The sequence below is a fragment of the Glutamicibacter sp. NPDC088483 genome (genome assembly GCF_044753145.1).
In the GTDB taxonomy this organism is placed as follows: Bacteria; Actinomycetota; Actinomycetes; order Actinomycetales; family Micrococcaceae; genus Glutamicibacter.
This window is the reverse complement of sequence record NZ_JBIVMP010000001.1, coordinates 688,913-801,289: the sequence shown is the minus strand read 5'-3', so window position 1 is coordinate 801,289 and position 112,377 is coordinate 688,913. Positions and strand designations below refer to the sequence as shown.

Below are 112,377 nucleotides of genomic sequence, written 5' to 3'. Positions count from 1 at the left end.
CATTGCGGGTTGTTCCACGCGGTGAAGATCCCTGGATGCCGGCCGATGGCCCTGCTGTCCAAGGAACTCGACCCGCAGCAGAAACTCCGGGTGAACACCTACTGGATGACCCCGCAGGAAGCCCTGGCGGCCGATGCCCTCGCCGAGCGCATGACCGCGAAGTGGCGTGCCGGGGAACTGGACATCGAGATCGTGGAGCCCTAGGCATCCTCCGGGTAGGGCCACCGCACGTCTTTGCGAACTCCATCGGACCACTGGGCGATCCACTCTCCGGTGCCTTCGGAGACATCGCGGACCCCTGCCTCCAGCCACTGGAACTTCCCGTCCAGCAGGTCCGCGGCGATCCGTCCATCGGTACGGGTGGTGTTTTTCCAGAGCCTGCCGAAATGCTCCTCGCAGCGTTGCGCGGCCTGTTCGCAGAAGGCCAGGGCAAGATCCTGCGCCGAGTTGCGCTGGCCAGCCGGGGACTGCGGCAGCGCAGTGGTCTTGGCGATCACGGCGGACATGGCGAACAGCTCCGCGCCGATATCCACGATATGGCCCAGGAAGACCTGCTGCTTTTCCAGGCCGGCCTGCCAGCGCGCCATCCCGGCGAACGTCTGGCGTGCCAGCCGCCGCGAGGTCCGCTCCACATAGCGCAGGTGCTTGGCCAATGGGCCGTGCTCGGCATAGGAGTTCGGAAGCGAGCCTGCGCCCATCGCAAGCTTGGGCAGCCACCGGGCATAGAACCCCGAGGCATCCACCGCCGCTCGGGCCTTGTCCTGGATGCTCGACCCGGCACGCGCCAGGTCCCCGGCCGCCTGCAGGTGCGCATCCACGGCCTCGCGGGCAATCAGCAGGTGCATGATTTCGGTGGAGCCTTCGAAGATGCGGTTGATCCGCAGGTCGCGCAGCATCTGTTCGACCGGCACCGCCCGCTCGCCGCGCGCTGCCTGCGACTGCGCGGTCTCGAATCCGCGCCCGCCGCGGATCTGCAGCAGCTCATCGGCGATCGTGCAGGCAGCCTCCGAAGCCCAGAGCTTGGCCAGGGCCGCCTCGATGCGAATATCCTTCATGCCGGCATCGGCCAGCCGGGCGGACACCTCGAACACCGCTTCCAGCGCATAGCTGCTGGCCGCGATGCAGGCGAGCTTGCCGGCGACGGCTTGGTGCTTGCCGACCGGGTGGCCCCACTGCACGCGGGCCGCGGACCATTCACGGGCGATCTTCGTGGACCATTTGCCGGCCCCGGCGCACATGGCCGGGATGGACAAGCGCCCGGTGTTCAGGGTGCTCAGCGCGATCTTCAGCCCCGAGCCTTCCTTGCCCAGGCGGTTGGCCGCCGGCACGCGCACCGAGCGGAACCGGGTCACCCCGTTCTCGATTCCGCGCAGGCCCATGAACTGGTTGCGGTTCTCGACGGTGATGCCCGCGGTATCGGCCTCGACGATGAAGGCGGTGATTCCGCCGCGACCTGCAGGCTCTTGGCCGAGGGCCTCATGCGGCTGCACCGCGGCCATCACCACGAGCAGCTCGGCGACCACCCCGTTGGTGGTCCACAGCTTCGCGCCATCCAGGATGTAGTGGCTGCCGTCGTGACTGATCCGGGCTTCGGTGCCCAACCGTGCAGGGTCGGAACCGACATCGTTCTCGGTGAGCAGGAAGGCGCTGATGGCTCCTGCCGCGCAGCGCGGCAGGTACTCGCGTTTTTGCTCCTCGGTGCCGAAGGCCTTCACCGGTTCGGGGACGCCGATGGACTGGTGGGCCGAGAGCAGCGCGCCGATGGCCGGGGAAACCACGCCGACGCGCATCAGCGCCCGGCCGTAGTCCAGCAGGCTCAGCCCCAGTCCGCCGTATTCGACCGGGATCTTCATGCCGAAGGCACCGATGCGGCGAAGCTGGGCAATATATTCGCCGGGGATGCGCGCCTGGGCTTCGATGCGCTCCGGATCGATGCCATCGAGGACCGCTTCGAGCTGCGGCAGGAATTCCTGTCCGCGTTCTGGATGCAGGGCGCTGGGCAATGGTTCGATCAGGGAGAAGTCCACGGCCCCCATGTACAGGCCCTTGGCGAAGCTGGGCCGGTCGAACTGCTCGCGGGACTCCTCGGCGACTTGCCGGGATTTGTCGGCGTTGATTTGCATGGCGATCCCCTTTGGCTCGGCGATCGGCCGCGGCGCCATCGCCTGGTGGCACCAGCGTAGCTGCCAAACCCCGGGGTTGCTAGAGCGCGTGCAGGTGGCCGCGGGTCGCCTGGCCGGCGTCGTGCAGGTTCTCTCCTTCGAGCAGCACGAACGCCTGCCCGAAGGTCAGCTCATGGATCTGCGATGCGGTTTGCCCTAATTCGCGGGCGATCCGTGCGGTGCTGGCCCGATGGTCGCGCTGCAGGGAGGGGAAGACCAGGGAGAAGACCCGGGAGACCAGCTGCTGGTGCTCCTGGGCCGGTTCCAGCGCCAGCTCCTGGGACAACCACTGGTAGGCGCCTTCGCCCAGCAAGCCGCGGGCACGCGAATGCGCGAGGATCACCTGGGCCGGTGCACCGAACTGCTCTTCGAGTGCCAGCAGCTGCGGGATCTGCAGGGAATCGGAGACCCGAACCGGCAGGGACAGGGAGGGCAGGAGCAAGCGTGCCGCGAATTCGTCGGCTTCGCGTTCCGCGGCGGCCACCTGCTCGCGGTTCTCGCCCAGCGACGAGTGCATCAGCAGATGCCCCAGCTCGTGGGCCATCGCCAGGCGCTGTGCATTGCGGCTGCCGGCGGCCAGGAAGATGAAGGCCTGCCCGTCTTCCCAGAAGCTGAAGGTCTTGACCGCTTCGAGCGAGGCCGGCAGGCTCAGCACCCGCACCCCGCGGGCTTCGAGCAGATGCAGCAGATCGGGCAACGCGCCGCATCCCAGATCCCATTCGGTGCGCAGATGCGCGGCGGCATCTTCCGGGGTGAAGCCGCACAGCTCGGGGATCCCGGTGTGCGGGAGCCGGAAGTTCCGCGTGATCAGGTTGTAGAGTTCCACGCCGTTGCGGCCCAGCGCGGCCGCGGCGACTTTCTGCGCGGTGCTGGTGCGGCGCGGGGAGCGGAAGAAGATCCGCTCGGTGTCGATGCCCTGGGCCGCGGGAAGCCGGAAGAACTGCGGCGCGCAGCCCAGCGCATCGGCCAGCGCAAGGGAAAGATCCTCGGGAGCATGGGCGAGTTCGCGCTCGCAAATACCCAGCGAGGCGGCCAAGGCGGACCGGCTCAGCGCTGCACGTTCGCGTGCCAACCTGATTCTGGTCGGTTCCAAAGTCATGAGGTTCCTGCAATCTTCCAAAAGGCGATCTTGATCGTCTAATGACCTCAGACTAGTGGCCTATGCCACAAAGCACCAATTGCGTGCAGCTTCGTGAAGTAACACGCTCTGACTTGCGAAAAGGCTCGCAGGCGATGCCTGCGAGCCTTCGTGGCGCTAGATCTTGCTGGCCGCTTCCTTCAGCACGGTGCGCAGGATGGATTCGATCTGGTCGAACTCCGGCTGCCCGATCGTGATGGGCGGAGCCAACTGGATGACCGGGTCGCCGCGATCGTCGGCGCGGCAATACAGTCCCGCCTCCCACAGGGCCGGGGAGAGGTACCCGCGCAGCAGGCGTTCGGACTCCGCGTCGCTGAAGGTCTCCTTGGTCGCCTTGTCCTTGACCAGCTCGATCCCGTAGAAGTAGCCGGCGCCGCGCACATCGCCAACGATGTCCAGATCGGTGAGCTTCGACAGCGTGGATTTGAACGCGTCGGCATTGTTCTTGACGTTCTCGTTCAATCCTTCCCGCTCGAAGATGTCCAGGTTCGCCATCGCCACCGCGGCTGCCACCGGATGCCCGCCAAAGGTGTAGCCGTGGTAGAAGGTGGTATCGCCCTTGGTGAAAGGCTCGAACAGCTTGTCGGAAACGACCATCACGCCCAGCGGGACATAGCCACTGGTCAGCGCCTTTGCCGAGGTGATGATGTCCGGGACGTAGCCGAAGTCGTTGCAGGCGAACATCGAGCCGATGCGGCCGAACGCGCAGATGGTTTCGTCGGAAACCAGCAGCACGTCGTATTCGTCGCAGATCTCGCGGACCCGGTCGAAGTACCCCGGTGGTGGCGGGAAGCAGCCGCCGGAGTTCTGCACCGGTTCCAGGAAGACCGCCGCCACGGTGTCGGCGCCTTCGAATTCGATGGCTTCGCGGATGCGCTCCGCGGCCCACAGCCCGAAGTCCTTCTCGTTGTCCGCGAACATCTGCGGTGCGCGGTAGAAGTTGGTGTTCGGCACGCGGAAGGTGCCGGGGACCAAGGGCTCGAACGGGGTCTTCATATCCGGCAGCGAGGTGATGGCCAAGGCTCCCTGAGGGGTGCCGTGGTAGGCCAGGGCGCGCGAAATGACCTTGGTTTTGCCCGGCTTGCCCTTCATCTTGAAATGCTGCTTGGCCAGCTTGAAGGCGGATTCGACCGCCTCGCCGCCGCCGGTGGTGAAGAAGACGCGGTTCAAGTCGCCCGGTGCATAGCTGGCCAGGCGCTCAGCCAGGTCGATCGCCGGTTCGTGGGCGTAGGACCACAGCGGCATGAAGGCCAGCTTCTCGGCCTGCTTGGCCATGGCTTCGGCCAATTCGGCGCGCCCGTGCCCCGCGTTGACCACGAACAGCCCGGCCAAGCCGTCGATGTATTCGCGCCCGGCATCGTCGTAGATCTTGTGCCCCTCGCCGCGCGAGATGATCGGAACGTGCGCGCCGTTGGAAATTCCGGAGTGCCGGGCCATGTGCATCCAAAGGTGATCGCGAGCGGCTTGCTGGCGATCGGTACCACGTGGTGTGTTCATCGTGTTCCCCAGTTGTATTCCTGTTTTTTGAGTGAAAGGTAGGTGTACGTATTGGTGCTGACCACGCCTTCGAGCCCGCGGATCGTTCCGATCACGCGCAGCAGGTCCTCATCGTTCGAGCAGATGACCTCCGCGAGTATGTCCGAGCTGCCGGCAGTGACCACGCAGTAGTCGACTTCCGGAAGTTCGGCGATCCGGTCGGCGGTGCCGCTGATGTCGCTGGCGGCGACGACGCCGATCATGGCCTGGCGGGTGAAGCCCAACTCCAGCGGGTTGGTGACTGCGACGATTTGCACGACGCGGCTCTCGACCAGCTTCTGCACGCGCTGGCGCACAGCCGCTTCGCTCAGGCCCACTGCCTTGCCGATGGCGGCATAGGAGCGCCGGCCATCTTCCTGCAGCTGCTCGATGATCTCCTTGGAAATTTCATCAATGGCCTGTGCCGTATGCGAGGGCAGCGTCATATCGACCTCCTAGGTCTAAGGGACTTTCCACAGACCCTACCGTCACTGATTCAGTTGCGAAAGGGGTATTTTTGAAAGTTTTCAGTTTTCGTAACGTAATTTTTACAAGGAAACTTGCGTTCGGGTCTTGTTGGACCTGTGCATTGCTGGCAGGATGAACGACAACACTTTCATGTGTGGCCGATCACATTCGTCGTTAGGATTCCAGCCATGTCGCACTCGCAACGCCGACTTCCGCAAGACCCCCAAGTCCGCGCACTGGTCCAGGCCATGAGCCAGCGCAGCTACTCCCGCCGCAGCGTGCTTTCCGCGGCCGGCGCATTGGGCCTGACCGGGCTGCTCGCAGCCTGCGGCACCGGAGGAAGCAGCACCAAAGCCGCACCGTCGATCGAGGACATTTCCGCAAATGACCCCACCGTGAACTGGGCCAACTGGACCCTGTACCTGGATTACGACGACGAGAAGAAGACCTACCCGACACTGGATGCGTTCACCAAGCAGACCGGCATCAAGGTGAACTACCGCGAGGATATCGACGGCAACGACACCTACTACGGCAAGGTGCAGGGCCAGCTCAAGGCAGGCCAGGACATCGGCCAGGACATCATCACGATGACCGACTGGATGGCCGGCCGCATGATCCGCCAGGGCTACGCCCAGGAGCTGGACCTGGCGAACATCCCCAACTCGGCCAACCTGCTGCCCAACCTGAAGGACGTGGACTTCGACCCGGGACGCAAGCACTCGCTGACCTGGCAGTCCGGCTACGCCGGCATCGCCTGGAATAAGAAGGCATTCCCCAAGGGCCTGAAATCCGTCGAGGACCTCTGGGATCCAAAGCTCAAGGGCCGTATCACCGTGCTCGATGAAATGCGCGACACCATCGGCCTGCTGATGCTGCACAACGGCGTGGACATCGCCGGCCAATGGGGCGAAAGCGAATTCGGCGCCGCTGCCGACGTGCTGCGCGAGAACATCGGCAATGGCCAGATCCGCCAGGTCAAGGGCAACTCCTACAAGGAGGACTTCGTCTCGGGCGATGCGATCGCCGGCATCGTCTGGTCCGGCGATATCGTGCAGATGAACTTCGAGAACGATGACCAGTGGGAGTTCGTGATCCCCGAGGCCGGCGGCACCCTGTGGAGCGACAACCTGATGGTCCCGGTGGCCTCGCCACGCAAGGCCAACTCCGAGAAGCTCATGGACTTCTACTACGACCCGGCCGTGGCCGCGCAGGTCGCAGCCTACGTGAACTTCATCTGCCCGGTGGTTGGCGCCCAGGAAGAAATGGAAAAGATCGACCCGGACCTGGTCGGCAACCCGCTGATCTTCCCGACCGATGAGGATCTGGCCAAGGCGCATGTCTTCCGCTCGCTGGAAGCGGATGAAGAGACCGCATTGAACTCTGAATTCCAGAGTGCAATCGGCGCCTAGAAAGCGGGGAACACCATGACTCGCCAACGAGCCATCAACTGCCAGCGCCTGCCCAAAGGCCGCGGTCCGGGCCCGGCCAGCGCCAGGGACGTCGTCAACCGGGCAACCTCCGCACGTGCTGTACCGGCAGCAGAAACCGATTTCCACAACCAGTTCCAGGAAGTGATAGGGGCATGACAACCTTGGCAACGCGTACCGAAACCACTGCCACCGGCGCGGATCTGCACCTCTCGGGCATCACCAAGCGCTTTTCCAGCTTCGTGGCGGTCAAGGACCTGGATTTGGTGGTCCCTTCGGGCACCTTCTTCGCCCTGCTCGGACCCTCCGGTTGCGGCAAGTCGACCACCCTGCGCATGATCGCGGGCCTTGAGGCCCCCAGCGAGGGCAGCATCTCGATCGGCGGCCAGGACGTCACCGCGCTGGCCAGCCACCAGCGTCCGGTGAACACCGTGTTCCAGTCCTATGCGCTGTTCCCGCACATGAGCGTGCTGGAAAACGTGGCCTTCGGGCTCAAGCGCAAGAAGGACAAGCAGGCGATGGAGAAAGCCAGGGCCGGGCTGGACCTGGTGGAGCTCGGGCACCTTGCCAATCGCAAGCCGATCCAGCTCTCCGGCGGGCAGCAGCAGCGCGTGGCCCTGGCCCGGGCTCTGGTCAACCGCCCGCAGGTGCTGCTGCTCGATGAGCCCCTCGGGGCACTGGACATGAAGCTGCGCCGCCAAATGCAGCTGGAGCTGAAGAACATCCAGACCGAAGTCGGCCTGACCTTCATCCACGTCACCCACGACCAGGAGGAAGCCATGACCATGGCCGACGTGGTCGCGGTGATGAACGGCGGACGGATCGAGCAGATGGGCCCGCCGCGCGAACTCTACGAACTGCCCAAGACCGCGTTCGTCGCGAACTTCCTGGGCAAGTCGAACCTGATGCGCGGCACGGTCAGCGGCAATGACGCCGGCATGCTCAGCGTCATGGTCAACGGCCAAACCATCTTGCTGCCGGCCGACCGCGCCGTGCAGGCCTCAGGGGAGGTGGTCGTCGGGGTGCGCCCGGAGAAGATCACGATCTCGCGCGAGGGCTATGCGGGGGAGAACCGCTTGTCCGGCACCGTGGTCGACGTGTCCTTCACGGGCACCACCACCGAGTACCTGGTCGAGGTGGACGGTATCGGCACGCTCGGGACCTTCACGCAGAATCGCGGCCAGCAGCCGGCTGCCGAAGGCGACACCGTGTACCTGTCCTGGGAAGCGCAGCATTCCTTCGGCCTGGCCGGTGCCGAGCACGAGGATGCCGGAGTTGACCAGCCATGACGGTCATGACCAAGAAGGGCATCGTCGACCTGCGCAGCCCCGAGGAGATCCGGGCGGAGCGGCGCAAGGGCCGCACCGGCGTCTACCTGATCGCCCCGGGCATGCTGGTGCTCGCCCTGTTCTTCGCGCTTCCGGTGGTTGTCCTGCTGGCAATGAGCCTGTACGTGAAGCCCGAGGGCGGGGAAATCGGCGAATTCGTGCCGGGTTTCGAAATCGGCAACTACGCCACGGTGCTCGCCGCCTACTGGCCCGAGCTGCTGCGCTCCTTCGGGTTCGCGCTGATCGCCACCGTCCTGGCCTTGCTCATCGGCTTCCCGATGGCCTACCTGGTCGCAGTCCGCTTGCGCGAGAAGACGCTGCTGCAGGGCATCTTGCTGGTGCTGCTGATCGCCCCGTTCTTCTCCAGCTTCATTCTGCGCACCCAGGCCTGGAAGCAGATACTGGCCGATGAGGGGTTCATCGCCCAAACGCTGAAATTCCTGGCGATCCTGCCAGCCGACGGGCACCTGACCGCCACGCCGTTCGCGGTCGTCGCGGGCCTGACCTATAACTTCCTGCCGTTCATGGTGCTGCCGATCTACGCTAACCTGGGCCGGCTGGACACACGCCTGCTCGAGGCCTCGGGGGATCTCTATGCCAGCCCGATGACCTCCTTCTTCAAGGTGACGCTGCCGATGAGCGCCCCAGGCGTCTTCGCCGGCACCCTGCTGACGTTCATCCCGGCCGCCGGCGACTACGTGAACGCGGCCCTGCTGGGCAATAACCGCAATACGACGATGATCGGCCAGATCATCGATTCCAGATTCTTCAAGGTCATCGATTACCCGGGCGCCTCGGCGTTGAGCTTCGTGCTGATGGTCTCGATCCTGGTCCTGGTCACGATCTATATCCGCCGCTTCGGGACCAAGGAGCTGATGTAGCATGAAGCAGAAAATCGGACGCTGGTTCATCCCTGCTGTCGGCGGGCTGGCTTTCATCTACCTCCTGGTCCCGATCGCGTACATCTTCGTGTTCTCCTTCAACGATGCCGGCCGCACCAACCTGGACTGGCGCGGCTTCACCCTGGAGAACTGGCAGAACCCCTGCGGCGCTCCGGCGGTCTGCGAATCGCTGGTGCACTCGCTGCAGGTCGGCACGGTGGCCACGATTGCCGCTACCGCCTTGGGCACGCTGATCGCCATCGGCCTGGTCCGCTACAAGTTCCGGTTCCGCAAGCTCACCGATGTGCTGATCATTTTGCCGTTGGCTACGCCGGAGGTCGTGCTCGGTGCTTCGCTGCTGGCACAGTTCCTGAACCTCGGTTGGGAACTGGGCTACGCCACCATCGTGATCGCCCACATCGTGTTCTGCATGTCCTTCGTGATCGTCACCGTCAGGGCTCGTGTCTCCTCGCTGGATCCGCGATTGGAAGAAGCGGCCGCCGATCTCTACGCCTCGCCGCGTGCAGCCTTCTGGAAGGTGACGTTCCCGCTGCTGCTGCCAGGCATTGTGGCCGCCGCGCTGTTGTCCTTCGCGATGAGTTTCGATGATTTCATCATCACGAATTTCAACTCCGGCACCTTCCAGACCTTCCCGAAGTTCATCTATGTGGCAGCTACCCGCGGCATCCCGGCCCAGGCGAATGTCATTGGTTCGGCTATGTTCATCCTTGCCCTGCTCGTGGTGGTCATCGGACAGGTGATCAGCTACCGGAAGAAGAAACAGCTGGAGAATTCCTAGGTTCCAAAGGCCCGCGCTCTTCAGCGCGGGCCTTTGGCTTGCCAGCTGGTCAAAAAGCAGGGATCGTCACTAGCATGAGCGTTACCCAGCTCGCTCCTTGCGCCCTCTGGAACCTGCACGTTTTTGGACTGGCGCTAGGCCTCCGGCCGCTTGCTGCTCTTGCGGTGATTTGCAGGACCATTGCCTGCAGGATGCAGCCGGGCCCAAAGGCCATTAGGGTGGCTGGCGGAACGAAATATTGGCAGAGAGCCGAAATGCGGGCATCTGACATATAGTAAATACTTAGCTTTACAATATATGGTCTACAGGTTGATACCTTGCTGGCCTGTAGGTGCAGGTCTATGAACGATTGGAAACTTCATGAGCGATAAGCCAGTTTGGCTCTCCGGGCCTGAACGCGACGCCTGGCTTGGACTGCATGCTGTCATGACTTTGCTTCCGGCGGCCTTGGATTCCGATCTGCAGGGCCTGGAAGGCATCACGCTTTTCGACTACCACATGCTCGCCATGCTCTCCGAGGCCAAGGACCATCAGCTGACCATGACGACGCTGGCTTCGCACACCAGTGCTTCGCTTTCACGACTGTCGCATGTGGTCAAGAAGCTGGAGAAGCGCGGCTGGGTTACCCGCGAGCAGTCCGCAGAGGATGCCCGTGTGAAAATCGCCTCATTAACGCAGGCCGGATGGGAAGCCGTGCAGCAGATGGCGCCTCACCACGTTGCCTCGGTGCGCGGACTTCTCTTCGATACCCTTGATGACAAGGACGTTAACGATCTCACGCGGATCGCACGCAAAATTACAACTTCGCTTGATGCGGATCATTGGATCCTGAATTCGGAAAACCTCGATTTGGAACACTGAGGAATTCTCGATAAGCTAATCAGGCGTTAATCGCGTGTGTTGTTATGCCGTCTAACAGCAGAACAACTGCGCGTTGCCCGTAATACCGAATATCGTGGCCGACTGAGTACGGGGAAATTGCTCGACCGGTTGCGAAGTTCACCGACTTACATACTTTAAGGCTCTTCGGTTGGTTCTCACCCAGCCTGGTTACCTTCCTAGTGTGCAGTATTAACGGTGTTTCACTGGTTGGCGGGACTCATAACGCAGAAGCGGTGTCGATATTTTGGTATGGGCACTGTGCGCGAGTACCGCCGAATTTTACTACTAACTAACTGAGGAGTGATCATGGCAGCTGTTTGCCAGGTAACCGGTACTACTCCGGCCTTCGGACATAGCATCTCCCACTCGCACCGTCGCAACAAGCGTCGTTTCGATCCGAACATCCAGAAGAAGACCTACTACGTGCCTTCCCTGCGCCGTAAGGTGACCCTGACCCTGTCGGTCAAGGGCATCAAGGTCATCGATGCTCGCGGTATCGACGCTGTAATTGCTGACCTGATTGCGAAGGGTGTGAAGCTCTAAAAATGGCAAAGAAGGATAAGGACGTACGTCCGATCATCAAGCTGAAGTCCACCGCTGGAACCGGTTTCACTTACGTAACCCGTAAGAACCGTCGTAACAACCCTGACCGCATGGTCATGAAGAAGTACGACCCAGTCGTCCGTAAGCACGTTGAATTCCGAGAGGAGCGCTAAGACATGGCCAAGAAGTCCAAGATCGCAAAGAACGAACAGCGCAAGGTCATTGTCGAGCGTTACGCTGCAAAGCGTCTCGAATTGAAGAAGACCCTGGTTGATCCAAACGCAACCGACGAAGCTCGCGAAGCTGCACGCGTAGGCCTGCAGAAGCTTCCACGCGATGCTTCCCCGATTCGCGTTCGCAACCGCGACGCAATCGACGGTCGCCCACGCGGCACCTTCCAGAAGTTCGGTATCTCCCGTGTTCGCTTCCGCGACATGGCGCACCGTGGTGAGCTTCCGGGCATCACCAAGTCTTCCTGGTAAGACCTGCAAGTCTTTTGACTTAGCAAGCCGCCTTCCCTTTCGGGAAGGCGGCTTCGCCTTTTAACGTCGCCACCACCGGCGTTTCACCGGTGCCTTCTCTGCCACCGGTGCAGGTTCTGCCGCCCGGCGTTCCTGCCAACCAAGCACCTCTGCGGTGGAATCGCGCAAAGCGGTGATCACCGGCGGGCCGCCAAGCAGCTGCCGCCGCGCCTCGATAATGCGGGCATTGAAATCCTCGATATGCTCACGCACGGCCCGCTCGGAGGGCAAGCGGTCCAAGGTCTGCTCCATCTGCTCATCTTCCACGCGCAAAGTCAGCGCTGGTGGGCCCAGCCCGGTAAGCTGCTCTCGGCGCATCCTGGACTTCAGCCACCAGTCGGGATCGTCATTGCTGGTGATATGGTCGATCTTCTGGCCCGAGAGGGCAAGATTGTCGAAGTCCCCGCGGGCGAAAGCCTCATCGAGCACGGAGTTGGCCACTTCCCATGCCTCGTCCTCGGCATGCAGCTGCAGCGGCGTCTTCTGCTTCTCGACGGGTGCCATCCCGGTGGCCTGCGCATACTCGTCCACCGGCAACGGCTCGCTGTCTTGCTTCATCTTGTACCGGGCCGCATTCAGTGCGGCATCCTCGCTGTGCTCCATCTTCCAATGATCCCACCGTGTGCCTGAGCCCGGCAACGGCACTGGGACTTTCCTAAGCAATTGATGGGGGAGGTGGGAAGATAAAATCATTCCCTTCGGGTTCGGGCGCTTCGCCAAGGATCCAGTGCCCAGCAAGCGGCTGCGAGGTGGCTGGAGATCGCTATAAGCGGCCATGTCCCACCCGCAATCGAGCATTATCCCTGTAGTAGCGTGTATTCCATGAAGCCAGCGACGCGCTATCCGAGACCCGCAACTGACATCTACGCGAACCGGCAGCGGTGGGCGCCGCTGGGCCAAGGCAAGACCGTTGTGGTGACCGGCGCGAATAGCGGCCTTGGCTTCTTCGCGAGCCTCGGCTTGGCGCGAGCCGGTGCGCAAGTCATCCTGGCCTGCCGCAACCAGAGCCGTGCGGAGCATGCCATGGAGCAGATCCGGCTGCGCGTACCGGCGGCTAGCGTGGAATTCATGCAGTTCGACTCCTCGCGCATGGAATCCGCAATGGGACTGGCAGCTGAACTGCGCAATCGGCCATTGGATGCGCTGATCGCCAATGCCGGGGTCATCCGGGCGCCGCAGAGCCGCGTCGAGGGCCTGCTGGGCCATGAGCTGACCATGAGCACGAATTTCATCGGGCATGCGCGGCTAGTCGGCGAGCTGGCCGAACGCTTCGCCCAGCCGCTGCGGTTCATCGGGCTGGGATCGATGTCCACCCGGATGCTAGCTACCGATCCGCAAAACCTGGCCTTGACCCGCGACTACCATCCATACCGTGCCTATGCGCAGTCCAAGGCGGCAGTGCAAGCCTTCACCTTGGCCCTGGACCACCGGCTGCGCCAGCTGGACCTGCCTGCTCGCGCGCTGGCCATCCACCCGGGGTATTCGCTTTCCGGGCTGACCCCGCAGGTGCCCAACATCAACGAACCGGACTTTGCCAAGCGGCTGATTGGCCAATTGCAGTCCAGTTTCGCGCAGGGCAAACATGAAGGTGCGGTGGGATTGGTCGAAGCGGCATTGGCGCCGGAACTCGAAGACGCGCCCCGAGGCAGCTACTTGGGGCCGAAATACCTCACGAAGGGTCCAACGGCACTGGCCAGCCCGGCGAAAGCGACCCGCGGCAAGGAGCTGCAAAGCAAAGCCTGGGAACTTTTCGTGGAGGCAAACGAAGGCCTCGATCCGTTCGCGCTGTAGGTCCCGGGTGAACTTTCACACCCTTGATTTGGCGAAAATTCAGCAGAATCCGCAAGATGATGCACTTTTTGTCGCTTTCAGCTGGTAAGTTCAACTCTTGATAAGTCCGTGCGACCGTGCGGCGTTCGGGGCCCGGAAGAGGGCTTTGGATCACTAGTCCAGGAGGACCATACATTGGCTATGAACCGTAGCGAACTTGTTGCTGCTGTTGCAGCGAAGACCGAAAACTCCCAGGTTGCCGTTAATGGTGTTCTGGATGCAGTCTTCGAGGTTTTCGTCGACCAGATTTCCAAGGGTGAGAAGGTGTCGATCCCAGGTTGGTTGGCTGTAGAGCGCACCGATCGTGCAGCTCGCACCGGCCGCAACCCACAGACCGGTGAAGCAATCCAGATTCCTGCTGGCCACTCGGTCAAGCTGACCGCTGGGTCGAAGCTGAAGGCTGCTGTAGCCAAGAAGTAAGCTTCCGCTAGAGCTTTGCGCAAGGCCCGCTATCCGTTCCCGGATTGGCGGGCCTTGCGGCGTTAAGGAACGTTGCAAAAGCCTTCATTGAACCCAAAAATGCTGCCGTTGAGCCAAGAAATCTGCAATTAGTTGAAAAAATCCCGGTTTTCCGCCTGTTTTCCGCAGTTCTGGGGCAAAACGTTTGATATGTTCTCACTGGTAAGACCGTGCGACCGTGCGGCGTTCGGGGCCCGGAAGAGGGCTTTGGATCACTAGTCCAGGAGGACCATACATTGGCTATGAACCGTAGCGAACTTGTTGCTGCTGTTGCAGCGAAGACCGAAAACTCCCAGGTTGCCGTTAATGGTGTTCTGGATGCAGTCTTCGAGGTTTTCGTCGACCAGATTTCCAAGGGTGAGAAGGTGTCGATCCCAGGTTGGTTGGCTGTAGAGCGCACCGATCGTGCAGCTCGCACCGGCCGCAACCCACAGACCGGTGAAGCAATCCAGATTCCTGCTGGCCACTCGGTCAAGCTGACCGCTGGGTCGAAGCTGAAGGCTGCTGTAGCCAAGAAGTAAGCTTCCGCTAGAGCTTTGCGCAAGGCCCGACCCGCTCCGGAGAAATCCAGGAGGCAGGGTCGGGCCTTCTGCTTTATCGGAACACCGTTTGAGGCGCTCTTCTACTTCGCGTAGAATCAGCTTCGATCGTAGAACTCCGCGAAGAATGGCTGCCCATCGTGTCACAGAAACCCGCAACCCGCGTTATCCGCGGCTGGTTGGCGGCAAGCGTGTGCACCTGGACAGCCTTTGCCGCGCACGCCCACAGTGCGCCTACAGCGCTATCGGTGGTGGCCATGGTGCTCATTACCTGCGTCTCTGCGGCAATCGGCGTCGTGCTGGTGGGCCGGAAGTTCTCCTTGTGGGCGACCAGCCTGGTCGTGCTGCTCAGCCAGGGGCTCTACCACCTGAGCTTGTCGGTGATGAGCCACCAGGGCGGCGATCTTTCCGGACTGGAACACGCGCACCATGCGGGGCGCAATCCAGCGCTGGCGCAGGACATCACCGCACAGTACGCCAACGTGCATACCGAATCGATGCTCTACGCCCACGTGCTGGCCGCGATCGCCAGCGTTCTGGTGCTCTACGGCGGTGAACGCCTGCTCAAGGCCTTGGCCGGCTGGCTCACCCTTTCAACGGCCCGGCGGATCCTCTCGCGCATTCGCGTGCAGGTACCTGCTGCCCGGCCGCTTCGTGCCTACTTCCCCTTGCGTTTCCAACTCAAGCTGGCGCAATTGGGAAGACTGCCGGAGCGCCGCGGTCCGCCCTGCTTCATTCTTGCTGCCTGAGTAAAGAATCGAAGCGCCCCGCAAGGGGCTTGGAAGGAACATCATGAGCGTAGTAACCAAGAACATCACCCGGCTGGTCGCAGTACTGGCATTCTCCTTGCTGGCTTTCGCCGGCTCGATCGGTGCCGCCAACGCGCACGACCAGTTGATCGGCTCCACCCCGGAGGCCGGGGCCACCATCCAGGAAGTGCCCGAGGACATCACCCTCGAATTCTCCGGCGTGCTCCAGAGCCTATCCGGCGTGGACTCCACGGTGGTCTCGCTGACCCTCGATGGGGAAAAGATCGACAGCGAGGCCAAGACCAAGGGCACCAAGGTCACCGTCACCCCGGCCATGGAGCTGGGCAACGGCGAGTACCAGCTGGCCTACCGCGTGGTCTCGTCTGACGGCCACCCGATCGAGAACAAGATCGGCTTCAGCGTCGACGCGCCACAGGCCGCCCCCACCCTGGTCAGCTCGAGCGCGCCAGCGGCGCCTAGCGACTCCGCAGGGTCCGCCGACCTTGATCCAGGCGCTAACCCGGTCCAGGACCTGGGCAGCTCGATGAGCCCGGTGGTCTGGGTCATCATCGGCGTGGTCATCCTTGGCGGCGCGCTGGGCGTGCTGGCCAAGTTCATGCGCCAGTCCAAGTAGCCCCCACCCTTCCGGTGCGCCCGAGGCCACCGCTGCCTTTGGCGCGCCTGCACACCGAACCCGAAAGCTTGAGAACATGAATTTCCGCAAAACCACTGCACTGGCCCTGGGCCTTGGACTGCTGCTCACCGGCTGCGCGCAGAGCGCCGACGGGCAGCAGCCCGCACCGGCCGCCGAACAGGAAACCGCCGGGCAAGCCGAAGCGCTGGCCACCAGCGAAACCTGGGCCAAAGCCGCCGAGTCGGGCATGAGCGCGGCCTTCGGCATCCTGCACAATCATTCTGGCACCCCGATTGCGCTGCGCAAGATCAGCAATGCCCAGGGCGATCAGATCCAGATCCACGAAATGCGCGGCACCGGCGACGGGATGACGATGGCGCAGCTCGAAGGGGATCTGGTGATCGAACCCGGCAAGGACGCGGTGCTGGCACCGGGCGGCCACCACCTGATGTTCATGGACCTGCAGGAACCCCTGGTGGCGGCCCAGACGGCGAGGCTGAAGCTGGAATTCGCCGACGGGTCGAGCACCGAGGTGGACTTCCCGATCCGCAACTTCGACGGGGCCAACGAAAGCTACGACGAGCATGCCGGGGATGCGCATGCCGGGCACTAGCGTCGACCGCCGGCTGCTGCTGGGCACCACCGCGGCCGCCGCGCTGGGCGGAATGCTCACCGGGTTCGGCACCGGAAAGCTGAGCGCTCCAGCCCCAGCGGCCACCGCCAACCCGCAGGGGTACCGCCCGTTCTACGGGAAGTACCAGTCGGGGATCCTCGACGGCCAGCAGGCCCACGCGGTCTTCGCCGGGTGGGATCTGCACTGGCGCGAGGGCTCCAAGAAGGAGCAGCTGCGCGCGGTGCTGCAGATGATCACCGATGATGCGGCCCGGCTGGCCAGCGGCCGCGGAGTGCTGGCCGACACCGAACCGGAAATGGCGCAGCCCGGAGGCGAGCTGACGCTGACCGTGGGGCTGGGCCAGAGCTTGTTGGATGTGGCCGGGCGCGGGCAGATCGGCACGCTGCCGCGCTTCGCCGGGGACCAGCTCGATGAGCAGTACGGGCAGTGCGATCTGCTGATCCAGTTCTGCGCGCAGGAGCAGACCGTGCTGCACCATGCGGTGCGGGCGGTGTCCAAGAACCTGCGCGGGCTGGGCGCCAGGCGCTTCGCCCAGACCGGGTTCATCAACCCCGGCGGGCGCGGGTTCCGCAACCTGTTCGGCCAGCTCGACGGGATCAACAACCCCGGCGGAGAACTGCGCGAGAGCGCGGTGTTCGGCCAGCCGGGCTGGATCGAGAACGGGACCACCCTGGCGCTGCGCAGGTTCGAGATGGACCTGGACGGCTGGGACGAGGTGGACGGCGCCGGACGGGACCATGCCCTGGGCCGCCGGCAGTCCGACGGCGCGCCGCTGTCGGGCGCCAGCGTGGATGATCCGGTGGACCTGGCCGCGGCCAATGAGCTGGGGCTGCCGGCGATCGCGGCCAACGCCCACGTGGCGTTGGCCAAGCCGGCCAGCGCGGACGAGACCATGCACCGGCGGGGCTACAACTTCGACGGGGCGGCTTCCGGGTTGCTGTTCGCCAGCTACCAGCGCGACCCGGCCACCAGCTTCATCCCGGTGCAGCACCGGCTGGCGGCCGCAGATGCGCTGAACACCTGGCTGAAGCCGGTGGGATCGGGCTTGTACGCGATCCTTCCCGGGGTGCGCGAAGGCGGCTACCTGGGGGAGGCGTTGCTGGGCCAGGTGTGAGATGCGCCCAAAGCGGGCTGCCGCGCGGTGACCGGCCGGGCGAAAAATGAGATGATGAGAAGGTTATGGATACAGCACAGCGCACGGTTTCAGTCACCCGCTTCATCCTGCCCGGAATCCTCGCTGCGGCGGTGGCCTTCATGGCGGCGGTGTTGTTCACCGGGATCGCCCGGCCGGCGGATTTGGCCGATCCCGGGGCTTTCGTGCGCTGGTCGCTGCCCATCTCCCGGGCCATCCACCATGCCTCGATGTCGCTGAGCATCGCCGCACTGGTTTTCGGTGCGGCGATCATCCCGCGGTCCGCCAAGGTGACCGGCGATGCCGAAGGCCAGGCCCATCCGGCGTTCGCCCGCACGATGAATATCGCCGCCGGGGCCGCGGTGGTGTGGACCCTGTCCGCGGCCACCGTCATGCTGCTGACCTTCTGGGATTTGGCCGGCATCCCGATGAGCCTGGATCCGCAGTATTCGGCCGCGATCCTGGACTACATCCTGTCGATCACCAGCGGGCGGGCCTGGGCCTGGATGGTGGTGATCGCCGCGATCACCAGTTCGCTGGCCCTGGCCGCGCGCTCCAGGACCACGGTGGGGCTCAGCGCATTCTTCTCGCTGTTCGGCATCCTGCCGCTGGCCTTCATCGGCCACGCGGCCGGGGGAGACGACCACTTCGCCGCGGTGAACTCCATCGGCCTGCACCTGCTGGCCGTGGTGCTCTGGTTTGGCGGCATCATGGTGCTGGCCCTGCTCGCTCCGACGCTGGGCGGCGAAGCGCCGGGACGCAAACGCGGGCAGGTGCTGGCCGGGGTGGTGCTCAAGCGCTATTCCGCGCTGGCCACCTTCGCGGTGTTCCTGATGATCGGCTCGGGCCTGGCTTCGGCGGTGATCCGCATTACCGGCTGGGACCAGTGGCTGACCCCGTACGGCATCCTGGTGATCGTGAAGATCCTGATCACCCTGGGGCTGGGCGCACTGGGCCTGTGGCACCGGCGCATGGTGATCCCGCGGCTGCTGGAGGGCAAGTTCACGGCGCTGCGCGCGGCCTGGCAGGTCGTGGCCGGCGAGGTCATCCTGATGGCTGCGGTGATGTCGGTGGCCACCGTGCTGGCGCGCACCGCTCCGCCGACTTCCGATGAGCCTCCGGTGCAAGCGACCCCGGCCCGCCTGCTCACCGGCTACGACCTGCCGCCGGCCCCGGATACCGCCGCGTGGTTCACCACCTGGCGCATGGACTGGATCTGGGTGGCCGTGTGCCTCTTCGGCCTGGCCGTGTACCTGTGGGCCTTCATCAAGCTGGCCCGCCGCGGCGACAAGCCTAGCGTGCTGCGCCTGGCCAGCTGGATCGTGGGCCTTTTCGCGCTGTTCTACGTGACCAGCGGCGCGGTGGCCGTGTACGGCAAGATCCAGTTCTCCACCCACATGGTCGACCACATGTCGCTGACCATGATCGTGCCGATCTTCCTGGTCCTGGGCACCCCGGTCACGCTGCTGCTCAAGGTGCTGGGATCGCGCGTCGACGGCACCCGCGGCCCGCGCGAATGGATCCTCTACCTGGTGCACTCGCGCTACTCGAAGGTCATCACCCACCCGATTTTCGCCGCGGTGAACTTCGCCGGCTCGATCGTCGTCTTCTACTTCACTCCGTTGCTGGAACCGGCCATGCGCTACCACGCGGGCCACGAGCTGATGAACCTGCACTTCCTGCTCACCGGATACCTGTTCGCGCTGTCGCTGGTGGACGCCGACCCGGTCCCCAAGCGCTACCCGTACCCGATGCGCCTGGTGGTGCTGCTGGCCACCGTCGCCTTCCACGCCTTCTTCGGGGTGGCGCTGATGAGCACCGAAACCCTGCTGGCCCCGGATTACTTCGGGAACATGGGCCGCACCTGGGGCGGCACCGCACTGGAGGACCAGGTGGTGGGTGCCGGGGCGATGTGGGCGATCGGCGAAGTGCCGACCCTGGTCCTGGCCATTTTCGTGGTCATCTCGTGGCTGCGCCAGGACAAGAAGGACACCAAGCGCTACGACCGCCAGGCCGAGCGCGACAACGACGCCGAGCTGGCTGCCTACAACGAAATGTTCGCCCGCTTCAAGCAAGCCGACCGAAGGGACCCACGTGCCTAGCACCAAGAAAATCCTCGCCGCCTCCCTGGCGGTGTGCGCGCTGCTGGCCGCAAGCGCCTGCTCCGCGCAATCCGAAATGCCGCAGGACGAAACGCACAAGATCGCCGTGCAGGGCACCGCGACGCCCAGCGCATCGCAAGAGCCGCAAGAGCCTGCCCAGCCGGAAGAAATGACCACCGCGCAGGTGGCCACCACGGCCGGCGCAGTGATGGCCGCCGAGCTCGGCTTCCCCTCCAGCGCCAAGATCCAGGGCGAGGACCTCGAATCCCTGGCCACGCCGCCCACCGATACGCTCAAGGACCTGGTGGTCCTGCCGTCCCAATGCTCGGCTCCGATCGAGGACTTGAACTGGTCGCCGGTGCAGCTGGGCACCGAGGCGGCGCGCACCGACTTCACCAACGAGAACCAGTCGATCACCGGGTCGGTGGAGGTGGCCAAGCTCGGCGACGGGGCGGCGAAGGTGGCGGCGCACAATGCGAACGTGGCCACCATCCTGGAGGAATGCAAGAGCGTGAAGCTCAACGGGCTGGACTACCGCGAGACCCTGGCGTTCTCCGATCCGGGCGTGCAGGATGCGGATTCGGCCCTGTACTACAGCCGTGATGGGCAGTATGCGCAGGATTCGCTGGTGCTGATCAAGAGCACCGGGGAGTATGCGGTGATGGTCTCCTTCCTCTCGGCGACCTCGCTGCAGGATGCCGCCTTCAACCAGGTGGCCACCGGCATCATGGACACCGTGCTCGCGCAGCTGCCCTAGCTCGCCGCCCCGGCAGGGAATAGAAGGCGTGGGCCTGCGGTTACACCAGCAGACCGTGAGCGAGTTTCACACTTTTCTCAATGTTGCTTAACACCGTTAGCCCCAGCGGGCCGCGGTGGCAGATAATTGAGGTTCGAATTGCCGCAGCCGCGGCGACAGCGAAAGGATCACCATGAGCACTTCCGAATCCGTCCGCGCCAATTACAAGGTGCGCGCCAGCGAACTGCTGGGCCGCAACTGGCTGAATACCGGCGGCAAGCAACTGGATCTGGACGCATTGCGCGGCAAGATCGTGCTCCTGGACTTCTGGACCTTCTGCTGCATCAACTGCCTGCACGTGCTCGACGAGCTGCGCCCGCTGGAGGAGCAGTACAAGGACGTGCTGGTCACCGTCGGCGTGCACTCCCCGAAGTTCGAGCACGAAGCGGATCCGGATGCGCTGGCCGCCGCCGTGGAGCGCTATGAAATCCACCACCCGGTGCTCGACGACCCGGAATTGGTCACCTGGCAGGCCTACGGCGCCCGCGCCTGGCCTACCCTGGTGGTATTGGATCCCGAAGGCTACATCGTCGCGCATCTGTCCGGCGAGGGCCACGCCCAGGGCCTGGGCTCGCTGGTCGAGGAACTGGTAGCCGAGCACGAAGCCAAGGGAACGCTGCACCGCGGCAACGGGCCGTACGTGGCACCGGCAGCCCGCGAAGGCGACCTGCGCTTCCCGGGCAAGGCCATCGCCCTGGCCAACGGCAATTTCCTGGTGGGCGATTCGGGCCACCACCGCCTGGTCGAACTGGCCGGCGACCTGTCCACCGTGGTGCGCACCATCGGCGCCGGGGTCAAGGGCTATGCCGACGGGGACGCTGCCACCGCGCAGTTCAACGAACTGCAGGGGCTGGCCGCCTTGCCGGCGGAACTGGCCGCCGAAGTCGGCTACGACGTGATCGTCGCCGACACCGTCAACCACCGCCTGCGCTCGGTGAACCTGGCCACCGGCGCCGTGGGCACCCTGGCCGGCAACGGCGTGCAGCGCCTGCTGGATTCGGAGAACGCCCGCCAAGAAGTCCAGCCCACCGAGCTGGGCACCGATGCGCTGAATATTTCGCTCTCGTCCCCATGGGATGTGCTCTACCACCCATCGGGGCAGGTCATCGTCGCGATGGCCGGGACCCACCAGATCTTCGCCTTCGATCCGCGCACCGGCGCCGTGTCGGTCTTCGCCGGCACCGGGCTGGAAGGCCTAACCGATGGCGCGCCGGATGAGGCCTGGTTCGCCCAGTCCTCGGGCCTGGCGCTGGATGGCGAGAACGTGTGGATCGCCGACTCGGAAACCAGCGCCCTGCGCTGGATCGAGGTCGAGGACGGCAAGGCGAGCTCCGTGCATACCGCGGTGGGCACCGGCCTGTTCGACTTCGGCTTCCGCGACGGCCAGGCGCAGCAGGCGCGCCTGCAGCACCCGCTGGGCGTGGCCGTGCTGCCGGACCACTCGATTGCGATTGCCGACTCCTACAACGGCGCGGTGCGCCGCTTCGATCCGGCCACCAAGACCGTGTCCACCCTGGCCAAGGGCCTGAAGGAACCGGCCGACGTGCTGGTGGACACCACCGTGGACGGCGATCCGGTGCTGCTGGTCGTGGAGACCAACTCCCACCAGCTGGTGCGCATCCCGATCCCTGCCGAAGCACTGGTGGTCGACCAGGGCGCCAGCCAGACCCAGCGCCCCAAGACCCGGGTGCAGGCCGGCAAGCACGGGATCCTGGTCCGCTTCGCGGCACCCAAGGGGCAGAAGCTCGATGACCGCTGGGGCGATCCGACCCAGCTGAAGATCTCGGCCAGCCCGGAGGAACTGATCCTCGACGGCGCCGGCACCTCGGTGGGCCTGTCCCGCACCCTGGAACTGAACCCGGAGGTGGCCGAGGGCGTGCTGCACATTACCGCCCGCGCGGCGGCCTGCGATGGCGAACCGGGCGGCGAGATTCCCGATCACGCGGCCTGCCACCTGTACCAGCAGGACTGGGGCATCCCGGTGGTGCTGGACGCAGAGGGCGAGGACGAACTGCTCCTTGACCTGCGTGGCGTGAATTAGCCCCGGCCCGAAGCATGCATCAGGCGCACCAGCGATGGTGCGCCTTTTGCGTGCCCGGCGGCGAACGCCCGGGCAGCGCCACAGCAAGAATCTGAGGAAACCTCAGCATTTTCCTGCCCGGGTGGCTAGACTGGAGGGCGGGAGGAGCCGGAGGGATCTGGCGGTAGCTATGGCGTCGAAAATGTTCCGTGCACTGGAAGTACCAAATTACCGGTTGTGGGTGATCGGTGCGCTGGTCTCCAATATCGGAACCTGGATGCAGCGCGTGGCCCAGGACTGGCTGGTGCTCACCGAGCTCACCGACCACGATGCAGTGGCCACCGGCATCACCACCGGCCTGCAGTTCCTGCCCGTGCTGCTGCTGGGCCCCTATGCCGGACTGATCGCCGACCGCTTCGACAAGCGCCGGTTGCTGATCCTCACGCAGAGCTTCATGGGAGTCTGCGCCCTGGTCCTGGGCCTGCTGGTGGTTACCGGCACGGCGCAGCTGTGGCATGTCTACGTGCTGGCCACGATGCTGGGCATCGGCGCCTCCTTCGACGCCCCGGCACGCCAAGCGTTCGTCTCCGAGGTGGTTCCCGGCACCCACCTGGCCAACGCGGTGGCGTTGAACAGCGCCAACTTCAACTTGGCCCGGCTGGCCGGACCCGGCGTGGCCGGTGCGGTCATCGCCCTGGTGGGCACCGGACCGGCGTTCCTGCTCAACGGCACCTCATTCCTCGCGGTGATTTTCTCGCTGGTGTTCATGCGCAAGGACGCACTGAACCCTTCCAAGCCGGTCGCGCGCGCCAAGGGGCAGGTGCGGGAGGGCTTGGCCTACGTGAAGAACCGCAAGGACCTGGTGCTGATCTTCTTCCTGGCCGGCGTGATCGGCACCTTCGGGCTGAACTTCCAGATGACCAACGCGCTGATGGCCACCGAGGTCTACGGGGTAGGAGCAGGGGAGTACGGCATCCTGGGCTCGATCATGGCCGTGGGCACCTTTGGCGGGGCGCTGTTCGCTGCCCGGCGTTCGGCTCCGCGCTGGCGCTTCCTGATCGGCGGCGGCGTGTTCTTCGGCATCGCCGGGATTGCCAGTGCGTGGATGCCCAACTACATCGCGTTCGCGCTGGTGCTGATCCCGGTGGGACTGGGGTCGCTGACCTTCTTGAACAGCTGCAACACCATGGTGCAGACCTCGGTGCCCCCGGAGTACCGGGCGCGCGTGCTGGCGCTGTACCTGATGGTGGTGATGGGCGGTACGCCCATCGGCTCGCCGCTGATCGGCTGGTTCGCTGAACTGTTCGGGATCCAGATCGCCGTGACCATTGGCGCCGGGTTGTCGCTGGCCGCCAGCTTGGCAGCGCTGGTGGTCTGGCAGAAGTTCAAGACCAACGCGGTGCCGCTGCGCAGCCAGTTCCGCGAACTGCTCGGACGCTAGCCGGCCACCTGTTCGCCGCCGGCCACCGGAACCACGGAAACTTCGGTGGTGCTGGTGGTCAGCTGCGCGGTGAAGGAGTAGTCATCCTTGACGGTCTTCTTGGCCTTGGCGCCGGTGCGCAGATCCTGCTCGGTCAGGGTCAAGGTGGCGGTGGCCTTCAGCGGGGACAGCACCCAGGCACCGTTGTAGTAGTTCACTTCAATGGTGGGGTACTTCGCGATGGACCAGTCGATGGTTGCCGGGTCCACGCGCGCCGAGGTGCTGTAGGCGAACGGGCATCCGGCAGGCATCAGCACCTGCTCGCTGGCGCACTCGTTGAGGTAGTTCTTCACCTTGGCATTGATGGCAGCGATGAATTCCTTGGTCGGCTCGGTCTTCAGCGCGATCTCCACCGGCTCCTTGGCAGGCTTGGTGACCACCATCCCGCGGGTGTCGGCCGCAAAGTTCTTGGTGCTGAAGCTCGCGTCGAGGATCGAGGGGTAGAACACCGGAAGGGTGCTCACGCCAGCCGATAACGGGATCTTCTGCTCGTTGACCGTGACCTCGTTGACGGTGTTGGCCTTGATCTTCACGCTGGGCAGCGTGCTTGGCTCGAAGGCCCACTTGTCGAACAGCAGCCAGGATTTGCCGGCATGGCGCAGCGTGTAGGTCGATTCCTTGTCCACGCCGTGGGCCTTGTAATGCGCGGTGACGGTGCGCAATTGCTCATCGCCCTCTACCGCCTGGGCCTTGTCGGTGGTGAAATCCGTAATTCCGGCCTGGGTGCGCTTGAGCACGTCCCCGTCCAGGGCAACAGCATCGCCCTGCGGGACCTGGGCCTGCATCAGGCCCAGGGCTTCGGCGCCTTCGCCCCTGGCCAGATGCTGCTGCAGTGCCTGCACCTGGTGCTGGGGGGAGAAGAGCGTACGGTTGGCGGCGATCGTTCCGGCAATGACCAGAACGACGACAGCCGCTGCAGCCAATGCCCAGCGAAGAGCCAGGCGGGCAGCGGAGATCGGCGTGGAATTACGAGTGTTCATCAGTAGCTAGGCTATCTGGTTTCCGGGCCCAGACCGAAAACGGCGTGCTGGAAGAGCCAGGTATTACTAACGGCGGCGCTTGCGGTTGCCGAAGAAGCCGCGGATCAGCTCGCGGCCAAGCACCTTGGCGGCCCCCATGGCCATGTCCATCATCGGGTTCCCTTCTTGGCGCGGTTGGCTCTGGCGTGGGGCGCTTTCCCGTCGTGGCTCCTTCGCCGGCTCGGGAGCAGTCGCTGGCGCCGGCGCCGCGGCTTGGGTTTTGGCCTCGAGCATTTCGCGGGCAGAATCACGATCCACTGCGGCGCTGTACTGCGCAGCCAGCGTCGAAGTGCCACGGACCTGGGTCATCACCTCAGGTGAGGCCGGGCCGATGTTGGACCCCGGCGAGGACATCTTGGTCCACGCTACCGGGGTCGGTGCACCTTGCTCGCCCAGCACGGTGACCACAGCCTCGCCGACACCGGCCTGGGTCAGCGCCTCCTGCAGGTCCAGCTCTCCGGTTGGGAAGGTCTTGATGATCTGCTTGAGCGCGCTCTGGTCCTTGGCGGTGAACACGCGCACCGCATGCTGGATGCGGTTACCCAGCTGGCCGAGCACCTCATCGGGCAGGTCGGTCGGGGACTGGGTGATGAAGAACAGGCCCACGCCCTTGGAGCGGATCAGGCGCACGGTGTTGATGATCGCATCGGTGAAGGCCTTGGTCGCATCCTTGAAGAGCAGGTGGGCCTCGTCGAGGAAGAACACCAGCTTGGGCTTCTCCAGGTCCCCGGCTTCTGGCAGGTCCTCGAACATGTCGGCCAGGAGCCACATGAGGAACGTGGAGAAAAGCATTGGCTGGGAGCTGACCGAGGGCAGTTCCAGGATGTTGATGACGCCGGCGCCGTCGCGCACCTGCAAGAAGTCCGCGGTATCGAACTCCGGCTGCCCGAAGAACTGGTCCAGTCCCTGGGTCTGCATGATCGTGATGCCGCGCAGGATCACCGATGCGGTGGATGAGGAGACGCCGCCCAGGGCGGCTAGCGCCGGGGCGCCGTCGTCGCTGAGCAGGAAGCTGATGACAGCTTTCAGGTCGCTGAGGTCATCCAGCGGCAGCTTATTGGAGTCGGCGTAATGGAAGATCAGCTGCAGGCATTCTTCCTGGGTTTCGTTCAGTTCCAGGACACGGGCCAGCAAAATCGGGCCGAAGGCGTCCACGCTGGCGCGTACCGGGACGCCCTGCCCATTGCCACCCAGGCTGAGGAACTCGACCGGGTTGGTGCGCGCAACGAATTCGTGGCCGAGCTCGGCCAGTCGGGCACTGAGCTTCTCCGACGGTTCGGCAGGCTGCGCCAGGCCGCTCAGATCGCCTTTGACATCGGCGAGGAAAACCGGAACCCCGGCCACGGAGAGCTGTTCTGCCATGGTCTGCAAGGTGACGGTCTTGCCGGTGCCGGTGGCACCAGCGATCAGGCCGTGGCGGTTGAGCATTTTCAACGGAAGGCGGACCTGCGCGGTTGGCTCGGCTTTGCCGCCGATCAGTGCAGCCCCGAGCTCCAAGCAATCGGATTCGAAGTCGTAGCCCTCAACGAGGCTGGTCAGCAAAGTATTCGTTTCCTGGGTCATGGCTTCACTCTATTGCTTTTAGAACGGGTGCAACAGACGCTGGACGAAAGTTTGGGTGCGGGGGTTGGCAGGCGTGCCGAGCACCTGGGCCGCCGGACCGGACTCCACGACCACCCCGCCATCCATGAACACCACGGTGTCGGCCACATCCCGGGCGAAAGCCAGCTCGTGGGTCACCAGCACCATGGACCAGCCCTCTTGGGCCAATTCCTTGATGACCGTGAGCACCTCGCCGACCAGCTCCGGATCCAGTGCGCTGGTGGGTTCGTCGAAGAGCAGCAGATCCGGCTGCTGCATCAGCGCGCGGACAATGCCCACGCGCTGCTGCTGGCCGCCGGACAGGGAGTTCGGGTAGGCGTCGGCCTTGGCTTCAAGGCCCACGCGGGCCAGCAGCTTCTTCGCCTGCGCCAGGACCTGGTCCTTGGGACGCTTTTGCACCTCGATCGGCCCGATGCTCACGTTCTGCAGCACCGTCAGATGGGGGAACAGGTGATGTCCCTGGAACACCATCGCCGAACGCTTGCGCAGGATCTGTGCGGCCTTGGGTTTCATCCCGGCGCTGAAGGAAACTTCCGGCCCGCCGGCGAATCCGACGGTGCCGGCATCGGCGATTTCCAGGCCGTTCAGGCAACGCAGGGCGGTGGTCTTGCCAGAGCCCGACGGGCCAATCAGTGCCAGCACTTCACCGGAATGCACGGTGAAGTCGATGCCTTCGAGCACCTGGTTCTCGCCGAAGGCCTTATGCAGGGCGGTGACGGAGAGCAGGGCGGAATTACTTGGCGACATACTTTTCAAGCCTTCCTTCAACAGAGTTTTGCAGGGCCGAAAGTACCAGGCAGATGACCCAGTAGATGGCTGCGGCCTCGCAATAGAGCAGCAGGAACTCGTAGGTGGAGGCCGTGATTTCCTGGGCCTTGCGGAACATTTCGGTGACCAGGATGGTGGAGGCCAGCGAGGTGTCCTTGACCAGGGAAATGAAGGAGTTCGACAGCGGCGGCACAGCCACCCGGGTGGCCTGCGGCAAGATCAGCCGGTACAGGGTGCGCGTGCGCGACATGCCCAGGGTGTAGCCGGCTTCCCATTGGCCCTGGGGGACCGAGAGGATCGCGGCACGAATGATTTCAGCGGCGTAACCGCCGATGTTCAGGCTGAAGGCGATGATGGCACTAGGCCACGGGTCGATGGTCAGGCCCACCGAAGGCATGCCGTAGAAGATGACGAACAGCTGCACCAGCAGCGGCGTGCCGCGAATGATGGAGATGTAGATCCGGGCAATCGAGGAGATGACCCGGTTCTTGCTGATCCGCATCAGCGCCATCAGCAAGGCGATGACCAGGCCCAAGGCCATGCTGATCAGGGCCAGCGGAATGGTTGCCGTGATCGCCCCGAGGGCTAACGGCCCGAGCGAGTCGAGGAATAACTGCCATTTCGAATCCATGGGCTACCTTTTGCGCAAATGAGACTGGCTCCACGCGTTCTTACGTGTGGAGCCAGTCTACTTATAGTGTTTGCTACTTGCTGACGTCTTCGCCGAAGTACTTCTCGGAGATCTTTGCCAGTTCCCCCTCGGCGCGCAGCTCCTCGAGCGCGGTGTCAATGGCCTGGGCCAGTTCAGTGGAATCCTTGCGCAGGGCTACAGCGGATTCGCTCTTCTCCTCGGATTCGGCAGCGATCTTGATGCTGTCATCCGGGTTGGTCTTCTGCGCATCCAGGAACGTCAGCTTGTCGTTCACGGTGGCATCGACACGGCCCTGCTTGAGCAGGGTGATCGACTGGGCCCAGCCTTCCACCGGCTCGACGTTCGCGCCGGCGGCCTTGGCGGTCTCGTAGAAGTTGCTGGTCAGCGACTGCGCGGTGGTCTTGCCCTCCAACGTCTCGAAGGAGGTGATCTCGCTGTTATCGCTCTTGGTCACCACCACGCCGGTGGAGACGGTGTAAGGCTCGGTGAACAGGTACTTCTCTTCGCGTTCCGGGTTGATCGAGACCTGGTTGGCGACGGCATCAAAACGCCCGGCATCCAGTCCGGCGAAGATCGCGTCCCACTGGGTTTCCTGGAACTTGACCTCGACGCCCATCTTCTCGCCGACGGCTTCGATGACCTCGACGTCGTAGCCGGTCAGCTCGTTGCCCTCGTGGTAGGAGAACGGGCGGTAGGTGCCTTCGGTGCCCACGGTCAGCACGCCCGAATCCTGGACCTTCTTCAAGGTGGCTCCGGTGTCCGCCGAGGACTTGGCGCCACCGGATTCGCTTGCGGAGGTCGATGGGCCTGCCGAGCCGCAGGCGCTCAGTGACAGGGCGATAATTGCGGCAGTAGCCAGCAGTGGTGCAGTGCGCTTCATGGTGACCTCGCTAGGGGAGTGGATAAAAGCTGTTGTCCTACTGAACACTCTAGTGATGATCGCTTATTCCTGCAGGTGGAAGTTACGCTAAATTCCGAGGACGATCGCCAGCAGCATCATCAGCGGGATCGCGCAGATGGTGGTGACCAGGACCGTGTCCTTCGCGATTACCACCCCGTGGTCATAGCGCATGGCCGTCACGAAAATGTTCTGCGCAGTTGGCAGGCCGGCCATGATGACCGACGCCACCAGCAGCTCGCCACGCAGATTGAATACCCAGTAGGCCAGTGCCCAGGCCAGGAACGGGTGGAGCAGCAGCTTGGCTCCGGCGGCGATCAGCACATCGGCGCGGCGGCCCGACTTCTTTTCCAGCGGCTTGGAACCCACCAAGGAGATGCCGAAAGCCATAAGCATGGCGGGAATCGAGGCGCCGGCAATCAGGTCGATCGGTTCGAGCACGATGGAGGGCAATTCGATGCCGGTCAGCGCGACGGCCAAGCCGAGCAGCGACCCGATGATCATCGGGTTCTTCGCGGTGGCCAGCAGCAAAGCGATCGGGGTGGTGCGGTGCCGCGAGGTGGTGGCATCCAGCATCGCCAGATTGATCGGCTGGTAGAGGGCCAGCTGGAAGAGGATGATCGGGGCCGCGTAGGACATGTCGCCGAGCACGTACAACGCGATGGGCAGGCCCAAGTTGGCGGAGTTCACCGTGGAGGCGGACATTGCCGCGATGATGTTTTCCGAGGCCGGGCGCTTGAGCATCCGGGCCGTTGCCAGGTAGTAGAGCACCGCGGTCAGCGCCGCGGACAGGGAGGCAACCCAGAGCAGCGGCCCGAGCACGGAAACCGGATCGGACTCGGCCAGGGTGGTGAACAGCAGGGCGGGGCTGGCCACGAAGAAGGTGACCCGGCTGAGCACATGGCGGCCTTGCTCGCCCAGCACCCCGGTGCGGCCCACCAAGTAGCCGACGAGAATGACAACCCAAATGATGGAGAAGCCTTCGAGGACTCCGGTCATCGTGCTCCTTCGCTGGCTATCAGCAGACCAACAACGCCGGAGCACCATTGGTGCCCCGGCGTTCGCTTGAGCGGGCGACGGGAATCGAACCCGCGTATCGAGCTTGGGAAGCTAGCGCTCTACCATTGAGCTACGCCCGCAGTGCACCGAGCGGCCTATTGACGGCCCGGGCATCAAAAGCATATCCCACGAATCCCGCGCACCGGAAAACGGCACGGAAAATCGTGGCCAAAGTTACGCAATGCCTATTCGGAGGGCTTCTCGTTGAGCAACTGCTCGCGCAGGATCGCCACCCCATCGGCCGGGACCTCGAAGCTGAGCTCGTCGCCGGGGTTCACCACGAAGCCGGTATTGTCCAATGCGCGCACCACGGTGGCGCCCTGGACCTTCACGCCGTAGGGCGCCATGTCGATGTACGAGGAGGGGATGCGCTCCAAGGTGGTGAAGACCGCAACCACGGCCTCGCCGGAAGGGTTGGTCAGCATCATCGGCTGGGCATTCTTGTTCTCGCCGGTGACCTCGTCACGGGAGAGGAAATACACCTCGGCGCTCATGAAAGCGCCGATGACCGAGCCGGACAGCTCAGGTTTATTGAGCCCGGCCTGCAGCATCATTTCGAAATGCGTCTTGGGCTGTGCCCGCTGCTTGTCCATTGGCGTTTCGATGATCGCATCCGGGACCTGGTCTGGTTCTTGGCCTTCAGCGGCGGCGGAGGTGTTCTCGTTGCTCATGTACTACAGCATGTCGCGATAAACCCCCAGGTGCAAACGCCGAATGCGGTTAATTCGGGGTAAAGGCCTAAAATGGCAGATGAGCACACACGATTGAATCAAGGACTGAGCATGCCTGAATTCCGTTACGAGGATCTTCTGCCAATTGGCGAAGATACCACCCCGTACCGCAAGATTTCCTCCGAAGGTGTCGAAGTTGTCGCCGGCCCGGATGGAAAGAACTTCCTGAAGGTCGCGCCGCAGGCACTGGAGCAGCTGGCCGAGACCGCGCTGCACGACATCTCGCACTACCTTCGCCCGGCCCACCTGCAGCAGCTGCGCAATATCCTCGACGACGAGGATGCCAGCCCGAACGACAAGTTCGTCGCCCTGGACCTGCTGAAGAACGCCAACATCGCCGCCGGCGGCATCCTGCCGATGTGCCAGGACACCGGTACCGCGATCGTCATGGGCAAGCGCGGCCAGCGCGTGCTGACCGAAGAGCAGGACGAGATCTCGCTCTCGCGCGGCATCTACAACGCCTACACCCGCCTGAACCTGCGCTACTCGCAGCTGGCTCCGATCACCACCTGGGAAGAGAAGGCCACCGGCAACAACCTCCCGGCGCAGATCGACCTCTACGCGAACACCAAGGACGGCGCTGACACCAGCTACAAGTTCCTGTTCATGGCCAAGGGCGGCGGATCGGCCAACAAGTCCTTCCTGTACCAGGAGACCAAGGCGATCCTCAACGAGAACTCGATGCTGAAGTTCCTCGATGAGAAGCTGCGCTCGCTGGGCACCGCCGCGTGCCCTCCGTACCACCTGTCCATCGTCATCGGCGGCACCTCGGCCGAGATGGCGTTGAAGACCGCGAAGTACGGTTCGGCCAAGTACCTGGATTCGCTGCCGACCGAAGGCGCGATGACCGGCCGCGGCTTCCGCGACACCGAGCTGGAAGACAAGGTCCTTGAGCTGACCCGCCACTTCGGCATTGGCGCGCAGTTCGGCGGCAAGTACTTCTGCCACGATGTGCGCGTGGTGCGCCTGCCTCGCCACGGCGCCTCGCTGCCGGTGGCCATCGCAGTATCCTGCTCGGCTGACCGCCAGATGCTGGCCAAGGTCACCGAAGAGGGACTGTTCGTCGAGCAGCTGGAAACCGATCCAGCCCGCTTCATGCCGGCGGAGGACCACCCGGCCCTGGCCGCGCACGACGACGAGACCGATGGCGTCACCGGCACCGGTGGCTCTTCGGTGGTCAAGATCGACCTGAACAAGCCGATGAGCGAAATCCTGGCCGAACTGACCAAGTTCCCGGTCAAGACCCGCTTGTCGCTGTCCGGTCCATTGGTTGTGGCCCGCGATATCGCACACGCCAAGGTCAAGGAACGCTTGGACGCTGGCGAGGAAATGCCGCAGTACCTCAAGGACCACCCGGTCTACTACGCAGGTCCTGCCAAGACCCCTGAAGGCATGCCTTCGGGTTCCTTCGGCCCGACCACCGCAGGCCGCATGGACTCCTACGTGGACCAGTTCCAGGCTGCCGGCGGCTCGATGGTCATGCTGGCCAAGGGCAACCGCTCCAAGCAGGTCACCGACGCATGCAACACCCACGGCGGCTTCTACCTTGGTTCCATCGGCGGCCCGGCGGCACGCCTGGCCCAGGATTGCATCAAGAAGGTCGAGGTGCTCGAATACGAGGAACTGGGCATGGAAGCGATCTGGAAGATCGAGGTCGAGGACTTCCCGGCCTTCATCGTTGTCGATGACAAGGGCGAGGACTTCTTCGCCGAGACCTTGAAGCCGACCTTCACCGGCATTCCGGTGCGCGCGAAGTAATTCTCCAGCGCTCTGGGCAGGAACCACCTGCCATGAACTGCTCCCCAAAATTTGGACTGTAGAAGCCAGCAACTTTTGGGGAGCATTTTCATGCCACCTGGCGCCACGCAACCTGGAAAACCGTTCCCGGGATTGCTCGCGGTGCGGAGGGCAGATTCCAGGATGCTCCCGCAAAAGGGAAGCCCCTTGCGCGAAGCTCAGAGGGGCAGGGTGCTGACGAGGCTACTTCGTGTGAACTTGCTGCTTCGCGTCCCGGGCACTAGTTAATATTGGACGCTAGTACTGGATGCCCCGCTGCACCCTGATTCGGGCACCGCCCAACGCCCAGCGGATTCGGGCAGAGCCGCGAAATGGCGACTCGCAGCAACAATGTTCGTGGTTCCGGCGGTTCTAGTGGAGCTGGCAGCGGCCTGTTCCAGACCGGACTACTGCGTGAAGCCGAAGCCCCAGTCGCGGTACGGCGGAAGGAAACGCAGGACCATCAAGTCCTCGTCCACGACCACATCTTCGCCCGCCTTCTTGGATTTTTCCTGCGGCTCTTCGTCTTTGGCTTTCGCGGGTTCTTTCTCGATAGCTGCCTTTGCTTCGCTTTGCTCGGCCTCCGCTATCGAGGCAGCCAGCATCTGGTGGTACTCTTCGAAAGTTTCCGCTCCGGAAGCAAGCATCGCTTCGGCATGCTCGACGCCGACATAGCGCACATGCCACGGCTCGTACTTGTAGCCGGTGATCTCTTCCTTGCCCTGGGGGTAGCGGATGATCAGGCCGTATTCCGCCGCGTGCTCGGCAATCCACAGGCCAGCCGGGGTCTGGCCGAATTCGGCTTTCAATTCGGCGCGGCTATCGGTGTAGCCCAGGTCTGCCGCCAAACCAAGCTGGTGCTCGCTGGTTCCGGGGCGCGCAGAAATCCGTTCGGCATAAGCGGTGCCGTACTTGGCTTGGTACTGGTTGAACAAGACCGCCTGGCGCTGGTACGAACGGTATGCGCTCAGCAGCTTGATCGAATGGCCGGCAGCGCGCGCATCAGCAATGAACGCTTCAACGGCCTCTGCCGCCTCAGGACGCAGGGTCATCGAGCTGCCGGCAACACCAACGAGCTTGCCGGGAACGTAGTCCTCCGGCGAAAGCTTCGTGGTGGGGTTGATCAAGGCCAAGGGGCTCGATGCCTTCGACAGCTGCGAGCTCTGGACAGCAGGCAGATCCTCGGCCGGCGCAGCGAGTGCGGCGGTGCCGGAGAGCAGCAATGCCGATGCGAGTACGGTGCCAGTCAGCGCGGAGGCTAGGCGCATGTTGAATAAACCCTTGAGTTGCGGAGCGATGATGGGAAATCCCACCTTAACGATAGCTGGAAACGCTGGGTAATTGGTGGGAAATCTGCGACCAGCTGGTGAACAGGATGCGGCCAGTGATCTCGACTCACTGTACATAATTGGCCTAATAGTTCGGCTGCCGGGGAAAGTCAGGATAAATTTATACGCGTGTTGTATTCAGATGGTGACATTCGTCGAGAAATAGCGTCCGGTGAGATTGGGCTAGAGCCCTTTGACCCGCAGATGGTCCAGCCCGCATCCGTGGATGTTCGACTTGACCGGTTCTTCCGGCTTTTCGATAACCACAAGTATGCGCACATCGATCCTTCGGTGGAGCAAGATGAACTGACGCGCCTGGTCGAGGTCGACCCCGATGAGCCATTCATCCTGCACCCGGGCGAATTCGTGCTCGGCTCGACCTACGAAGTGGTGACCTTGGGCCACGGCGTGGCCGCGCGGCTGGAAGGCAAGAGCTCCTTGGGCCGCCTTGGCCTGCTGACCCACTCCACCGCAGGGTTCATCGATCCAGGGTTCTCCGGCCACGTGACCTTGGAACTGTCCAACATGGCTACTTTGCCCATTAAGCTGTGGCCGGGATCGAAGATCGGCCAGCTGTGCTTCTTCAAGCTGACGTCGGACACCGAGCATCCATACGGTTCGGGACCCTACGGCAACCGCTACCAGGGCCAGCGTGGCCCCACGGCTTCGCGCAGCCACCTGAACTTCCACCGGACCATCATCGAGAACTAAGCGGCAGTACCGCTCAGGATCCCGCAAACGGAGCTGGCCCCCAACACTTGTTGGGGGCCAGCGCCGTTTGCGGCTGGAAGCTACGCGGTGACCTTCTTGGGCGACCGGATTGGCAGGAGCAGGAGCAGGCCGAGCGCCAAGACCACCAGGATGCCCAGGATGCCGTAACGCTGGGCTTGGCCGGATGCCACCAGCGGGGTAGCGATGGCGATGGCCCCGGCAAACAGCGCCGGTGCCAGGAAGGACACGGCGCGACCGGTGGTCGCGTACAACCCGAAGAGCTCTCCTTCGCGTCCTTCGGGAATCAAGCGCGAGAGGTAGGAACGGGAAGCTGCCTGTGCCGGTCCGACGAACAAGCACAGCAGCAGGCCGAAGATCCAGAAGCCCGCGGCTTCGGGGGAGAAGAAGACTCCGGCGCCGGCAACCAGCAGGCCGACTAGCGAACCGACAATGACCGCCTTCGGGCCCGCCACGTCATCGATGCGGCCGCCAAGCACCGCGCCCAGGGCCGCAACGACGTTGCCGACGATCGCGAAGATGATCACTTCGGTCAGTTCGAAACCGAAGGTGCCCGCGGCAATGACGCCGCCGAAGGTGAAGATGGCGGCCAGCCCGTCGCGGAAGACGGCTGAGGAGCAGAGGAAGAAGAGCAGGTTGCGGTCGCTGCACCACAGTTCCCTGATGTTGTTGAACAGCACCTTGTAGGTAAGCATCAGCGGGATTTTCTTCGAGGTGCTCGGTGGCGCTTCGGGGATCACGAAGAACAGCGGCAGCGCGAAGAGCAAGCACCAAGCGGCAGAGAACACTGCCACCCAGCGCAAGTTCAACGATTCTTCGGTGCTGGCACCTGGCCAGTCCATGATTGGCTGCACGAACAGGAAGAGCACCAGGGCGAGGGCGAGGATTCCGCCGACGTAGCCCATGCCCCAGCCGAAACCGGAGACCTTGCCGACCGTTGCCTTGGTGGAAATCTGGTTCAGCACCGCGTTGTAGTTCACGCCGGCGAATTCGCCGAAGACCGACATGGCCGCGACCAGGATCGCGCCGAACCAGAGGTAGGAAGGGTCGGGGTAGACGAAGAAGCAGGCCGCGCAGATGGCGACGAGAACCAGCGTGTTGACCACGATCCACAGCTTGCGCCGCCCGGCAACATCGGCGCGAAGCCCGGTGACGGGCACCAGCAGGGCGATGGCCAGGCCGCCGATGGCCAATGCCTGCGAGAGGACCAGCGACGCATGGTCGGTGTCGCCGAATAGCTCGCTGGTCAGATACACGGTGAACACGAAAGTGATCATGACAGCGTTGATCGCGGCTTGTCCCCAATCCCAGCTGGCCCACGCCCAGGTGTACTTATTAAGCCACTTTTCACGAATCGCCGACGGTTCGACCTGATTGATTCCCATGCTGGCATCGTACCTGCAACAGGTAATCAGGCGATGAATAGGAACGACCTTTTGGAGAATAGCGGCTAGCTTGGAAAATCAGCTGGTCGCGGAAAACGCAGGGAATATTCCTTAAAGGGCACATTCGTGCGATTGCAGGCAGGTCACGGCTGATAAAATTACAGATGCAGGCGCTTTTCGAAGTGCTCTGGATACTCTGCCCACCACCAGCCGACAGAGGAAAAGCGTGCTAATAATTCTCACTGCGCTGTTTGCCACCGCTGTTTTATGCCCATTAATATTCCGGGCCTTGAAACGAAACGGTTTTTACGTTGTGGCGGCCGTGCCCGCAGTGGGATTCATCTGGTTGCTGACCCGCATGCCGGCGGTGCTTTCTGCCGATAATTCCCTGGCCAATGGTGCGCCAAATGCGCCGCCATCGGTTCAAATGGAATGGATTCCCGGGCTGAATATCGCCCTGAATTTCCGCATGGATTCTTTGGCCGCGACAATCTTGCTGCTGATCCTCGGCGTGGGCGCGCTGGTGCTGTTCTATTGCGCCCGCTATTTCAAGAATGATGATCCGCAGATCGGCAGCTTCGCGGCGAAGATGGTCGCTTTCGCCGGAGCCATGACCGGCTTGGTCACGGCCGATGACATCATCATCATGTTCATCTTCTGGGAAATCACCAGCGTGCTTTCCTACCTGCTCATCGGTTTCAGCCAGGCCCTGATCACCGCGCGCCGTTCAGCCATGAACGCCCTGATCATCACGACCCTTGGCGGACTCGTGATGCTCGCCGGCATCTTGATGCTCGGCGCGGCGGCCGGCAGCTACCAGCTCTCGGAGATCATGGCATCGGCCGATGAACTGGTGGCCTTGGGGGCCTTCACCGATGTTGCGGTGGCGCTGATTATTGTCGGGGCGATCTCCAAATCGGCCCTGGTGCCTTTCCACTTCTGGCTGCCCGGCGCGATGGCCGCTCCGACTCCGGTGTCCGCGTACCTGCACGCGGCAGCCATGGTCAAGGCCGGCGTCTACCTGATCGCCCGCCTGGCCCCGGGCTTCGCCGAGACCACCCTGTGGGTCCCCATGACCGTAGGCATAGGTATTCTCACCATGCTCATCGGCGGTTACCGGGCGCTCAAGCAATACGACCTGAAGCTGATCCTGGCCTTCGGCACGGTCTCCCAGCTGGGCTTCATCATCGCGGTCTTCGGCTTCGGCACCCCCGAAGCGGCTTTTGCCGCACTGGCCATGACGCTGGCCCACGGCCTGTTCAAGGCGACGCTGTTCCTGAGCGTGGGCATCATCGACCACAACACCGGTACCCGCGATATCCGCAAGCTCAGCGGCTTGCGCCGTGCCATGCCGATCCTGGCCACGACCACCGGCATCGCCGCGGCGTCCATGGCCGGCGTGCCGCTGCTGTTCGGCTTCGTTGCCAAGGAAGCGGTCTACGAATCGGCCCTGCACCTGGAAACCGGCTGGGGGATGGCCGCGCTCGTCGGCATCCTGATGGGTGCGGCGCTGACCATGGCCTACTCGCTGCGCTTCTTCTTCGGGGCTTTCGGCGTGAAGAAAAAGAAGTTGCCTGCATTGCAGTGCAAGGCCCCGACACTGATCTTCCTGGCGCCCTTGCTGGTTCTTTCGGCAGCGACGCTGTTCCTGGGCCTGTACCCGCAGCTGGTGGAGCCGCTGGCCATCCACTGGTCGGCCGCGCAGGGCGGACCGGGCAAAATGCACCTGCTGCCATTTGCCGGCTTCAACGCGGCACTGGGACTGAGCGCCATTTCGGTGGGCTTGGGCCTGTGCTTCTTCTGGCTGCGTCACCGCACCGACACCGGCGCACCGCTGCGCCGCATGGTCACCTCGGCCGAGGAAATCTACCGCATGTCGGTGAACGTGCTGGACAAGGTGGCCATCTGGATCACCGGTCGCACCCAGCGTGGTTCGCTCTCCTTCTACCTGGGCGTCATCCTGGTCGTGGTGCTGGTGATCCCGCTGGCCATCGCGCTGACCGTCTACACCCCGTGGCCAACGAACTGGATCATCGCCGACCACCCGGCCCAGCTGCTGATCGGTGCGGTGATCATCGCCGGTGCGGTGGTCTCCATTACCGCGCCGAAGCGTTTCATGGCGGTGCTGATGGTTTCGGTGACCGGCTACGGCATGGTCGCGATCTTCGCCCTGCAAGGCGCCCCGGACCTGGCGCTGACCCAGCTGCTGGTGGAAACCATCGTGCTGGTTTCCTTCGTGCTCGCCTTGCGCGCCCTGCCCAAGCGACTGTGGGTGGGCCTGACCCGGATCAAGTGGGGCCGGGCCATCCTGTCGATCGCCTTGGCCGTGATGGTCGTCTACATTGCCATCGCGATGATGGCCGCCCGCAACGAGGCCCGCATTTCCCTGGCTTGGCCGGATCTGGCCTACTACGAGGGCTACGGCAAGAACATCGTCAACGTGGCCCTGGTGGACCTGCGCGTGTGGGATACCTTCGGGGAGATCACCGTGCTGGCCGCCGCGGCCACCGGTGTGGCATCGCTGATCTTCGCCGGACGCAGCTTCGGCAGCCGGGTCCGCGCCCATGAAGTCGCCCCGGGCACCATCGATTCGGGTTCCGAAGCGATCGGCACCAAGGAATCGAAGGAAACCGAGCTGCGCATTGCACGTCGCTTTGCCAGCAGCTCCAACCAGGACTGGCTGATGGCCGGCAGCACCCTGGTCGCTGAACGCCGCTCGATCATTTTCGAAGTCGTCACCCGATTGATCTTCCACACCGTGCTGATCATGTCCGTCTATGCGCTGCTCACCGGGCACAACACCCCCGGTGGCGGATTCGCCGGAGGGTTGATCGCGGGTCTGGCACTGACCATCCGCTATCTGGCCGGCGGCCGCGTGGAGTTGTCCGAATCGATGCGCATCGCACCGGGCATGCTGATCGGCGGGGGCATCGCCCTGGCTGGACTGGCCGGGGTCGTGCCGCTGCTGCTGGGCGACGAGATCTTCACAACGTACGCGGTGGAATTCTGGTTCTTCGGAGACCACAAGTTCGTCACCTCGACCATTTTCGACATTGGAGTGTACCTGGTGGTTCTGGGCCTCGTGCAGGATGTACTGCGCTCGCTGGGCAGTGAAATTGATTCGCTGTCCGAAGGCCGCAGCCCAGTGGATCGCCATGATGCGATCCAGGCCTCGCGGACGGGAGTTGGACGATGAGCGTGAACATCACCTTCCTGGTAGTCACCGGCGTGCTGCTGGCGGCCGGCTTCTACCTGGTGCTCGAACGCACCCTGACCCGGGTGCTGCTGGGCATCATGCTGCTGGGCAACGGCATCAACCTGCTGATCCTCACCAGCGGCGGGCGCAAGGGCGCGGCGCCGTTGTTCAAGCCGGATGCGGCGGCCGACTCGTACTCGGACCCGCTGCCGCAGGCCCTGATCCTCACCGCCATTGTGATCACCTTCGCGGTGACCGCCTTCCTGCTGGCGATGATCTACCGGTCCTGGACCCTGACCAGCGCTGATGAGCTCACCGATGACACCGAAGATATCAAGGTGTCCCAGAAGACCGCCTACGACGAGGAAGAAGACTCGCCAGTGGCCGAGGATACGACCGAATTCGTCGATGAAGAAGGACGCCCAGTGCGCGAGGGGGAAGAGTGAATTTCCTGGATCTAGCCCCTTTGGCCGTGGTGCTGCCGATCTTCGGCGCCGGGGCAGCCTTCCTGGCCCGCCGCCAGGTCCGCCTGCAGCGCCTGATCACCATCGGCATCCTGTGCCTGACCCTGGTGCTCGAAGCGGGAATGCTCGCCGCCGTATGGGGCGGGGAAAGCTATGCCATCCATATTGGCGGCTGGGAGTCGCCCTTCGGCATCGCCCTGATGGTCGACGGGTTCAGCGCCTTCATGCTGCTGGTCTCCACCGTCGTCTCGCTGGCTGTGCTGCTCTTCGCCACCAGCCAGGGCCTGGCCGACGGGGACGAGCCCGGACCGGTGTCGATATTCCACCCGGCGTACCTGATCCTGCTGGCCGGAGTGTCCAACGCCTTCCTGGCCGCTGACCTTTTCAACCTGTACGTCGGATTCGAAATCCTGCTCACCGCCAGCTACGTGCTGCTGACCTTGGGCGGTACCGCCGAGCGCATCCGCGCCGGTACCACCTATGTGGTGGTTTCCGTGGTTTCCTCGGTGATCTTCCTGATGGCCATCGCGATGACCTATGCGGCCACGGGCACGGTGAACATGGCTGACCTGGCGGTGAAGCTGCCCGAACTGGGCCAGGGCCCGCAGCTGATCTTGCATGTGCTGCTGCTGATCGCTTTCGGCATCAAGGCCGCGGTCTTCCCGCTGTCCCTGTGGCTGCCGGACTCCTACCCGACCGCACCGGCCCCGGTGACCGCGGTGTTCGCCGGGTTGCTGACCAAGGTGGGCGTCTACGCGATCGTCCGCACCGAAACCCTGCTCTTCCCGGGCGGCTCGGTCAATGCCGGACTGCTGGTGGTGGCCGCGCTGACCATGGTCATCGGTATCCTCGGTGCACTGGCGCAGACGGACTTCAAGCGCATGCTTTCCTTCACGCTCACCAGCCACATCGGCTACCTGATCTTCGGCGTGGCCGTGGGCGGGCCGCTGGCCATCGCCGCGACCATCTACTACGTGGGCCACCACATCATCGTGCAGACTTCGCTGTTCATGGTGGCGGGACTGATCGAACGCCGTGCCGGCAGCTCGAATGTCACCCGGCTCGGCTCGCTGGCCAAGCTTTCCCCGGCATTGGCCCTGCTCTTCTTCATCCCGGCCATCAATCTGGGCGGCATCCCGCCGTTCTCCGGATTCCTGGGCAAATTCGGGCTATTGCATGCGGCCGCGCAGGATGCCGATCCGCTGACCTGGGTCGTGATCGGCGCCGGATTGCTGACCAGCCTGCTGACCTTGATGGCGATCATCCGCGTGTGGGCCCGTGTGTTCTGGCGCCGTGCCGCTGATGCCGAGGTGCCCAACCAGGACCTGGTGGCCGAAGCGACGCAGGTCGCCGACGAGACGTTGGCCGGCGGCGCGCAGAACCCCCGCTTGGGGTTGAAACTGGCCAAGCAGCTGGAAGCCGACTCCTTGCCGTGGGGCATGCGCTACGCCACCGGTTCGCTGGTGCTTGCGGGCATCGCCCTGACCGTCTTTGCCGGGCCGATCTTCGAATTCTGCGAGCGGGTGGCTGCGGAACTGATCGCCCGCGAACCGTATATCAGCTCGATCTTGCCATTCTGATTGGAGGGATGATGCCGAATAAGAACTTTGAACCGCGTGACCAGCGCATTGACGATGCGCTGGATACCTCCGGTGTGCGCCACCGCGCGACACTCAAGCAGGAATGGCCGCTGCTTCTGCTGCTGCTCTTCGTCTGGGGTGCTCTCTGGCAGGACTTCTCCCTGGGGAACATGGTCTTCGGCGTGATCATCGCGCTGCTGATCGTGAACCTGTTCCCGCTGCCGCCGGTGGTCCTTTCGGGCCGGATCAATGCCTGGTACTGCCTGAAGCTGTTCATCTGGTTCCTCGGACAGGTCTTCGCGGCCAGCGTCCACGTGGCCTGGCTGGCGCTGGTCCGCGGGAAGCGCACCCGCAGCGCGGTCATTGCGGTCCCGCTGCGCACCGACTCGGACCTGATCGTGATGACCGTGGGCCACGTGCTCACGCTGATCCCGGGCTCCTTCGTGATCGACGTGGACCGCAGCTCGTCGACGCTGTACCTGCACTACGTCGATATCGAGTCGCCTGCGGACGTGGAGAAGGCGCGTGCCGGCATCCGGGACATCGAACGCCGGCTGATCATGGCTATTGGCAGCCGAGACGAGTACGAAGCGATCAAGAGCGAATGCGGACCGAACTTTGATGCGAGGAAGGGGTAACATGCTGGATATCGTCATTTGGATCTGCGGCATCATGCTCGGGCTCGGTGCTGTCGCTTGCCTGGTCCGTGTTGCCAAGGGGCCGTCAATCCTTGACCGGGTGCTGGCCCTGGACGTGATGCTGCTGATCATCTCCGCCGCGCTGTGCCTGGAAATGGTGCTGCACAAGCACACCGACTACTTGCTGTTCGTCGTGGCCGCCTGCATGCTCGGATTCATCGGTTCGGTGACCGTCTCTCGCTTCGTTTCGGATCAGAGGAACGCCTAATGGAACTCTTCCTCGATGTCCTCGTTGCCGTCCTGCTGATCCTTGGCTGCCTGATGTCATTGATCGCGGGCATCGGCTTGCTGACCTTCCCGGACATGCTCACCCGCATGCATGCAGCGACCAAACCGCAGGTGCTCGGTTTCCTGCTGATTTTCGCTGGGCTGGCCATTTACCTGCGCAGCTGGGCTGTGGTCCCGGTACTCGTGCTGGCCTGGGGAATGCAGCTATTGACCGCACCGGTTTCGGCCCACATGATTGGCCGTTCCGGCTACCGGACCAAGCACGCTGCCAAGGAAACCCTGTTCTCCGATGAGCTGAGCCACGTGGTCAACAAGGTCAACGGAACACCGCCGACCGGAACCACCCCGGTTTCCAAGACCGGATCGCCAGACGAACAAGATTGAGAAAAAGCGGGAGCCGCCCCTCTGGGCGGCTCCCGCTTTTGGCTCAACGCCGAAGCTTACTTGGTGAACTTGGCAACAACCTTGTTGGCGCTGCGATCAGCCACGGTCTGCAGGATTGCTGCGACCAGGGCCGAAACGACTGCGAAGCCCAAGGCACGGCGGAAAGAAGCTTCCGCTGCTTCCTCAGTGCCCTTGCGTGGTGCTTTGCTGCCGGTTGCCTTCAACCAAAGGAAATCAACCAGCTTGCCGCCGAGCATGCCAGCGCCAACGGTGATACCGGTAGTGGCAAGTTTCTGCACTTTATCCATTTTTTCCTCGCGATCAAGCTCTTGACATATCGTTCCTCTGCCCAGCATACCTGCGGTATGGTGGGGGAGCAGTAATTATTCCGACAGGGGAGCGTCAGACTTTTAAAAAAAGTCGCAAGACGCTGAGAGTGCGATAGATCGCAGACCCTCGAACCTGCCCCGGCTAGTACCGGCGAAGGAAGTCGAGCATCTCGGATGCGGATAGGCGCGGCAGTATGCCCTCATTCCGTCCATCTCCCCTCCTTTCCACAGGAGGACCAGCAATGAACGAAACAGTTTCGAAGCAGCGTACCGGCTGGCGTGTAGTTGATATCGTCGTCGCCTCGGTGATCGCCGTCGCTTCAGGGGTTATTTTCTGGGCGTGGAGTGCCGGCTATGGCCTGTTCTCACTCGCCTTTGCGGCTTTCCCGCCAGCCACCGCGCTGCTCACCGGCATGTGGCTCTTCCCGGCGGTGCTCGGCGCACTGATCATCCGCAAGCCAGGCGCCGCAATCTACTGCGAGCTGCTGGCCGCCGTAGTTGAAGCGCTGCTGGGCTCGCACTACGGCTTGACCGTACTGATCTCCGGCCTGGTCCAGGGCCTGGGTGCAGAGCTGGTCTTCGCAGCATTCCGCTACCGCAAGTGGAACCTGGGCGTGGCGCTGCTGGCCGGCTTGTTCGCCGGCTTGTTCGCCGGCATTTCCGAGGCCTACATCCTGGCCTACTATGTTGAGTACACCGCCGGAATGAAGATCTTCCACGTGATCGCCACCGGTATTTCCGGCGTAGTCGTCGCAGGGCTGCTGTCCTGGTTGGCCACGCGTGGACTGGCGAAGACCGGTGCATTGAGCGCCCTGCCGAGCCGGCGTGCGCACCTGGAAAGCGCAAAATGAGTTCCTTTGCCAATTCCGGCGCAGCCTCGCTGACCCAGCGCGGTGCCGCCATCACCGCAACGGGGTTCGGCTGGCAGCACTCCGAGAGGAAGAATCCTGCCATCTCGGGACTGGACCTTGTGATCCACGCCGGTGAGAAGGTGCTGCTGGTCGGTCCATCGGGCGCCGGCAAGTCAACCTTGCTGCACGCGATGGCCGGGTTGCTGGAAGCGGATGAGGACGATCAGGTCGCTGGCCGGCTGCTCATAGATGGCAGCGATGCCTTCATCCGGAGCCACCCGGTGGGCTTGATGCAGCAAGACCCGGAAACCCAGGTAGTGCAAAGCAGGGTCGCCGATGACGTGGCCTTTGGCGCCGAGAACCTCGGAATGGATCCCGAACTGATCCGCCAGCGGATCCCCGAAGTGCTGGACGCTGTGGGTCTGGGTGCGCTGTCCTTCGAGCACCGCACCCAGCAACTTTCCGGCGGGCAGAAACAGCGGTTGGCCTTGGCCGGCATTCTGGCCATGGAACCCAGCGTCATGCTGCTCGATGAACCGACTGCCAATGTGGACCCGCAGAGCATTGAGCTCTTGCGCGATGCGGTGCTGAACGCCGCGCGGCTTTCCGGTGCCACGCTGGTCGTCGTGGAACACCGGATTGAAGCCTGGGCGCAGCATGTGGACCGGGTTATCGTGCTGCAGCCCGGTGGGGGAGTCGCGCACGATCTGGACCCGCAGCAGCTGTACACCGATGAAACGGTGCGCGAGGAGCTGGCTGCTGCCGGGCTGTGGATTCCAGGCTACTTCCCGCAGGTGGCCCGGGCAACGAACGGTGCCGGTGCCACGCTGCTGGAAGCGCAGCAGCTGGTATCCGCCCGCACCGCCACGGCACCGCGCACCCAAGCGGTGGACGTGAATGTGCAAGCGGGCACCGCGACGGTGATTCGCGGCGAGAATGGCGCTGGAAAGTCGACGCTGGCCTTGACCTTGGGCGGATTGCTCGTCCCGGCCGACGGCGGGTTGGCGGCCACCGCGCAACTGGCCGACGGTCTGGGCAACTCCCCGTTTGCCTGGAAGGCCGGTGCATTGATTGGGCGGATCGGTTCGGTGTTCCAGGAACCCGAACACCAATTCGTGACCCAGAGCGTTCGGGAAGAGCTGGCTTTCGCTCCCAGCCGCGCGCAGGCCAGCAGCGCCGATGCGCCGAAATACGAGCCGGCCCAGGTCCAAGCGCGCGTGGACGCGTTGCTGGAACGCTTGGGCCTGGCGCATTTGGCAGACGCGAACCCGTTCACTCTCTCCGGGGGCGAGAAGCGGCGCTTGTCCGTGGCCACTGTTCTGGCCGCATCCCCCCAGGTGCTGATCCTCGACGAACCGACCTTCGGGCAGGATGCGAATACGTGGAGGGAACTGGCCGGGCTGCTGGTTGAGGAATTGCAGCAGGGCACCGCGATCATTGCTGTGACCCACGACGATCACTTTGCCTCGGTGCTCAAAGCAAGGAACCTGGTGCTCACTGCCGGCACCCCGGAAGCTGGTACCCCGCGACAGGGGCCGGTGCTTGATGCGCCGGTAGGGCATAGCTGGTTGGCGAAGATCAATCCGCTGGCCAAGCTCGGTGCGGTGGCTGCGGCAACACTGCCGTTGATCACCACCTTGGATTGGGTTTCGGCGCTGGTCGTGATCGTGGCGACCGTGGTGTTCTTCCCCCTGGCAGGGCTGAGCCCGCTGAAATTCCTCAAGCGCGCGTGGCCACTGCTGATTGCCGGAATCCTTGCGGCGTGGGGCATCGCCTTGGTGGGCCAGGATAGCGGCACGGTCTACGCCCAATTCGGCGCCTTCAGCATCACCGAGGGATCGGTGGCCGGGGGCATTGCCACCGGACTGCGCGCTTTCGCGCTGGCCATCCCGTGCATCTTGCTGCTGGCCACCACGAATCCAAGCGATTTGGGCGGGGCGCTGTCTCAGCAGCTGAAGGTACCCCACCGGTTTGTGCTCGGGGCCTTGGCCGGCATGCGATTGCTCGGGTTGATGGTGGAAGAATTCACCACGCTCACGCTGGCCCGGCGCGCTCGCGGTGTCGGGAACTTCGGCACCGTGGGCCAACGCATCAAGGCAACCCTGGGTCAGGTGCTGGCCTTGCTGGTGCAAGCGATTCGCCGCGCCGGACGGTTGGCCACCACGATGGAGGCCAAGGGGTTCGGCACGGCCAAGCGCACATGGATTCGCACGGCCACCTTCACCTGGCGTGATGGCATGGTGCTGGCCACGGGGATCCTGTTTGGCACGGCCGCAATGGCTGCGGCCGTGCTGGCAGGGACCTACAACTTGGTGTGGTCCTAGCGGATTGCTTCGCTCAGGGCGCTGAGCTCTTCATGGAGCTCAGCGTCCAGGCGCAACGGCTTGGCATCGATGGTGCGCACCGGGGTCAGCAGGCGGATGGAGGAAACCAGCCACACGCCATCGGCCTGATACAGGTCTTCCGGGCGCAACGGGCCGTAGCCCAGCTCCCAGCCATCCTGGGCCGCAGCGTCGAAAATGGCGCTTTGCGTGGTGCCTGGCAGGATGCCGGTTTCAAGCATCGGGGTCAGCAGCCGCTTGGTCTCGCCATCGCGCTGGGCTACCAGCACGGTCGAGGTCGGAGCTTCCAGGATGATCCCGTCGGCGGAGGTGAAAATGACATCATGGGCGCCGTGCTTGTGCGCGTAGCGCAGGGCGGCCATATTGATCGAATAGGAAAGGGTCTTGGCGCCCATCATGAGCCATGGCGCACGTTCGGCCAGCTTCGAGTCGTAGCCGCGATCCAGCATCAGGACATCCACACCGGTTTCACGCTGTTCCCTGCCCAAAGCCGGGGCAGGGGTCACGGTGACCCAGCAAATGGCAGGATCATTGTCGTGCTCGCCGCGCGCGGCGACCAGCTTGACCACCGCTTCTTCAGCGCCGCCGGTGGCATCGAAATCGGCCACAGCGGTATCTACCGCGGCAAACCAGCTGCGCGCATCGGGAATGGCCAAGTCGGCAACTTCAGCCGAGGTCGCCAAGCGTGCCAGGTGCGCTTCGAATTTGCGTACGGCCTGGTTGGTGTAGAGCATCGATTCAAAGATGCCATCACCTCGCGTGACTCCCTGTGCTGTGACCAGAAGTTGCGGTGCAGTGATGTCTGCAAGACGACCAGCCGGATAGGCCGGATCCAAGAATACAAGTGAGCTCATAAAGACAGATTATCGAACCCCAGCGTCTTCTGCGCGATTTCTGCAGGCGGAGATTCAGACAAGTCCGGCAATGTTCGATAAGCTAAGCGAAGGATTTTGGCCTGTACATCGCAGATCAGAGGCCGATAATGCCGAATTCGCGGGGTGTAGCCAAGGGGGTGCCCGAGTGTGGCCAAGTAATGAAGTCTTCTTGCAGATTGGCGGCGTTCTCTGGAGCGTGCTGGTCGCAATAGAGCTAGCGGTTCGCTACTTCATGATCGGCATCGTTCCGGGCAACCGGCGCCCCACCACCGCCATGGCATGGCTATTGGCTATCTTCTTCCTGCCCGTTGTGGGACTTGTCGCATACTGGCTTTTCGCCAATCCGCACCTGTCGCGCCGCCGCTTGGAAAAGCAGCGGCGTGCGCACGATGAAATCATGAAGGCCACGAGCCACATGCAGCTGCCCGAAGAATTCCATTCCCAGGAGGAATGGGTCGAATCGGCAGTCATGCTCAACCGCAATCTTGGTGCCATGCCGCTGGAAGGCGGCAACCAGGTAGAGGTCATCTCCGATTACCGGGCTTCGCTCGATGCCATGCGCAAGGAAATCGATAACGCCACCCGCTATGTGCACATCCAGTTCTACATCATGGGCGATGACCCGGATTATGTTGGACCGGTACTCGATGCGCTGGAAGCGGCCGCGGAGCGCGGCGTGCACGTCCGGTTGCTCTTCGACCACCTGGGAACCTTGCGCGTCAAGGGCTACAAGGATTTCAAGAAGCGGCTGAAGAAATCCGGTATCAACTGGCGCCCGATGCTGCCCATCGACCTGATTGGCCGTCGTTGGCGCCGCCCGGATCTGCGCAACCACCGCAAGATCCTCGTTGTTGATGGCGAGGTGGCCTTCACCGGAAGCCAGAACCTGATTGAACCCGGCTACAAGCGCGAGTCCTCGCATAAGGTGGGCCGCGAATGGGTTGAAATGATGCTCCGGGTCGAAGGTCCGCTGGTGCGCAGCCTCGACGTCACTTTCGCTACCGACTGGTGGCAGGAGGACGACGACCAGGAAGTGCTGATGGACATGGCCGAGGCCCGCCACCCGCTGGCCTATGAGGAACGTCCCGGTTCCACCCTGGCGCAGCTGCTGCCCAGCGGCCCCGGATACGGTACCGAGAACAACCTCAGGCTGTTCAATACGCTGATCTATTCGGCCTCCGAACGCCTGGAAATCACCAGCCCCTACTTCGTTCCCGACGATTCGCTGCTCTATGCCATCACCACTGCCGCCCAGCGCGGAGTAGAAGTGGAATTGTATGTTTGCGAAGAGGGCGACCAGTTCCTGGTGCACCACGCGCAGCAGTCCTACTACCAGCAGCTGCTGGAAGCCGGCGTGCGCATTCACCGCTACCCGGCACCGATGGTGCTGCATACCAAGTGCTTCACCGTGGATAACGACGTGGCCGTGGTGGGATCCTCGAATATGGACATGCGCTCATTCAGCCTGAACATGGAAATTTCCGTGATGCTGCTGGGCAAGGAAATGGTCGATGCGGTTAATCAGGTGCAGAACCACTACCGCGGGATTTCCTCGGAAATCACCCTCTCGCAGTGGCGCCGCCGTCCTCGCATGCAACGCTGGATCGACAACGTGGCGCGCTTGACGGCCACCTTGCAATAATTCAGTTGGCTTAAGTGTCTTGCGGGAAGCTGGCGCCCAGCGCTTGAAGCACGCCACGGGATTTGGTGATGACCTCGTCCCACTCTTCAGCGGGCACCGAATCAGCGGTGATTGCCCCGCCAAGGCCCAGGCTCAACCGCCATGACTGGTCAGCTAGCCGGTCGCACACCAGGGTTCGGATCACCACGGAGAAATCGGCGGCACCATCGGCACCCAGATACCCCACGGCCCCGGAGTACAGGCCGCGGGCACGGTGCTCTTCGAGCTCATCCAAGATGCTCATCGTGGACAGCTTCGGTGCACCGGTCATGGAGCCCGGCGGGAAAGCTTCGCGCAGGGCTTCGGCGGCCAGCTGCGGGGAGGATAGCGTGGCGTCGATGGTGGAGACCATCTGGTGCACGGTCGCGTAGGTTTCCACCGCGCACAGCCGGGCGACCTTCACCGACCCGGGAACCGCATGGTGCGACAGGTCGTTGCGCAACAGGTCAACGATCATGATGTTCTCGGCCCGGTCCTTGGGATGGGTGGCCAGATCATGCTTCAACGCGAGATCTGATTCTTCATTTTCGCCACGCGGCCGGGTGCCCTTGATCGGCTCGGCCCGCAACTGCCCGTCCTTGGACAGCGCGAGGAACCGTTCCGGTGAAATGCTGGCGATTTGCAGATCAGTGAAACGCAGGTAGTGGGCAAACGGTGCAGGGCTGGAGCGGCGCATCCGGCAGTAGGCCTCGAACGGATCGAACAGTTCGGCATGGGCCGTCAGTTCGGTCGTCAGGCAAACTTCGTAGGTGTTGCCTTCATAGATCTCGCGTTGGGCCTGGCGTATCTTCTGCTTGTAACCGGCTTCGGTATCCGCGCAGCTGAACTGCGGGATAGGCAACGGGTGGTGGGCGCGCAGTTCTGGAGGATTGCCCAACAGGATGCTCAGCGCTGCTGCCGGTTCGCTAATGCTGTGCAGATGCATCTGGCCTTCTTGATGGTCAATGACCACCACGGTATCCGGCGCAAAGAACTGGGCATCGGGGCGCACCCGCCCGGGTTCAACCACTGCCTGCAGATCCGCGGCGCCGAGCTCGCGCTTGAGCTCATAACCGAGGTACCCCACCCATGCCGGCAGCGGGTAGCCGACTTTAGCGGTGGTTCCGGCAGGCCAGAGGCCTGCCAGCGCGCGGAAGAAATCCTCGCCCAGCCGTACTTGCGCTCCGGGCAGGCTGACGGTCGTGCCGTGGCTGGTGGCGCTCAGTACCGGGGGCTGTTCTGCCGCCGAAAGCGCGATCACCGAGTAGCGGTTGCGTCCCAACGGGTCGTTGAGCTTATGGCTTGTTGATTCCAATAGTGCGGCATGCGGAAGGGACCGGGCCAGTTCCTCGAAGAGTGACGCCGTATCGTCTGGCGCCTCGTAGCTCTGGCGGAAGGTTGGGGCAATGGGGGACTGGTTGGAGCGGAGGCAAAGCTGGCGCATCATGGCCGGCAGGTAGCGGCAGGAACGCGCCCAGATCTCGATGGGGTCCTGGTCGTCAGGGGCATCAATGAGCAGGGTTGCTGCGGCGTGCGGCTGATGGGCCAGCAGGTAGCGTTCCTCTTGTTCGGCCCACATCTGCCAGTACGGACGGTAGGCCTGTCCATCGCGTGCCAGCGCCCGGTCGCGGCGGAAGCCTTCGGGTGCTTCCAGCCAGATCCCGATGTCGAGGAATTCTCGGGCGTCGGAATGGATCGCTCCTACGCCTTCGATGATCACTACCTCGGCCGGAGTGAAGTTCTTGGATGCGCCAAGGGCACCCGCGGCCCAATCCCAGGTGGGGTAGGTGATCGTGTTGCCTGCTGCGAGCTGAGGCAGGATCCGGTGGTAGAGATCGAAGGACCGGTGCAGCCCGTCCCAACCGTGGTAGAGCTCTTCAAGGCGCAAAATAGCTACGGAGGCGGTGGCTTCCAGGTATTTCGCTAGGTCTGTTGCAAAGGTGCTTTTGCCGGATCCGGAACGCCCGTCAATGGCAATCAGCGTTGGTCTAGCGGTTTCCACGAGAGGCGATGTTACTCCGCACGTAATCTACAAGGGCAGGCAGGGAAGCAGAAATGAGTTTCCAGGTCTCGCGGAAGTCTCCGGCATCACCGTACCAGGGGTCATAGATGCCCTGCTGGTCGTGCGGGGAGCTCGCGGTTCCCGGATCAAAGGAACGGAACATCCGCAGTTGCGGACGTTCGCTCGGATCGATTTCGGCCAATTCGGGAACGAGTTCCTCGAAGTGGTCGGTGTCCATCGCCAGTACGAGATCCATCTTGGCGATTTCGTCCGAGTCGATCTGGGCGGCAATGTGCTCAGATGCATCAAGGCCATGGCTGCGCAGAGTACTGGCAGCACGCTCATCGATGCGCTTGCCGACTTCACCGTCGGTGATGGCTCGCGATATGACCTCGACCTGCGAGACCTCGGCATCCTTGAGCGCATTCTTGAGCATGTACTCGGCCATAGGCGAACGGCAAATATTTCCCGTGCACACGATCATTATCCGGAACATGGCATCAGTCTATGGGCACAAGGCGATTCGATCGATAGCTACGCGCCCGTTTCCCGGCAACAAATCGGCAACGATTCGGAAATTGGCCCGGGAATCGGTTCACGGCTAGGAGTTCTACGGCAAGAGCGGGCGAAAATGCTAGTGCATGAGCAGCAGGAGCGCGGCGACCAGGATGAACAGTACGCCGAAGAGGATGTTCAGCAGCTTGGCGCCGCGGTAGGTCGCGGTGAAGCGCTGGAAGGTGCGGGCCGTGCCGGCAAAGAAGAAGAACATCACCGCGATGTCCACCACGATGACCGTGCCGATGAAGATGGCGTATTGGGCCAGGAGCGGCTGATCGGTGCGGATGAACTGCGGGGTGAAAGCCAAGAAGAAGACGATGGCCTTCGGATTGAGCAGGTTGACCAGGATGCCCCGGTTGAGCATGGACCAGCGGGTCAGGCGGTGCCCGGTGCTGGTTCCATCGGAGGCGACCTCCGGCTTGGAAAGCAGCATGCGGATACCGAGATACACCAGATAGGCAGCGCCTGCGTAGCGGATGATGGCGAACAGCAACGGCGAGCTGGCCACGAGCAAACCGACTCCTGCGGCAACGATCACCACGTGGATCAGCAAGGCGATCTGCTGCCCGAGCACGCCCCAAATGGAAGCACGCCAGCCTTGGCGCATTGAATTGCTCATCGTGTTGATGGCTCCGGCGCCGGGGGTGAAGCTGATGACGATGCAGGCGCTGAGAAGGGATATCCAGAGTGAAAGGGTCACTGCTTAAGGCTAGTGTCCGTCCCGCTCTTGGCTGGTTTCGTTGCCCGCTGTGTTACGACTTCTTCGCGCGCGCTGTCCACGCCGGCGACGGCTTCTGCCATGAAGCGGGCTATGACCTGCAGCTGCTGCTCGTCGTAGTGGCTGATCACTTCCCGCATTTTGGCACCTAGCGGCATGAACATTTCCATGCCCTTGCCGCGGGCTTTGGGTGTCATGGCGATGCGGATGACACGGCGATCCCGGTCCGAGCGCTGGCGCTCGATCATTCCCAGTTTTTCCAGGCGGTCGAGCATGGCGGTGGTAGCCGGGGAACTCAGTTGCAGGTCGCGGCTCAGGTCGCGCGGGGAAGGCAGAAGGCTGCGCTGCTCGTATTTCATGATGATCGACAGCGCATTCATATCCGTGCGGTGCGTTGCGTAAAGTGCTCCGGTGGACTCAACGTAGCGGTCCGAGGCTTGGCCGAATTCCTGCAGGAGCATGACCAAATTGTGCTGTTCTCTTGCGCTCATAGGCGCAATCCTAGTCGGAAAAGCATTTAATAGCCTGGGAAGTATTTCTACGATGGAAGTAAGTCTTGTAGTATGGCATTCGGATCGCCCTTTGATCCACCGCCAGCAATCACGAGTGAGGACGGATCAGTGGCGCATGTAGCGAAAACCGACCAGCCATCGGGCAAGAAGCGATTGGACAAGAAGGGTATCGGCATCAGGGCAGGAATCTACGCCCTGCTGATCATCCTCTGGCTGGGTGTAGCAGGAATCGGCGGCCCGACCTTCGGCAAGCTTTCCGAGGTCCAGACCAACGACCAGACCTCCTTCCTCCCGGCCACCGCCGAAGCAACCGAAGCCCTGGAATGGCAGAATAAATTCCGCTCCACCGAAGCAATCCCAGCGGTGGTCCTGCTCACCAGCGATGGCGAGGTCAGCAAGGAAACTGCTGGAGGGATCGGCGAGGCGCTGAAGGACTTCACGCATCTGGACGGGCAGATCACCGGGCCCTTCCTCTCCGAAGACGGCAAGGCCGCTGAATTCATCGTTCCGGTCTCCGGCGAGGTGGAGGCCGATACCGGAGTCGAAGAGCTGCGTTCGCTCCTGGCCGCCGAGAAGCCCGAAGGCACCACCGCCTATGTCACTGGGCCGGCAGGCTTCAGCGCCGACCTGGTCGAGGCCTTCGGCGGCATCGACGGCGTGCTGCTGGGCGTGGCCCTGGTAGCTGTGCTGGTGATCCTGCTGCTGGTCTACCGTTCGATCCTGCTTCCCTTCACGGTGCTGCTCACCTCGGTCGTCGCGCTGTGCGCGGCAATTGTCGCGGTGTACTTCATGGCATCCGAAGGCTGGATCCGGCTCGACGGCCAGGCCCAGGGCATCTTGTCCATCCTGGTCATCGGTGCGGCTACCGACTACTCGCTGCTGTTCGTGGCCAGGCACAAGGAAGCGCTCATGGCCGGCCAGGACAAGTGGCAGGCCGTGGCTTCCGCATGGAAAGGCTCGCTGGAACCGATTGTCGCTTCGGGCGGCACCGTGACGGTGGGCCTGCTGTGCCTGCTGTTCTCCGATCTGAACTCCAATAAGGCACTGGGACCCATTGGCGCCTCGGGCATCATCTTCTCGATCATTGCCGCGTTGACGTTCCTGCCGGCGGTGCTCGGCTTGCTGGGACGGGCCGCTTACTGGCCCTTCCCGCCCAAGCCGGCGGCCGTGGACGCCCAAGGCCAGGAGAAGGAAGGCTTGTGGGGCCGCATCGCGCGGTTCGTTGCCAGCCATCCGCGCCCGATCTGGATCATCACCGCTCTGGTGCTCGCCGTGGGAGCGCTGGGCATGACCCAGCTCAAGGCCCATGGCGTGCCACAGAGCGAGCTGGTCGTAGGCGGTTCGGAGTCGCGTGACGGGCAGATCGCCCTGGGCGAGCACTTCCCTGGCGGCTCGGGATCCCCGGCCACGGTGATTGTCGATGAAGCCGAAGCGCAGACGGCCCTGGAAAAGGCCCTTGATGTCACCGGCGTGGATTCGGCCTACTTGCAGGCTGAAGACGGCGGACCGGCCATGGCCGCCCGCGGGGCCGAGCCAATGAGCGTCGAAGGCCGCAACCTGATGTCGGTGACGCTGGCCGATGCGGCCGACTCGGATGCCGCCAAGCAGACCGTGGTCGAACTGCGCGAGCAGCTGCATGCGGTCGACGCCGACGCGCTGGTCGGCGGCACCACTGCGACCCAGCTCGATACCAACGAGACGGCCATCGCGGATCTGTTCAAGATCATTCCGATTACCCTCCTGGCCATTTTGCTGATCTTGATGCTGCTGCTGCGTTCCATTCTGGCTCCGGTGCTGCTGATCCTGACCACCGTGCTGTCCTACGGCACGGCGATGGGTGTCAGTGCGCTGGTCTTCAACAATGTCTTCGGCTACGTGGGTGCCGATCCATCCGTACCGCTGTTCGGCTTCGTCTTCCTGGTGGCGCTGGGCGTTGACTACAACATCTTCTTGATGACCCGTGTGCGCGAGGAATCCTTGAAGCGCGGAACCCGTGAGGGCATGCGGGTGGGCTTGAAGGTCACCGGCGGCGTGATTACCTCCGCCGGCGTGGTGCTTGCCGCTACCTTCGCCGCACTGGGTGTGGTGCCAATCATGTTCCTGGGCCAGTTGGGCTTCATCGTGGCCTTCGGGGTGCTCTTGGATACCTTCGTCGTGCGAAGCCTGCTGGTGCCGGCGCTGGTCGAAGAAATCGGACCTAAGGTCTGGTGGCCCTCGAAATTGGCGAAGAAGGAATTCGAGCTGAACTAGGCAGCGCGGTGGACTGTCCCGGGAGCCCTAGTGGTGAACGTCTCCCGGGGCGGCAGTGCAAAGCGGGGCCGCTCACAGACGGGCCCCGCTTTTGCACTGTAGTATGGATACTTGTGCGTCACCGGAAAATTCTGTGGCGCATGCGTCGACAGTTTAGATTTCCCTCCTGTGGATCGCCCGGAAAACCTCCGCCGGTCCACTTTTGGCAGCAGGCCTTCCTTGGCCTTGCATGTTGCGGACTTCCTCCTGGCTCGGCGAAACCCAACGCCTGAAACAGGCGTGCGAATCAGAGAGAAAGTTTGAATATGTCCGTAACTTTTAGCGCCCTCGGCGTGCCCGAATACCTGTCGAAGGTCCTTGCTGCCAGCGGAATCGAAGCCGCTTTCCCGATCCAGGAAGCCACCTTGCCGTCGACCTTGGCCGGCGGCGACGTCCTGGGCCGCGGCCAGACCGGCTCCGGCAAGACTTTGGCCTTCTCGCTGCCCCTGGTAGCTCGGCTGGCAGATCGCCCACAGCGCCGCAAGGCCCGTTTCCCACGAGCGCTGATCATGGCTCCAACCCGTGAACTGGCGACCCAGATTGCCAAGACCGTTGACCCCCTGGCAAAGGCCGCAGGCCTGCGTACCACCGTGATCTACGGTGGCGTGGCCCAGAGCCGCCAGGAAAAGGCCATGAATGAGGGCGTGGACATTGTCATCGCCTGCCCGGGCCGCCTGGATGACCTGATCAAGCAGAAGGTCGTGGACCTGTCCCAGCTGGAAATCTCCGTGCTGGATGAAGCCGACCACATGGCCGACATGGGCTTCCTGCCTGTAGTTCGCCGCATCATGGACCGCATGCCAACCGGCATCCAGCACATGCTGTTCTCCGCTACCTTGGACAACGGTGTGGACAAGGTGGTCAAGCGCTACCTGAGCAACCCGACCATTCACTCGGTGGATGCACCCAAGGCCGCTGTGAACACCATGGAGCACCACGTCTTCGTCATCGGCAACGATGATAAGAAGGACCTGATCCGCGTTCTGGCCCAGGGCACTGCCCGTCGCATCATGTTCATGCGCACCAAGCACCACGCCAAGAAGATGGCGCTCACCCTGTCCAAGGCTGGCGTTCCGGCGGTAGACCTGCACGGTAACCTCTCGCAGAATGCCCGTGACCGCAACCTTGCTGCTTTTGCTTCAGGCGAGGCGAAGGTTCTTGTCGCCACCGACGTAGCCGCTCGTGGCGTGCACGTTGATGGTGTGGAGCTGGTTGTCCACGTAGATCCACCAGCAGAGCACAAGGCCTACACCCACCGCTCCGGCCGTACCGCACGTGCGGGTTCGGATGGAACTGTAGTGACCATCTGCACCCCTGATCAGCAGGGCGACGTTTCGACTTTGCTGAAGCAGGCCGGACTGAAGGTGCCTTTCGAAAAGGTCAACCTGAATTCTCCGGTTGTGGCCAAGGTCGTCGGCGAAGTTGCCGAGCCGGTTGCCTACGTTGCTCCGGCTCAGCAGAAGCGCAATCCTGCCAAGAGCAAGCCTGCCGGTGAAGGTGCCGGCCGCGGTGGCCGCGGCCAGCGCCCGGCGCGTGGCGCCAAGCCAGCTGCCGAAGCCCAGGGCCGTGGCGGCGAACGCCGCCGTACGGAACGTGACGGCGCTAGCCAGGGCGAGCGTCCAGCGCGCAGCGCCCGCGGTGCGAACACCGACCGTCCAGCCCGCGGCGCACGAGGTGCCAACGCTGAACGCCCGTCGAGCCCTTCGCGCTCACCGCGAACCGGCGGCCGCAATGCCGCTGGCGGTGCAACCGGTGGCCGTTCGCGTGGCCCGCGTCGCGCATCGAGCCCAGCTGGTCGCGGCAACTAGGCGCTGGCACTAATCCTTGCGGAGTACTCCCTCGCATCCATCCCAATGGATGCGGGGGAGTTTCGCGTTAAACCCGGGAATTTGCGCGTCAAAAGTTTAGATCTGCTGGCTGATCCCGTTTCGACTAGGCGATACATAGGATTGATGCAACGAGCCGCCGATTAACCTTCACCGCTTCAGGAGCACCAGCCATGATTGAATCCCTGCAGAATTTCGCCGCGTCCTTCCCGGAGCCACTGCAATTCTTGGCGGTTGCCTTGCTAGCTGCCATTCCGCTGATCGAGTCCTACTTTGGTTCGGCCATTGGCGTGGTCATCGGTGTTCCGGTGGTTGCTGCCATCGCCACCGCCGTGATCGGCAACGTGATTTCCATGCTGTTGTTCGTCAACAGCGCCCACGCCGTGCGCAACAAGGTTCGCAAGGGCAAGGACTCGGAGAAGAAGGAACGAAAGTTCGAGAAGCTGCACCGTGCTTTCGATAAATACGGCATTGCCGGGGTGAGCCTTCTGGGGCAGACCATCCTGCCTTCGCAGGTGACCTCGGCTGCCTTGGTCTCCTTCGGCGCCAATAAGCAGAAGGTGATCATCTGGCAGATCATCTCGATTATCTTGTGGGGCACCGCGTTTGGCGTTCTGGCTGCCCGGGGAATTAGCCTGATGGGCTAACCGGAACTCGCTGAAAGCGAACAAGCCGTCCTCGAATGACCGAGGACGGCTTGTTTTCCAGTGGCTATGGAATGCCAAGGGATTACTTGCGGCGTCCAAAAGCAAAATAGGCGATGGGGCCAAGGAAATTGATCATGCTGGCCGCTGCCCATGCCGGCTTTGGACCCTTGACTTGTTCGGCAGGGCGCTTGTACAAATCCCGCAGTGCCGCAACCATCAAGGTCAGCTCGGCAATTGCCGCAGAGGCGACCGCGATCTTTCCGCCCGGTGGCAGATCCTGGAACTTGCGCTTCGTTTCCATGAGGTGGCTCCTAGCTGCCGCTTTTCCCGCCCGCTGGAAGCGTTGAAAGCGGATGAATGAAAAATTTTTTCAGGACGGGAATTATTCTCTCACCACAGCAGTTGAAATGAGCAGAACGCAAAGTTGAGTCACCTTCGCTCAAGTTGATTTGACAGTCGAAAGCGGCTGAGTAAACTTGAGTGCAGAACGCTCAATGAGGATAAATGTCCTCAGCGTTAGTACTTTCAACCAAGGCAAAGGAGAGCCATTATGTCGCGTGCCGTAGGTATCGACCTAGGAACCACCAACTCCGTCGTTTCCGTGCTCGAAGGTGGTGAGCCAACCGTTATCGCAAACGCGGAAGGCAACCGCACTACCCCGTCGATCGTTGCTTTCTCGAAGAGCGGCGAAGTCCTGGTTGGCGATATCGCCAAGCGCCAGGCCGTCAACAACATCGACCGCACCATCGCATCGGTCAAGCGCCACATGGGTACCGACTGGACCATTGACGTTGACGAGAAGAAGTACACCGCTCAGGAAATCTCGGCTCGTACCCTGATGAAGCTGAAGAACGACGCTGAGTCGTACCTGGGCGAGAAGGTCACCGACGCGGTGATCACCGTTCCTGCATACTTCAACGACGCAGAGCGCCAGGCCACCAAGGAAGCTGGCGAGATCGCCGGCCTGAACGTCCTGCGCATCGTCAACGAGCCAACCGCAGCTGCGCTGGCTTACGGCCTGGAAAAGGGCCAGGAAGACGAGCTCATCCTGGTCTTCGACCTCGGTGGCGGCACCTTCGACGTTTCCCTGCTGGAAGTCGGCAAGGACGACGACGGCTTCTCGACCATCCAGGTCCGCTCCACCGCAGGCGACAACCGCCTGGGCGGCGACGACTGGGATCAGCGCATCGTGGATTGGCTGCTGGCCCAGGCCAAGGCCAAGGGCGCGGACCTGTCCAAGGACAAGATTGCGCTGCAGCGCCTGAAGGAATCTGCTGAGCAGGCCAAGAAGGAACTGTCCTCGGCTACCAGCACCAACATCTCGCTGCAGTACCTCTCGGTGACCCCGGAAGGCCCAGTGCACCTGGACGAGCACCTCTCGCGTGCCAAGTTCCAGGACCTGACCAAGGACCTGCTGGAGCGCACCCGCAAGCCATTCAACGACGTCATCGCCGAGGCAGGCGTCAAGGTTTCGGACATCGCCCACGTGATCCTGGTTGGCGGTTCTACCCGCATGCCAGCCGTTGCTGAACTGGTCAAGGACCTGGCCGGCAAGGAAGCGAACAAGGGCGTGAACCCAGATGAGGTTGTCGCCGTGGGCGCAGCGCTGCAGGCAGGCGTGCTGAAGGGCGAGCGCAAGGACGTTCTGCTCATCGACGTCACCCCACTGTCCCTGGGTATTGAGACCAAGGGCGGCGTGATGACCAAGCTGATCGAGCGCAACACCGCGATCCCGACCAAGCGTTCGGAGACCTTCACCACCGCCGAGGACAACCAGCCTTCGGTATCCATCCAGGTCTTCCAGGGCGAGCGCGAGTTCACCCGCGACAACAAGGCGCTGGGCACCTTCGAGCTGACCGGTATCGCACCGGCTCCTCGTGGCATTCCGCAGGTTGAGGTCACCTTCGACATCGACGCCAATGGCATCGTGCACGTATCCGCCAAGGACAAGGGCACCGGCACCGAGCAGTCGATGACCATCACCGGTGGTTCCTCGCTGTCCAAGGAAGACATCGAGCGCATGGTCCAGGAAGCTGAAGCACACGCCGAAGAGGACAAGGCACGCCGCGAGGCCGCTGAGACCCGTAACGCCGCTGAGCAGGCTGCCTACTCCGTAGACAAGCTGATCAAGGACAACGAAGACAAGCTGCCTGAAGAGGTCAAGACCGAGGTCCAGGCTGACGTCGACGCCCTGAAGGCTGCCCTGGAGAAGCAGGACAACGACGACGAGGTCAAGGCCGCGTTCGAGAAGCTGCAGGCATCGCAGACCAAGCTGGGCGAGGCAATCTACGCCAACGCGCAGGCCGAGGGCGCCCAGGCTCCTGAGGGCGAGCAGGCACCGAACGCTGATGAAGACATCGTCGACGCCGAGGTCATCGACGAAGACGAAGCCGACAAGAAGTAAGGAGTTTAGGAATATGTCCGAGGCAAAGGACCAGAACGAGAACTCCGGCCAGGAGCCGGAGAACCAGCCAGAGGCCGCCAACGAGCAGCCAACCGCTGACGCCCTGGGTCAGGCCGAGGCGATCCTGAACGAAGCTGCTGCTGGCGCTGAAGCCGATTCGGCGCAGCCGGAAGAGGCCGGTGCGGTGGAAACCGAACTGCGCAACGACCTGCTGCGCCTGCAGGCCGAATACGTCAACTACCGCAAGCGCGTGGAACGCGACCGGGCCGTAGCGCGTGAAAACGCCGTGCAGTCCGTGCTCAACACCCTGCTTCCGGTGCTTGACGACATCGATGCGGCACGAGCCCACGGCGACCTCGCCGACGGCCCGTTCGCATCGATCGCCAACAAGCTGGATGGAATTCTGGCTCAGCATGGCCTGGAGCGCATCAACGAGGCCGGCGTGGAATTCGACCCGAACATCCACGAAGCCCTGCTTCGCCAGGCTGTTGACGAGATTCCAGCCGACCACGTGGGACAGGTGCTGCGCACCGGTTACCGCAAGGGAACCATCATCCTGCGTGCAGCTCAGGTGCTGGTAGCAACCGGCGAATAGCCACGAATAGCACAATCGATACTGCCCACTGCCGAGTCTTCGACAGTGGGCAGTGTCGAATTGGCACTGAAAGGATGGGGCCCTGATGGCAAGTCAGGACTGGATCGAAAAAGACTTTTACGCCATTCTGGGCGTCTCCAAGGACGCCAGCGAGGCGGACATCAAGAAGGCGTACCGCAAGCTTGCGCGCAAGTACCACCCGGATACCAACCAGGGTGATGCGGCCGCTGAAAAGAAATTCAAGGACATCTCCGAAGCCAACTCGGTGCTTTCGGACAAGGAAGAGCGCGAGCAGTACGACGCGATCCGTGCCATGGGCGGCGGAGCGCGATTCTCTGCTGGTGGCGGACCGGGCGGCCCCGGCGGGCAAGCCGGCTTCGAGGACATCTTCTCCAACCTCTTCGGAGGCGGCGGAGCGGGCCCACGTGGCCGCGGCGGGCAGCCGGACTTCTCCGACCTCTTCGGTGGTGGCGGCGGTTTCGGTGGCGGCGGCTTCGGCCAGAGCGCACCACCGCGCAAGGGTGCTGACCGCACGGCGAGCACCACGATTTCCTTCTCCGGATCAATTAAGGGCACCACCATTGGCCTGCGCGAGCAGAATGGCGAGGTCATTGACGTGCGCATACCGGCGGGCATCAAGGATGGCCAGTCGGTGCGCGTGCGCGGCAAGGGCCAGCCTGGTGCTGCCGGCAACGGCGACCTGCTGGTCAAGGTCAAGGTCAGCGAGCACCCGTTCTTCAAGCGCGAAGAGAACAACATCCGCATCCACGTGCCGGTGACCTTCGCTGAAGCGGTGCTTGGAGCAAAGATCCACGTACCGACCCTGGACGGGGATTCCGTTGCGGTGAAGGTTCCCGCTGGATCCAACTCCGGGCGCACCTTGCGTCTGAAGGGCCGCGGCGTGAAGACCTCCAAGGCCACCGGCGATCTGCTGATCGTCCTGGATGTCGCGATTCCGCAGAACCTCTCGGATGCTGCAAAGAAGGCCGTGGAGGACTTCGCATCAGCCACCGAGGGCGAGGATCCACGAGTGGATTTGGCTGCCAAAGCCAAGCTCTGAACCCAATAGGCTGTCTTCCCTGCCCCCTCATCGAATTGGCTGGGCAGGGAAGATAGACTCGAAGTCAATAGGGACCGAATCCAAGGTCCTTGCAGAAAGGTGGTAGAAGCAACGTGAACGGGGAGTACCTGCGACCTGTCTTCGTCATTTCCGTCGCCGCGCAACTTGCAGACATGCATCCGCAGACGCTGCGCCAGTATGACCGCATTGGTTTGGTTTCGCCCAGCCGCCAGAGCGGAAAGCAACGCCGCTACTCGCAGCGCGACGTATCGCTGTTGCGCCAGGTGCAGGCCTTGAGCAAGGAAGGCGTCTCGCTCGAGGGCATCAAGCGCATCCTGGACCTGCAAGATCAAGTCGCCTATCTGCAAACCGAAGTCAATGGGCTTCGCCAAGAACTTTCCGCCGTACGCCAGGGCCAATCTCGCATCTTCGCTGCGGGTACCGCTGGAGGCGACATCGTTTCGTTGGCTAGGGGCATGCGCCCTGAACGCCGTGAACCGACCGTGACGCTGTTTACCGCGCGCCGCGCTATCGGACGCTAGATCCGTCCGTGCCGGGCCAAGCGCGCTTCCAATTGGGTGCGCACGGCAGGCCATTCGTGCGGGAGTATTGAGAACACCACCGTATCGCGCAGGGTACCGCTCTTTGGATCATATTTGTGATTGCGCAGCACGCCATCCTGCTTGGCGCCGAGCCGTGCAATCGCGGCGCGTGAAGCGGCATTGTGCCAGTGCGTGCAGAAAGCCACTGAATAGCAATCCAGTTCCTCGAAAGCCCGGCGCAGCAGCATGAACTTGGCAGCTGGATTGATCCCGGTGCCTTGGGCTGGCATGGCCAGGAACGTTGAGCCGATTTCCACGCGGTGATTTGCCGCGTCGATATTCAAGTAAGTCGTGGCCCCCACCGCTTTGCCGGTGGACAGGTCGATGATCGCAAAGGGAGCCATCTCGCCAGTTTCCTGCAATGCCAAGCGGCGCTGGATATCCAAGCGCTTGGATTCGGCCGATGGAGTGGTGGCAAACCACGCTTCATCCAACTGGCCGTTGGCTGCGAGCTGGATCAGATCCGGGGCGTGGTCCATTGACAATTGTTCTAGCCGCACCCCGGCATAGTCCATTCTCGGAGCTTGGGCGTAGTGCAGACTTTGCGCAGAAGAAGAGGCCATGGAATCCATCCTATGGATTCCATGGCCTCTTCAATGCTTTATTTCGGCGACTAGCCGATGCGGGTGTATGCCAGATCGAAGACCAGACGACCAGCCTTGAGCGCCTTGCCTTCGAAGCTGGTCAGGATCCGGCGCTCGAAACGCGGGGCCCAGCCACCCTGGGCATCGGTGAATTCTGGCTCGGGGTCGAAGCCTTCCATGCCCTCGCGGCGCACCTTAGTCAGGTTGCTCTCAGTGCCGGACAGATTGCCATGATGCTGGTTCTCGAAGTCCGGATGGGCTTCGAGGACTTCGCGCATTTGCTCGGCGTAGTTGGACCAGTCGGTGGCCAAGCGCAGGGTGCCTCCCGGCTTGAGCACGCGGGAGACCTTGTCGAGGAACGAGGCCTTGATTAGGCGACGCTTATGGTGGCGCGGCTTGTGCCATGGATCTGAGAAGAAGATCCAGATCTCATCGGCGCTGTTCTCGTCCAGCATGACATCCAGAACCTCTGGTGCATTGGCCTGCACTGCGCGGACGTTGGTGATGCCGAAAGACTCGACCTTCAGCATCAGCTGGGCCAGGCCCGGACGGTAGACCTCAACGGCGAGGTAGTTGCGCTCGGGATCATCTTTGGCGGCGTTGGCGATGCATTCGCCCAGGCCGGTGCCGATCTCCACGATCAGCGGTGCGGTGCGTCCGAAAGCCTCGGCAGGATCGAGCTGGAAGTCATCGGCAACCGAAGTGTCGGCGATCTTGCGGGGCGGCTCAATGACGTACTGATCGGCATTGCGCTCCCAGGCGCTGGCACGGCGGCCCTGCAGGCGGTTGCCGCGGCGCACGAAGGATACCGGCTCGGCACGGAAAAGGTCTGGGTTCCTAGGGGCAGTGCCGTGGGCTGGGCGCTGCTGCTCGCTCGATTCGCTCATGATGATTAATCCTAGCCGAGCAAGCTGCTTCGATGCTTGCCGAACGGTAGGGGATTGGACACCCCTAGAAGAAAATCGGGGGGATCCCCGATGGAGTAAAACAGGCAAAAGACAGAGAATATAACCATGACTGATTTAGTGCGCGGTATTCTCAACATTATTTGGCTGCTTTTCGGCGGCCTGTGGCTGGCCTTGGGCTACGTGTTGGCGGGCATCATCTGCTGCGTGCTGATCGTGACCATTCCATTCGGCATCGCCTCGTTCCGCATTGCCGGCTATGCGCTGTGGCCGTTTGGCCGCACCGTGGTCGACAACGGCCCGGTAGGCGCGTTCTCCACCCTGGGCAACATCATCTGGATCATTTTTGCTGGTATCTGGATTGCCGTGGGGCACGTGGTAACCGCGATCCCGATGTTCATTTCGATTATCGGCATCCCGCTGGGTATCGCAAACTTGAAGATGATCCCGGTTTCCTTGATGCCTCTGGGCAAGGTCATTGTGCCTTCGGACTATTTCATCGGCGGTGTTCGCCGCTAGGCAGCACCAAGACAGCGAATGGCTGCCAACCCTTGATGGGGTTGGCAGCCATTCGCTTTATGTACGAACCTGATCAGCTCTTGAGGTACTCATCGTGCTGGCGGTGCGCTTCGGCGACCTCGACACGGATCTTGTCCACGTCCTTGGCCTTGTCGCGGTACTTCTTTTCCATGCTTTTCACATACGCTTCTTCCTCCACCAAGGCGCGGTAGATGCGTTCGCGTTCGACCGCGTCCGAGGTGTAGCTCAGGTCGTTGTAGCTGTTGGCATGGCGGCGCAGGTTGCCGATGGCAGTCTGGGCCTTGCCTGCCTTGCTGAACAGCGAAGCGAGAATTGTCAGCAACAGGACGCCGATAATGACGCTCAGCGACAGGCCGGTGCTGATTTCAATGACCATCACGTGTTCGCCATCGTTGATGAATGGCAAGTTGTTCTCGTGCAGTGCATGCAGGATCAGCTTCACGCCGATGAATGCCAGGATTGCTGCCAACCCGTAGGACAGGTAGATCAAGCGGTCCAGCAATCCGTCGAGCAGGAAGTAGAGCTGGCGCAGTCCCATGAGCGAGAAGGCGGTAGCCGTGAACACGATGTAGACGTTCTGGGTGAGTCCGAAGATCGCAGGGATGGAATCCAGAGCGAAGAGAATATCGGTACCGCCGATGGCCACCATGACCAGCAGCATCGGAGTCAGGACCTTCTTGCCATCGATCTTGGTGAACAGCTTGTCGCCGTCATAGTTGTCGGTAGTGTGGAATAGCTTCTTGGCAATCCGGATGATGAAGTTGTTGGCCTCATCGGATTCGTCATCCTTCTTCAGCAGGTTGCCTGCGGTCAACAGCAGGATCAGGCCGAACAGGTAGAAGACCCAAGCGAACTGGTTGATCAGCGCCGCGCCGACAAAGATGAAGGCGGTACGTGCGATCAGCGAGAAGACGATGCCGAAGAGCAGGACTTTCTGCTGGTCTTCGCGGGGTACGCGGAAGCTGGCGATGATTATCAGGAAGACGAACAGGTTGTCGACCGACAGGGCCTTCTCGGTAATGTAGCCGGCAAAGTACTCGGCACCCATGTCGATTCCGCCGAAGACCAGCACCAGCACACCGAAAACGAGGGCCAAGCCAACATAGATGCTGGACCAGATGGCTGCTTCACGCAGCGATGGAACGTGGGCCTTGCGGATGTGGAAGAAATAGTCGAAGGCCAGAAGGGCGAGAATCACGACAATCGTGATTCCCCAAATCATAGGGGAAACTCCCATAGGGATTCCTGCTTTCGTAAGTAGCGCGCGAACGCATCTGAGTAAGTCTCTTCACCGACCCCGGGGCTGGCCGCAAAACCCGGCAGGACCATGAAGTCCTGCGTATTGACGGATTCAACGATTATGAATACTCCCTTACGTTCTACCAGCTTATCCTGATGCGATGCTTCTGGAAAAATCTTGGTCCGTGGATGTCATGATGATCTGTAATGTACTTTGTCTTTGTGCAGTTGGGTAGGCATCAATAGCAATTCGAAGAATGCAGTTCGCTTGGAGCAACGTGGGCCAGGGGCAGGAACTAGGCGTTGCTAGAGCGACTTGCGCATCTTGATGCTGGTGGTTTCATATCCAAGCGATTCATAGAGGCCGCGAGCGCTCTGGTTGAAACCGAACACATTCAGCCCCAGGGTACGTGCGCCGTGGGCACGGGCGTATTCTTCGGCCAAATTCATGGCCTGGCGTCCGAACCCCTTGCCGCGGTGCCCGGGGTCGACAACTATGTCCCAAACCCACCATGAAGCCGGATCACCTGAGGTGTCGTGGCCGATCCAGACATAGCCCACATCGCCGAAAATGCCATGCTCCAGGCTGAATACCGCATTGGTGCAACTTGGCAATCCGGTGGGAAAGGCCCGGGTCATGGTCCGGTCTGCATCTTCCTGCGCCTTGTGCTGGGAACTGCCAGCGGCAACAAGGTCCGATACGTACTCGGCGGTACTTCGTGCCATCCACGAATGGAATTCTTCAGCGGGAAGCGGGTGGAGTTCTAATGGCATGCCCGGAGTCTACCGGTTGAGGGCGGCACGCTATTTCCGCGCGGCCAGGATTTGTTCACGCAGGATATCTGCGTGTCCGCAATGCTGTGCCAGTTCACGCAGCATATGCAGCTGGATCCAGCGCAGCGGCAGCGGTCCACGCCGGTTGCCTGAGAAGACGTCATCCCCTGTTTTGCCTTCGACTGCTTGATGCGACAGTTCGATGGCTTGGGCATATTCGTGCCGAATCGAATCGATGGTGTCGGAAGCCTCCAAGTCGAATGATTTGCTGGGCGAAGAGGCAATGCCCAGCTCTGCACGGCTCCGGCCGGTGGCTGCTTCACCGAACCAGACCCGTTCCACGAAGATCGCATGTTTCACCAGCCCGAGCAGCGTGGTCTTGGATTCAACCAACTTCAATCTGGCTTCGGCTTCACTCAGTCCGCCGGTGCAGGAAAGCAGCATCTGCCGGTGCTGATCGATGAAAACTTGGACCATATCATCGTGGGTCAGTGAAAAAATGTCTTTGGAATCCGGGTTGACCATGCCTTATCTTAAGTCGGCAAATCGTTAGTGACAAGGGATTTTGCCTCTGGGGCAAGTGAAATAGAAAATCTTTCGAAAATCTTGCTCTAGCTGGAATACGAAGAGTGCGAGTAGAGTTGAGTTAAGTACACTCAAGTTTATGGGTTCACCCAATTAGAGAAAGGATGCGCGTGGACACCAAACTCACCACTAAGAGCCAAGAAGCTCTCTCGGCTTCCGGGATGAACGCTTCAACCGCAGGCAATCCGCAGATTGAACCTGCGCACCTGCTGAAGGCCTTGCTGGGCCAGCGCGACTCCGTCGCAGTCGCCCTCCTGAAGACCGCCGGATTGGATGTCGACGCGCTTTCGGTCAAGGCAAGCGCTGTCATCAACGCATTGCCTTCCAGCTCCGGCAGTTCAGTGGCCCAGGCCCAGTACTCCCGACAGCTGCTGCAGGTTGTGAGCAACGCCCAGGCGGCTGCCGCAGAAATGGGGGACACCTACGTCTCCACGGAGCACCTGCTTATCGCCTTGGCATCAGACCAGACCAAGGCCGGCGACGCGCTGCGCGAATTCGGGGCCACCCGCGAACTGCTGGTGGGCACCTTGCCCACCATCCGCGGCGACCGCAAGGTCGATAATCCGGATCCGGAGGCCACCTTCCAGTCCCTGGAGAAGTTCGGCACCGACATGACCGCACTGGCGCGCTCGGGCAAGCTGGATCCAGTCATCGGCCGCGACCGCGAGATCCGCCGCGTGGTCCAGGTGCTCTCCCGCCGAACCAAGAACAACCCGGTGCTGATCGGTGAGCCAGGCGTTGGCAAAACCGCTGTAGTTGAGGGGCTTGCCCAGCGCATGATCGCGGGCGACGTGCCGGAATCCCTGCGTGGAAAGACCCTGATCTCGCTGGATCTGGGTGCCATGGTCGCCGGGGCCAAGTACCGTGGCGAATTCGAAGAGCGGCTGAAGTCGGTATTGGAAGAGATCAAGGCTTCGGACGGCCAGATTGTCACCTTCATTGACGAGATCCACACCGTGGTCGGCGCCGGAGCCTCCGAAGGCGCCATGGACGCGGGGAACATGCTCAAGCCAATGCTCGCCCGAGGCGAGTTGCGCTTGATTGGTGCTACTACCTTGGACGAGTACCGCGAAAACATCGAGAAGGATCCCGCCCTGGAACGCCGCTTCGCGCAGGTGTATGTCGGCGAGCCCAGCGTGGATGACACCATTGCCATCCTGCGTGGGTTGAAGGAGCGCTACGAGGCGCACCACAAGGTTTCCATTGCGGACTCCGCCTTGGTGGCAGCATCCACGCTGTCCAGCAGGTACATCTCCGGCCGCCAGCTGCCAGACAAGGCCATCGACCTGGTTGATGAGGCCGCTAGCCGCCTGCGCATGGAGATCGACTCGGCTCCGGAGGAAATCGATGAGCTGCGCCGCGAGGTGGACCGGCTGACCATGGAGGAGCTGGCGCTGTCCGATGAAACGGATCCAGCCTCGGTGGAACGCCTGGATGCGCTGCGCAAGGACATGGCCGACAAGAAGGAACAGCTGGACGCGCTGAACTCCCAGTGGGAAGCGGAGAAGGCCGGGTTGAACCGCGTCGGCGACCTGAAGGTCAAGCTCGACGAATTGCGCAGCCAGGCCGACAAGGCCCAGCGCGAGGGCGACCTGGAGAAGGCCTCTCGCCTGCTCTACGGGGAGATCCCAACGCTGCAGCAGGAACTGGATGCGGCGGCCGCTGCCGAAGCCGATAAGGCCGATACGCACACTATGGTTGCCGAAGAAGTCACCGCGGATGACATTGCAGAAGTCATCTCGGCGTGGACCGGTATTCCGGCCGGGCGCATGCTGCAGGGCGAAAGCCAGAAGTTGCTGGATATGGAAGAAATCATCGGGCAGCGCCTGATGGGGCAGAAGCAGGCTATTGCCGCTGTCTCTGACGCCGTTCGCCGTACCCGCGCCGGCATTGCCGACCCGAACCGGCCTACCGGATCCTTCCTGTTCCTGGGTCCTACCGGTGTCGGCAAGACCGAGCTGGCCAAGTCCCTGGCTGACTTCCTCTTCGATGATCCACGGGCGATGGTGCGGATCGACATGTCCGAATACTCGGAGAAGCATGCGGTTTCGCGCCTGGTCGGTGCCCCTCCGGGCTACGTAGGGTATGAAGAGGGCGGGCAGCTGACCGAAGCTGTGCGCCGCCGCCCGTACTCGGTGATTCTGCTGGACGAGGTGGAAAAGGCGCATCCGGAAGTATTCGATATCCTGCTGCAGGTGCTCGATGACGGGCGGCTGACCGATGGCCAGGGCCGCACCGTGGACTTCAGGAATACCATTCTGATCCTCACCTCGAATCTGGGTTCCCAGTTCCTGGTGGACCAGAGCATGGAAGACGAGGCCAAGAAGTCAGCGGTGATGAGCGTGGTCAATGCATCGTTCAAGCCGGAGTTCTTGAACCGTCTCGATGAGGTCATCCTCTTCGACCCATTGAGCATCGAAGAGCTGGGCAGCATCGTCAAGCTGCAGATCGACCTGCTCGCACAGCGCTTGGCCGACCGCCGCTTGAACCTGGAGGTGGATCAGGCCGCCAGCGATTGGCTGGCCCTGACCGGTTACGATCCTGCCTACGGCGCTCGTCCGCTGCGCCGCCTGGTGCAGCGCGAGATCGGAGACCGGCTGGCCAAGGAGATCCTGGCTGGAACGGTGCAGGACGGGGATACTGTAGGGGTCACCCTGGACGAAGTTGGCGACAAGCTCAAAGTTGCCAAGAAGGCCTAGGAGCCTGGCAATGGCGAGGGCGTGAACGGATGGAATCCCGTTCATGCCCTCGCCATTTTTCCTGAACGCAGACTTAGCTGTCGGTGGTCTCCTGTGCCTTGGACGGCTCCTCTTCGGAGTTCTCCGATTCTCCATCCGTAGCGCCCTCTGGCAGCAACGAGTTGCGGACGTCGCCCTCGGACAGGCTCAGGAAGCACGAAACGGTGCGGTCGCCCTGGCCCCAGGTGCTCTCCGAGGGACGCGAGAAGTGATAGGTCCAGGTGGAGTCCAGCCCTGCACGAGGATCCAGTGACACCGATTTGCACAGGTCTTCGGATTGGGTGAGCAGCACGTTGGCTCCCGGGTACTCCTCGCCGGTGACATGGAAGATGCCGATCAGTTGGGCATTGTGGGAGGAATCACAGGTTACGACCGTCTGCGGATCCAGTGGTGAATTGAATCCGCGCAGGCAGTCGCCTTGCTCCAACTGGGTTGGAGGCATCTCGGTGGCAACAATGCCGTCGAGGCCTGGATTCTCGTTGCGCTCCACGTTGTTCGCAGTTGGCGAAGCAGGGGGATCCACTAGTCTCAACACCACGAAAACCACTGCCGCGGCCAGTGCGAGAACGGCGACAATCATCAAGGCCCATTGGGCACTTTGACGCTTGGGCTTCTCCGGTTCTGGCTGCAACGGCGGCAAAGCCGCCTGCGGCTCGGGCAGATTGTTTTCCACCACCTGTTGAGCTCCTTCGTGGTTGGGTCGGGCGATCGCTCGCCGGCTCAATACATAGTCGTTGGACTAATCGACAGTCTAGCGGTTTCGGAGGGTGTTGCATTCAGCGCTCGCCGGTGAATCGTGTTAACCTTTAATTACGAAAGAACTGATCACATATTCGGGGGCCTTCATCTTTTCAAGGTGGACCACCTCCCGACTCTACTGAAAAGAGGGGGTCACGCCATGGGGCGCGGCCGTCAAAAGGCTAAAGCACAGCGTCAGGCGCGAGATATCAAGTACTACTCGCCGTCCACTGACCTTTCGGCACTTGAACGCGAGTTGGGCGTTCGGTCCGATCATCATGCTCAGAACACTGAGCGTAATGATTCATCGTATGACGAAGAATATTCGGAATACGACGAGCTGACTAAGAAGTACTCGGGAGATGACGAAGACGAGTAGCCTCGTCTTCTGATGCCGGGAGTCCTTGGCTCAGAGTGCCACACCTTAAGCATTGAGTGGTACAGCTCTTCAGTACATTTTGCGACAAGCCGCAGCGACTAAGCTAAATTAGCTTTTAGTCGTTGCGGCCTTTGTCGTGCCCAGTAATTGTTAGGTGGAACGTGAGCACTCCAGAAGAGCTATCCATCCAGATGGCGCATCATTCGGCCATCCGGTCGATGCAGCGCATTGTCGAGCAGCAGGCACCTGAATCCCCGGAAGCCGAAGCGCGTGCCGGGGTGCGCCAAATGCTTTCCGCTGGCGGGGTCCTGGTGGTCACCGGAGCCGGTGTTTCTACCGATTCCGGAATCCCCGACTACCGGGGACCCAACGGTTCATTGCAGCGCCACCGGCCGATGACCTATCAAGAATTCCGATTCCGTCCTGAAGCCCGGCAGCGCTATTGGGCCCGTGGCTACGTCGGCTGGCGCCATATGGACAAAGCCGAGCCTAACCACATTCACCAGCGCTTGGTGCAGTGGGAAGAGCACGGGAAAATCAGTGGAATCATTACGCAGAACGTTGACGGGCTGCACCAGCAGGCCGGATCCAAACGGGTCATTCCGGTCCATGGCGACTTGTCGATCGTCCGCTGCCTGGACTGCGGGTACAGCGAGAACCGCAATGACTTTGATCTGCGCCTGCAGGCGGCCAACAAAGGCTATTTGGAAGCCGTGGAAATCGACCCCAGCGCGGTGAACCCCGATGGGGATGTGGAGCTGCCCCAGTATCTGGTTGACCGGTTCAACATGGTGGCCTGCTTGAGCTGCGGCTCGCTGGCCCTGAAGCCTGATGTGGTGTATTTCGGCGAGAACGTTCCGGTTGAACGCAAGGAACGCATTGCGGCACTGGAAGCGGAATCCACGTCGCTCTTGGTGCTGGGCTCATCCCTTGCAGTGATGAGCGGATACAAGATCCTGTTGAACTTCGTCAAGCGGGATTTGCCGGTGGCGCTGATTACCAACGGCCACGTCCGCGGTGAACAAAAAGCAACCTGGCGCTGGCGTGTGCCTTTGGAGCACGCCCTGAAGCAACTGGACTAGCAGGCCGGTATTTCGTCCCGCAAGGGACACCAATGAAGCGCGCCAAATGCTGCTCTGGGCAATCAGCCCGGCAAGAAGCTCGCACTGGTGCAGCACCACCGGCAGCATTGCCTGGCGCCTGGAAGCCGGGCAAGAGGGCTCCGCTCAACCCTGCATCCCCATTCGCATGGAGATGGCGTTAAAGAACCGATGCGCCGCACTGGGATCAGTGCGGCGCATCGGCAAGGAAGCGGATCCTGCGAGTACTACTTGGCGTAGTTGCCGGTCAGCAGCACTGCGCCGCCGTCAACGCCCTTGGCTCCCTGGACGTAGTCCAGTCCGGCATCGGCTGCCGCTGGATCGATATTCTCGACGCCGCCCATGACCCAAGCTCCCATGCCAGCCTTGTTCAGCAGCTCTACGGCACGATCAGCTACAGCTGGATCAACAACAGCAACCATGCCCACACCCAGGTTCAGGGTGCGCTCAAGGTCAGGCTGCGGCACGTTGCCCAGCTGGGCGATGGTGGAGAAGACTGCTGGCAGGGACCAGGTCGAGCGGTCCACACGGGCCATCAGGCCCTGGGGCAGCACGCGAGCCAGGTTGGCAGCCAGGCCGCCACCGGTGACGTGGCTGAAGCCATGCACGCCGAAGTTCTCGCCGTCGTTCAGTTCGCCCACCAGATCCAGGCACGCGGTGGTGTAGATGCGGGTCGGAACCAGCAGTTCCTCGCCCAGGGTCTTGCCGAACTCTGCAACTTCGCGTTCCAGCTCCCACTTGGCGTGGGCGATGACGCGGCGCACCAGCGAGTAGCCGTTGGAGTGGATGCCCGAGGACGCCATGCCGATGACGACGTCGCCGGCCCGCACGCGCTCCGGGCCCAGCAGCTGGTCGGCTTCGATGACACCGGTAGCAGCACCGGCAACATCGTATTCGTCCTCGGCCAGCAGGCCCGGGTGCTCCGCGGTTTCGCCGCCAACCAGCGCGGTGCCGGCCAGCTTGCAGCCCTCCGCGATGCCGCGCACGATATCCGCGATGCGCTCCGGGACGACCTTGCCGGTGGCGATGTAGTCGGTCATGAACAGCGGCTTGGCGCCCACCACGACAATATCGTCGACCACCATGCCGACCAGGTCCTGGCCGATGGTGTCGTGGATGTCCAGCTTCTGGGCGATGGCAACCTTGGTGCCTACCCCGTCGGTGGAGGTAGCCAGGTACGGCTTCTTGTAACCGGTCAGGAACGATACATCGAAGAGCCCGGCGAAGCCGCCGACCCCTCCGACAACGCCCGCGGTGTGGGTCGCCTTGATCGCGCCCTTCATCAACTCAACGGCACGGTCACCGGCCTCAACGTCAACGCCGGCACCGGCATAGGTGATGGAAGTTGGCTGCTGATCATTGCCGCTCATGGCAGTCGGTTCCTTTTCTGTTCTGGGCGCCGCATTTCCGGCGCCCTTTGCAACGAGATGGTTGGGATCGTGGAGGGGATTAGCTGTTGGTTTCGAACTCGGCATCAGGACCCGGCTCGCAGCCGCCCTGGTTGCTGCGCTCCAGCAGGTTCTTGCCGCGGCGCTCCTCGTTCGGCAAGGCGATCGGGTACTCGCCGGTGAAGCACGCGGTGCACAGGCGCTCGCGCGGCTGGCGGGTCGCTTCGATCATGCCGTCTTCGGAAATGTAGGCCAAGGAGTCCGCGCCGATGGAGGTCGCGATCTCAGCCACGGCAGCGCCGTTGGCGATCAGCTCGGCACGCGAGGCGAAGTCGATGCCGTAGAAGCAAGGCCACTTGACCGGAGGCGAGGAGATCTTCACATGCACCTCGGCGGCACCGGCCTCGCGCAGCATGCGCACCACCGCGCGCTGGGTGTTGCCGCGGACGATCGAATCATCCACCACCACGACTCGCTTGCCGCGCAGCACGGTTTCCAGCGCATTGAGCTTGAGCTTGATGCCCAGCTGGCGCAGGGTCTGCGATGGCTGGATGAAGGTACGGCCCACGTAGGCGTTCTTCACGAAGCCGTGGGTGAATGGAATGCCCGATTCCTCGGCGTAGCCGATGGCGGCCGGGGTGCCGGACTCCGGAACCGGGATCACGATGTCCGCGTCCGCGCTGTTCTCGCGGGCCAGCTGGCGGCCCATTTCCACGCGGGATTCGTAGACCGAGCGGCCGGCAATGGCAGCATCGGGACGAGCCAGGTAGACGTACTCGAAGACGCAGCCCTTGGGGGTGGCTTCGGCGAAGCGGGTGGAACGCACGCCGTTCTCGTCGATGGCGATCATTTCGCCGGGTTCGATTTCGCGGATGAACGAGGCGCCAACGGTAGCCAGTGCAGGCTGCTCCGAAGCAACAACCCAGCCTCGGTCCAGCCGGCCCAGGACCAGGGGGCGAACACCATGCGGGTCGCGGGCTGCGTAGAGGGTGTCCTCGTTCATGAAGACGAAGCAGAAGGCGCCTTCGATCTTCGGCAGCAGCTCCAGCGCGGTTTCTTCCAGCGACTGGCCTTCGGAACCGGCCAGCAAGGCGGTGACCAAGGCGGTGTCGGTGGTGTTGCCCTGGGCGAGTTCGCCGCGGACCTTGCCGCCTTCGGCCTGCTGCTTGGCGGAGACCATATCGGCCAGATCAGCGGAGTTGGTCAGGTTGCCGTTGTGGGCCAGGGCGACGGTACCGGCCTGGGTCGGGCCCAAGGTCGGCTGCGCATTGGCCCAGTGGCTGGCACCGGTGGTCGAGTAGCGGCAGTGGCCGATAGCCAGCTGGCCGGCCATGGAGTTCAGCGTATTCTCGTCGAACACCTGGGAGACCAGGCCCATGTCCTTGTAGACGTTGATACGAGCACCGTCGCTCGTGGCAATACCAGCGGATTCCTGTCCGCGGTGCTGCAGGGCGTACAGGCCGTAATAGGTGAGTTTTGCGACCTCTTCGCCAGGAGCCCAAACGCCAAAAACGCCGCATTCGTCCTGCGGCCCCTTTTCGTTTGGAAGCAGGTCGTGATTTAAGAATCCATCGCCACGCGCCATGTTGGTTATTCTCTCATGTTCCAGTTGGTCGACACCGACCAAAAATGTGGTGGGTGGCGGCCAGGTGCGCGGCCGCCTGCTCTTCTAATTCAGGAGAAAAGCTGCCTAGCCTTGTAGTCCGCTGGAGTCAGTGTCCTCGGCCAGAGGAACTGCCAGATGCTTGGTGGTTTTGCGTGAGGTCACGCGATCAACAATCACATACGCCAATGCGCCGATGCCTACGCCCAGGCCTGCACCGAATATGGCGAAGAATCCGGACGCCGAGGTGCGGGTGTAATCCTGCGATGGTTCGCCAAGCAGGCCAATGATGAGACCGGCTAGCGCGCCAAGGACCGCGAAAGTCAAAATGAACGGCCAGAACTTGGGCGACGAGTGAATATGCACTTCAACACTCTGATCGGCAGAAGACGGGGTAGCGGGGTGTTGCTCCATACCTTTAAGGGTACTCAATAAGTGGTAGGTGCGCTGACAAGTCTGCCCTAAGTCCCGAAGCATGCAATTGCCCAGTCTGCAAGGCCTCGGCCCAGCCGATACGCCCAGTAGCAAGGGAAAGCCAGAGTTCAGCAGGCATTTCGACCACGTTCGGGGGTGTTCCGCGGGTGTGCCGGGGACCTGCTATGCACTGAGTCACACCGAAGGGCGGAACGCGTACCTCGACCGAGTTGCCCTCGGCGCGGGAGGCCAGCTCCTCCAGCGAAAAGCGCACCGCGGTGGCGAGCACCGGGCGGGCTATTTTTCCTTGTCCCTGCGTGGTTCCGGACCATTCGCGCAGGGCCGCTCGGCCAGCGGTTTCATCAACGCGCCGTTTGATTGCCATGGGTCAATTCCACTTTCTCTCAATGACGGAGAAACGTCATATTTGCGTGCGCTGGGTATCTACTGTGGATCTGGAAAACCAAGAAATCCAGCCATGCCAACTCTAGTTCAGCCAACGCAGCGCCGGTTGGATGCCGGCATGATGCTGTGCCGAAGACTTCCAGGGGGCGCTTTGGGCTTGCTGGCGCCGAATTCGCCCAGCGGCCCGGTGCCAGGCGGGCGGCCAGATGAACGGGGCCTGCGGCTAATGCCTGCGCGTCATAGACGCGGTTGACCCGCTGGATCTCCGGTAAACTCGACCGGGTGAAGGTACTGGTTATTGGCCCAGGCGGCCGTGAGCATGCAATTGTCCGTGCACTGAGTGCAGACCCCTACGTCAACGAAGTTCATTGCGCCCCCGGCAACGCCGGTATCGCACAGGACGTCACCACCCACGCGATCGATGCGCAGGACCCTGCCGCAGTCGTCGCGCTCGCCCGGGAACTGGGCAGCGATCTGGTAGTCGTCGGCCCCGAAGCGCCGCTGGCTTCCGGCGTTTCCGATGCGCTGATCGCAGCGCAGATCCCGGTCTTCGGCCCGACCCAGGCTGCCGCGCAGCTCGAAGCGTCCAAGGCTTTTGCCAAGAACGTCATGGCTGCCGCCGAGGTTCCCACCGCCATGGCCCATGTGGCCACCAACCGCGAGGAAGCCGCCAGTGCGCTGGATGACTTCGGTGCGCCGTACGTGGTCAAGGACGATGGCCTGGCGGCCGGCAAGGGCGTCGTGGTCACCGGCGATCGCGACGAAGCGCTGGAGCACGCAGAAGCCTGCTTTGCCGCCGGCGGGACCGTAGTGATCGAAGAATTCCTCGATGGCCCAGAAGTTTCACTGTTTGTCATCTGCGATGGCAAGCATGCTGTTCCGCTGGCCCCGGCACAGGACTTCAAGCGCATCTTCGATAACGACGAAGGCCCGAACACCGGTGGCATGGGTGCCTACTCGCCGCTGGAATGGCTGCCGGAGAGCTTCGTCGAAGAGGTCATGGACCGCGTCGCCTACCCGACCCTGCGCGAAATGGAAAAGCGCGGCACCCCGTTCACCGGCGTGCTGTACTGCGGCTTGGCCATCACCAAGCGCGGCATCCGCGTCATCGAGTTCAATGCCCGCTTCGGCGACCCGGAAACCCAGGCTGTCCTTGCCCGGCTGAAGACTCCGCTGGGCGGTGTGCTGCTGGCTGCCGCCAAGGGCCGGCTCGATGATGCCGAGCAGCTGACCTGGTCCGCGCAGACCGCAGTTGATGTGGTCATCGCCGCCGAGAACTACCCGGACACCCCGGTCAAGGGAGCGGTGATCTCCGGGCTGGAGGCAGCCAACGGAATTGACGGCGTGCACGTGACGCATGCCGGAACTTCCGCGGATGCTGAAGGAAACATCATTGTTTCCGGTGGCCGCGTACTGGCCGTGGTGGGCCTGGGCGATGACCTCGCCGCGGCCCGCGCCGCAGCGTACGCCGGGGTTGCCGAGATCAGCTGGGACGGTGCCCAGTCACGCACCGACATTGCGTTGAAGGCCGAACGCGGCGAAATCGCCATCGCCAACGAAAGCAAGTAGAGGACTACAGAACTCATGGCAGGATTCCAGACCGAAGTGCTCGACCTAGAAGGTTGGGACCATCACTACTCGGGCAAGGTACGCGACCTGTACGTGCCTGCGGGCGCCAGCTTCGAAGGCACCGACCGTGTCCTCGTGGTGGCCTCCGACCGCATCAGCGCCTACGACTTCGTGCTGGCCAGCGAAATCCCGGACAAGGGCAAGGTGCTGACCCAGCTCAGCCTCTGGTGGTTCGAGCAGCTGGGCGACTTCGCCAACCATGTCATCTCCACCGATGTTCCAGCCGAGGTGGCCGGACGCGCGATGGTGTGCAAGAAGCTGGAGATGTACCCGATCGAGTGCATCGCCCGCGGATACCTGACCGGATCGGGCCTGGCCGAGTACAAGGTCTCGCAAACCGTGTGCGAGCTGCCACTGCCGGCAGGACTGGTGGATGGCTCGCGCCTGGAACCGGCGCTGTTCACCCCATCGGCCAAGGCCGAGGTGGGGGAGCACGACGAGAACATCTCCTTCGAGCAGACCGTGGAACGCGTTGGCGCCGAAGTGTCCGAGGCGCTGCGCGAGAAGACCGTGGCCCTGTACGAGCAGGCCGAGCAGATCGCCCGCGCGCGCGGCATCATCCTGGCCGATACCAAGGTGGAGTTCGGAGCTGATCCGGCCACCGGCGAGATCACCCTGGGCGATGAGGTGCTGACCCCGGATTCCTCGCGTTTCTGGGATGCCGAATCCTACAAGCCGGGCCAGGCGCAGGCCAGCTTCGACAAGCAGTTCGTCCGCGACTGGCTGACCTCCGCCGAATCGGGTTGGGACAAGAACTCGGGCGAAGAACCGCCTCAGCTGCCAGCCGGAATCATCGAGAAGACCCGTGCCCGCTACATCGAGGCCTATGAACGGCTCACCGGCCAGGTCTTCAGCGCCTAGGCGCAGGCGAAGACGAACCACGCACGGCAAAGCCCTCCGCTGATCGAAGTGATCTGCGGAGGGCTTTGCGCTGTCCTGGGCGGGATCAGACCAGCGAGTCCTTCCAGGCCTTGTGCAGGGCCGCGAAGCGTCCTTCATCGGCAATCAGCTGCGCTGGGGTGCCGTCCTCGGTGATCTTGCCATCATGGACCACCAGCACGCGGTCCGCGATCTGCACGGTGGACAGGCGGTGCGCGATGATCAGCGCGGTGCGGTTGCCCAGCAGGGTTTGCAGTCCGCGCTGCACGGCCCGTTCCGAAGGGATATCCAGGGAGCTGGTGGCCTCATCAAGGATCAGCACCGCAGGATCGGCCAGGAAGGCGCGGGCAAAGGAAATCAGCTGGCGCTGGCCGGCCGAGACCCGTCCGCCTCGCTTGTTCACGTCGGTGCCGTAGCCCTCAGGCAGATCCATGATGAACTCGTGGGCGCCGACCGCGCGGGCGGCGGACTCGATATCCTCCGGGGAGGCGCCCGGCCGGCCCAGCGCGATGTTCTCGGCCACCGATCCGGAGAAGAGGAACGCCTCCTGGGTGACCATCACCACGTGCTGGCGCAGTTCCTGGTTCGACAGCTCGTTGATCGGCACCGAATCCAGTTCCAAGGTGCCCGAACGCAGGTCGTAGAAGCGGGCAATGAGCTTGGCCAGCGTGGACTTGCCGGCACCGGTCTGGCCTACCACGGCCACCGTTTGGCCCGCCGGGATCCGCAGGTTGAATTCCTCCATGATCACCGGGCCCTCGCCGTAGCCGAAGACCGCGTCCTTGAAGACCAGCTCGCCGGCCACCTTGCGGATGGTGCGCGGGGCCGCAGGCTCGCGGACCGTCGGTTCTTCCTCCAGCAGCCCCGAAACCTTCTCCAGGGCGGCGGTGGCCGACTGCAGCGAGGAATAGAACATCGCGATCTGCTCGACTGGCTGGAACAGGCGCTTGGAGGCCAGCAGGATGGCCACCATCGCACCGACCTGCATGGTGCCGTCGATGATGCGGAATCCGCCGTAGGCGAGCAATGCCGCCACCGTCAGGTTGCCGATCAAGACCAGTCCCGGCTGCAGGACGCCGAAGAGGTTGAAGGAACGCACCGAGTTCACCCGGTACTGCTCCGCGAGATCCGAGTAGTTCGCGTCGTTGGCTTCCTCGCGGCGGAAGGCCTTGACCGCGCGGATGCCGGTCATGGTTTCCACGAAGGTGGAGATGACCTTGGCCGAGACCACGCGGGATTCGCGGTAGAGCAGTTCGGAGCGGCGCTGGTACCAGAAGAAGAGGATCGCTACCGGGAGGGCGGCCACGCAGACCACCAGGCCGCTGCGCCAGTCGAGGAAGAAAATCGAGACCAGGGTGAAGACTACAAACACGCAGGAGGAGGCCAGTTCCGAGACGCCTTGATCGAGCAGCTCGCGCAGCGTTTCCAGATCGGAGGTCTGCCGGGAAATGATCCGCCCGGAGGTGTAATTCTCGTGGAATTCGAGGCTCAGCCGCTGGGTATGGCGGAAGACCTGCTGGCGCAGATCCAGGAGCATCGCCTGGGAGATCTTCGCCGCACTGGTGATGTACCAGGAGAGCAGCACGCCGCTGAGCACGGCGCACACGATGTATCCGGCCCCGGTCATCCCCAAGGCGCCCCAGTTGCCTTCGCGCACCTGCGGCAGGGTCCAGTCGATCGAGAAGGCGATCAGCACCGGCAGCAGCACGCGTGCCGCGTTGGAGAACAGCACCAGCACCACGGTGAGGACGAACAGCTTCTTCTGCGGCACGGCCAGCGAGGCCAGCAACCGGAAGGAACGTTGCCGCACGACCTTACGTTCGGCGGCAGAGAGCTTGATGGCGTCTTCATTGGCGACGCCCAGTGGCTTGCTCATCGGGAGACCTCCACGGTGGCTGGCTGGTCTTCATCATCCAGGCTGGCGATGACGAATCGGTAATGCTCATTGGTGCTCAGCAGGTGGGCGTGGCTTCCCACCGCGTCGATGCGGCCATCGCGCAGCAGCGCCACGCGGTCGGCGAGCATCACGGTCGAGGGCCGGTGGGCCACGATCAGCGTGGTGGTTCCGGCCAGGACTTGGCGCAGCCTCTCGGTGACCAGTTCCTCGGTGCGCACATCCAGGGCGGACAGCGGATCGTCGAGGACCAGAACGCTCGGACGCGCCGCGATGGCGCGGGCCAAGGCGATGCGCTGGCGCTGCCCGCCCGATAGCGACAGGCCTTCCTCGCCGATCAAGGTGTCTACCCCTTCGGGCAACGCGTAGGCGAACTGCGCCTGGGCGACGTCCAGGGCTTCGGCGAGCAGGGCTTCGCGCTGCTGCTCATCCAGGTTTTCCGGGGCGCCGAGCAGCACGTTGCCGCGGATGGAGGTGGAGAACAAGGTGGTGTCCTCGAAAGCCACGGCGATCTCGGTTCGCAGTTCCTGGAGGTCCCAGTCCTTGACGTCCTGTCCGTGGATGAGCACCTCGCCGGCGGTCGCTTCATGCAGGCGCGGAACCAGATTCAGCAAGGTGGACTTGCCCGAACCGGTGATGCCGACCAGGGCCATGGTTTCCCCGGGACGGATCTCCAGGTTGATGTCGGCCAGGATCGGACGGTGGCTGCCGGCGGTATCCGGGTAGGCGAAGCGCACATGCTCCAGCTTCACGCTGCCATCGCGTTCTGCAGGGACCCGGGGCTGCGCGGGGGAATCGATGTCATTGATTGAATCCATGACCTCGAAGTGGCGGTCCAGCGCAGTTTTGGTGCTCAGCGTCATGCCCAGCAGCATTCCCATGCCCTCGACGGGGCCGGCGATGACCGCGGCGATGGCGAAGTAGGCCACCAGCGAGCCGACGCTCAGCGTGCCGTTGGCGACCTGGGCAATGCCGATGAGCAGGCCGATGCCCAGAATGGTTTCAGGCACCGCAACCACGGTGAGCAGGAAGCTGGCCAGGGTCTTGGCCTTGGTTATTTCGGTTTCCTGCAGGGACTTGGCCTGGGCGCTGAAGCCCGCGTAGACATGCGGTCCGCGGCCGAAGGCCTTGATGACGCGGATGCCGTGCACTGATTCTTCCACCGCGGTGGCCAGGTCGCCAGCCTGGTCCTGGCTGCGGCGGCTGGCAGCCCGGTAGTCGTTGCGGAAACGGTAGGCCTTGATGGCAATCGGGATGGATCCCAGCAGGTAGAGCAATCCCAGGATCCATGAATGGGTGAACATCAGCACTAGCCCGGTGATGACGGTGACAGTTTCAACGACCAGCATCATCGCGCCGAATGCGAGCCAGCGGCGCAACAAGGAGAGATCCGACATGGAGCGGGAGAGCAGCTGCCCCGAGCCCCAGCGTTCGTGGAACGCCACGGGCAGGCGCTGCAGGTGCTTGTAGAAGCGGATGCGCATCTGCGCTTCAAGGCCGGCTGCGGGATTCAGCACGAATTGGCGGCGCAGGAAGATCAGCAGGGCTTCGACAAGGCCCAATGCGGCAACGATGCCAACAGAGAGCCACACCTCCGAGGCTGCCCCATCACGATGCAGGACGACATTCACCAGCCAGGCGAGTACCTGGGGGATGGCCAGCGCGACAATTCCGGCGCCGAGCGCGCAGAGGAAACCGCAAAAGAGCCGGGGGAAGATCGGCTTGACGAAAGGAGCAAGCCGTTTCAGTGTTGCGGAGAGCGGGACCGGATCTTTCGAACCGGCCTGTTGAGCTTGAGCCACGGTACCCCGCATTCATCCAGAAGTTTGACAGAGTTACAGACTACCGGCAGTAGTTGGGATAATTCAATCAATAGGCAACTATTGGAAAGAAGTGCTTCACATTGGAGGCAAATAATCCCCGGTCGAGCACCAAGAAGGTGCTTGACCGGGGATTACCCGAAGAAATTTCGTGGCTTAGTCGCGGGCAGCCAGGGTAACCATGACGGCTTCCGGCGGGCAGGCGAAGCGAATCGGAGCGAAGCGCGAGGTGCCCACGCCAGCGGAAACATTCAACGGAACGGTGTTGCCGTTGTATTCCCAATCGCTCAGGCCGCGGGCGCGCCACGTAGGCAGATCGCAGTTGGAGACCAACGCGCCATAGCCCGGGATGCACACCTGGCCGCCGTGGGTGTGGCCAGCGAAAATGACATCAGCCTTCGCCTCGGTGAATTGGTCAAGAACCCGCTGGTAGGGCGCGTGGGTGAGCGCAATGCGCACGTGGGGCGCCTGGCTGCTTGAGGAGGAACCACGCGGCCAGCCAGCGAAGTGGTCCCGGTCGATGTGCGGATCATCCACGCCGGTAAGATCCAGGCGCAGGCCATTGAGCACCGTGGAATGCGCACGGTTGGACATGTTGATCCAGCCGGCTCCGCCGAAGGCCCGGTGCATTTCTTCGAACGGCAACTGGTCGCGCGGGGCAGGGTTGGGAGTTCCGGTGGAAGGAGCCAAATACCTGAACGGGTTCTTCAGCTTTGGAGCGTAGTAGCAATTGGACCCGGGAACGAAGGCGCCAGGGAAAGCCATCAGCGGTTCCAGCGCCTTGATCAAAGCCGGCACGGCCTTGCGGTGGCTGAGGTTATCCCCGGTGTTGATGACAAAGTCAGGCTTCAGATCAGCCAGACCGCCCAGCCACTGGGTTTTGGCTTCCTGCCCTGGAACCATGTGGATGTCCGAAAGGTGCAGGACCTTGATGTCGCCGTATCCGCGGGGCAGGACCTTAAGCGATTCGTGGCGCAGCCCGAACTTCTGGGCCTCCAGCATGCCATAGCCCACCAGAGCTCCGCCGATGGCCAGAGCGCCGGTGGCGGCAAGGGCCGCAGTACCGCTGGCATGACGTAATGCCGAAGCGAAATTATTCTGTTCAACCATGACTTCTGTGCCATCGTCCTTTCAAGCCCGGAGGCAACTTCTGGTGGAGTTCTCCTATGCCAATCTAAACCGAAAGGCCGCGTCCAACCAAAGTTGAACGCGGCCTTTCGAATATTCAGCTAGTCATCGGACTTCTTGCCGTTTCCGTTTCCGTTGCCGTTTCCGTTGCCCTTGTTATCGGAGTCGGGCTTCGGCGAGGATTCTTCCTTAGGCTTGGAATCTTCCTTCGACTCTTCCTTGTCATTGTCCTTCTCATCCGAGTCGGACTTGGAATCGTCTTCTTCCTTCGGCTTTGGCGGAGGCGGCTGGCGACGGGCCGAACCGAAGTTGTTCCGCTCGTATTCGTGCACGGCCTCCTCCATGAAGTCCACCCACAGCGGGGCGGCGAAGGTCGAGGAATCGACCATCCAAGGGGCCTTCTTGTCGTTGACCATCGCGCCGTGCATCTGGTTCTTCTCTTCGCCGGCCTTGCCCTTGAGTCGGCCGACCCAGGTGGCGGTCGAAATTCCGGTGGTGTAGCCGACGAACCAGGTCGAGGACGCGTAGTTGTTGGTACCGGTCTTGCCAGCGATTGGGCCGTCGACGCGGCCCTTGGAGACGCGGTTGGTGGCGATCTTCTTCAGGGTGCCGTTCAGATCGGCAACGTAGGTCGGGTCGATCTCCTGGGAGCAGGATTCCTTCTTGACCTTGTACTCGTTGCCGTCCTTGTCGGTCACGCTGTTGATGGCACGTGGTTCGCAGTACTCGCCCTTGTTGGCGAAAGCCGCAAAAGCGGCAGCCTGGGACAGCGGGGTGATTTCTGCCGAGCCGATGATGAACGAAGGGTTGGAAGGCGAGATCGGGGCAGGGCCGCCCTTGGCGCCCTGATCCAGTACGCCAAGCTTCTTGGTGTAATCGGCGATGGTGCACAGGTCGGTCTTGTAGGCCTCCTGCACGGTCGCGGTATTGATCGACCAGTACAGGCCGGTATCCACGGTCATCGAGCGGTAGAAGCCAGGCGATGCATTCTTCGGTTCCCAATTAGAACCAACAGTTGTCGTTCCTCCGGGAAGGCAAGATGCCCGCCACTTGGAGCCGGGTACGAAAACCTGCTTCTTGGCATTGATCTTGTCGTACATGCGGTTGCCTTCGGACAGCCAGCCCAAGGTGGTGTACGGCTTCATGGTAGAACCACCCTGGAACCCGCCAGCGCCACCCAGGGAACGCTCGACAGCGAAGTTGTAATAGGTGTTCTCGCCCGAGTTCTTGACTTCCGGACCGTAGGTGGTGTTCTGCGCCATGGTCAGGATCTTGCCGGTGCCCGGCTCGACCGAAACGATCGAGGAGTAAATGTCGGTATTGGACTTGGCCTTTGGATCGATAGCCTTCGCTGCGTCCTTGGCGGCCTTCTTGTTCAGCTTGCTGTTCAGGGTGGTCTTGACGGTCAAGCCGCCACGGTACAGCAGGCCTTCGCGATCTTCCTTGGTCTTGCCATAGGTGTCATCGGAAAGGATCAGATTGGTGACGTAGTCGCAGAAGTACGCATTTTCCTTGGCCGCGGTGCAACCGGAAGGGGACGTGCGCGGATCCAGTTCCAGGTCCGACTTCACCGCCTTGTCGTATTCCTTCTTGGTGATTGCACCGGTGCGGTACATATTGCCCAGCACCTTGTTGCGGCGGTCGATGGATCGCTCAGGGTTGTTGATCGGGTTGTAGACGTTTGGCAGCTGGACCATGCCGGCAAGCATGGCCGACTGCTGCACGTTCAAGTCCTTGGCATCGGTTGAGTAGAAGTGCTGAGCGGCAGCCTGCACGCCGTACTCGCGACCCGAGAAGAGCACCAGGTTCAGGTAGCCCTCTAGGATCTGGTCCTTGGACATTTCCTTCTCGATGGCCACCGCGTACTTCAACTCGCGGATCTTATCCGAGTAGCCCTTCTGGCCGGAAACAGTGGATTCGTCCGAACCGGTGAGCACTTGGTTATTCACCAGCAGGTTGTTCACGTACTGCTGGGTCAGGGTGGACGCACCAGAGCGGCTCGAAGAGGTGAGGTTGCCAACTACTGCACGGGCGATGCCCTTGGGGTCGATGCCCTTGTGCTCGTAGAAACGCTCGTCTTCCACCGAGATGATCGCCTTGCGCATGTTCGGCGAGATGTCATCTAGCTTCACAGGCTGGCGATTTTGCTGGTAGAAGTTCGCAATGGCCTTGCCATCAGCGTCAAGGATCGTGGAAGGCTCCGGAATGGGGAGCTTTTCAAACGAGCTCGGGAGCGCGCTGACGATGTTGTTACCGGTGGTCAAACCGGTTTTTGCGATAGCTGCAATGGGCACGAGCATGCCTGCTGCGAGCACACCACACAGGGCGCTGATTCCGAAGAATGCAACGACTTTTCCCAGGGTGGTAGCGGTATCAAAAAAAGGGGACTTCTTGGCTGCCATACCCACTAGTTTACAAGGACGCGCTAACGTATCGAGTATGACTAAATGGGAATACGCCACTTTGCCGCTTTTGATTCACGCTACGAAGCAGATTTTGGACCAGTGGGGTGACGATGGCTGGGAGCTGGTAACCGTGGTTCCAGGCCCCAACGGCTCATCTCCAGTGGCTTACATGAAGCGTCCGAAAGCGTAACTAGCAACAACATTTACTGAAGGAGAAATCCCATGCAAGAAGCTACTTCCTCGCGTGTCGAGGCTCGTCTGGCCGAGCTCGGTCATGCCTTGCCAGCTGTGGCAAAGCCGGTAGCCGCCTACCTGCCAGCCGTTACCACCGGCAACTATGTCTACACCTCCGGCCAGCTTCCGCTGATTAAGGGTGAACTCACAGCCGTTGGAAAGGTTGGTGCCGAGGTTTCGGCCGAGGAAGCGAAGGCCCAGGCGCAGACCGCTGCGCTTAACGCGCTAGCCGCCATCAAGGCCGAAATTGGTGATCTAGATCGCATTAAGCGCATCGTGAAGGTTGTCGGTTTTGTGTCGTCGGCACCGGACTTCACCGGACAGCCAGGCGTCATCAACGGGGCATCGGAGTTCTTCGGCGAGGTACTCGGCGATGCAGGTTTGCACGCACGCTCGGCCGTCGGCGTTGCCGTTCTGCCGCTGGATGCACCTGTCGAGGTCGAGGTCATCGCCGAATTTGAGTAATTCAAGCCAGATTCCTGCTGCGCGGTCCCGACGGGCATTCCCGGCGGGGCCGCGCAGCGGTATGGTGCGCCGGCTCTTTGATTTGCCACCGCATCAAATTGCCACCGCCGAAAACTGGTTCTCTTTCGGTTCGCGCACGCCGCGCACCCCGCGGCGCGCGTCCTCCATCTGCCTTGTGAGGGATTCTTCCCACGGCGTGGAGACCTATCTGACTTATCGCCCCGGGGGCTCCCCACTGGGCAACGTGGCCTTTCCAGGCGGCAGCCACGAGGCGAGCGACCGTGCCACCTACCAATGGTTCGGTCCAAGCCTGTCCCAATGGTCCAAGCGCATGGACATGCTGGACCAGCAGTTGGCGCAGGCATACATCGTTTGCGCCATTCGCGAGCTTTTCGAAGAGACCGGAATCCTGCTGGCCGGCACCGATGAGCAATCCGTGGTCGAAATGACCGATGCAGAAGACTGGATGACCGCCCGCGAAGCAATCGCCGGGCAGGACCTGGCCTTCGACGAATTCCTGCGCCGCCGCGGACTGGGCTTGCGCACAGACCTTTTGCGTCCGGTTTCCCACTGGCTCAACCCGAACTTTGCCCTGCGCCGCTTCGACACCTGGTACTTCACTGCCACCGTGCCCAACCGCCAGGAGGCTGCCTTGCTGCGCGGCAAAGGCAAATGGGGGCGCTGGTGTGCCGCCGGGGAAATATTGGCCAAACGCAGCACCAGCGAGCTGGGGGACAGCGTTGGCCAACCCAACACGGTGAACCTCGCGCTCTCGGAGATCAGCTACCCGGCGGTGGAAATGATCCTGGAAGCCATGGCGGAGGCCAATGGAGTGGTCGCCTACCTTTCGAGGGCCCGTTCGTTGAATCTCAAGCATCCGGACCTGCTGGTGCGCGACGGCATTTACTATCTGGAAGTCCTTGGCTCCATGAGCGCTGAATCCTCCCGCCCATGGCAGACTACTGCCGGGCACTGAGAGCAGAACTTAAACAAAGCAGGCCGGGAATCCTTGAAGGATTCCCGGCCTGTTTGCATCACTGCGGTTTAGCGCGAGCGCTGGCGCAGACGTTGGATGTCCAGGATCACGACGGCGCGTGCTTCCAGGCGCAGCCAGCCGCGCTGTACGAACTCGGCCAGAGCCTTGTTCACGGTTTCGCGGGAAGCACCAACGAGCTGAGCCAGCTCTTCCTGAGTCAGTTCGTGGGCAACCAGGATGCCGTCGGTAGCTGGGCGACCGAAGCGGTCAGCCAGATCCAACAGAGCCTTGGCAACACGGCCAGGAACGTCAGAGAAGACCAGATCGGCCAGGGACTCATTGGTACGACGCAGACGTGCAGCCAGAGCCTGCAGCAGCTGGATCGAGACCTCAGGGGAGTTCAAGATAGCCTTGCGCATGTTCTCGTGGCTCAGGCCCGCCAGGCGGGTCTCGGACACGGCGGTTGCAGTTGCGTTGCGTGGGTGTGGATCGAACAATGCCATCTCGCCAAACAGTTCGCCTGGGCCAAGAACAGCAATCAGGTTCTCGCGACCATCCGAAGAGGTGCGACCCAGCTTGATCTTGCCCGAAACGATGAAGTACAGACGGTCACCCTGATCGCCTTCACGGAACACCGATGCGCCGCGGGAGAGATCAACCTCGGTCAATTCTTCGGTTAGCGCGGCGAATACTTCATCACCAAGCGACGCAAACAGTGGCGCGCGACGCAGTACCTCGATATCCATTAAATCTCCTGTCAACAGTAGTAGGCGCTTACTTCATTGTGCCGTATTCGGTAACAATGTGACAGTTTCCACACGTGGTTTAACCAAGAAAATGTTGAAAATCACGCACATTCGACTAAAACTCGCGAATCTGCTCGCAGAAATCCATCAGCTTCTAAGGGTACCTTGGGTCTATACGAACTTTATGAATGAACTGGGGTCTTGGTGCTCGGAATTTTCAGCTGGCTCGACGTAGTCATCTGCGCTGTTTTGCTGACGTTTTTCGTTGTTGGAGTTCGTCGAGGTTTTCTGCTGACCATTGGCGACATGCTCGGCCTGATTGTCGGCGGCGTCGCCGCATTCTTCGCCATCCCGCTGGTTTCCACCTTCGCCACGAACCCCTGGTGGCGGGTCGGCCTGATGATAGCTACCGCAGCCGTGCTGATCATTCTCGGGCAAGCTCTGGGACGGGTGATTGCAACCCGCATCCGCCACTGGATGAATGTCGATTTCCTGCGTGCCGCGGACCGCATTGCCGGTGGCGTGCTGTCGGTGTTCATTACCGCCACAATCATCGGTGGCTTGGCCTTTTCCACTTCAAGCATGGGTATTCCAAGGCTTTCGCTGGAGATCAGCAAGTCCAAGATGATCGACTCGATTCGTGGCCTGACACCCGAGTTTGTCGATGCCGCGATTTCCACCGCACGCTCCAAGGTGATCGCCGAAACCCTCCCCGCATTCCTGGAGCCTTTCGCGCCCCCGGTCCAGGCGCCGGCCAACACCGAATGGGCAGCTAACGACCTGCAGCTGGCCGCTGCCCAATCGGCCGCCAAGATCTCCGGTACCGCGGTGCAATGCGGTGTGAACCTGACCGGCTCAGGCTTCGTTGTCGACCACGAGCTGGTCATGACCAACGCGCACGTGGTCGCCGGATTGAGCGCGGCAACCGTGGAGGTCGGCGGTGACGAAGTTCACCGCGGAAAGGTTGTTTATTTCGATCCCAAGGCCGACATCGCGCTGCTTTACGTCGAAGGGCTGGGGGCAGAGCCTATCGACCTCGCCGCTGATGACCTGATGCGCGGCGACTCGGCAACCTTTATCGGGCACCCAGCGGGCGGCCCGCAGCAGATCCGCGGAGCCTTGATCGCTTCCCGTGCCTTCGTCTCCATTGCCAATATCTATGGCGCGGACCCATCTCGAATCTCTGTCTACCAGCTCACCGCGGAAGTAGCCCAGGGCAATTCCGGCGGACCGCTGCTGGATGAATCCGGCGACGCGGTGGGCTTGATCTTCGCCAAGTCGCGCAGCGATGACGAGGTCGGCTTCGCCCTGAGCCTCGAAGAGATCGAGAACGCCATGGAGCTGGGCGGCGATCGGCGCACCAGCATCAAAACAGGCGACTGCGTCACCGGCTAGGGCTTGCGGCTATTTGCCCAGCAAATGCGCGAGCTGCTGAACCGCCAGCTTGTAGCCGTGCACGCCCGCACCGATGATGATCGAGCTGGCTACCGGCGAGATGAAGGAATGGTGGCGGAACGCTTCACGCTTGTGCACGTTCGAGATGTGCACCTCGATGGCTGGCAACTGCACGCCGCTGATGGCATCGGCAATAGCCACAGAGGTATGGGTGAATGCGCCGGGGTTCATGATGATGCCGGCTGCGGTAGTGCGGGCCTCGTGAATCGCGTCGATGAGCACACCCTCATGGTTGGACTGCAAGGCGCGCAATTCGAAGCCGAGGGCCGCAGCGGTTTCCCGGGCCAGCTGCTCAACATCGGCCAGGGTGTCGTGGCCATAGATTTCCGGCTCCCGGGTGCCCAGCAGATTCAGGTTGGGGCCGTTGAGCAGCAAGATGGTGTTCGATGCGTTCTCAGTCATGAACTCAAATCTATTACACAACCGGGAAATTCCCGCCCGAATCCTTTGGCCCCGTAATACAAGAAGCCGCCGTTCGTCCACACCAGCGGTGTGGACGAAGGGCGGCTTGCTGCACTGGGGCGTGCTGAGGCTATTTGCCCATGGACTGCGCGATCTGGCTCATCACCGTTGAATCGGACAGCGTGGTGGCATCGCCGACCTCGCGGCCCTCGGCCACGTCCTTGAGCAGGCGGCGCATGATCTTGCCCGAGCGGGTCTTAGGCAGTTCCGGAACCACCAGCACATGCTTCGGCTTGGCGATCGGGCCGATGTCCTTGCCCACGTGGTTGCGCAGGGTCGCCACCACATCCTCGCCTTCCGCCGGCTCGGTCTGCAGGATCACGAAGGCCACCACGGCCTCGCCGGTGGTCTCGTCCTTCGCTCCCACCACGGCGGCCTCTGCCACGTACGGGTGGGCGACCAGCGAGGACTCGATCTCGGTGGTGGACAGGCGGTGCCCGGAGACGTTCATCACGTCATCCACGCGGCCCAGCAGCCAGATATCGCCATCGGCGTCCTTCTTCGCGCCGTCGCCAGCGAAGTACATGTTCTCGAACCGCGACCAGTAGGTGTCCTTGTAGCGTTCCATGTCGCCCCAGATGCCGCGCAGCATCGCTGGCCACGGCTCGCGGATGACCAGGAAGCCGCCCTCGCCATCGGCCACGGATTCGCCGGCTTCATCCACCACGTCAATGGCGATGCCCGGCACGGCCACCTGGGCCGAACCCGGCTTGGTTGCGGTGACGCCCGGCAGCGGAGCGATCATGTGCGCGCCGGTTTCGGTCTGCCACCAGGTGTCCACGATCGGGGCCGGGTGTTCCTTGCGCTCGCCGTTCTTGCCGTTGTTGGTGCCGATGGCATCGCGGTACCACATCCATGCTTCCGGGTTGATCGGTTCGCCCACCGAACCCAGCACGCGCAGCGAGGACAGGTCGTAGCCATCGGGGATCTCGCGGCCCCACTTCATGAAGGTGCGGATTGCGGTGGGCGCGGTGTACAGGATGGTGACGCCGTACTTTTCCACCAGTTCCCACCAGCGGCCCTGGTGCGGGGTATCCGGGGTGCCTTCGTAGATCACCTGGGTGGCGCCGTTGACCAGCGGCGCGTAGGTGACGTAGGAATGGCCGGTCACCCAGCCGATGTCCGCGGTGCACCAGTACACGTCGGTTTCCGGGTGCAAATCGAAGGTGTCGCGGTGGGTTACGGCGCCCTGGGCCAAGAAGCCGCCGGTGGTGTGCACAATGCCCTTGGGCTTGCCAGTGGTGCCCGAGGTATACAGCACGAACAACGGGTGCTCGGAGTCGTGGGCTACCGCAGTGTGCTCGGTGGCGGCGGTGCCGACGACGTCATCCCACCACTTGTCCAGTGCGCCGAATTCGGTGGGCTCGCCGTTGCGCTTGACCACCAGCACGTTTTCCACGGTGTGGCCCGGTGCTTCCAGCGCCGCATCGACTGCCGGCTTCAGCGAGGACGGCTTGCCGCGGCGCCAGGTGCCATCGGCGGTGACCACGAGCTTGGCGTCCGCATCATCGATGCGGCTGCGCAGCGCGTCGGCGGAGAAGCCGCCGAAGACCACCGAGTGGATGGCGCCGATACGGGCGCAGGCCAGCATGGTGATGACGGCTTCCGGGATCATTGGCAGGTAGACGGCCACGCGGTCGCCCTTGGCCACACCCAGGGATTCGAAAGCGTTGGCGGCCTTCTTGACCTCTTCGGTCAGCTGCGCGTAGGTGTAGGTGCGGGTATCGCCCGGCTCGCCTTCGAAGTAGATGGCGACGCGGTCGCCCAGTCCGTTTTCCACATGGCGGTCCAGCGCGTTGTAGGCCGCGTTGAGCTTGCCGCCGACGAACCACTTGGCCACCGGTGCCTGCGACCAGTCCAGGGTTTCAGTGAAATCGGTGTCCCAGGTCAGTACCTGGCGTGCCTGGTCCGCCCAATAGCCCAAGCGGTCTGCCTTGGCTGCGTCGTAGCGGGCCTGCGTTGCGATGGCCTGATCGCTGAAGTCCTTGCTCGGGGCAAAGGAACGGGTTTCGGTCGACAGGTTATCCAAGGTTTTCGAATCACTCACTGTGTTCGCGTCCTTCCGCGTAGTCACAAATATTTCCCTGTGATCAAAGTTACATCCTCCAGCAGGGCCGGTGTGCTTTGTGTCACCGGGAAAGGGGAAATGGGGTAATTTGTGCGCCGAGCGGTTAGCTGCACGCGATGAACAGCACGCCAAGATGGTGTCCAAGGGTGAAAACTTCACGCCCTCATGACACGATCTAAAGCGTGGCGAAGAAATTGGACAACGAAACCGAGCTGGGGCTGAAGCGCCGGGCACGCAAGATCAACCGGGAACTGGCGAAGGCCTACCCCTACGCGGTGCCCGAACTGGACTTCGAGAACCCCTTCGAACTGCTGGTAGCCACCGTGCTCTCCGCGCAGACCACCGACGTGCGGGTCAATGCCATCACTCCAGCGCTCTTCGCCCGTTTCCCGGACGCCCACGCAATGAGCCAAGCCGAACGGGGCGAGCTTGAGCAGCTGATCCGCCCCACCGGTTTCTTCCGCGCCAAGACGGACTCCCTGCTCGGGCTATCCGCCGCCTTGGTTGAACGCTTTGACGGAGAAGTGCCAGCCAAGCTCGAAGAGCTGGTGAAGCTTCCCGGGGTGGGACGCAAAACCGCCAACGTCGTGCTGGGAAATGCCTTCGGTGTTCCCGGAATCACCGTGGACACCCACTTCGGGCGCCTGGCCAACCGCTTTGGGTGGACCGATGAAACCGATCCGGTCAAGGTCGAGCACGCGGTGGGGGAACTGTTCGAAAAACGCGACTGGACGATGCTCAGCCACCGCGTGGTATTCCATGGCCGCCGCGTCTGCCACTCGCGCAAACCTGCCTGCGGGGCCTGCGCCATCGCCAAGCTTTGCCCCTCGTTCGGCATCGGCGAGGAAATACCTGCCAAGGCCACAGCGTTGCTCAAGTATGAGCTCGCACCAGGGCGGGAAGAATTGCTGGCGAAAATGATCGCCGGCGCAACCCGCCGCGAGCTGAGGGCTGAAGGATACGGATTGGACGCATGAGCGCGCGCTTGGAATTGGAAAAAGTAATTGCCCGCCACACGGCACAGGTCGGGGCAACGCAGAAACTGCCCAGCGAATGGGTGATGAGCGATATCGAGCTCGGTGCTGCGCGCCGTGCCGCGGTGCTGATCCTGTTCGGTGCTGCCGGCGAGGCGGCCCTGGAACCGCATTCCCGGGCCGGCGATCTGGACGTGCTGTTCGTGCAGCGCGCCGCGACCCTGCGCAAGCACGCGGGCCAGATCGCTTTCCCCGGAGGCGGCATCGACCAGGAGGATTCGAGCGTTGCCGACGCCGCCTTGCGCGAGGCGTGGGAGGAAACTGGCGTGGACACCTCCGGGATCGAGGTCCTGGGCACCTTGGGGGAAACTGAATTGCCGGTTTCCAACTTCCTGGTCACCCCGGTGATTGGCTGGTGGCATACCGAATCCAAGGTTTATCCGGCTGACCCGGCCGAAAGCGCCGGCGTATTCCGCGCCCCGGTGGCGCACCTGCTGGAGCCAAGGAATCGCCTGACCGGCGTGGTGCAGCGCGGCAATCAGAAGTTCAAGTCCCCGGCCTTCGATTTTGAAGACCGGATCATCTGGGGCTTCACCGCGATCGTGCTGGACAGGCTGTTCAACGAGCTGGGTTGGACCCAGCCGTGGAACAACCGCCGTGAACTGCGCATGGCCTGAAACTGGCTACTTCGCATCCGCGTAGTTCCCGGAGATCGCAACACTGACCGGGAAGCGCGGCGAGGCCTTGCCGAACAGGGAACGCCCGGCGAGCATGGCCGCATGCCGGATGAGCTCCTGCAGTTGCCCAGCCAATTCGGTGGGGCATTCAAAGACAATTTCGTCATGGACAAAGAACACCTGGCGGCAGGTCCGGCTCCACCCGGCCTGATGGATCAGGTGCCGTGCGTGGCCCATCCACACCAAAGCCCACTCCGCGGCGGTCGCCTGTACGACAAAGTTCCTGGTGAACCGGCCGCGGGCTCTCGCCGCGCCGTCAGCAGCCCGCTGCGATGCTTCATCGTTGGTAGCTTTCTGCGCCTGCAGCCACTGCTCATCGGCTGGAGGGCAGCCGCGGCCGAGGAAACTGCGCACGCCTTCACCTTGCTCGCCGGCAAGAGCTGCCTGTTCGACAAAACGCATGGCGGTGGGAAAACTGCGGGTCAGGGCCGCACCCACTGCACCTGAAGCACCGCCGCCACCGCCGTAGATGACCGAGAGCATGCCCAGCTTGGCATCATCTCGGGAAGCCACGAGCTGGGCATCGAGCAGCCACTGGTACAGGTCATCTTGCTGGCCTGCTTTTTGCAATTGCTGGTCATTGGAAATAGCTGCCAGGATTCGAGGTTCCAGTTGCCTCCCGTCGGCCACCACAAACGTCGAGCCGGGACGGGTGCGCACGACCTGCCGGATGGAATGCGGCAATTGGAGCGCCCCGCCACCAGAAGCGGCCCAGCGTCCTGAAGTCACCGTTCCCAGCACATAATGCGGATGGAAGCGGCCGCCTTTCACCCATTGATCCAACCACGCATCACCATGGGTGCTGGCAAGGCGCGAGAGTTTCTTGTATTCAAGAACCGCAGAAATCAATGGATGCTTGATCTGCTCCAGTTCCCAGGCCCGCACCGAGCTCACCGCGAAACCGGCCTTATGCAGGGCGCGCAACAGCTCCTGCGGCGAATCCGGGTTGAGCCCGGGACTGCCTAATGCCTTGGCCAATTGCTGGGCCTTGGCCGCTAGTTTTGGCGGCCGTCCATAGTCGGATACGCGTTCGCCCAATTGCTCGCGCAGCAGGGCGCGGTGTCCGGCTTCATCCCACGACAAACCGGCCGCTTCCATCTCGCAGGCAATCAACGCACCTACCGATTCGGCGTGGATCAATAATTCCAGACGCTGACGGGTGCTGGGCTCCTGCGGCAACGCTTTGCGCTGGGCAACGTACATGGCTACGAGCTCGGAAAGGGACTCGCCGTAGGTCGGGGCGGCAAAGAGCGCATCCTGGTTGGCCCTTTCGTGAGCCTGAACTGGTCGTTCAAGATCGAAGTCTTCGAGCTTTTCCGCACTCAGCGGCGAGCGGTGCAAGATGCGTTGGGCCAAAGAGAGAATATAGGCCTTGGCCAGATGAACACCGGCAGAAACAAGCGGCTGCATCCACGGGGTGGTGCGGAGCATGGCCCATCGGGGCGAATGCCGTGCTTCGAATTCGGCAACAAATCCGGCAAAATCATCCCGGGATACCGAGACGACCGGCTGCAGCGAGTTGCCAGAATACTGGTCGCGAAGATCGATCAGGGCATAGCCATCAGGATCGGCAGCAAGGAAAGCGATGGCACTCATGGATCTATTGTGCCGTGCCAGCGGCCGATATCCCCAGTTGGTTGGCGAGCGGCACGCAAATGATTGGGCAGATGCCACGCTCGATGCATGAAATGGCTATCAGAGTCCTCATCGGCTAAACCGCTGAAGAACACCCAACGATTCGTGATGACTGAACTGGATTTCGCGCAGGCGCCTCCGAACAGCACCAGGAGGCCGGCAGCGGCTGACCGCACGGCGGAAGATGAACCGATCTGCACCATCGTGAGCAACGATGCACGGATTATTGAGCGATGCGCAGTGATCGCGGTCGGCGCGGCGGTGAGAATCAACAAATGCACCGACCCGCAGCTGCTGCCCGCCGATGGTTCTGGGCCGGTGCTGTGGGGCAGCGACATGGCAGCACTAGCCGAAAACACGAGCCGGCCGGTGGATGTCCTGGTCGGTCTGGAAGATGGCGAGGCCATCGTGTGGAGCTTGGCCAGCAGAATTCCCAAAGCAAGGGTGGCAGTTTTGCCCTCGGCCAGCCAATGGCTCGGCGAGTACCTGGGTCTATGGGCCATGAGAGCAGGGCATGGACACACACTGGCACTGCATTCCACAGCAGGCGGGCTGGGAACAACGACCCTGGCCCTGTTGCTGGCGCATGCCGGGACATTAAGTGGTCTTCGCAGCGCCATGATTGATCTGGATCCGCATTCCCAGGGCGCTTGGCCGCTGGTTTGCACACAACCGCCAACGGGAATTGGATGGGAAGAATTGCGGCAATCCGGTGGCGCGCTTGCTGCTCATCAACTGGCTGAAACGCTGCCGAAGCTTCGCGATACCGCAATCTTGACCTGGTCCCAGGCAAGCAGAACGCATGAGCTGGAGGACCAGCTGGTGATCCGCCTGCTGGCCGCCGCCCGGCAAGGATTCGATCTGGTCGTAGTGGATGCCGGGCGCGCACCGCATCCGCAACGGCTGGCACTGAACCAATTCATAGACCGGAATATCGCCACTGCCAGTTCGCTGACCGTGCCAGCCACTGGGGAAGTGGTGCTGTGCGGGGAACAGAAACTACGCAGCACCCCTGCGGGTTTTCCTCAGATTCTTGGTGCCTTCCCCGATTTTCCCCGGATCGGCAAAGCGATCGAGCGCGGCCAATTATTCGACAGTTTCAAATCCCGGGCATTGCGCCAACACCTGTCCAACCTCTGCCTGATACCGCAAATGAAGGAGCAGCACCCATGAGCCCGGGACGGCATAGCCACAACGCCAACCCATCAACGGGCGGGCCTGTGCTGGATGCCAAAATCCTTGAATCCGTGCGTGAACGCGCATTGCTCACCGGCGGGCAGCTTGATGCGATTGCCTTGGCAGGAGCCGTTCACGACTCCGGCGCGGCTCTGGGTTCCCAAGGTGCCGCACAATCGCTGGAATCGCTGCAGAACGAAGTGGCAGGATTATCAATCCTCGAGCCTTTCGCACAGCGGCCCGAGGTGACCGATGTCCTGGTCGACGGGCAAGGGATGGTCTGGACGGATTCTCCGGCCGGCCTGCAGCCCACCGAATTCCGGTTTTCTTCCCCAGAGCAGGTTCGGACCCTGGCCGTCCATCTTGCAACCCTTGCGGGCCGACGGCTCGATTCAGCTAGCCCGTTCATGGACATGAGCTTGAAGAATTACCGCGTCCACGCTGTACTGCCTCCAATTGCCACAGCCGGACCGCTGATCTCGATTCGCGTCAAGCGCAGTGCCCAGCTCGAACTGGGCACCGTCCTGGAAGGATCGAACGGGTTCTGGCTACCGCTGCTTCAAGCCATCGTGGAACGCCAGATGAACTTCCTGATTACCGGAGGAACAGGCAGCGGCAAAACTACCCTCCTGCAAGCCATGCTTGCCGAAGCCAATCCGCGGCACCGTCTGGTCATCGTGGAAGACTCGCAAGAACTGCATGTACCGCACCCGCATGTTGTGTCCTTGCAAACCCGGTCGGCCAACGTCGAATCTGCCGGCCAGGTGCAGCTGAAGGATTTGGTTGTCCAAGCCCTGCGCATGCGCCCTGACCGCCTGGTCGTTGGCGAATGCCGTGGGGAGGAAATACGCGATTTTCTGGCAGCCATGAACACGGGGCATCAGGGAGCCGCAGGCACCATGCACGCCAACAACCCGCAGTCAGTTCCGGCCCGCTTGGCGGCGCTGGGTGCGCTCGCCGGATGGAGCGTGCAGGCGACTTCGTTGCAGGCCTCCAGCGCCTTGGATCTTGTCATTCACATGAACAGGGGGAGCCAAGGGCAGCGCGGACCGGTGGCCCTTGGATGCCTGGACACCGGTAGCGATGGCCAGATGCACATGCGGCGTCTGATAGACCTGGACGCCGCCGAACCGCTGGCCGACTACGGGCACAGCTTCCTGGCGAACAGATTTGGCCCATCGCTCACGCGCACCATTGCCAAGGCGCTAGGCGATGAGCATGCCAAGGAGCAATGACCAATGCTGATCCTCATCTTTGGCGCGCTGGCCTTGTGGCTGTGGATCCCCGCGCACCCGGCAAGCAAAATCAAAGCGGGTTCCCTGCGCAGGCTCCGGGATCGCCGGGCGGAACGCCACACGGACGATGACCAGGTACTGAGCACCGATGCCCGCATCATTCGTGAACTCTCGGCGCTGCTCCGAAGCGGATTGGATTTCCATCCCGCAGTTGATGCGTTGCTGGAGGCCGAGGACGACAGTGGGAACATCATCCGAGCGCTCAAGGACCTCCAAGCAACGCATCGGCTAAGCAACAGCGCTCCCGGACCCGGTCTTCCGGCGGAGCAGGGACAAGGTCCAGCGGTGCGACGACTGCACTGGTGCCTGGAACTCTCCGAACGCAGCGGTGCCAGCCTTGCCGATGTGCTGGAACGGCTAGCCGAAGACCTCGAATGCGCCCTAGCAGCCCAGCAAGCATTCGAAGCGGCCATGGCAGGCCCGAAAGCAACCACTAAGTTGCTGACATGGCTTCCACTAGTCGGGTTTGGATTCGGTCTGCTTGTGGGCATTGATGTTCTGGGCACAATAGGCCGATCATGGGCGGCGCAACTCAGCGTGCTCATTGGAGCATTGCTGTGGATCGCCAACCGGATCTGGTGCCGGCGGCTCATGCAGGCAACCACTAGCCAGGCACTGTCATGATCGTTCTGATTCTGCTTCTAGGGGCGCTTTCCATCGCTTTGGCATTAGGACGGCCCAACTCGAAAAGTCGAGAAGGCAAGGCGCCGCAGTGCCTTGGGAAAAGACGGCAGGAAGATGAAAAACCTGTCGAGCTGATCCTGGATCTGAGCGCCAGCCTGTTGGACTCGGGGATGCCCATCACCGAGATCCTCGATCTGCTCGGTCACAGCATTGAACAGTGCGCGGTGCTGCGCAGCGTAGCGCGCTGCTTGGAAATGAACATGGCGTGGGACAAAGCCTGGGAAGCCGTTCCGCCCTGGCTCGACCCGCTGCGGAGAGCACTGCACTTTGCCCACATGACCGGAGCGCCGGCAGCCAATCTGCTACGAAATACCGCGATTCTGCAACGCCGTGAACATGCACAGAAAGTCGCGCGCCTCGGAGCACAATTCGGTACCAGGCTCGTACTGCCTCTAGGGGCCTGCGCACTGCCGGCTTTCATCGCCCTGGGCGTGGTTCCACTGATCATCGCGCTATTCCCCAGCTACCAGTAATCCCCGGCCGAAGGTTATGCCCAGCTCGTAGGAAACCCATGTTGCTGCCCGCGGCGCTCGCCGATGGTAGAAGCACAACATCCACGGTATCGACGCCGGGGATGACAGTCTAGAAAGGACAACACAATGAACCGACGGTTCCGGGAAATCAGGGATCTGCTGCGAGAAGAGCAGGGATCCACCACCGCCGAATTTGCTATGGTCACGCTGGCTGCCGTGGCTTTTGCCGGCTTGCTGATCAGCATCCTGTCGAGCGGCGACGTACGTGGCATGCTGATGGGCCTGATTACTAAAGCGCTGTCGCTGTAGGCCATGAGCTTCAGCGACGAATCGGGTAGCAGCACCGCCGAATTTGCGGTGCTGCTACCCGCGGTTGCCATGATGCTGTCCTTGGGTTTGTGCTTGGGTGTCGTCGGGATCCAGCAGATCCAAGTTCAGCAGGCAGCCGGGGCCATGGCCAGGGAATTGGCCCGCGGCGAGGACGATGCAACCGCTCGCGCCAGCGGCGTGAGGCTGGCAGGAAGCCAAGCCCGTTTCTCGCTCTCAACAGCCAACGGCTACTGGCAGGTTCACGTCAGCAAATCGGTGAGCCTTCCAATCGTTGGCAGCCTTCAAATCCATGGACAAGCCAGCGTGGCCGTCGAATGAAAAAGCGGCGGAGCCTTCGAAGCGAACAGGGTAGCGGAACGGTCATGGCAACAGCGCTCGTGGTTGTTGCACTGCTAATTGCCGGTGCCGTTTTAGCATGGGTTGCAGCAACCCGAGCCGCGATGCAGGCTGCCAGCGCCGCCGATCTGTCGGCGCTGGCTGCTGCGGATACGGCCCGCGGGTTGCGCCCCGGGGACCCCTGCACAGTTGCGGCGTTGTTGGCCGAATCCAACGGTGCACTGCTGGCAGCATGCACGGTGGAACCCGACGGCCAGTCGGTGCGCGTTACGACTAACGTTCCTGTCGGATTCCGTGCCATGGGCATAGAACTGTATCTGGCCGAAGCCCAGGCACGAGCGGGTGCACCGCCACTGGATGCACCGGGGCGGTGAGCATGGCGGAAGCGGTTAGCGGTGGTGCGCTGGCTCCACGTCGTCAAGCACGGCCGTCAACAGCAAGATCGCTCCAGCCTTGTCCAATGGATTATTGCGGTTACCGCACTTGGGGGACTGCACGCAGCTTGGGCAGCCGTGCTGGCATTCGCAGGCCTCGATGGCATCCCGGGTGGCCCGGATCCAATCGGTGAAGCGCTCGAAACCACGCTCGGCGAATCCAGCACCGCCAGGCTGCGCGTCATAGACGAAAATTGTCGGATGGCCGGTATCCATGTGCAGCGCAGTGGATACTCCGCCGATATCCCAACGGTCGCTGGTAGCAACCAGCGGCAGCAACCCGATCATGGCATGCTCGGCAGCATGCAAGGCTCCGGGGAACTGATCTACCTCCAAACCAGCTCGAAGCAATCGCTGCTCGGTCAGGGTGAACCAAATGGACTTGGTATTCAGATCCCGGGCTTCAAGCTCCAACGGTTCTTCGGACAGCACTTCATTAGAAGCCACCGACTTCCGCTGGAAAGACACGACCTGGGTGGTCACAGTGACTTCACCGAAATGAATCGTCAGTTCTCGGTGGTTACGGCTGCGTTCCTCGGAATCAATGGCAACCGTGGTGAGATCACGCGCCGTGGTGTAGTAATCAGGATTCACCCGAGCCACGATTACCACGTGGTTCTGCTCATCAAGTTCTTCCACATGGTAGCTGGCACCCTGATGGACGTAGATGGCCCCGGGATGCGCCTGATAATGCGTTTGCGGGGAATCCATCGTGCCTAGCAGAGCGCCGGTTTCCGCATCGATGATGTCCACTGGTCCACCGCCATCGGCCCGAATGGAGAACATCCCTGCCGCATGTTGCGGATGCGTCCAGAACCATCCAGCCGGGCGCCGGCGCAAGTAGCCGCGTTGCACCAGCGAATCCAGAAGCTGTTCGGTCTGCGGACCGAAAATTTCCAACTCCTCCGGGCGCAGGGGAGATTCTTGCGCGGCGGCGCAGAGGTGGCCGCTAAGCACATACTTATTCTGCGGATCAAAGACTGTCGCTTCGACACCCAAATCGAAGATGGCTTCGGGATGATGTGCCAGGTAGGTGTCCAACGGATCTTCAGCTGCGACAAAGATCGCCAGCGCATCCTGGCCCGAACGTCCGGCACGGCCGATTTGCTGGAAGAACGATGCGCGGGTGCCTGGCCACCCAGCCACCACTACCGCGTCCAGCCCCGCAATATCGATGCCCAGTTCCAGCGCCGAAGTTGAGGTGACACCCAGCAGCTCGCCACTGCGCAATTGCTTTTCCACCTCACGGCGTTCATTAGGCAAGTAGCCCGAGCGGTACGCTGCAAGCCGGACGGATAGATCCGGTGCAAATTTTTCCAGATGCTTGCGGGTGAGCGTTGCGATTGTTTCAGCACCGCGGCGGGACTTGATGAAGACAATGGTTCGAATATGATCAGCCATCAGATCGGTGAGGATCGAAGCGCCCTCGGCGATGGCGGTACGCCGTACCGGCGCACCATTTTCACCGCGGTGATCACTCATCGGAGGTTCCCACAAGGCCATCACCAGTTCACCGCTGGCGGAGAAATCGTTGGTCACCGCTTGAGCTGGCGCCCCAATGAGACGCCCGAAGGATGCTTCGGGGTCTGAGCTCGTCGCGGACGCACCGATGAAGACCGGGCAGCTGCCGTAATAGGCGCATATGCGACGCAACCGGCGCATCAGGTTGGCTACGTGTGCGCCAAAGACCCCACGGTAGGAATGGGCCTCGTCGATAATGATGTAGCGAAGGCGCTTGAAGAATCTGGACCAGGCCGGATGGTTGGGCAGGATGCCGCGGTGCAGCATATCTGGGTTGGTGAAGACGAAGTTGGCGTGCTGGCGTACCCAAGCACGGGTGGCCTGGTCGGTATCGCCATCGTAGGGAGCGGCTCGGACCCCGGGAACGCCTAGGGACTCCACAGCGGAAAGCTGGTCGGCTGCCAGTGCTTTGGTTGGGCAGATATAAAGCACCGATGCACCGGCATCAGCATCGTTGAATCCGCTGTCCTTCGCCTGGTACAACTGTTCCAGACTTGGCATCAGGTAGGCCATGGACTTGCCTGAGGCGGTACCGGTGGAAACTATGGTGTGGTGGCCCTCGTGGATGAGGTTGGCTGCTTGGGCCTGGTGCAGCCAAGGCTGCTGGATGCCCAGTCCCTGGAATATCCCAACTAGTTCAGCGCTGAGCCACGCTGGCCATTGGCTGGTGATCTCGTCTTTGGCAGCCCTGGTGCGGCGGTGCACCACAGCATCGGGATCGTTGGTCCGGTCATAGGGATCTAAGAGAGAACGCACTGACTTCACGAGGACGCCTTCCGGACCGAGAACTGCTGGAGTTAAAGACTATCGCCGTGCTTGACGCGGAAGCGTCAAGCACGGCGATAAGAGTAATCTTGGAGGCCCTAGGCCTTGAACATGACAACCTTGCCCAGCGAAGTCCAGCCCAGCGAAGCGTAAAGCTGCTGGCCATCGACCGAAGCGATCAACAGGCCTTCATCAACATCGTGTTCTTGAGCCAGCGAAGCCAGCGCACGCATGATCAGGGTACCTAGGCCCTGGCGGCGGAAATCGGCGCCGGTGATGATGCGGTCGAAGATTGCGTATCCGCCAACTGCTGAGACATGGCCGGATGCCGCAACGACTTCCTGGTTGTCCTCGGGATGCAGCGACACGTAGGCATGAGTGCCATCGCGTTCAATCTGGAAGACGAAGCCGTCTGCAGGCAGTGGGACCTCGACGTCGTGCACGGCTAGTTCGGTGACCATCAGTGCTTCGTCATCGGCAGTGACCTGCAGGCCTACTTCAGCCGCAATGGCAACCAGATTCTCGGCGGAGTCGTCGAAAGCCGTCAGCCGACGGTTCGGGTGCTTCGTCAGGGTCTCGGCTACTGCTGCGAGTTCCTCTTTGGAGGGACCATAGATGACGTATTCCCAGTCTTCAGTGGTGTCGTGGCGCAGCGCAGCGTGGACCCGTCCTTCGTTGCGGGTTTCATAACCACGAGCCCCAGCCCAGCCTGCTACCCAGGTGCCAATCAGTTCATCGCTTGCGTTTGATGCCATAATTTGACCCTACCTTGTCTTTCCTAGGAATTAGCTGACATTGAACTAATCGTTGCCTACTTGGAACTATTGCACTGGCCGAGAGCCCGATATTTTCGGGAAAGATCAATGTGACATTGCTCTTTTCCTCGGCGTTTCGCGGCCAAAAGCTACTAACATTGTAGGGTGGCCATTCATCGTATTGTTCTGTATTACGCTTTTACTCCGCTCCCAGACCCGGAGGCAATCCGCCTTTGGCAGCGCTCGCTGCTGGAGCGCTGGGGCTTGCGCGGACGCATCATCATCTCCAAAGACGGCATCAACGGCACCGTTGGTGGCGAGATCTCCGCAGTCAAGGCCTACGTCAAGGCCACGCGAGAACTGCCAGCTTTCAAGAAGATGGATATCAAGTGGTCGGAAGGTTCGGCAGAAGACTTCCCGCGTATCTCCGTCAAGGTTCGCGACGAGATCGTGACCTTCGGCGCTCCTGGCGAACTGGAAGTTGACGAGAACGGTGTTGTCGGCGGTGGCACCCACTTGCGCCCCGAAGAACTTCACGAGCTGGTTGACAACAAGAAGAAGACCGGCGAGAAGGTCCATTTCTTCGATGGCCGCAACGCATTCGAAGCGCAGATCGGCAAGTTCAAGGACGCGATTGTCCCCGAAGTGGACACCACCCGCGATTTCGTTGCCGAGCTGGATTCGGGCAAGTACGACCACCTGAAGGACCAGCCGGTGGTCACCTACTGCACCGGCGGCATTCGCTGCGAAGTGCTTTCGGCTTTGATGGTCAAACGCGGATTCCAAGAGGTGTACCAGATGCAGGGCGGCATCGTCCGCTATGGCGAGAAGTACGGGGATGAAGGCCTATGGGAAGGCTCTCTCTACGTTTTCGATAAGCGCATGCATACCGAATTCTCCGAAGACGCTGTCACCATCGGTGAATGCGTGGGCTGCCAAGGTCCAACCAACAAGTTCGAGAACTGTTCGGACCCGGCCTGCCGCAACCTGCGCCTGTTCTGCGAGGACTGCGCAAAGGACGAAGCACTGCGCCGGTGCCCAGACTGCAGCACCGTAGACGCCTAACTTCAGCTTTCACCAACCGCGACCTGGACTTTCCATAAGTCCAGGCCGCGTTTTCTATGCGGTCACCTTCGGCCACATTCCGCGCGACGCATCCTTGACGTCGACCTGTTCCACCTCGGTCCGGTAGATTCTCAGCCCTCGCGCCTGGTAGTTCGGTAGCGCCGCCGGTCCGTCCAGTGAGCAGGTATGCAGCCATACCCGGCTGACCTCAGGCAGCTGCGGCCATCGTGAACCCAGGGCCCAGGCCTGTTGCAGTGCTTCGCTGAGCAGCACCCCGCCAAGGCCGCGGCCGGTAGCTTCGGGAAATAAGCCGAAGTAGAAGATCTCGACTTCACTGCCGGCGTCCGCGACTTCCGTGACGAGCTCCACGTACCCCTGGGGAGCACCGTGCTGGTAGAGCACCCAGGTTTCTGAGCCCGGGCGTCGAAGCACTTCGTCCCACTGGTCTCGGGTCGAACCCAGGCGGTCAGACCAGTTCAATTCGCTGCCCACGCTCTGATACAGAAACCGCGAAAATTCCGGGGTGATCTCCTTGGCCAGCTCGATCCGGGCGTCCTCGGGCAAGGACTTGGCCGAGCGAATGACATCAGCGGAGTCGAGTTGCTGGAGATAGGTCACCGTTACTTGGGTCATGCCCACATCATAGGTCGCCGTAGTTTGCCTGGCCTAGCTATCACCCGTTGAGTTACTCGGTAGACTTGGAGGTGTGAATGCTGCTGAATTTTCTTCCATTGATGACGCTCCCCAGAGCTACAATCAACTGCTCATCGACTCGCTAGCCAAAGACCTCACTGATGTCGGGTACAACTATGAAAATGTTGCGGGGCTGCTTGGTGAGGAAGCTGCGGCAGCATTTGCCCGCGACCAGCTCCACCCTGCCTTGCGAAACCTGGATCGTAGCAGGCCAGATAGCTCGCTTGCCTGTGTGGTTCGCCTCTTCCAAATGGGCCAGACCCAGGAAGACGCGGCCATCAATGCCGCCTTCCCGACATTGAAGACCGACGGATTGCTCAAGCTGGGCCTGATCGAGTCCTGGGCTACCGGTTACCGGGCCAAGATTGCCCTGGCGCTGCATTCCTCCGATGCTGACGGTGAATTGTGGGTGGCCCACGACCTGGGTGCCCACCAGCGTCCCGGCGTGTTGCGCACCGACCATGTGCTGGGCATTGGACAGGCGTCCCTGACCCTGGCGCAGATCACGATCCGCGAAAAGGTCGAGCGCGCACTGGACTTGGGTACCGGCTGCGGCATCCAGCTGTTCCATCTGCTATCGCACGCGGAGCATGTTACGGCCACAGACCTGTCGGCCCGAGCCCTGGGCTTCACCCGCTTCAACCTGATGCTCAACTACCAGGCCCTGGAGCTGGATCCGGATAACCTCGAATCGCGGGTCACCCTGCTCCAGGGAAGCCTGTTCGATCCGGTGGCTGGATCCACTTTCAACCTGATCGCCAGCAACCCGCCGTTCGTGATTACCCCGCGAAGCAGCAACGAGCGCGCCAAGGACCGGTTCACCTACCGTGATGGCGGAATGGCCGGCGATACGCTGGTGAGCACCTTGATCGAGCAGGCTCCTGGCTTCCTGACGCCGGGTGGCTGCATGCAAATGCTGTCAAACTGGGAGATTCCTCGCCTAGATGATGAATCCAACCAGCCGTGGGATGCCCGCGTGCGCCAGTGGTTCGGCGACGAGCTGGACGTATGGGTGATCGAGCGGGAGCAAACAACGCCAAGCGGCTACGCCGAGACATGGCTGCGCGACTCTTCCCAGACCGAGGACAGCACTTCATACATCTCCGCCTACAACGCATACCTCGATGACTTCGAGTCCCGCGGCGTGGGTGCCATCGGCTTCGGTCTGGTGTACTTCCGCCGTCCAGCCGCAGGCCATCCGGTACTGCAGCGCTACGAGCAGATCTCGCACCAGGTGGAACAGCCGCTCGCCCCGACCCTGCAGCGGGACATTGCCATGTCCGACCAGCTGGCCGCCGCCAATGAAGGATTCAAGGATTGGCACCTGCTGGTGGCCGAGGATGTTACTGAGGAGCGCCATCAGCGCCCGGGGGCGGAGCACCCCGGCGTGATCTTGCTGCGGCAGGGGGCAGGGCTGCGCCGTACTGAATTGCTTGATACCGCACAGGCAGGATTTGTTTCCGCCTGCGATGGTGATTTGTCGGTATCGCAACTAGTCAACGCGTTGGATTCCTTGATTGGAGAAGGGCAAGAAGACTTCGCGTACCTGCTTTATGAAGCAGTGAAGCGACTCTTGCGACATGGCCTGCTTCAGAAAATGTGAAACAAGCGCTAAAGTTTTTCCCTATGACACGGAACACAATTGAGGAACAAGGTGGGGCCGCCTCGCGCGATGAGGCGGAAATCCCACAAGTTGTCTCGATCACTGACCCCCAGGCGATTCGAGCGTTGGCCCATGACGCTCGACTGATCGTCTTGGATGAGCTCTTTGCTTCGCAGACCACCCGCACCGCTACAGAACTTGCATCCTTGTGTGCGCTGACACCTAGCGCCATGAGCTATCACCTCCGGGCCCTGGAGAAGTACGGGTACGTGATTCGTGCTGCCAGCGAAGGAGACGCACGCGAGCGGCGGTGGCGAGCGGCTGGTGAACGGCTAGAGCTGAACACGCAGATCGACTCGGCGAACGCCAAAACTGCGTACTTGAACGTGCAATTGAACGCATTCCGCACCCGGCTCAATGCTGAAGTCCAGCGGCGCGAGGCAGAAGCGAAGACCGGAATCGCTCCGGACCCGGATCGTCCGCCGATGCTGACTAGCGGTTTGGTCTTCCTCTCGGAAGCCAAGCAACGCGAGTTCAACCGCAGAATGCTGGATCTGGTCTACGAATACGAGGCACAGGCAACAGCCGAGGAACGCAGTATTGATTCGCGGCGTATGTTCTACTTAATCTCATTGCTTCCCGAATACCAGAGCATGGGGGAGGCATCATCATAAGTATGCCCGGCTCAGGGAGCGCAGATTCTTCGGTGTAAGATCATCGGGAAATGTGCTTATAGAGTAGGCATGAAGAACGAAGCTGCGATGGCGGATTGATCAGGGCCCGGAAATGGGTATCCAAGGTCCGTGTTGTCTAAAGGAGTGCTGTGCCCCCCAAGGCCAAGGAAAAGACTGGTAAGAAACTCGTAATCGTGGAGTCTCCTGCCAAGGTGAAGTCGATCGCCAAATATTTGGGTGAAGGCTTTGACGTGGATGCCTCCGTGGGCCATATCCGCGACCTTCCGCAGCCCTCAGAACTGCCAACCGAGCTGAAAAAGACCTCAGTAGGCAAGTTCGCTGTCGATCTGGACAACGACTTTGAGCCTTACTACATGGTCTACCCGGACAAGAAGAAGCGCGTTTCCGAACTGAAGGCGAAGCTCAAAGAAGCTGACGAACTTTACCTCGCAACCGATGCGGACCGCGAAGGCGAAGCCATCGCGTGGCACCTGCTGCAGGTCCTGAAGCCAAAGGTTCCGGTACGCCGCCTGGCATTTACCGAAATCACCAAGGAAGGCATCGCCCGCGCACTGGAAAACATGCGCGAGCTCGATACCGACCTCGTCGACGCCCAGGAAACCCGCCGTGTCCTGGACCGCCTCTATGGTTACGAAATTTCACCGGTGCTCTGGCGCAAGGTGGCTCGCGGGCTGTCCGCAGGCCGCGTGCAGTCCGTGGCAACCCGTTTGGTCGTCGAGCGCGAACGCGAACGCATGGCCTTCATCCCCGCCGGATACTGGGATGTGAAGGGCAACTTCGCCACCAGTGAAGGCGAAGGCTTCGCAGCGAAGCTCTCGGCAGTGGACGGCGCCCGTGTCGCCTCCGGCCGTGACTTCGATGACCGCGGCCAGCTGAAGACCACCCGCAATAAGCTGGCCCACCTGGATCAGGAGTCGGCCCAGTCGCTGGTGGCGAACCTGTCGGATACCGGCTTTGCGGTGACCTCCGTCGAGGACAAGCCGTACACCCGTCGTCCGGCCGCCCCTTTCACCACCTCCACGCTGCAGCAGGAAGCATCCCGCAAGCTGCGCTGGAGCTCCAAGATCACCATGCAGATCGCTCAGCGGCTGTATGAAAACGGCTACATCACCTATATGCGTACCGATTCGGTCTTCCTCTCGGGCGAGGCAGTGAACGCCGCGCGCAAGCAGGCAATCGAACTGTATGGCGCGGATTCCGTTCCAGCCAAGCCGCGCGTCTACAAGGCGAAGAACGATGCCGCGCAGGAAGCCCACGAGGCAATCCGCCCGGCCGGTGACATGTTCCGCCGCCCGAAGGACGTGCGTTCCTCCTTGTCCAAGGACGAGTACGCATTGTACGAGCTGATCTGGAAGCGCACCGTCGCCTCGCAGATGGCCGATGCCAAGGGCTTCACCGCCACCATCAAGCTGCAGGGCACCGCCAGCGATCAGCGCGTGGCCGAGTTCTCGGCCTCCGGCACCGTAATCACCTTCCGCGGTTTCCTTTCCGCCTATAAGGAGGGCAAGGACGAACAGGCCCTGGAAGCCGCAGCAGAGAATGCCGAAGCCCGCCTGCCGCAGCTGGCTGTGGGCCAGCAGCTGGCCGGCGATGAACTGACCGCTCTGGGCCACGAAACCTCCCCGCCGGCTCGTTACACCGAAGCTTCAATCGTGGCCGAGCTGGAAAAGCGCGAGATCGGCCGCCCGTCGACCTACGCGCCAACCATCTCCACGATCATGGACCGCGGCTATGTCACCAAGCGAGGCGGCGCCCTGGTGCCGAGCTGGATCGCCTTCTCGGTGATCCGCTTGCTCGAAGAGCACTTCGCGAAGTACGTGGACTACGATTTCACCGCCCGCCTGGAAGATGATCTCGATGAGATCGCCAAGGGCCATCGTGCCCGCACCGACTGGCTGAACCTGTTCTACTTCGGCAAGGGCGCGGAGACCGAATCCGAAGGCTTGAAGCATGTGGTCGATAACCTCGGCGACATCGACGCCCGTGCGATCAACTCGATCAAGGTCACCGACGACATCACCTTGCGTGTGGGCAAGTTCGGCCCGTACCTGGAACGTGCCATCCCGGAAGGCGCCGAGGAAGGCACCGAGCCGCAGCGCGCCAACGTGCCTGAGGATCTGGCCCCGGATGAGCTGACTGCCGAAAAGGCAGAGGAGCTCTTTGCCAACTCGCAGGTCTCCGAAATGCACTTGGGCATTGATCCGGAAACCGGTCGCCAGATCGTAGCCAAGGATGGCCGATACGGCGCCTACGTCACCGAGATCATCCCGGAGCCAACCGAAGAGGAATTGGCGGCCCAGCCGGTCGAGTACTACAAGAATGGCAAGCCGAAGCCGCCGAAGAAGCCAACCAAGGTCAAGCCGCGCACCGCGTCGCTGTTCAAGTCCATGACTGTCGAATCAGTGACCTTGGAAGATGCCCTGAAGCTGATGAGCCTGCCTCGCGCACTGGGTGCTGACGCTGACGGCGAAGAGATCACCGTGCAGAACGGCCGCTTCGGTCCGTACCTGAAGAAGGGCAGCGATTCGCGCTCGATCGAGAGCGAAGAGCAGATCTTCACGATCACCTTGGACGAAGCGCTGGCGATCTACGCGCAGCCGAAGCAGCGTGGCCGTCGTGCCGCGGTACCGCCATTGGCCGAGTTCGGAGTGGACCCGACCAGCGAGAAGAACATCGTGGTCAAGGATGGCCGCTTCGGTCCATACATCACCGACGGCGTCACCAACATCACCGTTCCGCGCACTACCTCCCTGGAGGAACTGACGCGCGAGCAGGCTATCGAGCTGCTGGCAGACAAACGTGCCCGCGGACCGGTGAAGCGCACGGCAAAGAAGGCGCCGGCCAAGACGCCAGCAGCCAAGAAGACCCCGGCGAAGAAGGCCACGGCCAAGAAGACGACCGCGAAAAAGACTGACTAGTCTTTCTTGCCAGGCCTAACGAGGAGCGCACCATGAGACTCGGTGTATTGGATATCGGTTCGAATACCGTTCACCTGTTGCTCGTCGATGCATATCCGGGAGCCCGCCCGGTTCCCTATGCCTCGCACAAGCGACCCTTGTCCTTGGTGCGCTACCTCAATGAGTATGGCGCCATAACTGAAGAGGGCCAGCGCGAGCTGATCTCCTTCATCAAGGAAGCCGCCAAGTTCGCCGAAAACCACCAGGTTGAGGACTTCATGGCTTTCTGCACTTCAGCGATTCGCGAATCCTCCAACGGTGCTGCCGTCCTGGAACGCGTCGAAGTCGAGACAGGCGTGAGCTTGATGGAACTGACCGGCGAAGAAGAAGCCGGCATGACCTTCTACTCCGTACGCCGTTGGTTTGGCTGGTCTTCGGAATCCATCCTGAACCTGGATATGGGCGGAGGCTCGCTGGAGCTGGCCTTGGGCGTTGACGAGTTCCCGCAAACAGCCTTCTCCGTGCCCCTGGGCGCCGGCCGGCTGACCCGCGAATGGCTTCCTAACGACCTGCCGTCCATTAAGGAAGTCAAGGAACTGCGTACGTACGTGCGTGACGTTCTCACGGACCCAACTACCGAGCTGCGCCAGTATGGCAAGCCCACCTTGGCCACCGCTACTTCCAAGACTTTCCGCTCGCTGGCTCGCATCACCGGAGCCGCGCCGAGCACGGAAGGCCCCTATGTTAAGCGCGTGCTCAATCGTGACGCATTGAAATTGTGGACCAACCGATTGACCGCGATGAGCTGGGCTGAACGGGCAGAACTGCCCGGTGTCTCAGAGATTCGCGCCCCGCAACTGCTTGCCGGGGCGATTGTCGCTCACGAAGCGATGAATGCCTTGAAACTGAAATCTGTGCGGATTTGCCCTTGGGCGATTCGTGAAGGCTTGATGCTGCGACGTTTTGATCACGTGATGTTTGACTCTGCGACACCGCTCAGTAGTAGCGTTGGAGTTGGGGAAGTAGCTCTGGATAACGAGAAGTACAAATTTCTCGCCAAACCCAGCAGCTAACCTTCTTGGCTAAGCGGTGCCCGCACAGTGGACCCGGTAACAGGAGGCAAGAGCATGGAAGACCAGAAGAGCACAATGAAGGTGCCAGTCACCCTCTCTAGCGCGTCAGTTTATCCGCTGACCGTCCATGACGCCTTCGCGATGGCCAAGGACGTGGGATACGACGGGCTGGAAGTGCTGATTACCGGCAACGCAGCCAGCCAATCTGCGACCGCGCTCAAAGCCTTGATGGACAAGTACCAACTGCCGATCATGGCCATCCACGCACCGACACTGCTGCTCACCCAGCAGGTGTGGGGCTCTGCTTGGGCCAAGATCGAACGTTCGGTCATCCTGGCCCAAGCGGTCGGCGCAAATGTGGTTGTCGCCCATCCGCCATTCAGGTGGCAGGGCGCCTACGCCGAAGAATTCGCCGAAGGCGTGCAGCGATTGGTTGAGACCACGGGGATGAAAATCGCCGTGGAAAACATGTACCCATGGCGTGCCCGGGGCCGTGAAGCGAAAATGTACCTTCCGCACTGGAACCCAGTCCCGCAGCACTACCAGCATGTGACCTGGGATTTCTCCCATGCGGCGATTGCCAATATGGATTCGCGCCAAGCCGTTGAGGACCTGGGCCAGCGACTGGCGCACGTTCATCTGTGCGATGGTTTGGATAACGGCAAAGACGAGCACCTTGTGCCAGGCCTGGGCACCCAACCGGTGGCCGAAACGCTGCAATATCTGCGTGATGCCAATTGGAGCGGCACCGTAGCGGTCGAGGTCTCCACACGCAAAGCTCGCAACACCGGGCAAAAAGAAGAATGGCTGGGAAAGACCCTAGAATTTGCCCGCCAGCACTTAACAGTCGGCAGCGATCCCAAGCCAATGACACAATAGCCATATGAGTGAAGCAACAAAGAATCTGTCCCTGTCCTTCCTCGGCGCCGGCTCCATGAACGGCGCCATCCTGCGTGGCATTATCGCCTCGGGCCATGACCCGCAGCTCATCACCGCTACCGTGCGAAGCGATAACCGCGTAGCGGAACTGCGCGAATTGGGCATCAACGTCTTGGTCAGCGAGGAAGATCCCGAAGCCAACCGCCGGGCTGCCGCCAGCGCAGACATTATCTTCCTGGGCGTGAAGCCGGTAGGCATCACCGAACTGTGCGAGGAGATTTCCGGATCGCTGGACGCGCAGAAGGTCGTTGTTTCCGTAGCCGCCGCTATCACCCTGAGCAGCATGCAGTCTCATCTGCCAGCTGGCCAGCCGGTCATCCGTTCCATGCCGAACACCCCTTTGATGGTCGGTGCCGGCGTGGTGGGAATCAGCCCGGCGGCAAGCGTGAGCGACGAGCAGACCAAGTTGGTCACCGATCTGCTCTCCGGATCCGGCGACGTGCACGTCATCGACGAAGAGCAGCAAAATGCGCTCTCGGCAATTTCCGGGTCCGGTCCGGCCTATGCTTTCTACCTGGCTGAGGCCATGGCCAATGCCGGTGTGGCCATGGGCTTGGATGAAAAGCTTTCAATCGCGCTGGCACGTGCCACTGTGGCCGGTGCCGGCAAGATGCTCTCGAACCCTGACGCGGATCCCGCGACCCTGCGCAAGGCAGTAACCAGCCCGAAGGGCACCACCGAGCAGGCTATCGCCACCTTCGATGAGCAGGGAATTCCAAAGATTATTGCTGCGGGCACGCAAGCGGCAGCCGCCCGTGCAGCGCAGCTGAGTGAAGAGCTCGGCTAGGAACGAGCATCCAGTACGGCGGTGGGGGGGGCCCCAAATGTTTTGGGGCCCCCCCCGGGTATCCGAGCGCGGGGGCGGAGGGGGGGGGGGGGGAACGCCGGGGGGGGGGCCAGGGCCCCCGGACGTGAAGGCACAGCAGGGGCGGGCC

Annotated in this window: 106 protein-coding genes, 1 tRNA gene and 1 riboswitch (1 of these 108 running past the window's edge); of the genes, 64 read left to right on the top strand and 43 right to left on the bottom strand. The window is 62.2% G+C overall.

Annotated elements, in window-relative coordinates; translation table 11 throughout:
- Positions 1 to 204, top strand: partial view of an HNH endonuclease signature motif containing protein gene (locus ACIP6G_RS03895; protein ID WP_365943163.1) — the 3' end only. 225 nt of this gene lie to the left of the window's left edge; the window shows 204 of its 429 coding nt (coding positions 226–429); the start codon falls outside the window, past its left edge; the stop codon is at positions 202 to 204.
- Here the strand turns inward: ACIP6G_RS03895 and ACIP6G_RS03890 are convergent.
- The 4 genes from ACIP6G_RS03890 to ACIP6G_RS03875 form a co-directional block, all read right to left on the bottom strand.
- Entirely contained in the window at positions 201 to 2,123 is a 1,923-nt protein-coding gene (locus ACIP6G_RS03890) for an acyl-CoA dehydrogenase family protein (RefSeq protein ID WP_365943164.1), read from the bottom strand. The two genes, ACIP6G_RS03895 and ACIP6G_RS03890, sit on opposite strands and share 4 nt — an antisense overlap.
- A gap of 79 nt (positions 2,124 to 2,202) precedes the next feature.
- Positions 2,203 to 3,261, bottom strand: coding sequence for an ImmA/IrrE family metallo-endopeptidase (locus tag ACIP6G_RS03885; protein ID WP_365943165.1), 1,059 nt, complete (start codon positions 3,259 to 3,261; stop codon positions 2,203 to 2,205).
- A 156-nt stretch (positions 3,262 to 3,417) separates the two neighbouring features.
- Complete coding sequence (locus ACIP6G_RS03880; RefSeq protein ID WP_105657045.1) at positions 3,418 to 4,797, bottom strand: aspartate aminotransferase family protein; 1,380 nt, start codon at positions 4,795 to 4,797, stop codon at positions 3,418 to 3,420.
- Positions 4,794 to 5,261: an Lrp/AsnC family transcriptional regulator gene (locus ACIP6G_RS03875; protein ID WP_105657044.1), complete on the bottom strand. Its 468-nt coding sequence runs from the start codon at positions 5,259 to 5,261 to the stop codon at positions 4,794 to 4,796. The genes ACIP6G_RS03880 and ACIP6G_RS03875 overlap by 4 nt, the downstream gene beginning before the upstream one ends.
- 210 nt (positions 5,262 to 5,471) lie before the next feature.
- Between ACIP6G_RS03875 and ACIP6G_RS03870 the strand changes: the two genes are divergently transcribed.
- The 9 genes from ACIP6G_RS03870 (at position 5,472) to rpsN (ending at position 11,628) form a co-directional block, all read left to right on the top strand.
- Positions 5,472 to 6,695: a PotD/PotF family extracellular solute-binding protein gene (locus ACIP6G_RS03870; protein WP_105657043.1), complete on the top strand. Its 1,224-nt coding sequence runs from the start codon at positions 5,472 to 5,474 to the stop codon at positions 6,693 to 6,695.
- Between the two features lie 15 nt (positions 6,696 to 6,710).
- Complete coding sequence (locus ACIP6G_RS03865) at positions 6,711 to 6,872, top strand: hypothetical protein (protein ID WP_400288699.1); 162 nt, start codon at positions 6,711 to 6,713, stop codon at positions 6,870 to 6,872.
- A complete protein-coding gene (locus tag ACIP6G_RS03860) occupies positions 6,869 to 8,002 on the top strand; it encodes an ABC transporter ATP-binding protein (protein WP_332727292.1) in 1,134 nt (377 codons plus the stop codon). The genes ACIP6G_RS03865 and ACIP6G_RS03860 overlap by 4 nt, the downstream gene beginning before the upstream one ends.
- Entirely contained in the window at positions 7,999 to 8,922 is a 924-nt protein-coding gene (locus ACIP6G_RS03855; protein ID WP_105657041.1) for an ABC transporter permease, read from the top strand. The genes ACIP6G_RS03860 and ACIP6G_RS03855 overlap by 4 nt, the downstream gene beginning before the upstream one ends.
- A 1-nt stretch (position 8,923) precedes the next feature.
- Positions 8,924 to 9,721 carry an ABC transporter permease gene (locus ACIP6G_RS03850; RefSeq protein WP_133833539.1) on the top strand — a complete coding sequence of 266 codons (798 nt, stop codon included), beginning with the start codon at positions 8,924 to 8,926 and terminating at the stop codon, positions 9,719 to 9,721.
- 360 nt (positions 9,722 to 10,081) lie between these two features.
- Positions 10,082 to 10,582 (top strand): MarR family winged helix-turn-helix transcriptional regulator, encoded by a 501-nt coding sequence (locus ACIP6G_RS03845; protein ID WP_105657039.1) that lies wholly within the window; start codon positions 10,082 to 10,084, stop codon positions 10,580 to 10,582.
- Between the two features lie 327 nt (positions 10,583 to 10,909).
- The gene (rpmB, locus tag ACIP6G_RS03840) at positions 10,910 to 11,146 is read left to right on the top strand and encodes a 50S ribosomal protein L28 (protein ID WP_013349911.1); all 237 of its coding nucleotides are present in this window, start codon (positions 10,910 to 10,912) and stop codon (positions 11,144 to 11,146) included.
- 2 nt (positions 11,147 to 11,148) lie between these two features.
- Positions 11,149 to 11,319: a 50S ribosomal protein L33 gene (gene rpmG, locus ACIP6G_RS03835; protein WP_013349910.1), complete on the top strand. Its 171-nt coding sequence runs from the start codon at positions 11,149 to 11,151 to the stop codon at positions 11,317 to 11,319.
- A 3-nt stretch (positions 11,320 to 11,322) separates the two neighbouring features.
- Entirely contained in the window at positions 11,323 to 11,628 is a 306-nt protein-coding gene (rpsN, locus tag ACIP6G_RS03830; protein WP_013349909.1) for a 30S ribosomal protein S14, read from the top strand.
- A gap of 60 nt (positions 11,629 to 11,688) precedes the next feature.
- Here the strand turns inward: rpsN and ACIP6G_RS03825 are convergent, their stop codons facing one another.
- Positions 11,689 to 12,270 (bottom strand): DUF1992 domain-containing protein, encoded by a 582-nt coding sequence (locus ACIP6G_RS03825; protein WP_365943166.1) that lies wholly within the window; start codon positions 12,268 to 12,270, stop codon positions 11,689 to 11,691.
- 219 nt (positions 12,271 to 12,489) lie between these two features.
- Here ACIP6G_RS03825 and ACIP6G_RS03820 point away from each other — a divergent pair, with 219 nt between their 5' ends.
- From ACIP6G_RS03820 to ACIP6G_RS03770, 11 genes are all read left to right on the top strand, one after another.
- Positions 12,490 to 13,458, top strand: a complete 969-nt coding sequence (locus ACIP6G_RS03820; protein WP_365943167.1) for an SDR family NAD(P)-dependent oxidoreductase — start codon at positions 12,490 to 12,492, stop codon at positions 13,456 to 13,458.
- A gap of 174 nt (positions 13,459 to 13,632) precedes the next feature.
- Entirely contained in the window at positions 13,633 to 13,917 is a 285-nt protein-coding gene (locus tag ACIP6G_RS03815; RefSeq protein ID WP_013349906.1) for an HU family DNA-binding protein, read from the top strand.
- Positions 13,918 to 14,192: 275 nt separating this feature from the next.
- Positions 14,193 to 14,477 carry an HU family DNA-binding protein gene (locus tag ACIP6G_RS03810; protein ID WP_013349906.1) on the top strand — a complete coding sequence of 95 codons (285 nt, stop codon included), beginning with the start codon at positions 14,193 to 14,195 and terminating at the stop codon, positions 14,475 to 14,477.
- Positions 14,478 to 14,635: 158 nt separating this feature from the next.
- The gene (locus ACIP6G_RS03805) at positions 14,636 to 15,244 is read left to right on the top strand and encodes a hypothetical protein (RefSeq protein ID WP_332730598.1); all 609 of its coding nucleotides are present in this window, start codon (positions 14,636 to 14,638) and stop codon (positions 15,242 to 15,244) included.
- A 43-nt stretch (positions 15,245 to 15,287) separates the two neighbouring features.
- The gene (locus tag ACIP6G_RS03800; RefSeq protein ID WP_365943169.1) at positions 15,288 to 15,878 is read left to right on the top strand and encodes a copper resistance CopC family protein; all 591 of its coding nucleotides are present in this window, start codon (positions 15,288 to 15,290) and stop codon (positions 15,876 to 15,878) included.
- 76 nt (positions 15,879 to 15,954) lie between these two features.
- The gene (locus ACIP6G_RS03795) at positions 15,955 to 16,491 is read left to right on the top strand and encodes a copper chaperone PCu(A)C (RefSeq protein ID WP_365943170.1); all 537 of its coding nucleotides are present in this window, start codon (positions 15,955 to 15,957) and stop codon (positions 16,489 to 16,491) included.
- Complete coding sequence (locus ACIP6G_RS03790; RefSeq protein ID WP_181148812.1) at positions 16,478 to 17,626, top strand: Dyp-type peroxidase; 1,149 nt, start codon at positions 16,478 to 16,480, stop codon at positions 17,624 to 17,626. The genes ACIP6G_RS03795 and ACIP6G_RS03790 overlap by 14 nt, the downstream gene beginning before the upstream one ends.
- Before the next feature lie 65 nt (positions 17,627 to 17,691).
- Positions 17,692 to 19,746: a cytochrome c oxidase assembly protein gene (locus tag ACIP6G_RS03785; RefSeq protein WP_365943171.1), complete on the top strand. Its 2,055-nt coding sequence runs from the start codon at positions 17,692 to 17,694 to the stop codon at positions 19,744 to 19,746.
- Entirely contained in the window at positions 19,739 to 20,503 is a 765-nt protein-coding gene (locus ACIP6G_RS03780) for a hypothetical protein (protein WP_133833544.1), read from the top strand. Before ACIP6G_RS03785 ends, ACIP6G_RS03780 begins: the two co-directional genes overlap by 8 nt.
- A 172-nt stretch (positions 20,504 to 20,675) precedes the next feature.
- Entirely contained in the window at positions 20,676 to 22,583 is a 1,908-nt protein-coding gene (locus ACIP6G_RS03775) for an NHL domain-containing thioredoxin family protein (protein ID WP_332485895.1), read from the top strand.
- Positions 22,584 to 22,764: 181 nt separating this feature from the next.
- The gene (locus ACIP6G_RS03770; protein ID WP_332485896.1) at positions 22,765 to 24,003 is read left to right on the top strand and encodes an MFS transporter; all 1,239 of its coding nucleotides are present in this window, start codon (positions 22,765 to 22,767) and stop codon (positions 24,001 to 24,003) included.
- On the opposite strand, the gene ACIP6G_RS03765 is transcribed toward ACIP6G_RS03770, so the two are convergent.
- The 8 genes from ACIP6G_RS03765 to ACIP6G_RS03730 all read right to left on the bottom strand — a co-directional run bounded on the left by ACIP6G_RS03765 (position 24,000) and on the right by ACIP6G_RS03730 (position 30,711).
- A complete protein-coding gene (locus ACIP6G_RS03765; protein ID WP_365943172.1) occupies positions 24,000 to 25,022 on the bottom strand; it encodes a hypothetical protein in 1,023 nt (340 codons plus the stop codon). The genes ACIP6G_RS03770 and ACIP6G_RS03765 overlap by 4 nt on opposite strands.
- 66 nt (positions 25,023 to 25,088) lie before the next feature.
- A complete protein-coding gene (locus ACIP6G_RS03760) occupies positions 25,089 to 26,624 on the bottom strand; it encodes a helicase HerA-like domain-containing protein (protein WP_365943173.1) in 1,536 nt (511 codons plus the stop codon).
- Between the two features lie 18 nt (positions 26,625 to 26,642).
- Positions 26,643 to 27,410, bottom strand: coding sequence for an amino acid ABC transporter ATP-binding protein (locus ACIP6G_RS03755; protein ID WP_365943174.1), 768 nt, complete (start codon positions 27,408 to 27,410; stop codon positions 26,643 to 26,645).
- Entirely contained in the window at positions 27,397 to 28,062 is a 666-nt protein-coding gene (locus tag ACIP6G_RS03750; protein ID WP_105657025.1) for an amino acid ABC transporter permease, read from the bottom strand. Before ACIP6G_RS03750 ends, ACIP6G_RS03755 begins: the two co-directional genes overlap by 14 nt.
- Before the next feature lie 73 nt (positions 28,063 to 28,135).
- On the bottom strand, positions 28,136 to 28,963 hold the full coding sequence (locus ACIP6G_RS03745; RefSeq protein WP_365943175.1) for an amino acid ABC transporter substrate-binding protein: 828 nt from the start codon (positions 28,961 to 28,963) through the stop codon (positions 28,136 to 28,138).
- Positions 28,964 to 29,050: 87 nt separating this feature from the next.
- Positions 29,051 to 29,980, bottom strand: coding sequence for an AEC family transporter (locus ACIP6G_RS03740; protein WP_365943176.1), 930 nt, complete (start codon positions 29,978 to 29,980; stop codon positions 29,051 to 29,053).
- Positions 29,981 to 30,049: 69 nt separating this feature from the next.
- Positions 30,050 to 30,120: transfer RNA gene (locus ACIP6G_RS03735), tRNA-Gly, on the bottom strand.
- A 105-nt stretch (positions 30,121 to 30,225) separates the two neighbouring features.
- Positions 30,226 to 30,711, bottom strand: a complete 486-nt coding sequence (locus tag ACIP6G_RS03730) for an SseB family protein (protein WP_332485899.1) — start codon at positions 30,709 to 30,711, stop codon at positions 30,226 to 30,228.
- A 111-nt stretch (positions 30,712 to 30,822) separates the two neighbouring features.
- Between ACIP6G_RS03730 and ACIP6G_RS03725 the strand changes: the two genes are divergently transcribed.
- Positions 30,823 to 32,529, top strand: coding sequence for a fumarate hydratase (locus ACIP6G_RS03725; protein ID WP_332485900.1), 1,707 nt, complete (start codon positions 30,823 to 30,825; stop codon positions 32,527 to 32,529).
- A gap of 425 nt (positions 32,530 to 32,954) precedes the next feature.
- Here the strand turns inward: ACIP6G_RS03725 and ACIP6G_RS03720 are convergent, their stop codons facing one another.
- Complete coding sequence (locus ACIP6G_RS03720) at positions 32,955 to 33,815, bottom strand: M15 family metallopeptidase (protein WP_181148811.1); 861 nt, start codon at positions 33,813 to 33,815, stop codon at positions 32,955 to 32,957.
- A gap of 189 nt (positions 33,816 to 34,004) precedes the next feature.
- On the opposite strand from ACIP6G_RS03720, the gene dcd reads away from it, so the two are divergent.
- On the top strand, positions 34,005 to 34,586 hold the full coding sequence (gene dcd, locus ACIP6G_RS03715; RefSeq protein WP_013349886.1) for a dCTP deaminase: 582 nt from the start codon (positions 34,005 to 34,007) through the stop codon (positions 34,584 to 34,586).
- An 80-nt stretch (positions 34,587 to 34,666) separates the two neighbouring features.
- On the opposite strand, the gene ACIP6G_RS03710 is transcribed toward dcd, so the two are convergent.
- Complete coding sequence (locus ACIP6G_RS03710) at positions 34,667 to 35,989, bottom strand: MFS transporter (RefSeq protein WP_400288687.1); 1,323 nt, start codon at positions 35,987 to 35,989, stop codon at positions 34,667 to 34,669.
- Between the two features lie 226 nt (positions 35,990 to 36,215).
- On the opposite strand from ACIP6G_RS03710, the gene ACIP6G_RS03705 reads away from it, so the two are divergent.
- The 6 genes from ACIP6G_RS03705 to mnhG are packed head-to-tail and all read left to right on the top strand — an operon-like array spanning position 36,216 to position 42,539.
- Positions 36,216 to 39,185: a Na+/H+ antiporter subunit A gene (locus tag ACIP6G_RS03705; protein ID WP_400288685.1), complete on the top strand. Its 2,970-nt coding sequence runs from the start codon at positions 36,216 to 36,218 to the stop codon at positions 39,183 to 39,185.
- The gene (locus ACIP6G_RS03700; protein ID WP_105657017.1) at positions 39,182 to 39,631 is read left to right on the top strand and encodes a Na(+)/H(+) antiporter subunit C; all 450 of its coding nucleotides are present in this window, start codon (positions 39,182 to 39,184) and stop codon (positions 39,629 to 39,631) included. Before ACIP6G_RS03705 ends, ACIP6G_RS03700 begins: the two co-directional genes overlap by 4 nt.
- Positions 39,628 to 41,229 carry a Na+/H+ antiporter subunit D gene (locus tag ACIP6G_RS03695; protein ID WP_105657016.1) on the top strand — a complete coding sequence of 534 codons (1,602 nt, stop codon included), beginning with the start codon at positions 39,628 to 39,630 and terminating at the stop codon, positions 41,227 to 41,229. The genes ACIP6G_RS03700 and ACIP6G_RS03695 overlap by 4 nt, the downstream gene beginning before the upstream one ends.
- Positions 41,230 to 41,237: 8 nt before the next feature.
- Positions 41,238 to 41,867, top strand: coding sequence for a Na+/H+ antiporter subunit E (locus ACIP6G_RS03690; protein WP_400288682.1), 630 nt, complete (start codon positions 41,238 to 41,240; stop codon positions 41,865 to 41,867).
- A gap of 1 nt (position 41,868) precedes the next feature.
- A complete protein-coding gene (locus ACIP6G_RS03685; protein WP_105657014.1) occupies positions 41,869 to 42,135 on the top strand; it encodes a monovalent cation/H+ antiporter complex subunit F in 267 nt (88 codons plus the stop codon).
- Complete coding sequence (mnhG, locus tag ACIP6G_RS03680; protein WP_400288680.1) at positions 42,135 to 42,539, top strand: monovalent cation/H(+) antiporter subunit G; 405 nt, start codon at positions 42,135 to 42,137, stop codon at positions 42,537 to 42,539. Before ACIP6G_RS03685 ends, mnhG begins: the two co-directional genes overlap by 1 nt.
- Positions 42,540 to 42,595: 56 nt before the next feature.
- On the opposite strand, the gene ACIP6G_RS03675 is transcribed toward mnhG, so the two are convergent.
- Entirely contained in the window at positions 42,596 to 42,847 is a 252-nt protein-coding gene (locus tag ACIP6G_RS03675; protein ID WP_286134132.1) for a DUF4235 domain-containing protein, read from the bottom strand.
- A 75-nt stretch (positions 42,848 to 42,922) separates the two neighbouring features.
- Positions 42,923 to 43,045, top strand: a riboswitch (TPP riboswitch).
- Between the two features lie 65 nt (positions 43,046 to 43,110).
- Between ACIP6G_RS03675 and ACIP6G_RS03670 the strand changes: the two genes are divergently transcribed.
- Both ACIP6G_RS03670 and ACIP6G_RS03665 read left to right on the top strand, forming a co-directional pair.
- The gene (locus ACIP6G_RS03670; RefSeq protein WP_105657012.1) at positions 43,111 to 43,719 is read left to right on the top strand and encodes an ECF transporter S component; all 609 of its coding nucleotides are present in this window, start codon (positions 43,111 to 43,113) and stop codon (positions 43,717 to 43,719) included.
- On the top strand, positions 43,716 to 46,043 hold the full coding sequence (locus ACIP6G_RS03665) for an ATP-binding cassette domain-containing protein (protein ID WP_400288677.1): 2,328 nt from the start codon (positions 43,716 to 43,718) through the stop codon (positions 46,041 to 46,043). The genes ACIP6G_RS03670 and ACIP6G_RS03665 overlap by 4 nt, the downstream gene beginning before the upstream one ends.
- On the opposite strand, the gene ACIP6G_RS03660 is transcribed toward ACIP6G_RS03665, so the two are convergent.
- On the bottom strand, positions 46,040 to 46,915 hold the full coding sequence (locus tag ACIP6G_RS03660) for an aminodeoxychorismate lyase (RefSeq protein WP_105657010.1): 876 nt from the start codon (positions 46,913 to 46,915) through the stop codon (positions 46,040 to 46,042). The genes ACIP6G_RS03665 and ACIP6G_RS03660 overlap by 4 nt on opposite strands.
- A 166-nt stretch (positions 46,916 to 47,081) precedes the next feature.
- On the opposite strand from ACIP6G_RS03660, the gene cls reads away from it, so the two are divergent.
- The gene (gene cls / locus ACIP6G_RS03655; RefSeq protein ID WP_286134130.1) at positions 47,082 to 48,578 is read left to right on the top strand and encodes a cardiolipin synthase; all 1,497 of its coding nucleotides are present in this window, start codon (positions 47,082 to 47,084) and stop codon (positions 48,576 to 48,578) included.
- Between the two features lie 10 nt (positions 48,579 to 48,588).
- Here the strand turns inward: cls and ACIP6G_RS03650 are convergent, their stop codons facing one another.
- From ACIP6G_RS03650 to ACIP6G_RS03635, 4 genes are all read right to left on the bottom strand, one after another.
- Complete coding sequence (locus ACIP6G_RS03650) at positions 48,589 to 50,598, bottom strand: chorismate-binding protein (protein WP_400288674.1); 2,010 nt, start codon at positions 50,596 to 50,598, stop codon at positions 48,589 to 48,591.
- Positions 50,585 to 51,094 (bottom strand): low molecular weight protein-tyrosine-phosphatase, encoded by a 510-nt coding sequence (locus ACIP6G_RS03645; RefSeq protein ID WP_105657007.1) that lies wholly within the window; start codon positions 51,092 to 51,094, stop codon positions 50,585 to 50,587. The genes ACIP6G_RS03650 and ACIP6G_RS03645 overlap by 14 nt, the downstream gene beginning before the upstream one ends.
- Before the next feature lie 138 nt (positions 51,095 to 51,232).
- Complete coding sequence (locus ACIP6G_RS03640; RefSeq protein ID WP_133833557.1) at positions 51,233 to 51,856, bottom strand: LysE family transporter; 624 nt, start codon at positions 51,854 to 51,856, stop codon at positions 51,233 to 51,235.
- Positions 51,853 to 52,365: a MarR family winged helix-turn-helix transcriptional regulator gene (locus ACIP6G_RS03635; protein ID WP_400288671.1), complete on the bottom strand. Its 513-nt coding sequence runs from the start codon at positions 52,363 to 52,365 to the stop codon at positions 51,853 to 51,855. The genes ACIP6G_RS03640 and ACIP6G_RS03635 overlap by 4 nt, the downstream gene beginning before the upstream one ends.
- 129 nt (positions 52,366 to 52,494) lie before the next feature.
- On the opposite strand from ACIP6G_RS03635, the gene ACIP6G_RS03630 reads away from it, so the two are divergent.
- From ACIP6G_RS03630 to ACIP6G_RS03620, 3 genes are all read left to right on the top strand, one after another.
- Positions 52,495 to 54,636 (top strand): MMPL family transporter, encoded by a 2,142-nt coding sequence (locus tag ACIP6G_RS03630; RefSeq protein ID WP_332594639.1) that lies wholly within the window; start codon positions 52,495 to 52,497, stop codon positions 54,634 to 54,636.
- A gap of 305 nt (positions 54,637 to 54,941) precedes the next feature.
- Positions 54,942 to 56,483 carry a DEAD/DEAH box helicase gene (locus tag ACIP6G_RS03625; protein WP_400288669.1) on the top strand — a complete coding sequence of 514 codons (1,542 nt, stop codon included), beginning with the start codon at positions 54,942 to 54,944 and terminating at the stop codon, positions 56,481 to 56,483.
- Between the two features lie 191 nt (positions 56,484 to 56,674).
- The gene (locus ACIP6G_RS03620; RefSeq protein WP_365945069.1) at positions 56,675 to 57,148 is read left to right on the top strand and encodes a hypothetical protein; all 474 of its coding nucleotides are present in this window, start codon (positions 56,675 to 56,677) and stop codon (positions 57,146 to 57,148) included.
- 82 nt (positions 57,149 to 57,230) lie between these two features.
- Here the strand turns inward: ACIP6G_RS03620 and ACIP6G_RS03615 are convergent, their stop codons facing one another.
- Entirely contained in the window at positions 57,231 to 57,449 is a 219-nt protein-coding gene (locus tag ACIP6G_RS03615) for a PLD nuclease N-terminal domain-containing protein (protein WP_105657002.1), read from the bottom strand.
- A 249-nt stretch (positions 57,450 to 57,698) separates the two neighbouring features.
- Here ACIP6G_RS03615 and dnaK point away from each other — a divergent pair, with 249 nt between their 5' ends.
- The 4 genes from dnaK (at position 57,699) to ACIP6G_RS03595 (ending at position 61,749) form a co-directional block, all read left to right on the top strand.
- Positions 57,699 to 59,552 carry a molecular chaperone DnaK gene (gene dnaK / locus ACIP6G_RS03610; RefSeq protein ID WP_105657001.1) on the top strand — a complete coding sequence of 618 codons (1,854 nt, stop codon included), beginning with the start codon at positions 57,699 to 57,701 and terminating at the stop codon, positions 59,550 to 59,552.
- A 13-nt stretch (positions 59,553 to 59,565) separates the two neighbouring features.
- Positions 59,566 to 60,147, top strand: a complete 582-nt coding sequence (locus ACIP6G_RS03605) for a nucleotide exchange factor GrpE (RefSeq protein WP_105657000.1) — start codon at positions 59,566 to 59,568, stop codon at positions 60,145 to 60,147.
- A gap of 85 nt (positions 60,148 to 60,232) precedes the next feature.
- Positions 60,233 to 61,207, top strand: a complete 975-nt coding sequence (locus tag ACIP6G_RS03600) for a DnaJ C-terminal domain-containing protein (protein WP_105656999.1) — start codon at positions 60,233 to 60,235, stop codon at positions 61,205 to 61,207.
- Between the two features lie 113 nt (positions 61,208 to 61,320).
- Positions 61,321 to 61,749: a heat shock protein transcriptional repressor HspR gene (locus tag ACIP6G_RS03595; protein WP_105656998.1), complete on the top strand. Its 429-nt coding sequence runs from the start codon at positions 61,321 to 61,323 to the stop codon at positions 61,747 to 61,749.
- Here ACIP6G_RS03595 and ACIP6G_RS03590 read toward each other — a convergent pair.
- Together ACIP6G_RS03590 and trmB are read right to left on the bottom strand one after the other, a co-directional pair.
- Entirely contained in the window at positions 61,746 to 62,372 is a 627-nt protein-coding gene (locus tag ACIP6G_RS03590) for a GNAT family protein (protein WP_365945068.1), read from the bottom strand. The two genes, ACIP6G_RS03595 and ACIP6G_RS03590, sit on opposite strands and share 4 nt — an antisense overlap.
- 50 nt (positions 62,373 to 62,422) lie before the next feature.
- A complete protein-coding gene (gene trmB, locus ACIP6G_RS03585) occupies positions 62,423 to 63,280 on the bottom strand; it encodes a tRNA (guanosine(46)-N7)-methyltransferase TrmB (protein WP_133833561.1) in 858 nt (285 codons plus the stop codon).
- A 126-nt stretch (positions 63,281 to 63,406) separates the two neighbouring features.
- On the opposite strand from trmB, the gene ACIP6G_RS03580 reads away from it, so the two are divergent.
- Positions 63,407 to 63,817, top strand: a complete 411-nt coding sequence (locus tag ACIP6G_RS03580; protein ID WP_105656996.1) for a YccF domain-containing protein — start codon at positions 63,407 to 63,409, stop codon at positions 63,815 to 63,817.
- Between the two features lie 73 nt (positions 63,818 to 63,890).
- Here ACIP6G_RS03580 and ACIP6G_RS03575 read toward each other — a convergent pair whose 3' ends face one another.
- The 3 genes from ACIP6G_RS03575 to ACIP6G_RS03565 all read right to left on the bottom strand — a co-directional run bounded on the left by ACIP6G_RS03575 (position 63,891) and on the right by ACIP6G_RS03565 (position 66,376).
- Positions 63,891 to 65,075 carry a TerC family protein gene (locus tag ACIP6G_RS03575; protein WP_400288664.1) on the bottom strand — a complete coding sequence of 395 codons (1,185 nt, stop codon included), beginning with the start codon at positions 65,073 to 65,075 and terminating at the stop codon, positions 63,891 to 63,893.
- A gap of 308 nt (positions 65,076 to 65,383) precedes the next feature.
- Entirely contained in the window at positions 65,384 to 65,851 is a 468-nt protein-coding gene (locus ACIP6G_RS03570) for a GNAT family N-acetyltransferase (protein ID WP_365945066.1), read from the bottom strand.
- Positions 65,852 to 65,881: 30 nt separating this feature from the next.
- On the bottom strand, positions 65,882 to 66,376 hold the full coding sequence (locus ACIP6G_RS03565; RefSeq protein ID WP_105656993.1) for a DinB family protein: 495 nt from the start codon (positions 66,374 to 66,376) through the stop codon (positions 65,882 to 65,884).
- A 170-nt stretch (positions 66,377 to 66,546) separates the two neighbouring features.
- On the opposite strand from ACIP6G_RS03565, the gene clpB reads away from it, so the two are divergent.
- The gene (gene clpB, locus ACIP6G_RS03560; protein ID WP_365945065.1) at positions 66,547 to 69,135 is read left to right on the top strand and encodes an ATP-dependent chaperone ClpB; all 2,589 of its coding nucleotides are present in this window, start codon (positions 66,547 to 66,549) and stop codon (positions 69,133 to 69,135) included.
- A gap of 73 nt (positions 69,136 to 69,208) precedes the next feature.
- On the opposite strand, the gene ACIP6G_RS03555 is transcribed toward clpB, so the two are convergent.
- On the bottom strand, positions 69,209 to 69,850 hold the full coding sequence (locus tag ACIP6G_RS03555) for a septum formation family protein (protein WP_365945064.1): 642 nt from the start codon (positions 69,848 to 69,850) through the stop codon (positions 69,209 to 69,211).
- A gap of 222 nt (positions 69,851 to 70,072) precedes the next feature.
- On the opposite strand from ACIP6G_RS03555, the gene ACIP6G_RS03550 reads away from it, so the two are divergent.
- Together ACIP6G_RS03550 and ACIP6G_RS03545 are read left to right on the top strand one after the other, a co-directional pair.
- Positions 70,073 to 70,291, top strand: a complete 219-nt coding sequence (locus tag ACIP6G_RS03550; RefSeq protein WP_365945063.1) for a DUF3073 domain-containing protein — start codon at positions 70,073 to 70,075, stop codon at positions 70,289 to 70,291.
- Positions 70,292 to 70,482: 191 nt separating this feature from the next.
- Positions 70,483 to 71,373, top strand: coding sequence for a Sir2 family NAD-dependent protein deacetylase (locus ACIP6G_RS03545; RefSeq protein WP_400288768.1), 891 nt, complete (start codon positions 70,483 to 70,485; stop codon positions 71,371 to 71,373).
- 245 nt (positions 71,374 to 71,618) lie between these two features.
- Here ACIP6G_RS03545 and purM read toward each other — a convergent pair whose 3' ends face one another.
- From purM to ACIP6G_RS03525, 4 genes are all read right to left on the bottom strand, one after another.
- The gene (gene purM / locus ACIP6G_RS03540; protein ID WP_332485915.1) at positions 71,619 to 72,761 is read right to left on the bottom strand and encodes a phosphoribosylformylglycinamidine cyclo-ligase; all 1,143 of its coding nucleotides are present in this window, start codon (positions 72,759 to 72,761) and stop codon (positions 71,619 to 71,621) included.
- Positions 72,762 to 72,840: 79 nt separating this feature from the next.
- Positions 72,841 to 74,364, bottom strand: a complete 1,524-nt coding sequence (purF, locus tag ACIP6G_RS03535; protein ID WP_105656990.1) for an amidophosphoribosyltransferase — start codon at positions 74,362 to 74,364, stop codon at positions 72,841 to 72,843.
- Positions 74,365 to 74,469: 105 nt separating this feature from the next.
- Positions 74,470 to 74,796 carry a hypothetical protein gene (locus ACIP6G_RS03530; protein WP_105656989.1) on the bottom strand — a complete coding sequence of 109 codons (327 nt, stop codon included), beginning with the start codon at positions 74,794 to 74,796 and terminating at the stop codon, positions 74,470 to 74,472.
- A 4-nt stretch (positions 74,797 to 74,800) separates the two neighbouring features.
- On the bottom strand, positions 74,801 to 75,181 hold the full coding sequence (locus ACIP6G_RS03525; protein ID WP_105656988.1) for a sterol carrier family protein: 381 nt from the start codon (positions 75,179 to 75,181) through the stop codon (positions 74,801 to 74,803).
- 302 nt (positions 75,182 to 75,483) lie between these two features.
- Here ACIP6G_RS03525 and purD point away from each other — a divergent pair, with 302 nt between their 5' ends.
- Both purD and ACIP6G_RS03515 read left to right on the top strand, forming a co-directional pair.
- A complete protein-coding gene (gene purD / locus ACIP6G_RS03520) occupies positions 75,484 to 76,770 on the top strand; it encodes a phosphoribosylamine--glycine ligase (protein WP_365945061.1) in 1,287 nt (428 codons plus the stop codon).
- 15 nt (positions 76,771 to 76,785) lie between these two features.
- On the top strand, positions 76,786 to 77,691 hold the full coding sequence (locus ACIP6G_RS03515; RefSeq protein ID WP_365945060.1) for a phosphoribosylaminoimidazolesuccinocarboxamide synthase: 906 nt from the start codon (positions 76,786 to 76,788) through the stop codon (positions 77,689 to 77,691).
- An 85-nt stretch (positions 77,692 to 77,776) separates the two neighbouring features.
- Here the strand turns inward: ACIP6G_RS03515 and ACIP6G_RS03510 are convergent, their stop codons facing one another.
- From ACIP6G_RS03510 to ACIP6G_RS03495, 4 genes are all read right to left on the bottom strand, one after another.
- A complete protein-coding gene (locus tag ACIP6G_RS03510; protein WP_365945059.1) occupies positions 77,777 to 79,585 on the bottom strand; it encodes an ABC transporter ATP-binding protein in 1,809 nt (602 codons plus the stop codon).
- Positions 79,582 to 81,417 (bottom strand): ABC transporter ATP-binding protein, encoded by a 1,836-nt coding sequence (locus tag ACIP6G_RS03505; protein WP_400288655.1) that lies wholly within the window; start codon positions 81,415 to 81,417, stop codon positions 79,582 to 79,584. Before ACIP6G_RS03505 ends, ACIP6G_RS03510 begins: the two co-directional genes overlap by 4 nt.
- Positions 81,418 to 81,579: 162 nt before the next feature.
- The gene (locus tag ACIP6G_RS03500; protein WP_365945057.1) at positions 81,580 to 82,533 is read right to left on the bottom strand and encodes a metallophosphoesterase; all 954 of its coding nucleotides are present in this window, start codon (positions 82,531 to 82,533) and stop codon (positions 81,580 to 81,582) included.
- A gap of 119 nt (positions 82,534 to 82,652) precedes the next feature.
- Positions 82,653 to 84,953 (bottom strand): transglycosylase domain-containing protein, encoded by a 2,301-nt coding sequence (locus ACIP6G_RS03495; RefSeq protein WP_105656983.1) that lies wholly within the window; start codon positions 84,951 to 84,953, stop codon positions 82,653 to 82,655.
- Between the two features lie 225 nt (positions 84,954 to 85,178).
- On the opposite strand from ACIP6G_RS03495, the gene ACIP6G_RS03490 reads away from it, so the two are divergent.
- Positions 85,179 to 85,655 (top strand): RidA family protein, encoded by a 477-nt coding sequence (locus tag ACIP6G_RS03490; protein WP_105656982.1) that lies wholly within the window; start codon positions 85,179 to 85,181, stop codon positions 85,653 to 85,655.
- Positions 85,656 to 85,716: 61 nt separating this feature from the next.
- Positions 85,717 to 86,631 (top strand): NUDIX hydrolase, encoded by a 915-nt coding sequence (locus ACIP6G_RS03485; protein WP_105656981.1) that lies wholly within the window; start codon positions 85,717 to 85,719, stop codon positions 86,629 to 86,631.
- 68 nt (positions 86,632 to 86,699) lie between these two features.
- Here the strand turns inward: ACIP6G_RS03485 and ACIP6G_RS03480 are convergent, their stop codons facing one another.
- Complete coding sequence (locus ACIP6G_RS03480; protein ID WP_022874282.1) at positions 86,700 to 87,377, bottom strand: Crp/Fnr family transcriptional regulator; 678 nt, start codon at positions 87,375 to 87,377, stop codon at positions 86,700 to 86,702.
- 204 nt (positions 87,378 to 87,581) lie between these two features.
- Here ACIP6G_RS03480 and ACIP6G_RS03475 point away from each other — a divergent pair, with 204 nt between their 5' ends.
- Complete coding sequence (locus ACIP6G_RS03475; protein WP_332502848.1) at positions 87,582 to 88,772, top strand: MarP family serine protease; 1,191 nt, start codon at positions 87,582 to 87,584, stop codon at positions 88,770 to 88,772.
- Between the two features lie 9 nt (positions 88,773 to 88,781).
- Here ACIP6G_RS03475 and aroQ read toward each other — a convergent pair whose 3' ends face one another.
- Positions 88,782 to 89,234, bottom strand: coding sequence for a type II 3-dehydroquinate dehydratase (gene aroQ, locus ACIP6G_RS03470; RefSeq protein WP_105656979.1), 453 nt, complete (start codon positions 89,232 to 89,234; stop codon positions 88,782 to 88,784).
- Between the two features lie 130 nt (positions 89,235 to 89,364).
- On the bottom strand, positions 89,365 to 91,341 hold the full coding sequence (gene acs, locus ACIP6G_RS03465; RefSeq protein ID WP_105656978.1) for an acetate--CoA ligase: 1,977 nt from the start codon (positions 91,339 to 91,341) through the stop codon (positions 89,365 to 89,367).
- Between the two features lie 203 nt (positions 91,342 to 91,544).
- Here acs and nth point away from each other — a divergent pair, with 203 nt between their 5' ends.
- Together nth and ACIP6G_RS03455 are read left to right on the top strand one after the other, a co-directional pair.
- A complete protein-coding gene (gene nth, locus ACIP6G_RS03460; RefSeq protein WP_105656977.1) occupies positions 91,545 to 92,339 on the top strand; it encodes an endonuclease III in 795 nt (264 codons plus the stop codon).
- Positions 92,336 to 93,013 (top strand): CoA pyrophosphatase, encoded by a 678-nt coding sequence (locus ACIP6G_RS03455; RefSeq protein WP_365945056.1) that lies wholly within the window; start codon positions 92,336 to 92,338, stop codon positions 93,011 to 93,013. Before nth ends, ACIP6G_RS03455 begins: the two co-directional genes overlap by 4 nt.
- Positions 93,014 to 93,019: 6 nt before the next feature.
- On the opposite strand, the gene ACIP6G_RS03450 is transcribed toward ACIP6G_RS03455, so the two are convergent.
- Positions 93,020 to 94,669 carry a bifunctional 3'-5' exonuclease/DNA polymerase gene (locus ACIP6G_RS03450; protein ID WP_365945055.1) on the bottom strand — a complete coding sequence of 550 codons (1,650 nt, stop codon included), beginning with the start codon at positions 94,667 to 94,669 and terminating at the stop codon, positions 93,020 to 93,022.
- 87 nt (positions 94,670 to 94,756) lie between these two features.
- Here ACIP6G_RS03450 and ACIP6G_RS03445 point away from each other — a divergent pair, with 87 nt between their 5' ends.
- From ACIP6G_RS03445 to ACIP6G_RS03415, 7 genes are all read left to right on the top strand, one after another.
- On the top strand, positions 94,757 to 95,881 hold the full coding sequence (locus tag ACIP6G_RS03445) for a hypothetical protein (RefSeq protein WP_365945054.1): 1,125 nt from the start codon (positions 94,757 to 94,759) through the stop codon (positions 95,879 to 95,881).
- Entirely contained in the window at positions 95,878 to 97,119 is a 1,242-nt protein-coding gene (locus ACIP6G_RS03440) for a TadA family conjugal transfer-associated ATPase (RefSeq protein ID WP_332730737.1), read from the top strand. The genes ACIP6G_RS03445 and ACIP6G_RS03440 overlap by 4 nt, the downstream gene beginning before the upstream one ends.
- A gap of 3 nt (positions 97,120 to 97,122) precedes the next feature.
- Positions 97,123 to 97,803, top strand: a complete 681-nt coding sequence (locus ACIP6G_RS03435; protein WP_365945053.1) for a type II secretion system F family protein — start codon at positions 97,123 to 97,125, stop codon at positions 97,801 to 97,803.
- Positions 97,800 to 98,336, top strand: coding sequence for a type II secretion system F family protein (locus ACIP6G_RS03430; RefSeq protein ID WP_332503650.1), 537 nt, complete (start codon positions 97,800 to 97,802; stop codon positions 98,334 to 98,336). Before ACIP6G_RS03435 ends, ACIP6G_RS03430 begins: the two co-directional genes overlap by 4 nt.
- 126 nt (positions 98,337 to 98,462) lie before the next feature.
- Positions 98,463 to 98,645, top strand: a complete 183-nt coding sequence (locus tag ACIP6G_RS03425) for a DUF4244 domain-containing protein (protein ID WP_105656970.1) — start codon at positions 98,463 to 98,465, stop codon at positions 98,643 to 98,645.
- 3 nt (positions 98,646 to 98,648) lie between these two features.
- A complete protein-coding gene (locus ACIP6G_RS03420; RefSeq protein WP_105656969.1) occupies positions 98,649 to 98,984 on the top strand; it encodes a TadE family type IV pilus minor pilin in 336 nt (111 codons plus the stop codon).
- A complete protein-coding gene (locus ACIP6G_RS03415) occupies positions 98,981 to 99,376 on the top strand; it encodes an Rv3654c family TadE-like protein (RefSeq protein WP_332727160.1) in 396 nt (131 codons plus the stop codon). Before ACIP6G_RS03420 ends, ACIP6G_RS03415 begins: the two co-directional genes overlap by 4 nt.
- 15 nt (positions 99,377 to 99,391) lie before the next feature.
- Here ACIP6G_RS03415 and ACIP6G_RS03410 read toward each other — a convergent pair whose 3' ends face one another.
- Together ACIP6G_RS03410 and ACIP6G_RS03405 are read right to left on the bottom strand one after the other, a co-directional pair.
- Positions 99,392 to 101,722, bottom strand: a complete 2,331-nt coding sequence (locus tag ACIP6G_RS03410) for a DEAD/DEAH box helicase (protein WP_365945052.1) — start codon at positions 101,720 to 101,722, stop codon at positions 99,392 to 99,394.
- Positions 101,723 to 101,820: 98 nt separating this feature from the next.
- Positions 101,821 to 102,477, bottom strand: coding sequence for a GNAT family N-acetyltransferase (locus ACIP6G_RS03405; protein ID WP_400288644.1), 657 nt, complete (start codon positions 102,475 to 102,477; stop codon positions 101,821 to 101,823).
- A gap of 165 nt (positions 102,478 to 102,642) precedes the next feature.
- Here ACIP6G_RS03405 and ACIP6G_RS03400 point away from each other — a divergent pair, with 165 nt between their 5' ends.
- Positions 102,643 to 103,542, top strand: coding sequence for a rhodanese-related sulfurtransferase (locus tag ACIP6G_RS03400; protein ID WP_105656965.1), 900 nt, complete (start codon positions 102,643 to 102,645; stop codon positions 103,540 to 103,542).
- Between the two features lie 54 nt (positions 103,543 to 103,596).
- On the opposite strand, the gene ACIP6G_RS03395 is transcribed toward ACIP6G_RS03400, so the two are convergent.
- Positions 103,597 to 104,175 (bottom strand): GNAT family N-acetyltransferase, encoded by a 579-nt coding sequence (locus ACIP6G_RS03395; RefSeq protein WP_105656964.1) that lies wholly within the window; start codon positions 104,173 to 104,175, stop codon positions 103,597 to 103,599.
- Between the two features lie 310 nt (positions 104,176 to 104,485).
- On the opposite strand from ACIP6G_RS03395, the gene ACIP6G_RS03390 reads away from it, so the two are divergent.
- From ACIP6G_RS03390 to proC, 6 genes are all read left to right on the top strand, one after another.
- Positions 104,486 to 105,838: a methyltransferase gene (locus ACIP6G_RS03390; protein ID WP_400288641.1), complete on the top strand. Its 1,353-nt coding sequence runs from the start codon at positions 104,486 to 104,488 to the stop codon at positions 105,836 to 105,838.
- 23 nt (positions 105,839 to 105,861) lie between these two features.
- The gene (locus ACIP6G_RS03385) at positions 105,862 to 106,512 is read left to right on the top strand and encodes a helix-turn-helix transcriptional regulator (RefSeq protein ID WP_105657083.1); all 651 of its coding nucleotides are present in this window, start codon (positions 105,862 to 105,864) and stop codon (positions 106,510 to 106,512) included.
- A gap of 149 nt (positions 106,513 to 106,661) precedes the next feature.
- Positions 106,662 to 109,451: a type I DNA topoisomerase gene (topA, locus tag ACIP6G_RS03380; protein WP_400288639.1), complete on the top strand. Its 2,790-nt coding sequence runs from the start codon at positions 106,662 to 106,664 to the stop codon at positions 109,449 to 109,451.
- Between the two features lie 32 nt (positions 109,452 to 109,483).
- Positions 109,484 to 110,503 carry a Ppx/GppA phosphatase family protein gene (locus ACIP6G_RS03375; protein WP_105656961.1) on the top strand — a complete coding sequence of 340 codons (1,020 nt, stop codon included), beginning with the start codon at positions 109,484 to 109,486 and terminating at the stop codon, positions 110,501 to 110,503.
- 54 nt (positions 110,504 to 110,557) lie between these two features.
- Positions 110,558 to 111,382: a sugar phosphate isomerase/epimerase gene (locus tag ACIP6G_RS03370; protein WP_105656960.1), complete on the top strand. Its 825-nt coding sequence runs from the start codon at positions 110,558 to 110,560 to the stop codon at positions 111,380 to 111,382.
- A 4-nt stretch (positions 111,383 to 111,386) separates the two neighbouring features.
- Positions 111,387 to 112,229, top strand: coding sequence for a pyrroline-5-carboxylate reductase (gene proC / locus ACIP6G_RS03365; protein WP_105656959.1), 843 nt, complete (start codon positions 111,387 to 111,389; stop codon positions 112,227 to 112,229).
- Positions 112,230 to 112,377 lie beyond the last annotated feature (148 nt).

What these genes read in the sequence shown, in the direction of transcription:
- ACIP6G_RS03505 (WP_400288655.1), bottom strand. Translation starts at nt 81,417, where the DNA reads ATGCGGGGTACCGTGGCTCAAGCTCAACAGGCCGGTTCGAAAGATCCG.
- ACIP6G_RS03700 (WP_105657017.1), top strand. Translation starts at nt 39,182, where the DNA reads ATGAGCGTGAACATCACCTTCCTGGTAGTCACCGGCGTGCTGCTGGCG.
- ACIP6G_RS03785 (WP_365943171.1), top strand. Translation starts at nt 17,692, where the DNA reads ATGGATACAGCACAGCGCACGGTTTCAGTCACCCGCTTCATCCTGCCC.
- aroQ (WP_105656979.1), bottom strand. Translation starts at nt 89,234, where the DNA reads ATGACTGAGAACGCATCGAACACCATCTTGCTGCTCAACGGCCCCAAC.
- ACIP6G_RS03765 (WP_365943172.1), bottom strand. Translation starts at nt 25,022, where the DNA reads ATGAACACTCGTAATTCCACGCCGATCTCCGCTGCCCGCCTGGCTCTT.
- ACIP6G_RS03605 (WP_105657000.1), top strand. Translation starts at nt 59,566, where the DNA reads ATGTCCGAGGCAAAGGACCAGAACGAGAACTCCGGCCAGGAGCCGGAG.
- ACIP6G_RS03720 (WP_181148811.1), bottom strand. Translation starts at nt 33,815, where the DNA reads ATGCGCCTAGCCTCCGCGCTGACTGGCACCGTACTCGCATCGGCATTG.
- ACIP6G_RS03415 (WP_332727160.1), top strand. Translation starts at nt 98,981, where the DNA reads ATGAAAAAGCGGCGGAGCCTTCGAAGCGAACAGGGTAGCGGAACGGTC.
- ACIP6G_RS03865 (WP_400288699.1), top strand. Translation starts at nt 6,711, where the DNA reads ATGACTCGCCAACGAGCCATCAACTGCCAGCGCCTGCCCAAAGGCCGC.
- ACIP6G_RS03710 (WP_400288687.1), bottom strand. Translation starts at nt 35,989, where the DNA reads ATGGGAATCAATCAGGTCGAACCGTCGGCGATTCGTGAAAAGTGGCTT.
- ACIP6G_RS03790 (WP_181148812.1), top strand. Translation starts at nt 16,478, where the DNA reads ATGCCGGGCACTAGCGTCGACCGCCGGCTGCTGCTGGGCACCACCGCG.
- ACIP6G_RS03875 (WP_105657044.1), bottom strand. Translation starts at nt 5,261, where the DNA reads ATGACGCTGCCCTCGCATACGGCACAGGCCATTGATGAAATTTCCAAG.
- ACIP6G_RS03745 (WP_365943175.1), bottom strand. Translation starts at nt 28,963, where the DNA reads ATGAAGCGCACTGCACCACTGCTGGCTACTGCCGCAATTATCGCCCTG.
- ACIP6G_RS03795 (WP_365943170.1), top strand. Translation starts at nt 15,955, where the DNA reads ATGAATTTCCGCAAAACCACTGCACTGGCCCTGGGCCTTGGACTGCTG.
- ACIP6G_RS03620 (WP_365945069.1), top strand. Translation starts at nt 56,675, where the DNA reads ATGATTGAATCCCTGCAGAATTTCGCCGCGTCCTTCCCGGAGCCACTG.
- ACIP6G_RS03890 (WP_365943164.1), bottom strand. Translation starts at nt 2,123, where the DNA reads ATGCAAATCAACGCCGACAAATCCCGGCAAGTCGCCGAGGAGTCCCGC.
- ACIP6G_RS03450 (WP_365945055.1), bottom strand. Translation starts at nt 94,669, where the DNA reads ATGAGTGCCATCGCTTTCCTTGCTGCCGATCCTGATGGCTATGCCCTG.
- ACIP6G_RS03425 (WP_105656970.1), top strand. Translation starts at nt 98,463, where the DNA reads ATGAACCGACGGTTCCGGGAAATCAGGGATCTGCTGCGAGAAGAGCAG.
- purM (WP_332485915.1), bottom strand. Translation starts at nt 72,761, where the DNA reads ATGAGCGGCAATGATCAGCAGCCAACTTCCATCACCTATGCCGGTGCC.
- ACIP6G_RS03690 (WP_400288682.1), top strand. Translation starts at nt 41,238, where the DNA reads ATGATGCCGAATAAGAACTTTGAACCGCGTGACCAGCGCATTGACGAT.
- ACIP6G_RS03755 (WP_365943174.1), bottom strand. Translation starts at nt 27,410, where the DNA reads ATGTCGCCAAGTAATTCCGCCCTGCTCTCCGTCACCGCCCTGCATAAG.
- ACIP6G_RS03660 (WP_105657010.1), bottom strand. Translation starts at nt 46,915, where the DNA reads ATGAGCTCACTTGTATTCTTGGATCCGGCCTATCCGGCTGGTCGTCTT.
- ACIP6G_RS03615 (WP_105657002.1), bottom strand. Translation starts at nt 57,449, where the DNA reads ATGGAAACGAAGCGCAAGTTCCAGGATCTGCCACCGGGCGGAAAGATC.
- ACIP6G_RS03565 (WP_105656993.1), bottom strand. Translation starts at nt 66,376, where the DNA reads ATGGTCAACCCGGATTCCAAAGACATTTTTTCACTGACCCACGATGAT.
- ACIP6G_RS03670 (WP_105657012.1), top strand. Translation starts at nt 43,111, where the DNA reads ATGAACGAAACAGTTTCGAAGCAGCGTACCGGCTGGCGTGTAGTTGAT.
- ACIP6G_RS03645 (WP_105657007.1), bottom strand. Translation starts at nt 51,094, where the DNA reads ATGTTCCGGATAATGATCGTGTGCACGGGAAATATTTGCCGTTCGCCT.
- ACIP6G_RS03495 (WP_105656983.1), bottom strand. Translation starts at nt 84,953, where the DNA reads ATGGCAGCCAAGAAGTCCCCTTTTTTTGATACCGCTACCACCCTGGGA.
- ACIP6G_RS03515 (WP_365945060.1), top strand. Translation starts at nt 76,786, where the DNA reads ATGGCAGGATTCCAGACCGAAGTGCTCGACCTAGAAGGTTGGGACCAT.
- ACIP6G_RS03625 (WP_400288669.1), top strand. Translation starts at nt 54,942, where the DNA reads ATGTCCGTAACTTTTAGCGCCCTCGGCGTGCCCGAATACCTGTCGAAG.
- ACIP6G_RS03510 (WP_365945059.1), bottom strand. Translation starts at nt 79,585, where the DNA reads ATGAGCAAGCCACTGGGCGTCGCCAATGAAGACGCCATCAAGCTCTCT.
- ACIP6G_RS03740 (WP_365943176.1), bottom strand. Translation starts at nt 29,980, where the DNA reads ATGACCGGAGTCCTCGAAGGCTTCTCCATCATTTGGGTTGTCATTCTC.
- proC (WP_105656959.1), top strand. Translation starts at nt 111,387, where the DNA reads ATGAGTGAAGCAACAAAGAATCTGTCCCTGTCCTTCCTCGGCGCCGGC.
- ACIP6G_RS03405 (WP_400288644.1), bottom strand. Translation starts at nt 102,477, where the DNA reads ATGGCATCAAACGCAAGCGATGAACTGATTGGCACCTGGGTAGCAGGC.
- ACIP6G_RS03860 (WP_332727292.1), top strand. Translation starts at nt 6,869, where the DNA reads ATGACAACCTTGGCAACGCGTACCGAAACCACTGCCACCGGCGCGGAT.
- ACIP6G_RS03545 (WP_400288768.1), top strand. Translation starts at nt 70,483, where the DNA reads ATGGCGCATCATTCGGCCATCCGGTCGATGCAGCGCATTGTCGAGCAG.
- ACIP6G_RS03885 (WP_365943165.1), bottom strand. Translation starts at nt 3,261, where the DNA reads ATGACTTTGGAACCGACCAGAATCAGGTTGGCACGCGAACGTGCAGCG.
- ACIP6G_RS03870 (WP_105657043.1), top strand. Translation starts at nt 5,472, where the DNA reads ATGTCGCACTCGCAACGCCGACTTCCGCAAGACCCCCAAGTCCGCGCA.
- ACIP6G_RS03490 (WP_105656982.1), top strand. Translation starts at nt 85,179, where the DNA reads ATGCAAGAAGCTACTTCCTCGCGTGTCGAGGCTCGTCTGGCCGAGCTC.
- ACIP6G_RS03685 (WP_105657014.1), top strand. Translation starts at nt 41,869, where the DNA reads ATGCTGGATATCGTCATTTGGATCTGCGGCATCATGCTCGGGCTCGGT.
- ACIP6G_RS03850 (WP_133833539.1), top strand. Translation starts at nt 8,924, where the DNA reads ATGAAGCAGAAAATCGGACGCTGGTTCATCCCTGCTGTCGGCGGGCTG.
- ACIP6G_RS03385 (WP_105657083.1), top strand. Translation starts at nt 105,862, where the DNA reads ATGACACGGAACACAATTGAGGAACAAGGTGGGGCCGCCTCGCGCGAT.
- ACIP6G_RS03370 (WP_105656960.1), top strand. Translation starts at nt 110,558, where the DNA reads ATGGAAGACCAGAAGAGCACAATGAAGGTGCCAGTCACCCTCTCTAGC.
- ACIP6G_RS03825 (WP_365943166.1), bottom strand. Translation starts at nt 12,270, where the DNA reads ATGGAGCACAGCGAGGATGCCGCACTGAATGCGGCCCGGTACAAGATG.
- ACIP6G_RS03855 (WP_105657041.1), top strand. Translation starts at nt 7,999, where the DNA reads ATGACGGTCATGACCAAGAAGGGCATCGTCGACCTGCGCAGCCCCGAG.
- ACIP6G_RS03675 (WP_286134132.1), bottom strand. Translation starts at nt 42,847, where the DNA reads ATGGATAAAGTGCAGAAACTTGCCACTACCGGTATCACCGTTGGCGCT.
- ACIP6G_RS03570 (WP_365945066.1), bottom strand. Translation starts at nt 65,851, where the DNA reads ATGCCATTAGAACTCCACCCGCTTCCCGCTGAAGAATTCCATTCGTGG.
- purF (WP_105656990.1), bottom strand. Translation starts at nt 74,364, where the DNA reads ATGGCGCGTGGCGATGGATTCTTAAATCACGACCTGCTTCCAAACGAA.
- ACIP6G_RS03845 (WP_105657039.1), top strand. Translation starts at nt 10,082, where the DNA reads ATGAGCGATAAGCCAGTTTGGCTCTCCGGGCCTGAACGCGACGCCTGG.
- ACIP6G_RS03600 (WP_105656999.1), top strand. Translation starts at nt 60,233, where the DNA reads ATGGCAAGTCAGGACTGGATCGAAAAAGACTTTTACGCCATTCTGGGC.
- ACIP6G_RS03525 (WP_105656988.1), bottom strand. Translation starts at nt 75,181, where the DNA reads ATGGCAATCAAACGGCGCGTTGATGAAACCGCTGGCCGAGCGGCCCTG.
- ACIP6G_RS03530 (WP_105656989.1), bottom strand. Translation starts at nt 74,796, where the DNA reads ATGGAGCAACACCCCGCTACCCCGTCTTCTGCCGATCAGAGTGTTGAA.
- ACIP6G_RS03550 (WP_365945063.1), top strand. Translation starts at nt 70,073, where the DNA reads ATGGGGCGCGGCCGTCAAAAGGCTAAAGCACAGCGTCAGGCGCGAGAT.
- ACIP6G_RS03770 (WP_332485896.1), top strand. Translation starts at nt 22,765, where the DNA reads ATGTTCCGTGCACTGGAAGTACCAAATTACCGGTTGTGGGTGATCGGT.
- ACIP6G_RS03635 (WP_400288671.1), bottom strand. Translation starts at nt 52,365, where the DNA reads ATGAGCGCAAGAGAACAGCACAATTTGGTCATGCTCCTGCAGGAATTC.
- ACIP6G_RS03440 (WP_332730737.1), top strand. Translation starts at nt 95,878, where the DNA reads ATGAGCCCGGGACGGCATAGCCACAACGCCAACCCATCAACGGGCGGG.
- ACIP6G_RS03575 (WP_400288664.1), bottom strand. Translation starts at nt 65,075, where the DNA reads ATGGGAGTTTCCCCTATGATTTGGGGAATCACGATTGTCGTGATTCTC.
- rpmG (WP_013349910.1), top strand. Translation starts at nt 11,149, where the DNA reads ATGGCAAAGAAGGATAAGGACGTACGTCCGATCATCAAGCTGAAGTCC.
- rpmB (WP_013349911.1), top strand. Translation starts at nt 10,910, where the DNA reads ATGGCAGCTGTTTGCCAGGTAACCGGTACTACTCCGGCCTTCGGACAT.
- ACIP6G_RS03820 (WP_365943167.1), top strand. Translation starts at nt 12,490, where the DNA reads ATGAAGCCAGCGACGCGCTATCCGAGACCCGCAACTGACATCTACGCG.
- ACIP6G_RS03580 (WP_105656996.1), top strand. Translation starts at nt 63,407, where the DNA reads ATGACTGATTTAGTGCGCGGTATTCTCAACATTATTTGGCTGCTTTTC.
- trmB (WP_133833561.1), bottom strand. Translation starts at nt 63,280, where the DNA reads ATGAGCGAATCGAGCGAGCAGCAGCGCCCAGCCCACGGCACTGCCCCT.
- ACIP6G_RS03455 (WP_365945056.1), top strand. Translation starts at nt 92,336, where the DNA reads ATGAGCGCGCGCTTGGAATTGGAAAAAGTAATTGCCCGCCACACGGCA.
- mnhG (WP_400288680.1), top strand. Translation starts at nt 42,135, where the DNA reads ATGGAACTCTTCCTCGATGTCCTCGTTGCCGTCCTGCTGATCCTTGGC.
- ACIP6G_RS03775 (WP_332485895.1), top strand. Translation starts at nt 20,676, where the DNA reads ATGAGCACTTCCGAATCCGTCCGCGCCAATTACAAGGTGCGCGCCAGC.
- dnaK (WP_105657001.1), top strand. Translation starts at nt 57,699, where the DNA reads ATGTCGCGTGCCGTAGGTATCGACCTAGGAACCACCAACTCCGTCGTT.
- ACIP6G_RS03750 (WP_105657025.1), bottom strand. Translation starts at nt 28,062, where the DNA reads ATGGATTCGAAATGGCAGTTATTCCTCGACTCGCTCGGGCCGTTAGCC.
- ACIP6G_RS03880 (WP_105657045.1), bottom strand. Translation starts at nt 4,797, where the DNA reads ATGAACACACCACGTGGTACCGATCGCCAGCAAGCCGCTCGCGATCAC.
- ACIP6G_RS03435 (WP_365945053.1), top strand. Translation starts at nt 97,123, where the DNA reads ATGCTGATCCTCATCTTTGGCGCGCTGGCCTTGTGGCTGTGGATCCCC.
- ACIP6G_RS03760 (WP_365943173.1), bottom strand. Translation starts at nt 26,624, where the DNA reads ATGACCCAGGAAACGAATACTTTGCTGACCAGCCTCGTTGAGGGCTAC.
- ACIP6G_RS03375 (WP_105656961.1), top strand. Translation starts at nt 109,484, where the DNA reads ATGAGACTCGGTGTATTGGATATCGGTTCGAATACCGTTCACCTGTTG.
- rpsN (WP_013349909.1), top strand. Translation starts at nt 11,323, where the DNA reads ATGGCCAAGAAGTCCAAGATCGCAAAGAACGAACAGCGCAAGGTCATT.
- ACIP6G_RS03420 (WP_105656969.1), top strand. Translation starts at nt 98,649, where the DNA reads ATGAGCTTCAGCGACGAATCGGGTAGCAGCACCGCCGAATTTGCGGTG.
- ACIP6G_RS03590 (WP_365945068.1), bottom strand. Translation starts at nt 62,372, where the DNA reads ATGGCCTCTTCTTCTGCGCAAAGTCTGCACTACGCCCAAGCTCCGAGA.
- ACIP6G_RS03430 (WP_332503650.1), top strand. Translation starts at nt 97,800, where the DNA reads ATGATCGTTCTGATTCTGCTTCTAGGGGCGCTTTCCATCGCTTTGGCA.
- ACIP6G_RS03500 (WP_365945057.1), bottom strand. Translation starts at nt 82,533, where the DNA reads ATGGTTGAACAGAATAATTTCGCTTCGGCATTACGTCATGCCAGCGGT.
- ACIP6G_RS03485 (WP_105656981.1), top strand. Translation starts at nt 85,717, where the DNA reads ATGGTGCGCCGGCTCTTTGATTTGCCACCGCATCAAATTGCCACCGCC.
- ACIP6G_RS03395 (WP_105656964.1), bottom strand. Translation starts at nt 104,175, where the DNA reads ATGACCCAAGTAACGGTGACCTATCTCCAGCAACTCGACTCCGCTGAT.
- ACIP6G_RS03390 (WP_400288641.1), top strand. Translation starts at nt 104,486, where the DNA reads ATGGGCCAGACCCAGGAAGACGCGGCCATCAATGCCGCCTTCCCGACA.
- ACIP6G_RS03665 (WP_400288677.1), top strand. Translation starts at nt 43,716, where the DNA reads ATGAGTTCCTTTGCCAATTCCGGCGCAGCCTCGCTGACCCAGCGCGGT.
- ACIP6G_RS03730 (WP_332485899.1), bottom strand. Translation starts at nt 30,711, where the DNA reads ATGAGCAACGAGAACACCTCCGCCGCCGCTGAAGGCCAAGAACCAGAC.
- ACIP6G_RS03800 (WP_365943169.1), top strand. Translation starts at nt 15,288, where the DNA reads ATGAGCGTAGTAACCAAGAACATCACCCGGCTGGTCGCAGTACTGGCA.
- ACIP6G_RS03725 (WP_332485900.1), top strand. Translation starts at nt 30,823, where the DNA reads ATGCCTGAATTCCGTTACGAGGATCTTCTGCCAATTGGCGAAGATACC.
- ACIP6G_RS03480 (WP_022874282.1), bottom strand. Translation starts at nt 87,377, where the DNA reads ATGGATATCGAGGTACTGCGTCGCGCGCCACTGTTTGCGTCGCTTGGT.
- ACIP6G_RS03445 (WP_365945054.1), top strand. Translation starts at nt 94,757, where the DNA reads ATGAAATGGCTATCAGAGTCCTCATCGGCTAAACCGCTGAAGAACACC.